This is a genomic window from Streptomyces sp. NPDC056486 (genome assembly GCF_042795295.1).
GTDB lineage: Bacteria > Actinomycetota > Actinomycetes > Streptomycetales > Streptomycetaceae > Streptomyces.
In genome coordinates, this window is record NZ_JBHTSF010000006.1 from 1 (window position 1) to 109,478 (window position 109,478).

Genomic DNA, 109,478 nt, shown 5'->3' on the forward strand with positions numbered 1-109,478 from the left:
CGTACGTCCCCACCGCCACGTCAGGCGTACAGGTCGCCCTCGATGACGGTGACCGCGCGGCCCGTCAGGAGGGTGCGGTCACCGCGCAGTTCCGTGCGGACCAGGCCGCTGCGGGCCGAGACCTGCAGTCCGGTGAGCTCCGCGCGGCCCAGGCGCTGGGACCAGAAGGGGGCCAGTGCCGTGTGGGCGCTGCCGGTCACCGGGTCCTCGTCGATGCCGACGCGCGGGAAGAAGCCCCGGGAGACGAAGTCATAGCCGCGGGCGGGGTCTTCGGCACGTGCGGTGGCGATGATGCCGCGCCTGGAGTGCTGGGCCAGGGCCTTGTGGTCCGGGGTGAGCGCGCGCACCGTCTTCTCGTCCGCGAGCTCGACAAGGAGGTCGCCGAGGTGCGCCCCGGTGTCGTACGCCGCGAGCGGCTCGGCGCCGAGCGCCCGGGCCGCGCCGTCGGGGACATCGGCCGGGGTGAGCGGGGCGGTCGGGAAGTCCATGGTGACGGTGCCGTCGGCGTGCGCGGTCGTGGTCAGGACGCCGCTGCGGGTGGCGAACCGTACGGGGCCCTCGGCGGAGCCGGTGACCTGCAGGACGTGGGCGGTGGCGAGCGTGGCGTGGCCACAGAGGTCGACCTCGGTGGCGGGTGTGAACCAGCGCAGCGCCCAGTCGGCTTCGCCGTGCGCGGGGAGGCGGTGGGCGAAGGCGGTCTCGGCGTGGTTGACCTCCGCGGCGACGTTCTGGAGCCAGGCGTCATCGGGGAAGGCGTCGAGGAGGAGGACACCTGCGGGGTTGCCCGTGAAGGGGCGGTCGGTGAAGGCGTCGACGATGCGGATGCGGTGAGAAGTCGGCATGCCGATGAAGCTAGCGGGCCACTGCGGGGGTCGGACAAGGCCAATCGGGGGTGAGTGGCCCGATTAGGGGTGCCGGATTCGGTGGTTGGCATGTTCCGGCACTGGCCGGGCGGACTGGGGGTCGGCCGCTCCGGGGAGGGTGTCGGTCGGCACCCGGCGCGCCGACGGCTGGCCCGCCCGGCCCTGCTCGGCTGCCACTACCTGTCCGCGGGCGCCCCCTCTGGCCTGCTGCTCTGCCCACCTTCCGGAAGAGGCTTGCCAGGTGAACAGTTCCGATATATCGTTGACGCATCGCGACAGATCAACGATGGCGCGGTAGATCACCAACGAGATCCAAAGCAGGATCAAGGTCAAGATCACAAAAGGAGTGATTGTTATGCGTTCCCACGGCTATGAACACGAGCACGGACATGGAAAGCGCGGCCACGGCCACGAGGGCCGGGGCGGCTTCGAGGGGCGGCGCGCCGCGTTCGGCCCCTTCGGTCCCGGCTTCGGCGGTCCCGGCGGGCCCGGCGGCCCCTGGGGCGGCGGGCGCGGTGGCCGCGGCGGTCCGCGAGGCAGGGCGCGGCGCGGCGACGTACGCGCGTCGATCCTGGCCCTCCTGAAGGACCGGCCGATGCACGGCTACGAGATGATTCAGGAGATCGCCGAGCGCAGTGGCGGGGCGTGGAAGCCCAGCCCCGGTTCGGTCTACCCGACCCTCCAGCTCCTGGAGGACGAGGGCCTGATCAGCAGCGCGAGCGAGGGCGGCAAGAAGCTCTTCTCGCTCACCGAGGCCGGTGTCACTGCGGCCGACGAGGGTCCCGACGCGCCTTGGGAAGAGGCCGGGCGCGGGGTCGACTGGGACACGCTGAACGAGATCCGCCAGGCCGGTTTCGGGCTGATGGAGGCGTTCGGCCAGGTCTGGAAGACCGGCAGCAAGGAGCAGCGCGAGAAGGCTGTCACGGTCATCAATGACGCCCGTAAGAAGCTGTACCTGATCCTCGCCGATGAGGACTGAGGCAGCGGGGGTCGATGACCTCCAGTGCCACTGAGGCGCCCCGCACTTCATGTGTGGGGCGCCTCTTCGTGCCGGGGTGCCTTTTGGCCGCGGGGGAGGGTCAGACCACCAGGCCCGCCAGCTTCCGCAGCGACTCGTCCAGCGCGGCCGTCGCCGAATCCTTCAGCTTGCCCGCCATCAAGGAGACCGCCGCGCCCGTGAACTCGCCGTCTATGCGTACGTTCGTCGCGTCCCCGTCGGGCGAGAGCGAGTAGCGGGTGCCGACCGTGACGCCCATCGGGCCCTTGCCCCTGATCGCCAGGGTGCGCTCGCTCTGCAGCTCCTCGATCGTCCAGTTGACCTCGGCGGGGAAACCCATCAGCTTCATGTTCTCCGCGAACGTGCCGCCCACCTCCAGCGTGGTGGGGCCGCCCTTGGGGAAACTCGTGTGCGTGGCATTCCACTCGCCGTACGAGGAGAAGTCGGTGAGTTGGGCCCAGACCTTCTCGGCGGGAGCATCGATCCGTGCTTCCGCGCTGACTTCGGCCATGCGACGACCCCTTTTCGTTGGGCGCTGCGGCGGGGCGCAGCTGCGGTGTCGCGGAACGTAGCCGCAGGGTCGAGAACATTCAATACTGATGAACCGTCAGATATTGTGGACGCTCCGGCGGTGCCGCCCCCGAACGGGTCGGGTACTGTTGCCCTCCCCCGCGACGGACGCGGGCAGACGGACTCAGGAGGTGAGACCCATTACCGCTGCAGCAGGTCGGGTGCTCCCCCTTCACGACCGCGCGGTTCACCCGGCATAGGTGACCGAGGGAGCCCCACAGGCGTCCCGAAAGGTTCCTCTTCTCATGTCGGCCTCACCTTCGTCACCCGCGTCATCGCCGATGACGTCCCTCACCCCTTCCGTCATCGTCACCAGGCTGCGCGCCGCCGGCTGTGTCTTCGCCGAGGACGAGGCGCAGCTGCTCGTCGCCACCGCGCGTGACCACACCGAACTCGCCGCCATGGTGGAGCGGCGCGTCGCCGGCCGCCCGCTCGAACATGTCCTGGGCTGGGCGGAGTTCCGCGGTCTGCGGATAGCCGTGGACACCGGCGTCTTCGTGCCACGGCGGCGCACCGAGTTCCTCGTGCAGGAGGCCGCCGCCCTCGCCGGGCCCGGGGCGGTCGTCGTCGACCTGTGCTGCGGCTCCGGCGCACTCGGGGCCGCTCTCGGCGCCGCCGTCGGCCGGATCGAGCTGCACGCCGCCGACATCGACCCCGCCGCCGTGCGGTGCGCGCGGCGCAATGTCGCCGACGCGGGGGGAAAGGTGTACGAGGGCGACCTCTACGAGCCGCTGCCCGGCGCGCTCCGGGGCCGTGTCGACGTACTGCTGGCGAACGTCCCCTACGTACCCACCGAGGAGGTGGGTCTCCTGCCGCCGGAAGCCCGGATCCACGAGGCGCGGGTGGCGCTCGACGGCGGCGCGGACGGCCTCGACGTTCTGCGGCGGGTGACCGAGGACGCGGCGCGCTGGCTGGCTCCCGGCGGCCGACTGCTGTTCGAGACGAGTGAGCGGCAGGTGCCGTACGCGCTCGCGGCGGTCGCCGACGGTGGTCTCGTGCCGCGGTCGGTGAGCGACGAGGAGATGTACGCGACCGTTGTCGTCGGGACGCGGCCCGTCTGAGTCGCGTACGGGTCCTGCCTGAGCGGGCGGCTGAAAGCGGGCGTCCTGAGAGGTCCCCTTACCAGTTCTGGCTGGTGGGGGAGATGACGAGGTCGTTGACGGTGACGTCGGCAGGCTGGTCGAGGGCGTAGACGACGGCGTCGGCGATCGCATCGGGGCTGATCGCGATGGCGTTGAGCTCTTGGGCGGCCTTGCGTCCGGTGGGGTCGGTGACCTTGTCGGCCCAGCCGGTGTCGATGACGCCGGGGCTGATCGTGGACGCCTTGATGCCCTCGCGGACGCTGAGTTCCTTACGCATGGACTCGGTCATGGCCTGCACGAAGAACTTCGTCGAGCTGTAGACGCCGGCGCCGTCGCCGACCTGGTGTCCTGCCACCGAGTCCATGTTGAGGATGTGGCCGGACTTCTGGCGGAGCATCACGGGCAGGACGGCGTGCACGCCGTTGAGGTAGCCGCGGATGTTCACGTCGAGCATCCGGTTCCAGTCGTCGAGCGCGACGTCCTTCCAGTACGAGAAGAGCATCAGCCCGGCGTTGTTGACGAGGACGTCGATGCGTCCGTAGGTGTCGACGGCGACGTCGGCCAGTGCCTGCATGTCGGCGGCGTCGGCGACGTCGGTGAGCCTGGCGACCGCGGTACCGCCGGCCTTTTCGATGTCGGCGACCAGCTCGTCCAGGGCTTCCTGGCCGCGGGCTGCGGCGACGATCCTGGCGCCGCGGGCGGCGAGGGCCTTGGCGCTGACGGCGCCGATGCCGGAGGAGGCGCCGGTGATGACGACGACCTTGTTCTCAAGGTGGTTCATGGGGATCTTCCGGTGAGGGGTGGTTCGAGGGGGCGAGGGGTGGTTCAACACGTCGCCCATGGAAGGGCGACGCGGTCGTACGTGGGGATGGCCGAGTCGGGCTCAGCGCTTGCGGCGCTTGACGACATAGGCGTACTGGTCCGGCCAGCGGGGCTCGATACCGAGCTCGAGAGCGGCGTGCTGCGGCCAGTAGGGGTCGCGCAGCAGTTCGCGGCCGAGCAGGACGGCGTCGGCCTGCCCGGAGGTGACGATCTCCTCGGCCTGGTGCGGGTCGGTGATGATGCCGACCGCGCCGGTGGGGATGCCGGTGGCCTGGCGGGCCCGGGCGGCGAAGGGCACCTGGTAGCCGGGTCCGGCAACGATCTTGGCGTCGCGGACCATGCCGCCGGTGGACACGTCGAGCAGGTCGACACCGTGGGCCGTCAGCTCCTTGGCCAGGCGGACGGTGTCCTCACCGGTCCAGCCCTCGCGGGTGTCCTCGGGGTTCTCGGCCAGCCAGTCGGTGGCCGAGGCGCGGAAGAAGACCGGCAGGTCCTCGGGCCACACCTCGCGGACCGCGTCGACTACCTCCAGGGCGAAGCGGATCCGGTTCTCGAAGCTGCCGCCGTAGGCGTCGATGCGGTGGTTGGAGGCCGGGGAGAGGAAGGAGTTGATCAGGTAGCCGTGGGCGCCGTGCACCTCGGCGACCTCGAATCCGGCGGTCAGGGCGCGCCGGGCGGAGTCGGCGAAGTCGCGCACCAGCTGCTGGATCTCGTCCACGGTCAGTTCGTGCGGGACGGCCAGTCCGTCGTAGGCGATCGCGCTGGGCGCCACGGGCTGCCAGCCGCCCTCGCTCTCGGGTATGTACCGGTCGGACAGCCAGGGCTTGTCCACCGATGCCTTGCGGCCTGCGTGCGCGAGCTGGATGGCGGGGACGGCGCCGTGGGCCTTGATGGCCTCGGTGATGCGGGCGAAGGCATCCTGCTGGCGGTCGTTCCACAGGCCGAGGTCCCAGGGGCTGATGCGCCCGTCGGGCCGTACGCCGGTGGCCTCGGCCATGACAAGGCCCGCTCCGCCGGCGGCGCGGGAGGCCAGGTGGGCGAGGTGGAAGTCGGTCGGCGCGCCGGTCTCCGGGCCTGCTGAGTCGGCGGAGTACATGCACATCGGGGACATCCAGACCCGGTTGGGTATCTGGAGGGAGCGCAGCTTGAGGGGGGTGAACAGAGTGCTCACAGTGGGTCTCTTTCATCGGGGGACATCACCGGGCGGGGCAACGCCGGTGACAGGGAGGGGTGTTGATCAGGCGGGGAGGCGGGTGTCGAGGACGAAGCTGATCTCGATGAGCTGGCCCGGGAAGAACAGCGAGGCCACGCCGATGGTGGAGCTGGTGGGGCGGTGGTCACCGAAATAGGCCAGGTTCGCCGCGGCCATCGCCGTGTTGTGCTTCGGCAGGTCGACGATGAACTGGGTCTCGGAGACGACCTGGTTGCGGGTGGCGCCGTAGTGGGCGAGCACCTTCTCGAAGTTGGCGTAGGACTGCTGGAGCTGGGCGTCGAAGTCGTCGGGGTGGAGGAAGTCGCCGTCGGCGTCGTGCGAGAGCTGCCCGGAGACGTAGATGGTGTCGCCGACCCTGATGGCCTGGGCGAACCCGAACTCCTTCTCGCCGGAGACGTCGTGGCTGTAGGAATCGATGGTGGTCATGGTCCTTCTCCTTGCTGGTGGTGCGGTAGCGGGTGTGCGGGACGACGGGGTGGTGGTGGTCAGGGAGCCGCGAGCTGCGTGACGGCGTCGGCCACGGGGATCTCGCCGGAGGTGAGCTCGACGATCACGCGGCGCAGGCGCGGCTCCTGGAGGGCCGCGTCGATGAACGCGGCGACGTCGTCGCGGTGCACGTCGCCGTACTCGATGGCGGGCCCGGCGGTGACCCGACCGCTGCCGGAGGTGTCCAGGAGGGTTCCGGGACGGACGATCAGCCAGTCGAGATCCGTGCGCGTCAGATACACGTCGGCGGTCTTCTTGACCTTGGCGTAGTGCTCGAAGCCCTCTCCGGCCTCGCCGCCGCGCAGCGCGTCGGGGAACATCGAGACGAGCACGAACCGCGACACCTCAGCGGCGGCAGCCGCGTCGGCGGCCTTCTCCAGGCCCTTGCCGTCGATGAGGGTCGTCTTGTCCTGGCCGGTGCCGTGGGCGCCGGCCGAGAAGACGACGGCTTCGTGGCCGCGCAGCTTCTGTGCGAGGTCGTCGACCGAGTCGGTGATGAGATCACCGATCACCGGAGTACCCCCGGCTTCCCGCACGGTCTCGCCCTGCGTGGCCTCGCGGTGCATCCCGGTCACCGAGTCGCCCCGGGCGGTGAGGAGTTGGGTGAGGCGGCGGCCTACTCCTCCGGCGGCGCCGATCTGGAACACCTTCATGATCACGTCCTGTCGTTCAGGTGGGGAAGGGTGGGGAAGGGGTGTGGGCGATGCGGGGTCCGCCGCTCAGGCGGCGAACACCTGCGAGTCGTCGGCGAACGCCTTGAACTCCAGGGCGTTGCCCGCCGGGTCGAGGAGGAACATCGTCCGCTGCTCGCCCTTCTGGCCCGCGAAGCGCACGTACGGCTCGATGACGAACTCGGTGTCCGCCGCGCGCAGCCGCTCGGCGAGCTCCTGGAAGGCGTCGATCGTCAGGATCAGTCCGAAGTGCGGTACCGGGACGTCGTGGCCGTCGACCGGGTTGTGTATGCGCTGCGCGCGCTCCGGTGCCAGATGCGTGACGAACTGGTGGCCGTGCAGATCCCAGTCCACCCAGGTGTCCGCACTGCGGCCCTGCTCCAGGCCCAGGACGTCGCCGTAGAAGCGACGGGCCGCGGCCAGGTCGTCGACCGGCACGGCCAGGTGGAACCGCGGGATCGAGGAGTCGAGAACGGTCATGGCACTGCCTTCCTGTCGGGGAGGGGGACCCGCTGGCCAGGGCGGGCCTGGCTATTGTCCTAATGTTGACATTGCGACAACGTCTGAATGTTAACATTACGGCATTGCTTGAGGAGGCGTACACCGCACATGAGCGATCAGGGCAAGGTGTCACCGGCTCGCCGTCGGGGACTGGCCGACGAGGTCGGGGACCGTATCCGCGAGGCCATCTTCAGCGGGGCCTACGCACCCGGTGAGCAACTGCGCGAGGTGGAGCTGTCGGGTGAGATGGACGTCAGCCGCGGCCCGGTGCGCGAAGCGCTGCGGCTCCTTGAGCGCGAGGGCCTGGTCCACTGTGCGTGGCACCGGGGTACGACGGTGACGACACTGTCCGTCGAGGACGTGGCCGAGCTCGACAGCCTGCGCGGCGCCCTCGAGGATCTCGCCGTCCGCCAGGTGATTGCCCGCGCCTCGGACGAGGACCTGGCGTCCGTCGCGAAGACGGCCGACATGATGGAGCGGGCCGCGGACGCGCACGAGATGGTGCGCTGCGACATCGCCTTCCACGACGCGGTGTTCGCCGCCGCAGGACATCAGCGTCTCGCCGACGCGTGGGACGGCATCCGGTGCCAGGTGCACCTGTTCCTGCTGACCCGGATCGGTCGCAGCACCAAGGGCTACCTCGACTGCATTCCGCGTGAGCACCGCGAACTCGTCGCCGCACTGCGCGCCCGGGACACGGACACCGCCCTCGCCCTCTTCGCAGCGCACCGCCGCCACGCCGTCGACGTCGTCGCCAGCACGGCCGACGCAAGCTGAACGCGGCGCACCAGGGGGTGTGGCCCCGGCGACTCAGCCGACCCTGCGTATCACCGCCGCGTCGAACAGGTCGCACGCCCGGGGGAAGGGGCCCTCGTCGTGGCAGTGCCAGGCTTCCCAGAACAGGTCGGCGGGCAGTGCGTCATCGGGTGCGTACACCCGATACACGTACTGCCTGCCGTCGCTCGCCGGCAGCGAGACCATCCAGCACCTGCACTCCATCACCCGCACTCCATGCCTGAAAGACGAGTGACGGGTGTGCCGTGGTTGCGTTCCGGGAGTGAATCAAGGCGACGCGCGCCCCTCGGGGAAGAAAGGTCAGATCTCATCCGTAAGGAGGAGAAGCCACACATGCGTGCCCAACCTGTGTCGGACGCAAAGATGCTTCCCTCCGCCGATGACGCCGCCTATGGGGGGCTGATGGGGTGGGAGATGTGCAAAGCCGTACCCCGCCGGGCGCCGAGCCCGGCCCGATCCGAGCAGATACCGACTCCCGACTGAGTGCTGCGCTGGCGTCGGTGGTGGCCGGCGCGCGCCGGCGTGCGGTACGGGACGGGGACCGGCAGATCGACACCGCGCATCTGCTGCACTCCCTCCTGGAGACCGATCCCGATGTACGGGCGGCCTTCGACGACGGGGCGCAAGTGGTGCGGCTGCTCGGCTATCTCGTCCAGCGCAGCATCGGGTACGGCCTGCAGTGGCAGGGGACGATCGAGGACTCCGGATCGGTGCCGCTGGTGAAGGTGGGCGACTTCGGTCCCGCCAAGGAGAAGCGCTGGTCGCCGTCAGCGACCGCCGCCATGGAGGCGGCCATCGAGCGGGCCGACCGGCGCGGCGAACCGCGCGCCCTCGGCGTCGACCTCCTGGTGGCGCTCATCGCCGATCCGGACTACCGCGCGGTCGAGGTCCTGGGGCGGGCCGGGGCCGACCCGAAGGCGATCATCCGGCGTATCGAGGAAGCTCCGTCCACCGGTCCGTATGTCGATCCGTACGCGGATCCGTACGCCGGGACGTCCGCCGATTGAGACAGGGGCTATCGAAGGTGACGCTCCTGACGCGCCCTGTCATGCTGTGCCGGTGCAAGCGACTGAGGGGAATCGGGCAGGCTCACGGCTGAGCCGCGGGAGAGGCGTCGGCCTGGGGCTCGCCATGGGGTCGGCGGTCGCCTTCGGCGGTTCGGGCGTCGCGGCCAAGCCGCTGATCGAGGCAGGCCTCGACCCGCTGCACGTGGTGTGGCTGCGGGTGACGGGCGCGGCCCTGGTGATGCTGCCGGTCGCCTGGCGGCACCGCTCACTGCTGCTCCGCAGGCCCGCGCTCCTGCTCGGCTTCGGCCTGCTCGCCGTCGCCGGTGTCCAGGCCTGCTACTTCGCGGCGATCTCCCGCATCCCCGTCGGCGTCGCGCTCCTGGTCGAGTACCTCGCGCCCGCGCTCGTCCTCGGCTGGGTGCGTTTCGTACAGCGGCGGCCCGTGACGCGGGCGGCCGCGGTGGGCGTGGTGCTGGCGGTCGGCGGGCTCGCCTGTGTCGTCGAGGTGTGGGCCGGGCTGAGCTTCGACGCCGTGGGGCTGCTGCTCGCCCTGGGTGCCGCGTGCTGCCAGGTCGGCTACTTCGTCCTGTCCGACCAGGGCAGCGACGCGGGGGACGACGCTCCTGACCCGCTCGGCGTCATCGCGTACGGACTGCTGATCGGTGCCGTGGTGCTTACCGTCGTGGCGCGTCCCTGGGGGATGGACTGGTCGGTGCTCGCGGGCAGCGCGGACATGGACGGCTCGGCCGTTCCCGCGTGGGTGCTCATCGGCTGGATCGTGCTCATCGCGACCGTCGTGGCGTATGTCACCGGGGTGCTCTCGGTGCGCCGGCTCTCGCCGCAGGTGGCGGGGGTCGTGGCCTGTCTGGAAGCGGTCATAGCGACCGTGCTCGCCTGGGTCATGCTGGGCGAACACCTGTCGGCGCCGCAGATCATCGGGGGTGCGGTGGTGCTCGCGGGGGCGTTCATCGCGCAGTCGTCCACGCCCGCGAAGCCCCGGGAAGGGCCTGCCGCGAGCGGGCTGCCGGAGCCGCAGGATCAGTTGTCGTCAACCGGCACTGCCGTCTAGGGTGTTGATCATGCATTCACGCGCGCTCGTTCTTCCGCCCCCCGCCGCTTAGGCGCGGGCACCTCCTGGATCACACCCGGCCGGTGGCCGGGTGGAACGACGCTGCCCGCAGACGGAGCCAGGGATCTTCCTTCTTCTTTCTTTCTGCGGAGAACTCACGTGTCGAATGTGTCGACTGTGTCGACGGCTGCCTCCGGTCTGTCCGTCGGACGCGGCCTCCTCTATCTGATCGTCGCCGGTACGGCCTGGGGCACCGCTGGTGCCGCCGCCGCGCTGGTCTTCAACGCCAGTGACATGGGGCCGGTCAGCCTGTCCTTCTGGCGCTGCGCGGGCGGCTTCGTGCTGCTGTTCGCCGTCCGTCTGATGCGGGCACGCCGACGTCCCGCGGACGCCGCCGCGGGTGCGCCGCTGCGGCAGAGGCTGCCGCGGATCGTGGCGACCGGTGTGGCGCTCGCCGTGTTCCAGACCGCCTACTTCGCGGCCGTCGAGTCGACAGGACTCGCCGTCGGTACGGTCGTCACGATGGGCGCCGGGCCCGTGCTCATCGCGCTCGGGGCGCGGTTCACCATGGGCGAGCGGCTCGGGCGCGGCGGGGTCGTCGCCGTGGCAGGGGCGCTTGCCGGGCTCGTGGTGCTCGTCCTGGGCGGGGGCGGCGCGAGCGTGCGTCCGGCGGGTGTCGGGTGGGGGCTGCTCTCGGCGGCCGCGTACGCCACGATGACGCTGCTCACGCGGTGGTGGGGGCGGGACGGCGGCGCCGACTCGGCCGACACGACGGTCTGGTCTTTCGCCGTGGTGTCGGTCTGCCTGCTGCCGCTCGCCGCGGTGGAGGGCCTTGTCCCGCACGCCGCCGACCCGGCGCGGATGAGCCTCTACCTGCTGTACATCGTCGTGATACCGACGGCGGTCGCCTACGCCCTGTACTTCGCGGGCGCCGCCGTCATCCGGTCCGCGACCGTCTCCGTGATCACGCTCCTCGAGCCGCTGAGCGCCGCGGTCATCGCGGTCGTGCTGCTCGACGAGGAGCTGACCGTGTCGACGGTGCTCGGCACGCTGATGATGCTGGCCGCGGTGACGGGGCTTGCGGTCGCGGAGACGGTCGCTGCGCGGCGGGGGGCGGTGCTGGTGTGCTGACTCGATTCCGCGCGCCCTTTAGGGGGCGCTCAGCGTCGGCGGAGTTGGTGCGTGTGCGCTGCCGCGTCGCGCGGGCCGTTGCGTTCCGTTAGGCCGTGCGCGATTTTGTCCTGGACCTCCTGCGGCTTGTGACTGGCGTACTTGAACTTTGCTCGTACGTCCGTCACTTCGAGGCACAGGGCGCGGATGCCGGAGAGCATGCGGCCGAAGGGGGCCTCGCCCGCCGCGGCGGGGGCCGAGCCGCCCTCCGGCTGGAAGTGGGCGACCTGGCGGTTGAGGAGCTCGGCCTTCTCCTCGGGGTCGTCCACGATGCGGGCGGTGCAGCGCAGCTGTACGGCGGCGTAGAAGCTGGTCGGCACGCCGTGCTCGGGCGGGGTGTCCGGGGGCGCCTGCCAGGGGCCCGGCACGTACACGTAGTCGTCCACCACGCTGAGCAGCACTTCGGGATCGGCTTCCAGCGCGGGCCACAGCGGGTTGGGGCGCGCCAGGTGGGTGATCACCCGGCCGTGCGGGCCGTGACCGGCTTCGTAGGCGAAGTGCGCGGGCTGTACGTGCGGGGGCTCGCCGGGCAGGCCGTTCACGGCGAGCTGCCCGAAGTCGTGTCCTGCGAGCCACTGCTGCCACTCGGTGTCGGAGCGGGGCGCGTCCCAGGGGTGGATCAGCATCACAGTTCGATCAGGTAGTCGGGGGTCTCGATGCCCGGGGCCAGGTCGGTGGACGGGATGAGCGGGTCGTGGCCCTTGCGCAGCGGGACGACGCCGGCCCAGTGGGGCAGGTCGAGGTCCTCGGGGTCGTCGTTCGGGCCGCCGGTGCGGACCTTGGCGGAGACCGCGGCGAGGTCGAGGCTGAGCACGGCGGTCGCCGCGAGCTCCTTGGCGTTCGCGGGGCGCGAGTCGGCGGAGCGGCCCGGCACGACGTGGTCGACGAGCGCGTCGAGGGCGGTGCGCTTCTCCTCGGGGTCCGTGACCTGGTGGGCGGTGCCGTGGATCACCACGGAGCGGTAGTTGATCGAGTGGTGGAAGGCCGACCGGGCGAGGACAAGGCCGTCGACGTGGGTGACGGTCAGGCAGACCGCGAGCCCCGGATCCGCTTCCTCCTGCTGCCGGGCCGCGGCCGCCATCCGCAGCGGCCGGGATCCCGTCGAGCCGTGCACGTACAGGCGCTCGCCCACCCGGCCGTACAGCGTCGGCAGGACGACGGGGGCGCCGTCACGCACGAAACCGAGGTGGCAGACGTAGGCCTCGTCGAGTATCGAGTGCACCAATTCCTGGTCGTACGCGGCGCGGTCCCGCCCGCGGGTGGGGACGGTGAGATCGGTCGGCGCGTACGAGGCGGTGTCGGTTGCGGTGTCGGTGGCGATCTCGACGCCGGTCTCGATGCCGGACTCGGATGCGACGCTCATTGTCTTCTCCATTGCACTAGTGCATAATGTAGTTTGTGCTAGGAGAGTATCGGATCGAAGGTCGACGTGCAGCTGAGATCGCTGCCAGCGTGGAGCGCGCGGTGGGTGGCGGGGACCTGGAGCCGGGTCAACTGCTCCCGCCGATGCGCGAGTTGGCCCAGCGGCTCGGGGTGAATCCCAATACGGTGGCCGCCGCCTACCGCACGCTGCGCGAACGCGGCGTCATCGAGACGGCGGGGCGGCGCGGCAGCCGCGTACGCCCCAAGCCCGCGACGACCGTGCGTGAGCTGATCCGTGTGGACGCGCCGACCGGTGTGCGCGACGTGTCGAACGGCAATCCGGACACAGCGCTGCTCCCGTCGCTCGCCGGGGCGTTCGCGGCTGCCGCCGAGGAGGGCGACCGGCGCCCCGTGCTGTACGGGGAGGAGGCCGTGGACCCCGAAATGACCCGCCACGCGCGCGTGGCCCTCGATGAGGACGGCGTGCCGGACGGCCCTGTCGCCGTCACCTCCGGGTCCCTCGACGCCATCGAGCGCGTGCTCGCGGCGCATCTCAAGCCCGGCGACGCGGTCGCGGTCGAGGATCCGGGGTGGGGAAGCCTGCTCGATCTGATGCCCGTGCTCGGGCTGCGTACGGTCCCGGTGGGTGTCGACGACGACGGGCCGCTGCCCGCCGACGTGGAAGTAGCGCTGCGCGGCGGTGTCCGGGCGCTCATCGTCACCGACCGCGCCCAGAACCCGACGGGCGCCGCGATCAGTGCTCCACGCGCGCGTGCCCTGCGAAAAGTGCTCTCCGCGCACAAGGATGTGCTCCTCGTCGAGGACGACCATGGCCACGCCATCGTCGATCTGCCCCTGCACCCGCTGGCGGGCGTGACCCGCAGCTGGGCCTTCATCCGCTCCACGGCCAAGGCGTACGGCCCTGACCTGCGGCTCGCCCTGCTCACCGGGGACGCCGTCACCGTCGATCGCGTACAGGGACGCCAGCGGCTCGGTCCCGGCTGGGTGAGTCATCTTTCGCAGCGCGCCGTGGTGCGTCTGTGGACGGACGGGGCGGTGGACACGGTCGAGGTGGCGGCGTCCTACGGGAAGCGGCGTGACGCCCTGATCGCCGCACTCGCCGAGCGGGGTGTCCCGGCGCACGGGCGCAGTGGCATGAACGTATGGGTGCCCGTGCCGGACGAGACCGGCGCGGTCGCCAGGCTGCTGCACGCGGGGTGGGCCGTCGCGCCGGGGGCGCGCTTCCGGATGAGTGCGCGGCCCGGGGTGCGGATCACGGTGTCGACGCTCGGGGACGGTGACATCGCAGCGGTGGCGGACGCCGTCGCCTCCGCCACCGGGCCCGCTCCCGCGCGGCGCTATGACTGATCGGGCCGGTTTCCCGCGCGGGCCCGCGGCTTGGACTGGGTGAGCGCGGCGCCCGCCAGGACGATCACCGCGCCGACCGGTGTCGACCAGCTCAGGGACTCGCCGAGCACGGCGACGCCCGCGGCGGTGGCGATGACCGGGACGAAATACGTGACCATCTGGGCGGTCGTCGGCCCGACCTCGGAGACGAGGCCGTACTGCATGAGGAAGGCGATCCCGGTGCCGACGGCACCCAGTGCCACGATCGCGAGGAGGGGCACGACGGGGAAGTGTGTCGGGAGGGACGTGAACAGCGGGGTCACCACGGCCAGTTCGACAGTCGCGATCGACAGCTGGGCGCCGGTCAGCGAGAGGTTGGAGTGACCTGCGCCGGCCAGGGTCCGGCGCACGTAGATCCAGCCGATCGGATAGCTCAGCGCGGCGAGCAGTGCCATCGACGTGCCACGGAAGTCCAGGCCGCTGAAGCCCTGCCAGGCGCCGAGGACCGTGAGCACTCCGAGGAACCCGATGCCCAGTCCCGCGACCCTGCGCCGCGTCGGACGGTCCTCGGAGAGCGCGACCAGGGAAAGCGCCATGCCCCACAGGGGCGAGGTCGCGTTGCAGATGCCGGCGAGCGTGGACGGGATCGTCAGCTCCGCGTACGCGAACAGCGAGAACGGCAGGGCGTTGAGCAGGAGCGCCGCGACCGCGAGATGCGCCCACGTCCGGGCCCCGCGCGGCAGCCGCTCGCGTTTCACCACGAGGACGACCGCGACGACCGCGGTGCCGAAGAACAGGCGTCCGAAGGTGACCTGGAACGGCGCGTAGCCCTCCGTGCCGACCTTGATGAGGAGGAAGCTGAAGCCCCAGATCAGCGAGAGGACACCGAAGCGGAAGCGCCAGCCGAGGGCGCGGCGGGGCTTCGGACCGGCGTTCGTGCCGGCGTTCGAACCGGCAGTCGGCGGCGAGGAGGAAGGGGCGGCGAGAGGGCCTTGAGAGGGGGAGGTGACGCTCATGTACGTCACCTTGAGGCAGCCGACGTCGTAGAACAAGCGAAATAAACTGCCCAGTATCACGTAGCATTGCTTACGTGTTGAACCTGGAACGCCTGCGCACGCTCGACGCACTCGCCCGGCACGGCTCGGTCAGCGGCGCCGCGGCGGGGCTGCATGTCACGACGTCGGCCGTCTCGCAGCAGATGACCAAGCTGGAGCGCGAGGTCGGCCAGCAGCTCCTCGCCAAGAACGGCCGGGGCGTGCGCCTGACCGATGCCGGGCGGCTGCTCGCCGAGCATGCCGGGCGCATCCTCTCCCAGGTGGAGCTCGCGCAGTCCGACCTGGAGGAGCAGCGCGGCAAGGCCGTCGGTGAGCTGCGGATCTCCGCGTTCCCCACGGCGATGCGCGGCCTGCTGCCCGCCACGCTCACCGCGCTGCGCGCCGGGCATCCCGGCCTGCGCGTCCGCGCCCAGGAGATGGAGCCACAGCTCGGCGTGGCCGCCGTGGTGCGCGGCGATCTCGACATGGCGGTCGTCCTCGACTGGTACAACAAGCCGCTGCCGATGCCCGAAGGCCTGGTCAAGGCCCCTCTCCTGGACGACCCCGCCGATGTCGCCATGCCCGCTGCGCACCCCCTCGCCGACCGCGCCGAAGTGGACCTGGAGGAGTTCGCGGACGACGAGTGGATCGCTTGGACGGAGGGGGAGTTCTGTCATGAGTGGCTGATGTTCACGCTGCGCGCCAAGGGCATCGAGCCGCGGATCGCGCACCGCGCGGAGGAGCATCACACACAGCTCGCCCTGGTGGCCGCGGGTCTCGGCGTGTGCGTGGCACCCCAGTTGGGGCGCGATCCGATGCCCGCCGGGGTCAGGACGGTTCCGGTGCGGCACCGGGTGCACCGTCATGTGTACGTGGTGTGGCGCGTGGACGCCGACCGCCGGCCGTCGATCAGGGCAGCGGTCGAGGCGCTTCAGGGGGTGGGGGGCCGGTCTTCGCTAGCGCGCAGGGACGGACAGAACTGCGGATCCGCCCCGCTCAGGGACGGGACTGCAGCCCCGCCAGCTTCCGGAAGTCCCAGGACGCGATCGCGTCGGGCGTGAGCCGGATCCACGCGTGCTTCCCGTCGTACGGCATCGTGTCCATCCCGAAGTATTTCTGGGTGAACAGCCGCTCAGGTACGTCGAGTTCGGGGCATGGCTCGCCCACGCGGGGTGACTCGGCCACGAAGACCGCCGTCCCGGAGAGCTCCACGCCCCGCAGCTCCCCGTACTCGACGCCCGCGTCGATCACCACAGCGATCCGCTGGTCGCCCCGAAGGTCCGCCCAGCGCTTGCTGCGGGTGATCGAGAACAGCCACAAGGACGTGCCGTCCCAGGCGAACCAGAGCGCGCTGACGTGCGGAGCTCCGTCGCCGGACACGGTCGCGACCCGGCAGGTGCGTTCCGTGCCGAGGAAGGCGTCGAGCTCGTCCGGCGACATCATGATCTTGCGGCCCCGGCGCTGTGTGACGGCCATCGGTCCTCCCGCGACAAGTGGAAAAGGTGGGCGCACAGCCAGAACTGACACCCCGTCAGGGCTGACCGTCAGGAAAGCATGCGGTCTCTTCCGCCGTGGCGCAATGGCCGCTAACCTCCGCCCATCCCGGGCGCCGGTCGCCTCCGCTGTCCCGGAGGACCCGGACGGCCAGCCGGACGACCGGGATGATGTGGACAGGGGGAGCGATGCCGTCTTACGAACAGCTCAGGGAACTCCTCGATCCCGCCACCACCGTACTGATAACCGTCGAGTGTCAGCAGGGCGTGGTAGGGGCGGAGAGCGCGCTGCCCGAACTCGCCGACGAGGCACGCTCGTCGGGCTGCCTCGCCAATGTCGCGCGGCTCGTCTCCGCCGCCCACCAGGCCGGGGTGCAGGTCCTGCACGCCGTCGCCGAACGGCGGCCCGACGGGCGCGGGGCCAACCACAACGCCCGCATCTTCCGTGCCGCGGGGCGGCTGCCCGTGCGGCAGCTCTCCGGGACGAAGGCCGTGCGGATCGCGCCGCCCATCGAGGTGTCCGACGAGGACTTCGTCGTACGACGGCTGCACGGACTCTCGCCCCTCGCGGGCACGGACGTCGACCCGCTCCTTCGCAACCTGGGGTGCCGCACCCTCCTGGTGACCGGTGTGTCGGCGAACGTGGCGATACCGAACGCCGTCTTCGACGCCGTGAACCTGGGCTATACCGTCGTCGTGCCGTCGGACGCCATCGCGGGAGTCCCCTCCGACTATGCACCCGCGATGATCCGCAACACGCTCTCCCTGGTGGCCACCATCGCCACCACCGAGGACGTCCTCGGCTGCTGGAAGCGTTCTAGGCCAGTGTGATCGAGTCGCCCTCCACCTTGATCTCGGCGGCGGGCAGCGGTTTCGGAGCGGGGGAGGCCTTCACGCTCCCGTCGGTGATGGCGAACTTGCTGCCGTGGCAGGGGCAGTTGATGGTGCCGCCCTCCACGCTCGTCACCGGACACTGTTTATGGGTGCAGCGGTTCGAGAAGGCCTTGAACTCGCCCTCCGTCGGCTGGGTCACCACCACCCCCTCCTCCTTGAAGATCTTTCCGCCGCCCACCGGGATCTCCGATGTCTTGGCGAGCACGGCCCCGGCGGCGCCACCGGGTTTCTCGGCGTCACTGGGCTTCTGCTCGTCCGCGGCAGGGTCGGATCCGTATCCGTCGTCTTCGCTCTCACCGCAGGCCGCCAGGGCGGCGGCCAGGCTGACGACGCCCGCCGCGGCGACGACCGAGCGGCGGGATGGCGCGGGCAGGGGTTCCTTGGAGATGGTCATGTCCGGTGGTACGAGGCCGCGCGCCGGTATGTTCAAACAGTCAAGCACTTCTTGCGCGAGCCGAGTTCGGACCGGCATTAACCTGGGGCAATGCTCACCGAAGTCACCGCGGTTCGCTATGTCACGCCCCTGCGGGAGGGCGGATCGCTCCCCGGCCTCGTCGAGGCCGCAGACGGCCGGGGAACGTACGCGCCGTACGTCATGAAGTTCACCGGGGCCGGACAGGGCCGCAAGACGCTCGTCGCCGAGGTGATCTGCGGCCGTCTTGCGCGTGGTCTGGGGCTGCGGGTGCCTGGCCTGGCGCAGGTCTGGCTCGATCCGGTGCTCGGCCTCGGCGAGCCCGATCAGCAGGTGCAGGAGCTGCTGAAGTCGAGCGGCGGGCCGAATCTCGGGATGGATTTTCTTTCCGGGGCGCTCGGCTTCGACTCGCTCGCGTACGACGTCGATGCGGCCGAGGCGGGCCGTGTCGTGTGGTTCGACGCGCTCATCAACAACGTGGACCGCTCCTGGCGCAACCCGAACATGCTCGTGGTCGGCGGCGACCTGTGGCTCATCGACCACGGCGCGAGCATGATCTGGCACCACAACTGGCGCACCGCCGAGACGGCGGCCGCCAAGCCGTACGACGCGTCCGACCACGCCCTCGTCCCGTTCGGCCCCGATGTCGCCACGGCCGCCGCCGAGCTCGCCCCGCTCGTCACAGAGGAGCTCCTTGCCGACTCCGTGGCCGACGTGCCCGACGCGTGGCTGGTGGGCGAACCGGGCTTCGACAGCCCCGACGCCGTGCGCCGCGCCTATGTGACGACACTGCTGCCGCGGGCCAAGACCATTCACGAACGGATCACGCTGCCCGAGCCGCGGCGGAAGGGCGCCACCCAGTGACCGAGCAGCCGATCGAGCCTGACGTCATGGAGCGGGACGTGTTCGAGTACGCCCTGGTGCGCGTCGTGCCGCGTGTGGAGCGCGGTGAGCAGTTCAACGCGGGGGTGGTGGTCTACTGCCGGGCCAAGTCCTTCGTGGCCGCCCGTACGCATCTGGACGAGAACAAGCTGCGGGCCCTGGACCCGGCAGCCGACCTGCCCGGCATCAAGGCCGCGCTCGGCGCCGTCGAGCGGATCTGCGCGGGCGGCGAAGCGGCAGGTCAGGCCGAGCGCGACGATGCCGGGCGGCGCTTTCGGTGGCTGATCGCGCCGCGTTCGACCGTCGTGCAGCCGGGGCCGGTGCACACAGGTCTCACGGCGGATCCTGCCGCAGAGGTGGACCGACTCCTTGACCTCCTGGTGAGGTAAAGAATCACAGCCCCCTGTGTGCCGTTGACACCGGGTGCCAGGGCTTCTAGCGTCTCGTTCAGCTGAAGGTACTAAGCGGTCGCTCACCATCTGGGCGTACCGTAGAGCCGCATCCCAAGGGCGAGGAGAACCAGCATGTCCACCACTGAGCAGCGCGTCGCGGTCGTGACCGGAGCAGCGCGAGGCATCGGCGCGGCGACCGCCGTGCGTCTGGCCGCCGAGGGCCGCGCCGTCGCGGTGATCGACCTCGACGAGGCCGCCTGCAAGGACACCGTCGCGCAGATCACCACTGCCGGTGGCAAGGCGATCGCCGTCGGCTGCGACGTGTCCGACGAGGCTCAGGTCGAGGCGGCCATCGCCCGGATCGCCGACGAGCTCGGCGCGCCCACGATCCTCGTGAACAACGCCGGTGTGCTCCGCGACAACCTCCTCTTCAAGATGAGCGCGAGCGACTGGGACATGGTCATGAACGTGCACCTGCGCGGTGCGTTCCTGATGTCCCGCGCGATCCAGAAGCACATGGTGGACGCCAAGTTCGGCCGGATCGTGAACCTCTCCTCGTCCTCCGCGCTCGGCAACCGCGGCCAGGTCAACTACGCGGCGGCGAAGGCCGGCCTCCAGGGCTTCACCAAGACCCTGGCCAAGGAGCTCGGCAAGTTCGGCGTCACCGCCAACTCCGTGGCCCCGGGCTTCATCGTCACCGAGATGACCAAGTCCACCGCCGACCGCGTCGGCATGGGCTTCGAGGACTTCCAGGCCGCGGCCGCCACCCAGATCCCGGTGCAGCGCGTCGGCCGCCCCGAGGACATCGCCAACGCCATCGCCTTCTTCACGGGCGACGCCGCGGGCTTCGTGTCGGGACAGGTCATGTACGTGGCCGGCGGCCCGCTCAACTAGTTCTGTTCCGGTAATTCTGTTCCGGAGGGATGCGGAGATGACAGTGCAGGACAGTGGAAAGGCCGCGCTCATCACGGGCGCGAGCCGCGGCATCGGCTACGGCATCGCGGAGGCGCTCGTCGCCCGCGGTGACCGTGTGTGCATCACCGGGCGCAACGAGGACGCGCTCAAGGAGGCCGTCGAGAAGCTCGGCTCCGACCGCGTCATCGGCGTGGCGGGCAAGGCGCACGACGAGACCCACCAGGCCGTCGCCGTCGAGCGCACGATGGAGGCCTTCGGGCGGGTCGACTTCCTGATCAACAACGCCGGTACGAACCCGGTGTTCGGGCCGATGGCGGAGCTCGACCTCAATGTGGCGCGCAAGGTCTTTGAGACCAACGTGATCTCGGCGCTCGGCTTCGCCCAGCAGACCTGGAAGGCCTGGCAGAGCCAGAACGGCGGCGCGATCGTGAACATCGCCTCCGTCGCGGGCGTCTCTCCCTCGCCGTTCATCGGCGCGTACGGCATCAGCAAGGCGGCCATGGTCAACCTCTCGCTGCAGCTCGCGCACGAGTTCGCGCCGAAGGTGCGGGTCAACTCGATCGCGCCCGCCGTGGTCAAGACTCAGTTCGCCAAGGCGCTGTACGAGGGCCGCGAGGAGGAGGCCGCAGCTGCTTACCCCCTGGGGCGGCTCGGTGTGCCCGAGGACATCGGGGGCGCCGCCGCGTTCCTCACGTCCGGCCAGTCCGACTGGATCACGGGGCAGACACTCGTGGTCGACGGCGGCATTTTCCTCAATGCGGGCGTCAGCTGACGAAGACCGCACAATCGGCAGGTACACCCATCTAGAGGGATGTAAACGCGCATCGAGTGCCCCGTCGGCGCCGCAAGTTGGCCTGGCGGGGCATTGCGGTAGGGTCTGCCGACCCATGGCACGGACGAGCGAGGAGCATGCGCGTGTTCAGTGAAGTTCGCCTGGTGACGGTGGCGGGTGTCCGTGGCATGGCCGGGCTGCCCCGCCGAGGCCTGCGACCGGCCGCGGCGCTGGTGTCCGCATCCCTGCTCGCGGGGTGCGGAGCCATCTCTTCGGACGATCCCGACGAGGACAAGCAGATCACCGTCGGAACGATGAGTGCTCCGAGCACCCTCGATCCTGCCGCTGCCTGGGACAGCTCCTGGGAGCTTTACCGCAACGTTTTCCAGACGCTCCTGAGTTTCCCCAGCGGGGCGGCCGAGCCCGAGCCGGACGCGGCCGAGTCCTGCAAGTTCACCGACCCGACGAACCAAGTCTATACCTGTGAGCTGCGGGACGATCTCACGTTCTCCGACGGACACGAACTCGACGCCCAGGCGGTCAAGTACACCTTCGACCGGATGCGGCGCATCGATGTGAAGGGCGGGCCGACGGGGCTGCTCGGATCGCTCGACTCGGTCGAGGCGAAAGGCGAACGGACGGTCACGTTCCGGCTCAAGAAGCCGGACGCCACATTCCCGTTCGTGCTCTCCACGCCCGCCATGTCGATCGTCGACCCCCGCGAGTACCCGGCGGACAAGCTCCGCGAGGGCACATCGATCGCGGGTTCGGGGCCCTACGCCCTGCAGTCGTACCAGGCCGGTGACAAGGCGGAACTGGTCAAGAACACGAACTACAAGGGTGCGGCCGACCGCAAGAACGACGCCGTCACGATCCGCTACTTCAAGAAGTCGTCGGCCATGGTCGATGCCCTGCGGGACAAGCGCATCGACGTCACCTTCCGTGGGCTCGCGGCCCAGGACATCGTCGACATGCAGGCCAACAAGCACGAGCAGGAGGGCATCCAGCTCGTCGAGGGCTCGGGCACCGAGATCCGCTACCTGGTGTTCAACCCCGATGACCCCTGGGCGAGAAAGAAGGCGGTTCGTCAGGCCTTCGCCCAGGTCATCGACCGCCCGGCCATCGCCCACAAGATCTACCAGGACACGGTCGAGCCGCTGTACTCGATGGTCCCCCAGGGGCTCACCGGGCACGGCACCGGATTCTTCGACGACTACGGAGACCCCAGCGAGGCCAAGGCCGCGAACATCCTCAAGGGCGCCGGCATCAACAAGCCGGTGCCGCTCACGCTCTGGTACACGACCGACCGCTACGGCTCGGCGACCGAGGGGGAGTTCCAGGAGATCAAGCGGCAGCTCGAGGCATCCGGTCTTTTCAAGATCACGCTCAAGGGCCGCCCCTGGACGGAGTTCGACGCGGGCACCAAGAAGGGCGAGTACCCGGTCTTCGGCCGTGGCTGGTTCCCCGACTTCCCCGACGCGGAGAACTTCATCGCGCCGTTCATCGGCGAGAAGAACGTGCTCAACACGCCGTATCCCTCGCGGGAGATCACCGATGAGGTGCTGCCGCGCTCACGCCGTGAGGCCGACCGGGGCGCGGTGGCCGACGACTTCGAGCAGGCCCAGAAGGTCCTCGTCGACGACGCACGGCTGCTCCCGCTGTGGCAGGGCAAGCAGTACATCATGGCCAGCGAGGAGATCGCGGGCGGCGAACGTGCCCTCGACCCCTCGGCGATCATGATGATGTGGGAGCTCGAGCGCAAGACCAGCTGGTAGCGCAGGACCAGCTGGTAGCGGCAGGCCGCGGGCAGCGGGGGCCGGGCCGATTGTCAGTGGCCGCCGGTAGGTTCTGTGGTGAGAAGTGACCGCACACCGGAGGTTGTTGACGTGACCGACATCGCCATGCTGCCCGCGTCCTGGCGCGGAGTCCTCGGCGAGGAACTGCAGAAGCCCTACTTCAAGGAGCTCACCGAGTTCGTCGAGGGGGAGCGGGAGAAGGGTCCTGTCTATCCTCCGCGTGACGAGGTGTTCGCCGCACTCGACGCGACTCCGTATGACCAGGTGAAGGTGCTCGTCCTCGGCCAGGATCCGTACCACGGCGAGGGGCAGGGGCACGGACTCTGCTTCTCCGTGCGGCCCGGCGTGAAGACCCCGCCCTCGCTGCGGAACATCTACAAGGAGATGAAGGAGGAGCTGGGCCACCCCGTGCCGGACAACGGCTATCTGATGCCGTGGGCCCAGCAGGGTGTCCTGCTCCTGAACGCGGTGCTCACGGTCCGCGCGGCTGAGGCGAACTCCCACAAGGGCAAGGGCTGGGAGAAGTTCACGGACGCGGTGATCCGCGCGGTGGCCGACCGCCCCGACCCCGCCGTTTTCGTCCTGTGGGGCAATTACGCCCAGAAGAAGCTCCCGCTCATCGACGAGGAGCGGCACGTGGTCGTGAAGGGCGCGCACCCCTCGCCGCTCTCCGCGAAGAAGTTCTTCGGCTCGCACCCCTTCACACAGATCGACGAAGCGGTGGCGGCGCAGGGGCACGAGCCGATCGACTGGCGCATCCCGGACCTGGGCTGACCCGGGCTGACCGCGACTGACCTCAGCCGATCGTGTACGTGAAGGTGTACGGCACGGAGGAATCGCCGTGCCTCGCCGCGAACGCGCCGGTCCCGCCGAGGCCCGCAAGCTCGCCTGCTCCCGTGCCGGGCAGCACGGTGAGGGCGCAGGTGATGGTCCCGTCGGCGCCGAACGATCCGCGCTGCTCCAGGACGAACGAGCCGGTGCGGCCCTCGACGGTCCCTTCGATGAACTCGTAGCCCACGAAGGCGCCGGTGGTCTCGTCGGAGTACGCCAGCGTGTACTCGCAGGAGGTGCCGGTGGCCTCGATGACGCCGGTGAAGTCGTTCGTGACGGCGGCATGCGCGATGCGTGCGCCGCCGCCGTCGGCTCCTCCGGCGACGGGCTTCTCGTCCCAGTGGGAGAAGGTGAAGGTGCCGGTCGCGGTGAGGGCACCGGTGCCTTCACCTGTGCCGGTGTCCGTGACTGTGGTGTCCGTGACTGTGGTGTGGGTGTCTGCGGTGTGCGTGGTCATGTGATGCCTTTCTCGGGTGGTTCCGCGGTGGCTGCCGAGAAGATCCTGTCGCGGGTACCTGACACCTTCTGTCAGGTACCGGTGCAGACTTGGCCGCATGCGTGCCGACCGGCTTCTCGCCCTCCTCCTGCTGCTCCAGAACCGTGGGCGCATGACCGCGCCCGAACTCGCCGAGGAGCTCGAAGTCTCGGTGCGGACCGTCTACCGGGACGCGGAGGCCCTCGCCGCCTCCGGCGTGCCCGTGTTCGCCGAGCGCGGCCCGGCGGGCGGCTTCCGGCTCATGGACGGCTACCGCACCCGGCTGACCGGCCTGACGGACGACGAGGCCGACTCCCTGGCCCTCGCGGGCATGCCGACGGCCGCGGCCGACCTCGGCCTGGGCGCCGAACTGGTCACCGCACAGCTCAAGTTGGGCGCGGCGCTCCCGGCCGGGCTCGGTGAGCGGTCTCGGCGCATCCAGGAGCGCTTCCATCTCGACGCGGAGGGCTGGTTCCGCGAGGCCGATCCCGCACCGCTGCTGTCCGTCGTCGCCGACGCCGTGTGGCGTCGGCGCGTGCTGCGCGCGCACTACCGGCGCTGGGGCGGCGACGTGCGGCGTGAACTGCATCCCCTGGGCCTCGTGCTCAAGGCGGGCAACTGGTATCTGGTGGCGTCCGCCGACGGCACCGTACGCACCTACCGGGTCTCACGCTTCCTGGAGGTGGCGGCGACGGACGAAGCCTCCGAGCGGCCCGCCGGATTCGATCTGGCCGCCTACTGGGAGGCGGCGTCGCGCGGCTTGCAGGCGCGCGTGCTGCGGGGCACGGCGACAGTGCGGATCTCGCCGGCAGGGCTGCGGCTGCTGCCCGCGCTGTTCGGGTCGGCGGGGAAACGGGCCGTGGAGGCGGCGGGAGCGCCGGACGCGGAAGGTCGAAGGGTGGTCGACCTTGAGGTCGAGACACTGCCCGTCGCCGTGAGCGACCTGCTCAGGCTCGGGCTCGAGGCAGAGGTGCTCGGCCCGCCCGAACTCCGCGCCGAGCTGGCCAGGACTGTCACCGGCCTGGCCCAGCGCTACGCGTGAGCGCCTCGCGGCCGATCGCGCCTGACCGTGATTGTCAGTGGGGGCCGATAGCGTCGAGAGCGGTGGGCACGATGGGCGTACGAGTGTGGAGGACCCGGTGGCGGAGCAGCAGGAGCAGGCGGCGGAAGACGTCATGATGACCCGGATCGGGCAGGCGGTCATGCTGCACCACGGGGGCGACCGTGAGGAGGCGCAGGGCCGCTTCCTCGGTCTGTGGTCGGAGATCGGCGAGGAGGGCGACCCGCTCCACCGCTGCACGCTCGCGCACTACATGGCGGACACGCAGGAGGACGCGTCGGACGAACTGGCGTGGGACCTGCGGGCGTTGTCGGCGGCGGACGAGCTCACGGACGAGCGTCTGCACGAACACCACGACTCGATCGCGGTCCGCGGTTTCTACCCCTCCCTGCACCTCAACCTCGCCGCGGACTACGCGAAGCTGGGCCGCCCCGAGGCGGCACGCAACCACATCCGGCGGGCGCGTGGGGTAGTCGGGGCGCTGGGCGACGACGGGTACGGGGACGGGGTCCGGGCGGCCATCGGGCGGCTGGAGCTGCAGCTGGGGGAGGGCAGCGAGGTGGAGTGAGCCGGGGCGGGCCCGGCGGCCGTGCGGCTCTGCGTCATCGCCCGTAGGTGCCCTCGCAGATGGTGGCCTCGGGGCTGCCCGGCTTCCAACTGCCGTACTCCTCACCCATGGCGCAGACGTCAAGGACCGTGGGCGCCGCGGAGGGAATCTCGGGCACGGCGGGGACCTTGGGGCGGTCGCCGTGGCGGTGCGGGGGAGCGTCGGGGCGCTCGGGCTGCTCGGGGCGCGGGGAGCGGGGCGGAGCCGCGGGCGCCTTCGCCGCACTGCCCGTGGTGCTTGGCGCCGGACCGCGGGGCGGCTCGATGAGTTCGAGCGCCTCCCGCGCCGGGGCCTCCACGACCCGTGGGTGCGCGCTGCCGTCCGGGCGGGGCGCCGGGGGCCGGGCGTGCGCGGCGGTCGGTCCCTGCACGGGCTGCCGATCGACGCTCACACAACCGGAAACGGCGGTGACCGCCACGGATACCAGGAGCGTCGCGGTGGTCGTGGTTCTGTGCATTCGCGCAACTCTGGTGTGTCACCTCGCCCTTCGGGAAGGGAATGAGCCCAGGATGCCCCGCATGGGTGAAGGGGCGCGTCCGCCGGGGGTGACCGGTGATCACGCCGAGTGTCTTCGGCCTGCCCCGGCCCGGTCGGCAGCCCCGTCCTGCCGTCCACGCACCTCCGGCCTTCGGGTCAGTCGCTCGTCGAACCGTCCACCAGCTCGCGGACGATGTCCCGAAGGTTGCGAGTACCCCAGGTCCCCGGTGTCTCAGGCCTGATCTCCCAGCATCCCCCGCAGCAACTCACGGAAGCCGGCCCGCAGCTCCTCCTCGCTCGGCACGGTGGCGTGGTACGAACCGGCGACGCACGAGAACAGCAGCCCGTCGCTCCATGCCACCAGGGCCAGGGTGTGCCGGTCGGGATCCGTCGATCCCGCGGCCCGCAGCATGGCCGTCAAGGGCTCCCTGAACTGTGCCCCCGCCGCGTCGTAGTAGGCGCGGAGCTCCGGCCTGCGGGTCGCCTCCAGGGCCAGCTCGTAGCGGGAGACGAGCAGTTGGCGGGAGCCTTCGGTGAGGTAGCGGTGCAGTGCGAGGGCGAGCGAGGCGACGAGGGCCTCGCGGCCACCCCCGGCACCCGCGGGGTCCGGCAGTTCGCCCGGATCGAGCACCACCGCCTCGCGCTCGGCCTGTCTGCGCACCGCTGCCTCCAGGAGCGCCAGCCGGGTGCGGGCGTAGTTCGACGTCGAGCCCTGCGGGAGCCCCGCGGCATCGTCCACGGCCCGGTGCGTGAGACCCCGCATGCCGCGCTCGGCGAGCAGGGCGAGTGCCGTGTCGGCGATCAGTTCGGTGCGGGGCGGCCCCGCGCTGCGTACGGACATGGAGTCCACCCTACCGCCGATCACTACAGGTGTAGTACGGTCGAGGCATCGCGCACTACAGGTGTAGTGGCGGGTTCGCGGAAGGGCCCGTAGGCGGATCTCGACGTATCTCGGCGGATATCGGCGTACCTCCAGGAGGAGTCATGGCACCACAGCCCCAGCAGGGCCACAGGCCCCACGCAGTCGTCATCGGCGGCGGTATCGGCGGCCTCACCTCCGCCATCGCCCTGCATCAGTCGGGCTGGCGGGTCACCGTCCTGGAGCGGGCCGCCACTCTGGAGCCAGTCGGCTCCGGCATCGGACTCGCCCCCAACTCCCAGCGCGCCCTCGACGTCCTAGGCCTCGGCGACCGGGTCCGCGAGCTGGCCGCCTGGGAGGGCGGAGGCGGGATGCGTGCGCAGGGCGGGCGCTGGCTCGTGCGGACGAGCGCCACGGCGACGTCGGAGGAGTTCGGCGGCGCCCTCGTCCTCGTGCACCGCGCGACCCTCGTCGACCTGCTCGTCTCCGCCCTGCCCGCCGACGCCCTGCGCACCGGAGTGCACGCCGAGCTCGCCGACCCTGGAGCGGAGAGCCGCAGGGCCGTCGTCCGCACCGACGACGGGGACATCGAGGCGGACCTCGTCATCGGCGCCGACGGCATCAACTCGGCCGTGCGCTCGGCCCTCTTCCCGGCCCACCCGCAGCCGACGTACACCGGATTCACGGCCTGGCGCCTCATCGTCCCCGCACCCGACCGCGCCTTCGAACCCCACGAGACCTGGGGACGCGGCGGCGTCTGGGGCACTCATCCGCTCAAGGACGGCAGGATCTACGCGTACGCCACCGCCACCGTCCCCGAAGGCGGCCACAGCCCCGACGGCGAGAAGGCCGAGCTGGCGCGCCGCTTCGCCGACTGGCACGACCCGATCCCCGCGATCATCGCCTCCGCACGTCCCGAGGACATCCTGCGCAACGACGTGCGCCACATGAGCACGCCGCTCACCCACTACCACCGGGGCCGCGTGGCCCTCATCGGCGACGCCGCGCACGCCATGGCGCCCACCCTCGCCCAGGGCGGCAACCAGGCCATCGAGGACGGCGTCGTCCTTGCCCACCACGTGGCCCCGGCGGGCGACCTGGCCGCGGGGCTCGCCGGCTACAGCGCGGTGCGGGTGCCGCGCACCACGGCGATCGTCCGGCAGGCGGCGCGCGCCGCCCGCATGAACCACCTGACGAGCGCCCCGCTCATCGCCGTACGCAACGAACTCATCGCCGCGGCGGCGCGCCTCGGCCCGAACCTGATCCTGCGGAGCTTCGCCTCGATCGCCGACTGGCGACCGCCGCAGCAGCCGTATGCTGCGGGAACGGAACTCGCACAGCGGTAGAACACCGCTGTGGGGTCAGTGGCAGAGGAGACAAGGGGACAGTGGTGAAGGTCGGCTGTATCGGACTTGGTGACATCGCGCAGAAGGCGTATCTGCCTGTGCTCACCACCCTGCCGGGGGTCGAGCTGCACCTGCAGACGCGTACGCCCGCGACCCTGGCCCGCGTCGCGGGCGTCCACCACATCCCCGATGAGCGCTGCCACACCGACCTGGACGCGCTCCTCGCCCAGGGCATCGACGCAGCCTTCGTGCACGCGTCGACCGCCGCCCACCCGGAGATCGTGACGCGGCTGCTCGAAGCGGGCGTGGCCACCTACGTCGACAAGCCCCTCGCGTACGAACTCGGCGACTCGGAGCGGCTCGTGCGCCTCGCCGATGAGCGCGCGACGAGCCTCGCCGTCGGCTTCAACCGCCGCTTCGCACCCGGCTACGCGCAGTGCGCCGAGCACCCGCGCGAACTGATCCTGCTGCAGAAGAACCGCGTCGGCCTGCCGGAGGACGTGCGCACGCTCGTCCTCGACGACTTCATCCACGTCGTGGACACGCTGCGCTTCCTGGCGCCGGGACCGATCGACCACGTCGGCGTGCGCGCCCGCATCCAGGACGGCCTTGTGGAGCACATCGTGCTGCAGCTCGCCGGGGACGGGTTCACCGCGATCGGCATGATGAACCGGATGAGCGGCTCCACCGAGGAGATCCTCGAGGTCTCGGGTCAGGACACCAAGCGGCAGGTGCTCAACCTCGCCGAGGTCGTCGACCACAAGGGCCAGCCCAGCGTGCGGCGGCGCGGCGACTGGGTGCCGGTGGCCCGGCAGCGCGGCATCGAGCAGGTGGTGCTCGCCTTCCTCGACGCCGTGCGCGCGGGCAAGGTGCTCAGTGCCCGGGATGCGCTCGCGACCCATGAGCTGTGCGAGCGCGTGGTCCGTGCGGCTCAGGAGCAGGCCGCCTGAACCGACCCTTCGCAGGTCCTCGCAGGGAACGCACGCCCAGCGTCGCGCACAGCACCGCGAGCACGGCGAGAGCCGCGTGCACGGGCCAGTCGCCGAGCCTGACGTAGGGCGTGACGCCCTTGGCCAGCGGAATGTCGTACGTCGACGTCGAGCTCGCCGATGTGCCGAGCGGCGCTCCGACCCGCTCGCCGTCCGCGCCGTACACCGCCGAGACGCCGGTGAGCGTGGCGTGCACCATGGGGCGGCCCGTCTCGGCGGCCCGCAGTGCCGCGAGCGAGGCGTGCTGCTCGGGCGCCCAACTGGACTGGAACGTCGAGGTGGACGACTGCGCGAGCAGCAACTGGGCGCCCTCGCGCGTCAGATGACGGCTCATGTCGGGGAACGCCGATTCGAAGCACACCAGCGGACCGACCTTCAGGCCGTCCCCGACGTCCATCAACACCGGACGCTCGCCGCGCCTGCGGTCCTCGCCCGCCGCCTTGCCCACGGACGTCGCCCAGCCCAGGAGCGAGCGGGCGGGGACGTACTCGCCGAAGGGGACGAGCCGCATCTTGTCGTAACGATCGCCCGTCGGGCCCTGGGGACCCACGAGGACGGAACTCTTGAATATCCCCGACTCGTCGGAGCGGCGCGCGTCCACGTTCACCAGGATGTCGGCGCCGACCTCCCTGGACAGCGCGGCTATTCGGCGTGCGACGTCGGGGCGCTCCGCGAGGTCGTACCCGACGCTGCTCTCGCCCCAGACGACGAGGTCCAGGTCCCGCCCGGCCAGGCCGCGGGTCAGCGCCTCCTCACGCGCGAACCGCTTGTCGGCGCCGCCCACCCCGTCGATGACACCTGGCTGGACGACGGCCACGCGCATCCGGCCCGCGGGCTCGGGGCGCGGCGCCCAGGCCCAGGCGGAGGTGGTCACGGCGGCCACGGCCACGAGTCCGGCGGTGGCGGGGATGGTCAGGGCGACGGCCGTACGGGACGTCCCTGGTGTCCTGGCCGTTCCTGACGTCCAGGGCCGACGTGCGGCAACGGCGACCACGAGCACCGTGATGCCCGTGTTCAGGATGACGATGAGGGCGCTGACCAGCCACACTCCGCCGACCGACGCGAGGCGCAGGGCGGGCCCGACCTGCCACTGACTGGAGCCGAGCAGCCCCCAGGGCCCGCCAAGACCCTCCCAGGATCTGACCAGTTCGACCATCAGCCAGCCGGACGGCAGCACGACAAGGGCCGCCGCGGTCCGCCCCGGCGATGCCACCCCGCCCAGGAGTCGCCGCACCAGCCAGCCCCACGGCGCCCACAGCAGTCCGAGCAGCGCGGCGATCAGGACGGTGAACACATGCAGGCTCGGCAGCAGCCAGTGATGCACCGCCACCATGAACCCGAGGCCACCGAGCCAGCCGTCGAGCGCCGCCCTGCGTCCGGTCCCCGCCGAGCGTGCGAGCAGCATCCAGGGCACGAGCGCCACATAGGCGAACCACCACAGCGACGGGGCGGGGAAGGCGAGGGCGGGCAGGGCGCCGACGAGGACGGCCAGGGCGCCGCGCCATCGGGCCGAAGCGAGCAGTCCCGTCGGCGAGGCGGCCGAAAGGCGTGGGCGCCGCCGGTCCCGGTCGTCGCTGAGTTGATCCATGCAGCGCCTCCCTCGGCCCCGACGCCCGGTCGTTCGTCCAGTGTGCGCGCCCCGGACGATCTAGGACAGTGCCCCTGCCGTGCTGATTCCCAGCCGGCCCTCAGGCGGCTCTCAGCCGGGCGTGTGGTGGGGGGAGCGCTGCTGGAGTTGGCGCCACTTCTCCTGCACGGTCACCTGGCGCAGCCGCCAGCCCTGGTGGGTGCGCAGCGCCGTGAAGGCGTAGCGGCCGCCGCATATGAAGTCCGGGGCCGCGGGTTCCGTGCCGCCTTCGCCGTCCCCCCTTTTCTCCTCGCCTTCGCCCCCGCGTGACGTGAAGCGCATCGGGTTCACGTAGTCGGCCTGTACCTGCGCGATGTCGCCGATGTCCTGGTCGAGCGTCCCGAATCGCAGCCTCCTGTTGACGATCAGATGCTGGCGCATCGGGAAGAGTTCCATGGTCCCGGCCAGCCATCCGGCCACCTCGGCGGCGCTCGCGTCGATGCCGCCCGCCGAGCTGTAGTCGGCGCGTCCGTCCGGGGTGAAGAGGTGCTGGTAGGCGTCCCAGTCGCCGTCGTCGACGGTCACTGCGTACTCGGTGATGAGGGAGTCGATGGCCAACCGGTCCATCACGGCGGCGAGTTCCACGCGCTGCGTCATCGGGTCAGTGTTGGGCACGCGGGGTACCGAGCCAAGAGGCGTGCAGGAACGTGCGGGAACGAGTGCGGGGGAACGAGTGTGGGGGAGCGGCGCGTATGTAGCGCTCGGTTCGGGTCGCAACCCGGTCGTACCCGGTTCGCTCCCGGGCCACGTACGAGTGAACTGCCCTACGATGCCGTCCAGTTGATGGTCCGCAGGGGCAGAGACCCCGAGACGGGAGGCCCGGTGAAGAACGAGCAGCGCATCGAGGCGTACAAACGGCAGGGCAATCGCCAGGAACTGACGGGGCGCCAGAAGCGCCGCATCGCGAAGAAGGAGCGTCAGGGCAAGGGCTGACGCGGTAGTCGTCGACGGCCTGGTGGGCGGCCCGGCGCACAGAACGCCGGACCGCCAACTAGGCCGCCTTCACGACCTCTTCGCGTACGGCGGCGGCCCACTCCGTCACCAACCGTTCGTATTCACTGCGCTGTTCGGCTGAGAGACGGCCGCCGGTGCGCATCCACAAGCCGCGGATCCGCTCGTTCAATTCCGCGGCAGACCGTGCGGAACCACGGGGCTGAGGGCTTAAGGGCATGTGGTCAAGCCTAGGGGATGGCTACGACAATCGGAACTGTCCGCTACTGGGCAGATCCCCCAAGTGAGCAGTCGCACAGCAGCCGGCTGCCTCCCGCGCCCGTCACCCGTACGGCGCATCACCGCGGAGTCCCCGGTCGTGACTCCTGGTATCCAGGGAGAAGGGACGCGCCGGAAGCCGTGCGTCGTGGGGGATTCATCGCCCTGACGCTGTAGTGGCGCCCGGGGCCCATCGAGTGGAGGACCACTCATGTCCCAGTACATAAGTCTCTCCGTGGACTTCACCCAGGGCCTGAACGACGCCTGGTCGAAGATCGCGACGTTCGTGCCGAAACTCATCGGCTTCCTGGTCGTCCTGGCCATCGGCTGGTTCGTGTCGAAGATGATCGCCAAGGTCCTCGACCGGGTCCTGCGCAAGGTCGGCTCCGAGAAACTCGCCGAGCGGGCGGGCGCGGACCGAATGCTGGCGAACTCCAAGTACGACACGACGGGGATCGTCTGCAAGGTCGTGTACTTCGCCCTGCTCCTGATCACCCTGCAGATCGGCTTCGGTGTCTTCGGCAGCAACCCGGTCTCCGACATGCTCAACGGGATCGTGTCCTGGATCCCGCGCGGTGTCGTCGCCATCATCCTGATGGTCGTCGCCATGGCGGTGGCCAACATCGTGCGCGACATCGTCACCAGCGCGCTGTCCTCGATGTCGTACGGGAAGACCATCGGCACGATCGTCTGGGCCTGCATCGTCGCGCTCGGTGTGATCGCGGCCCTCGGTCAGGCGGGCATCGCCACGACGGTCACCCAGCCCGTCCTGTACGCGGCCCTCGCGGCCGGTGCGGGCATCCTGATCGTCGGTGTGGGCGGTGGCCTCATCGGCCCGATGCGGGAGCGCTGGGAGCGCTGGCTGAACACGGCGGAGCAGGAGACGGCCAAGGCCCGTGGCAGTGTCGGCGCCTACCAGGCGGGCCGTGAGGACGCGATGTCCAACCAGCCCGTGCAGGAGCGCACGCGCGGCGGGATGGGTCGCTCGGGCAGCCACATGCGCGACGACGACACGGGCAACGACATGCGCGACGGCATGTGACCGGTCCGGGTCTCAGGACCCGGCGGACTCCGGCACCAGGTCGTGCCGCCTCACAAGCCAGGAGATGGCGGTGAGGCGGCACACCGCGTAGTCATGGCCCACCGGCTCGCGCCACCCGTTCTCGGAAAGACCGTCGAGGAACCCCAGGGCGTAGTCGGAGAGGAGCTCCGGGTCCGGCGCCGGAGGCACGAGCCCGGCCCCGCACATCTCAAGACGCTCCCGCACTTCGGCGACATGCTGGTCCACGGCAGCCGTGAAACCGGGCTCGAAGGCGAACTCGGCGAAGCGAGGCGCGTACGAGGCGCTGATGCGGGCGAGGGGCGACATCCCTTCACCCTAGGCGCGTAAAACCCACTGAACAGGGCCTTTTGGCATGCCTTTGGTCACAGCGGACCCGGCGGTGGCAGGGCCTCAGCCCGCCGACTCTCCGGCGTGCGGGCTGAGCGCGCCCGCGCCGACCAGGATGAACAGAACGATGCCGAGCAGGATCCGGTAGTACACGAACGGCATGAAGCTCTTGGTCGTGATGAACTTCATGAACCACGCGATGACCGCGTATCCGACGATGAAGGCGATGATCGTCGCGAAGATCGTCGGGCCCCAGGACACATGCCCGCCCTCGCCCGCGTCCTTGAGTTCGAAGGCGCCGGAGGCGAGGACGGCCGGGATGGCGAGCAGGAACGAGTAGCGGGCCGCTGCCTCGCGGGTGTAGCCCATGAGCAGGCCACCGCTGATGGTGGCGCCGGAGCGGGAGACGCCGGGGATCAGGGCCATCGCCTGGCAGATGCCGAAGATCAGGCCGTCGCGGACGCCCAGTTCCTTCAGGCTCTTGCGCTCCTTGATGGCGCGGTGCTTGCCGCCCGTCTCGTCGCGGGCCGCGAGGCGGTCGGCGATGCCGAGGACGATGCCCATGACGATCAGCGTCGTGGCGATGAGCCGCAGATCGCGGAACGGGCCCTCGATCTGGTCCTTGAACGTGACGCCGAGCACGCCGATCGGGATCGACCCGACGATGACGAGCCAGCCCATCTGCGCGTCGTGGTCCGAGCGCGGGACCTTGCCGAAGAGCGAGCCGAACCACGCGGAGATGATCCTCGCGATGTCCTTGCGGAAGTAGATCAGCACGGCGGCCTCGGTGCCGATCTGGGTGATCGCGGTGAACGCGGCCCCTGGATCGTGCCAGCCCGCGAACGCCGCGGTCAGGCGCAGATGCGCGCTGGAGGAGATCGGGAGGAACTCGGTCAGTCCCTGGACGAGCCCGAGAATGAAGGATTCAAGCCAAGACATGGAAACTGCGCCGTCCAAGTACGGATCATGGGCTGCGGGTGCGGTCATGTGATGGGGATGCGGAAAGTGAGCGCGAGGGGTGATCACTCCCCTGCCGTGGGGCAGCGTAGCGTCACTTGGTTACGAGACCGTCGCAGGGCTGCTGTCCGCGAGCGGCGGCCCTCCTTGTGCCGGTCTCTGTGCCGGTCTCTTTCAGGAGAAGCCGATCTTTCTCAGGAGAAGCAGAAGCCGGGAGCGCTCAGCGGTCACGCAGATGGTGGCGCTTGCACCACGCCACCACCGCCCCTGCCAGACCCGTCACCGCGATGAAGCCCATCGCGACGAGGAAAGCGGGGGACGTCGGCGTCGACGCGCGTGCGCCCGCGATGACGTACGCGGCGGTGTTCGGGATCGATCCCAGGCCGGTGGCGAGCAGGAACGGCAGCCATCCCATGCGGGAGACCGCCGCGCAGTAGTTGGCGGCCGCGAACGGCACCCCGGGAAACAGCCGCGCCGCCAGCATCGACCGGAAGCCGTGCCTGCTCAGCTGCCCGTCGGCCGCCTTCAGCCAGCGCCCACGGAGCAGCGGGCGCAGCGCGTCCTGCCCCAGCATCCGGCCGAGCCCGAAGGCGATCCCGGCGCCGAGTACCGTGCCCGCGAGCGCCGCGACGATCCCCGCCTGCGATCCGAACAGGGCGCCCGCCGCCAGATTGAGCAGCGGACGCGGTACGAACGCCGCGGTGCACAGGCCGTACGCGGCGGCGAACACCATCACGGCCGCGGCGCCGCCGAGCTGGCGAAGTCCCCCGTCGGAGAGCAGCCGCTGCGGTTCGAAGAGCAGCACGCACGTTCCGGCGGCCGCGAGCAGCATGACCAGCAGAGACAGCCGCGACCAGGGCGACAACAGGGCCCTGGAGCAGCGCGCGGCGATGCCCTGCGGGCGGGCGGCGGCGGTGTCGAGCATCCGGGGAGACTAACCGACACATGTGTGTGATCGCCGTATGGTGCGTCTCATGAACGTCACAGTCCCGCGCAGCGACTTGGCGGACATCGTCATGGAACGGCTCACCACGACGTACCCGACGGCGGCCGATCCGGCGCGGGCCGCGGGGGCGCGGGCATACATGAAGAACGTCGCTCCCTTCCTCGGCGTGCCTACACCGCAACGCCGCGAACTGTCCCGCACGGTTCTTGCCGGGCTCCCGCGCCCCGACGAGACGGACTGCACGGCGATCGCGCTGCGCTGCTGGGAGCTCCCGGAGCGTGAGTACGCGTACTTCGCCGTCGACTATCTGCGCCGTCACGTGAAGCGCTGCTCGTCCGGCTTCCTGCCGGTCGTCCGCCACCTCGTGACGACGGTGTCCTGGTGGGACACGGTCGACGCGATCGCGGCGCACGTCGCCGGCGGCCTGGTCGCCGCCGACCCGAAGCTCAAGACCGAGATGGACGCCTGGATCGAGGACGAGGACCTCTGGGTGGCCCGCACCGCCCTCCTCCACCAGCTCCGGTACAAGGACGCCACCGACACCGAACGCCTCTTCGCCTACTGCCTGCGCCAGTCGGGACACCCCGACTTCTTCATCCGCAAGGCCATCGGCTGGTGTCTGCGGGAGTACGCCAAGACCGATCCGGACGCGGTACGCGACTTCGTCGAGCGGGAGCGCGGGCGGCTCGCGCCGCTCTCGGTGCGCGAGGCCCTGAAGAACCTCTGAGAGCAGCGGACTTCACACCGAACCGGACTTCACATCGAACCGGACTTCACGGACCACTCGGCAAAAACCATTCGACGTACCCCCGCCCGTCGGCGATGATCTGCCACATGTTCCGGTACGCCTTTCACGCAGCTCCGCCCGCAGTCGCGGGCGCTGCGAAGGCTGCCTTCTTCCTCTGCGCCGCACTTCCCGTCGACGGCGCCCGACGCTGACCCTCCCCGGACACTCCGGCGGACCCCATAGGGGGAGGGTCGGTTCGGCCCCGGGGTCCCCGTCCAGAGCGCGCACGCGATGACGTGCGCCCAGGACTTCAGCTTCGAGTTCCGGAGAAGGAACCGCCATGTCCAAGACGGCATACATTCGTACGAAGCCGCACCTCAACATCGGCACGATGGGCCATGTCGACCACGGCAAGACCACCCTGACCGCCGCCATCACCAAGGTCCTCAGCGAGCGCGGCACCGGCGGCAGTACCCAGTACGTTTCCTTCGACCGTATCGACCGCGCCCCCGAGGAGGCGCAGCGCGGCATCACCATCAACATCTCGCACGTCGAGTACGAGACGGACACCCGGCACTACGCGCACGTGGACATGCCGGGCCACGCCGACTACATCAAGAACATGGTCACCGGCGCCGCGCAGCTGGACGGGGCGATCCTCGTCGTCTCCGCGCTCGACGGGATCATGCCGCAGACCGCCGAGCACGTCCTGCTCGCCCGCCAGGTCGGGGTCGACCACATCGTGGTGGCGCTGAACAAGGCCGACGCGGGTGACGAGGAGCTCACCGACCTCGTCGAGCTGGAGGTCCGTGAGCTGCTCTCCGCGCACGGGTACGGGGGCGACTCTGTCCCGGTCGTACGGGTCTCGGGTCTCAAGGCGCTGGAGGGCGACCCGCGCTGGGCCGCCGCCATCGAGGCGCTGCTCGACGCGGTGGACACCTATGTGCCCATGCCCGAGCGGTACGTCGACGCGCCCTTTCTCCTGTCGGTGGAGAACGTGCTCACCATCACCGGGCGCGGGACCGTCGTCACCGGAGCCGTCGAGCGCGGCACGGTACGGATCGGCGACCGGGTGGAGGTGCTCGGCGCGGACACGGAGACCGTCGTCACCGGCCTGGAGACCTTCGGCAAGCCCATGGAGTCCGCGCAGGCCGGCGACAACGTGGCGCTGCTCCTGCGCGGAGTGCCACGCGACGCCGTGCGCCGCGGGCATGTCGTCGCGGAGCCGGGGAGCGTAAGGCCGAGTCGCCGCTTCACCGCCCAGGTGTACGTCCTCTCGACCAAGGAGGGCGGACGGTCGACGCCGATCGCGACCGGCTACCGGCCGCAGTTCTACCTCCGCACCGCGGACGTGGTCGGCGACGTCGACCTCGGCGACGCCGCGGTGGCCCGGCCGGGCGACACCGTCACCATGACGGTCGAGCTCGGCCGTGACATGCCGTTGGAGACGGGCCTCGGCTTCGCGATCCGCGAGGGCGGCCGCACCGTCGGCGCGGGCACGGTGACCGAGGTCGGCTGACGCCCGATGCCCGCCTCCCTCGGGGGATCCACCCCCGCGGGAGGCGGGCACAATGGAGCGGTGACCGACGACGAACGCGCGGACGAGACCATGGCCGTCATCAAGGACGTGGACCATGGCACCGCCAAGCTGATGCCGGACGTGGACCGGCCTCGCGCCTGGCTGCTCACGGTCGACGGGGCACCCCAGTCGTACGTCGATCTGGACGCGCCCACGCATCTGGAGTTCGAGTACGCGCAGCGGCTCGCCCACGTCCTGGACACCGTCGACGGCGGCGACCGTCCACTGGACGTGACCCACCTCGGTGGCGGCGCGCTCACCCTGCCCCGCTATGTCGCCGCGACCCGGCCGGGTTCGCGTCAGGACGTGGTGGAGGCGGACCGGGGGCTGCTCGAACTGGTCGCCGAGCGCCTGCCGTTGCCGACGGGCTCCGGGATCACCGTGCACGGCGCGGACGCCCGGCAGTGGCTGGAAGCCGCGGCGCCCGAAAGCACCGACGTGCTCGTGGCCGACGTGTTCGGCGGCTCACGGGTGCCCGCACATCTGACGTCCCTTGCCTACGCGCACGCCGCTGACCGGGTCCTGCGCGCGGGCGGCATCTACGCGGCGAACCTCGCCGACGGGGCGCCGTTCGGGTTTCTCCGCTCCCAGCTGGCCACCTTCGCCGAGGTGTTCGGGCAGGTCGCGCTGATCGCCGAACCGACCGTGCTGCGCGGGCGCCGCTTCGGCAACGCGGTACTCGTCGCCTCGCGCGAAGAGATCGAGGTCGAGGCGCTGGCCCGGCGGGCGGCAGCCGACGTCTTTCCGGCGCGTGTCGAGTACGGGGCGGCGCTGCGCCTGTTCATAGGTGACGCGAAGCCGGTGCGGGACGAGGACGCGGTCGCGTCACCCGAGCCGCCCGACGGGGCCTTCAGCATCGGCTGACGGCTTGACCGGCTCGACCGGGGGAGTGGTGGGAGAAGAGGTCGCCTTGGCGACCTCCGTCGACGCCGTGCGACGCGTCAGATTGCGCACGTCAGGGACGAACAGCACGAGCGCCGTCACCACGACCACGAGCACCGCACAGCCCCACAGCGAGGCCGAACGCCCGAAAGCGAGTTCCGCCGGGCCCGCGAGCGCCGTGGCGAGCGGGACCATCGCTACCGAGCCGAACCAGTCGTACGCGGCGACCCGCGACAGCTTCTCCTCCGGGATCTCCTGATGCATCGCCGTCATCCAGGAGACGCCGAACACCTCGATCGCGACGCCGCTGACGAACATCACCGCCGCCAGACCCCACACCGGCAAGGGCACCGCGAGCGCCGCCGACGGCATGGCCAGGGGGAAGACGCAGAGGGTGCCCGCGAGCAGCAGGCGCCGCGGCTTCCACCGCATCATCAGGAACGCGCCGCCGACCGTGCCCGCGCCGAACGCGCCGAGTGCCAGGCCCCAGGGCCCGGCGCCGCCGAGCTCGTCCCGGGCGACCAGCGGCCCGAACACGGCTTCGGCCGCGCCGACCACCGCCACCACCACGGAGAACTGCGCGACGATCGCCCACAGCCACGGGCGTCCGACGAATTCCTGCCAGCCCTCCCGCAGATCGGAGAGCAGCCCGCCGCCGGGCTTGCGCGCCGGTATGTGACTCACGTCCAGAAACGAGCGCAGGGCCGCGGCCACCGCGAACGCTGCCGCGTCCACGGCGAGCACCCAGCCGGGACCGATCGCGGCGACCATCAGACCGCCGAGCGCCGCGCCGCCGAGCCCGGCGCCCTGCATCGCCATGCGGTACAGCGCGAAGGCGCGGCTCGCCTGCTCACCGCTGACGGTCGACATCAGCATGCCTTCGGCGGCCGGGCCGAAGAACGCCTGGCCGGTGCCGCCAAGTGCGGTGAGCAGCATCATCGACCACAGCGGAGGCGTGCCGGAGATGACGAGCGCCGCGAAGACCGCCTGCGAGAGGCAGTTGAGCGCGTTGGCCGCGACCATCACGTGGTGGCGCGGCAGCCGGTCCGCGACGGCGCCGCCGATGAGCAGGAACAGCACGAGCGGCAGCGTGCGCGCCGCCGCCACCAGCCCCACGTCCCCGCCGTCACCGCCGGAGTCGAGCACAGCGAACGCCGCCGCGATCAGGGCGCCGTGGCTGCCCAGGTTGGTCACGATCGCGGCGGCGGTCAGCAGGCTGTAGTTGCGCCCGGCCCAGGAGGGGCGGCGCACGGCGGCGGGAGTGGTCACCAGGGGACTATCGCCGCCGGAACACCGACTTGCCAAACCGTTTCTCTACGGGCCTAGAGGCCTACGGGGCGGGCCCCGTCAGAGGCCTCAGGACTCGTCGGCGTCGCCGTTCAGCCGTACCGTCTTGAGGATCTTCTGCACCGTCGCGTCCGGGATCTCGTCCTTGACGCCCTTGGCGCCGTACATCGACCACGCGACGTACTCACCCTCGGAGTTCTTGAAGGCGAACGTCGTGGCCTTGCCGTTCGAGTCGCACTTGTCTTCCTTGACGATGCCGGACGTGGTGGAGGTCACGACGCTGCCCTTGATGCCCGACGCGGTGGTGAACGACTCCGCCTTGCCGATCTTGATCTTCTTCTTGTCGGCCTTCTTCTGGCCCGTGTAACCGGCGAAGACCCACCACGCGGAGTCGTTGCGCGCGACGTCCTTGGTGTTCTTGGCGCCGTTCTGACCCTTGGTGCCGACGGCGCCGAGGGCGGCGTCGCTGGTCGTGCCGTCCTTGTCGTCGTCGGACGAGCACCACTTCGACTTGTAGTACGCGGGTGCGGACATGCCGATGAGCACGCTGCCGTCACCCTTCTCGTTGTCCTCGAAGCCGATGAAGGTGTCGCCGGTCTGCACCTCCCAGTCGGCGGGGACGTCGAAGGCGGTGCCCCACTTGGGGTTCACGACGACCTGCCAGCCCTTGATCGTCGGCTTCGGGCCGCCCCCCGTACCGCGCTCGGTGCCGCCGCCGTCGTCGTCGGTGGGGCTCGGCTTCGGCTTCGGCGATGCGGACTTGGCGGGAGAGTTCGAAGGATCCCCGTTCGCCTCGTCGTCCTTGTCACCACCGAGGACGAGGAAGCCGGTGACACCCGCGGCCACCAGGACGGCGACCGCCGCGACGATCGCGGTGACCTTCGTCTTGTTTCCGCCACCGCCCTGACCGCCGCCGCCCGGCTGGGGCGGCATGGGCGGTGGCGTGGGCGCCGCCCACTGCGGCTGCTCGGGCTGCGAGAAGGAGCCCGAGTGAGGCTGCTGCTGGTATCCCGGCTGCTGATACGGGTTCGGCTGCTGGTACCCCGGCTGCTGATACGGATTGGGATTCTGGTCCTGCGGGTTCTGCTCGCCCCCGGGCGGCTGCTGTCCTGGCCACATGGGCAGTAACCATAGAGGGGCTTGTGGCCTGATGTCATCGCTGCCCCCACCGGGGCGTCGGCACATCGGGTCACAAGCCCCACCGGCGCACGAAACGATTCAGGACTCCGTCGGATCCCCGTGCAGACGCACCGTATTGAGGATCTTCATGACCGTCGCGTCCGGGATCTCGTCCTTGACGCCCTTGGCGCCGTACATCGACCACGCGACGTACTCACCCTCGGAGTTCTTGAAGCCGAAGGTGATCGCCTTGCCGTCCGAGGCGCACTTGCCGTTCTGCGGCGTGTTCGTCGAATGGGCACGCGCGATGCTGCCCTTGACGCCGGTCTTCGTGGTGAACGACTCCGCCTTCTTGGTGACGGTGAGGCTCTTCTTGTCCGGCTGCGTGTACCCGCCGAAGACCCACCACGGCACCTGGTTGACCGCGACCTCGTCGGTGCTCTTCGCGCCGTTCGCACCCTTGGTGCCGACGGCGCCGAGGGCGGTGTCGTCCTGCGTGCCGTCCTTGTCGTCGTCGGACGAGCACCACTTCGACTTGTAGTACGCGGGAGCGGACATGGTGATGAGCGGCTTCGCCTCGGCACCCTTGCTCGCGTCCTCGAAGCCGATGAGGGTGTCGTCGGTCTGCACCTCCCAGTCGGCGGGGACGTCGAAGGCGGTGCCCCACTTGGGGTTCACGACGACCTGCCAGCCCTTGACCACCGGCTTCGGGCCCTTGTTCGTGCCGCGCGCGTCCTCGCCGCCACCGGTCGCCGGGTCCGGCTTCTTGGAGGCGGGCTCGGCGGGGGACTCGGACGGCTTGGCATCCGCCTCGTCGTCCTTGTCGCCGCCGAGCACCAGAAAGCCGGTGACACCGGCGGCGACCACGACTGCCGTCGCCGCGATGACGGCGACGAGCTTGGTCCTGCTGCCGTTGCCACCGCCCCCGCTACCGCCGGGTTGCTGCGGCACGCCCATCGGCGCGGTCGGCGCGCTCCACTGCCCCTGCGGCTGACCCGGCTGCCCCGGCCCTTGCTGCTGATAGGGATTGGGCTGCTGGTATCCCGGCTGCTGATACGGGTTCGGCTGCTGGTACCCCGGCTGCTGGTACGGATGGGGATTCTGGTCCTGCGGGTTCTGCTCGCCCCCGGGCGGCTGCTGTCCTGGCCACATGGCGGGAAACGATACGGGGGCTTGGGGCGGGGACGGTGCGCCAACCGCGGGTGCGGGTGGCAGAGGTGGTGACGATGCGGTCGGTCAGGACGCGGACCCGTTGCCGTATTCGCGCACCGTGCTGAGCATCTTCCTCACCGTCGCGTCCGGAACTTCATCGCTCACACCCTTGGCCCCGAAGAACGACCACGAGACCAACTTCCCCTTGGAGTCCTTGAATCCGAAGGTGGTCGCCTTGCCGTCCGTCCGGCACTTGTCCGCCTTCTCGACGCCGGAGACCGAGGATGTGGCGAGGCTGCCCGTGATGCCGGACTTGGTGGTGTACGGCTTCACCGCGCTGGTCCTGATGTTCTTCCGGTCGGGCTGGGAGTACTGGCCGTACACCCACATCGCCGAGTCTTTCTTGGCGATCTGTTCGGTGCTCTTCGCGCCGCGGTTGCCCTTGCTGCCGGCCTCGGCGAGCGGCGTGTAGTCCTTGACGCCGTCCCGGTCGGGATCGCTCGCGCACCACTTCTCCTGGAGAGCGGCAGGCGCCACCATCGCGATCAGGATGCTGTCCTCGTCGTCGGCCTCCCCGACGGCGTCCACCCAGTCGCGCGACTTGAGGTGCCACTCCGGGGGCGCGTCGAAGGCGATTCCGCGCTCGACGTTCACGACCGTGCTCCAGCCCGCGATCGTCGGCTTCGGCCCGCCGCCGACACCTCGATCGCCGGCGCCCTCGGATCCGGAAGGGCTCGGAGACTTCGTGGACGTGGATGCGGAAGGCCGGGTCGGGCCCGGCTTCGCGTCGTCGTCCTTGTCGCCGCCCAGGACCAGGAAGCCGGTGACTCCCGCGGCCACCACGACCGCGGCCGCGGCGACGATGGCGATGACCTTGGTCTTGTTGCCGTTACCCCCGCCGTTGCCCTGCGGGGCCGGGGGCATGCCGCCGGGAACGGTGGGCGCGTTCCATGCCGCCGGTTGGTGATACCCCGGCTGCTGGTACGGATTCGGCTGCTGGTTCTGCCCGCCCCCGGGCTGCTGCTCTCCTGGCCACATGGGCAGCAACCATAGGCGACCGCGATCTACGTCGAGCAGGCTCCTGGCCAAAGAACGCTACCCGTGGGTAACATCGCGCCATGAGCGCTGACCAGATGTCGATAGGCGAGATGCTCGCCGCCACCGTGCCGATGGCCCGGACCCTGAACCTCGAGTTCCGCGAGACCACGCCGGAGAAGGCCGTGGTCGCCCTGCCCGATCAGGGTGACTTCCACAACCACGTCGGCGGGCCGCACGCCGGAGCCATGTTCACGCTGGGGGAGTCGGCCAGCGGGGCGATCGTGCTCGCCGCGTTCGGGGACCAGCTCTCGCGGGCCGTGCCCCTCGCCGTCCGCGCCGACATCGCGTACAAGAAGCTCGCCATGGGGCCGGTGACCGCCACCGCGACCCTCGGCCGTCCGGCCGCCGATGTCGTCGCCGAGCTGGACGCGGGGCAGCGTCCCGAGTTCCCGGTGTCGATCGCGATCCAGCGCGAGGACGGCGCTGTGACCGGCGAGATGACCGTCGTCTGGACGCTGCGCCCCAATAACTGAGTCGCGTACGGGCATTCGCTTCCGTACGTTCATTGAACACGGCGGCGTCACGTCGGCCGGGCCACGGGGGTCCCGACCGGCGAGGCGCCGTTTTCTCTGACTGCTTCCGGTTTTCTCCTGACTTCCTTGTGACTTCTTCTCCCCTGTTTCCCCGGTCTTCTGTTCAACTCATTGACACGAGTCAACGACGGCCATAGTTTTCCCGCCGCCAGTGGGTCGACGTCAGCCAGGGGAGTCGCCGCATGAGCCGCAGGAGAAGAACGGGACGAAACGCGTCCGCCTTCGTCGTCATGGCCGCCGCCGCGGCCCTGATCGCACCGCATGTCGCACAGGCCGCACCGCAGGACGCCTCCCGGGCGGGCGGCGGCACGCTCGTCCGTACGGAAGCGGGCTGGCTGCGTGGTCAATCCACCGCCGAGGGGCGGCAGTTCCTCGGCATCCCGTACGCACGGCAGCCCGTCGGCGACCTCCGCTGGAAGGAGCCCCGGCCCGCCAAGTCCTGGGAGGGCGTGCGCAATGCGGACTCTTTCGGCAACCGCTGCGTACAGGGCGCCAGTTGGGACCCGGGCTACGAGAACCCCAGCCACACGGAGGACTGCCTCGACCTCAACGTCTACGCGCCCAAGGGGCAGTACAAGCAGCGCCCTGTCCTGGTCTGGCTGCACGGCGGCGGCCTGACCGCGGGCGCGGGGGAGGACGTCGTGCCGGACACCTTCGCCCGGCGCACCGGCACCGTGGTGGTGACCGTCAACTACCGCCTGGGCGCCATGGGTTTCCTCGCCGGGGAGAGCCTCGACGGTGAGGCGTCCGACCGCGTCTCGGGCAACTACGGCATGCAGGACCAGCAGGCCGCCCTGCGCTGGGTGCGCGCCAACATCGGCTCGTTCGGCGGCGACCGGCAGCGCGTCACCATCGCGGGCGAGTCCGCGGGCGGCCGTTCCGTCTGCACCCAGCTCGCCTCGCCCACCGCCAAGGGCCTCTACCGCGCGGCCATCGTGGAGAGCGGCGCCTACGGGGACTGCGCGGCCCGCGAGCGCAAGGACGCGGTCACGCAGGGCGCGGCCTTCGCGAAGAAGGCGGGCTGCGCCGACCCGGCGACCGCCCTCGCCTGTCTGCGCAAGAAGCCCGCCGAGGAGATCCTCGCGGCGCAGGCCGGGTTCGACTGGGGTCCGGTGGCGGGCGGCGCTTTCCTGCCGGTCCAGCCGGAGGAGGCGTACAAGAACGGGAGCGCCTCACGCGTGCCTGTCCTGAACGGCGCGAACAGCGATGAGGGGCGGCTCTTCGCCTACGGACAGTTCGACGGGCAGGGCAAGCCGCTCACCGAGGAGCAGTACCCGGGCGCGCTCACCCAGACGTACGGCGCGGAGCTGGGTGCCGAGGTGCTCAAGCGCTACCCGGTGTCCGAGCACACCTCGCCGACGCACGCGTATGCGGCCACCCTCGGTGACCAGATGTTCGCCTGCTCGGCGCTGCGCATGGACAAGACACTCGCGGGCCGTGGCCCCGTCTACGCCTATGAGTTCGCCGACCGCACATCCCCGCCCTTCGCCTCCATCCGCGAGGCGGGCAAGACGTTCGACTTCGGTGCGACGCACGTCAACGAAGTGCAGTACCTCTTCAAGCACTTCGGGCTCGCGACGCCGCTCAACGCGGAACAGCGGGACCTGGCGGGGCAGATGGTCCAGTACTGGGGTTCCTTCATCCACGGCGGTGCGCCGCGCGCCGACGGCCAGCCCACCGTGCCCGACTGGCGGGCCCGGCCCGGCCAGGTGCTCTCGCTGCGCACCGCGTCCGTGGGCGGGAACGAGCTGAGCACCGCCGTGGCCCGTGAGCACCGCTGCGACCTCTGGGACCGAGAGGGCTCCGCCCCGGCCGACGCCGGGTGAGCGGGTAGGCTGCCCGGCGTGCGCGATCTAGGGGGGAACGCGCACGCCGGGTACAGAACCCCCCAGCACAGGAGGAACCGGCGTTGCACGTCCAGGAATGGCTGGAGACCGTACCGGCCGTCAGTATCTACGCGCTGGTGGGCGTGGTCATCGGTCTGGAGAGCCTGGGCATTCCGCTGCCCGGTGAGATCGTCCTCGTCTCCGCGGCGCTGCTCTCCTCGCAGCACGGCGAGCTCAACCCCGTCGTCCTCGGGATCTGCGCCACGGCGGGCGCGATCATCGGTGACTCCATCGGATACGCGATCGGACGCAAGGGCGGCCGGCCACTCCTGGCCTGGCTGGAACGGAAATTCCCCAAGCACTTCAGCGCGGCGAACGTCGGCAGCGCCGAGCAGTCGTTCCAGAAGTGGGGCATGTGGGCGGTCTTCTTCGGCCGCTTCGTCGCCCTGCTGCGGATCTTCGCGGGACCGCTCGCGGGCGTCCTTCGCATGCCGTACTGGAAGTTCCTCATCGCCAACGTGCTTGGCGGCATCATCTGGGCGGGCGGCACCACCGCCGTCATCTACTACATCGGCGTCGTCGCCGAGGACTGGCTCAAGCGGTTCTCGTACTTCGGCCTGGCCATCGCCGTCCTTATCGGCGTCGGCTCGATGCTGCTCGTCAAGCGCCGCGCCAAGAAGTCAGCGGCGGCGCGTGAGGCCGAGCGCGGCGGGGAGACGACGACGGCGGCCGATTCGGTCCCCGTTCCGGCCGCCGACTGACCGCGTTCGTCTCACTCGTCTCACTCGCCTCGCCTCGCTCGTCTTACTTGGCGTGGGCGTCCCGGTGGGCCTTGGCCAGCTCGACGTACATCGTGCCGTTGAGGGTGATGCCCGCGCGCTCCTCGTCGGTGAGCGGCCTGCGCACCTTGGCCGGTACGCCCGCGACGAGTGAGCCGGGCGGCACGACCATCCCCTGCGGCACGAGCGCCTGCGCCGCGACCAGCGAACCGGCGCCGATCACCGCGCCGTTGAGCACCGTCGCGCCCATGCCGATCAGGCAGTCGTCCTCGACGGTGCAGCCGTGCAGGACGGCGTTGTGGCCGACCGAGACGCGCTCGCCGATCATCATCGGGAAGCCCAGGTCGACGTGGAGACTGCAGTTGTCCTGGATGTTGCTGTCGGCGCCGACGACGATCGGGCCGCCGTCGGCGCGGAGCACCGCCCCGTACCAGGCGCTCGCACCGGCGTGCAGCGTCACCTCGCCGATGACGACCGAGGTGGGCGCGGTGAAGGCGTCCTGATCGATCTTCGGGTTCTTGCCGCCGATCCCGGTGATGAGTGCCTCGTGGCTCATCGGAACTCTCCATTCGTACGTGTCTCGCGCCTGGCGCCTGGCGGAACCGTACGGGACGGGGGCCCGGCCGCCGCCCTGTGGGGTGAAGATCACAGGGGTCCGGGCTCACCTGGGCGGGTGCGGCTGAGTAACGTGAGCGCGTGCCGAAGAACAGGAACACGTTCTCATCCGCGGTCGCCGACTGGCGGCGCCGCGCGACCCAGCGCGCCGTCCATGCGGGCTGGGCGTGGGTGAGGCGGACGGGGGCCGTGACCGCGCAGCGGCCCGGGCGGCTGCGGTTCGGCGCGCTCGGCGACGGCACGAAGCTCGCCTTCCCGCAGGGGACCGTCTTCGGTGAACCGTGGATCCGCATCGGCGACCACTGCATCATCGGCGAGCAGGTCACTCTCACCGCCGGGATGATGCCCGACCTGGACCTCGGCCCCGACCCGATCCTGCGCATCGGCAACGGCGTCGTGCTCGGCCGCGGCAGCCATGTCATCGCCGACACGACGGTGACGATCGGCGACGACTGCTACTTCGGGCCCACCGTCTATGTGACGTCCACGAACCACTCGTACGACGATCCGCATGTGCCGATCGGCAAGCAGTGGCCGCGTATGGAGCCCGTCGAGATCGGCCCCGGCTGCTGGATCGGAACGAACGCCGTGATCCTGCCCGGCGCGAGGATCGGGCGCAATGTCGTGGTGGCCGCGGGGGCGGTGGTGCGGGGCTCCGTGCCCGACCATGCCGTGGTGGCCGGGGCGCCCGCCCGTGTCGTGCGCACGTGGGACGCGGATGCGGGGTGGCAGCCGCCGTTGCGGACGCCTGCGCCGGTTCCTATTCCTGACGGAGTTACGCCGGAGCAGTTGCTCGCCCTGGGGGAGCTGGAGGCGTAGTCGCTGTTCAGCTGGCCAGCAGTACCGTGCCCACCAGTGCCAGGCCCGCTCCCGCCGCCTGTACGCCCCGCAGCCGTTCCTTCAGTACCGCCCGTGCTGCCAGCGCTGTGATCACCGGGTAGGTCGAGGAGAGTACGGCGGCCAGGGTGACCGGGCCGTTCTGGGCGGCCAGTGAGTACGTTCCGTTGGCCGCGACGTCGGCGAGGCCGACGAAGGCGAGCGCCGGGAGCGCCGCCCAGATCAGCCCCATGCCCGTGCCTTCCGGGAGTGCGACTCCGCCGCGCCTCACCGAGACGAACAGTGCGGTCCCGCCCGCGGCCACGTTCGTCACGCGCTGTACGAACAGGGCGAGGAACAGGCCGGTGAGGGTGCTCGACGCCTCGGCGATGAGGGCGAGGACCGCGCCGAAGCCGAAGGCGGCGAGCAGGGTGAGCAGGACGGCCTGCCGCTGCACGGGGGCGCCGCGCAGCTCGGGGCCGCCCGCGAGCACGATGCCCACGATGGCGACGGCGAGCCCGGCGAACTGCGGGACCCCGGGCCGCTCGCCCAGGAAGAGGCCCACCGCCACCGGTACGACGACGCCCACGGAGGCGAGCGGTGAGACGACGCTCATCGGGCCGATGGCCAGGGCCTTGTAGAAGGCGAGCATCGCCACCGGGCCGAGGAGCCCCGCGGCCACCGCGAACCACAGCTGCGGGCCCCACTCCGTCCAGCCGCCCGTGGCGACCACGATCACGCCGAGGACGATCACGGCGATGGTCTGGGAGGCGACGACCACGGTGAGCGCGGGGATCCGCCGGGTCAGCAGCCCGCCGCCGAAGTCGGCCAGGCCGTACAGCAGGCTGGTGGCCAAGGCGAACAGTGCGGTCATCGGGGATCCTCGCAGTACAGTGTGGTGAACCATTAGGTGCACCACACCGTAGTTCAGCATCGTGAACTCTGTCATCCATAATATTGGACGGAATGTGTCGGACCTCGACCAGCTCACTCAGTCGCTCGCGCGCAACCTCAAGCGCTGGCGCTCGGAACGGGGCTTCACGCTCGACGCGCTCGCGGCCCGCGCGGGTGTCAGCCGCGGCATGATCATCCAGATCGAGCAGGCCAGGACCAACCCCAGCGTGGGCATCACGGTGAAGCTCGCCGACGCCCTGGGCGTCAGCATCACCACCCTCCTCGACTACGAACAGGGCTCCCACGTCCGTCTCGTGCCGCCGGAGCAGGCGGTGCGGATGTGGTCCACGGAGGCGGGCAGCAGCACGACCCTGCTGGTCGGGACAGAGGCACGCGGGCCCTTCGAGCTGTGGGCGTGGAAGCTGATGCCCGGTGAGGGCAGTGACTCCGACGCGCATCCGCCGGGGACCATGGAGCTGCTGCACGTCTCGGCGGGCGAGCTGACGCTCCTGGTGGACGGCGTGGAGCACCTCGTGCCCGCCGGGTCGGCCGCGTCGTTCGAGGCGAACGTTCCGCACGGCTATCACAACAAAGGTGCCGAGCCGGTCGAGATGACCATGTCGGTGTCCGTGCCGCCCGCGCACGCCTCCTCGTACTGAGTCCCGGCGTACTGAGTCCCGCCGGGTTTGTTAGCGTGCGGCCATGCGTGCACCCATGGGAGATTTCGACGACGTCCGTCCCGCGCCCGAGGCGCTCGACCTCCTCGTGGCGCCCGTCGCCGACGCCGTGCGCGGCTGGAGCGGGACCGTCCCCGCCGAGCAGATGCTCCACGTCGACACCGACCCGCAGTGGGCCGACACCGCCACCTTCGTGGAGCACTACGGTCAGGACATCCTGGAGCAGTCCGCGAACTGCGTCGTCGTCGCGGGCAAGCGCGGCGGTGAGACCTCGCTCGCCGCGTGCCTGGTCCTCTCCACGACCCGCGTCGACGTGAACGGCGTCGTGCGCCGCCAACTCGGCGCCCGCAAGGCCTCGTTCGCCCCGATGGACACGGCGACCGGCGAAACCGGCATGGAGTACGGCGGCATCACCCCGATCGGCCTTCCCGCCGACTGGCCGCTGCTCGTGGACGCCGCCGTCGTCGACCTGCCGTACGTCCTGATCGGCAGCGGAAGGCGCCGGGGCAAGCTCATCGTGCCGGGCAAGGCGTTCGCCGAGCTGCCGAACGCCGTGGTGCTCGAAGGGCTCGGCGTCGCCTGACGCGGGCGGGGCTCAGGCCCCGCTCACCCGCAAACCCCTTCCTCGCGCAGCCGGGCGATGGCGTCATGGTCGCGCCCCAGCTCCTTGAGGATCCGCTCGGTGTGCTCGCCCGCGGCCGGTACGGGATCCATGCGCGGGTCCACGCCGCTCAGATTCGCGGGCGGCAGCAGCGCCTGCACGGGGGACGAGCTGCCCGGGATCGCGACCTCCCGCCAGCGCTCGCGCTCGGTGAGCGCGGGGTGGTCGAGGAACTCGGCGACCGAATTGACGCCCGCGTTGGCGATGTTGGCGCGGTCGAGCAGCTCCATCGCCTCTTCGCTGCCGAGACCGGCGAAGCGCATGGAGATGATCGCGTCGAGCTCGTCGCGGTGCGCGACACGGTCGGAGCCGGTGGCGAACCGCGGATCGTCGGTCAGCTCGGTCCTGCCGATGACCTGCTCGCACAGGGCGGCCCACTCGCGTTCGTTCTGTACGGACAGCAGGACGTCCTTGCCGTCGGACGCGGTGAACGGGCCGTAGGGCGCGACCGTGGCGTGCCGGGCGCCTACGCGCGGCGGCTGCGTGCCGCCGTAGCGCGTGTAGTACGCGGGCTGGCTCATCCACTCGGCGAGCGCGTCGAAGAGGGAGACGTCGACGGCCGGTGCGCGCCCTGTGGTCGCCCGGGTGAAGAGTGCGGTGAGGATGCCGGTGTAGGCGTACATCCCGCCCGCGATGTCCGCGACCGAGATGCCCGCCCGCACCGCCTCGTCGGGGGTGCCGGTCAGCGAGAGCAGCCCGGTCTGGCACTGCACAAGGAGGTCGTACGCCTTCCGGTCCGCCCAGGAGCCGCTGATGCCGTACCCGGTGAGAGTGCAGGGGATCAACGAGGGGTAGCGGGCCCGGAGTTCGTCCGGGCCGAGGCCGAGGCGGTCGGCGGCGCCGGGAGCCAGGTTCTGTACGAACACATCGGCGCCCGCGAGGAGTTCGTGCAGGATCTCCCTGCCCTCGTCGGACTTGAGATCCAGGGTGAGGGACTCCTTGGAGCGGTTGAGCCAGACGAAGTAGCTGGCCTGGCCGTGCACCGTGGTGTCGTAGCGGCGGGCGAAGTCACCGCCGCCGGGGCGCTCGACCTTGATGACGCGGGCACCGAGGTCGGCCAGCTGACGGGTGGCGAAGGGAGCGGCGACGGCCTGCTCAAGACTGACGACGGTGATGCCCGCCAGGGGGAGCTGACCTGCCGGTTCGTGGTGCGTCGTCGCCATGACTGCCTCTCGTTCGCGGGGCCTGCCCGCGCCTGCGTGGGTCCTGCCTGAGTCTGTACGGTCACACAGGATGCCCCGTCATTCGTCGTGGCCCACGACCGACTTGGACGTGAGCCGTCCACCGGCGAAGCAGAGGCGGTAGCCGTCGGCCGACATGAAGCGCGTGCTGTAGTACGTGCATTCCTGGCCGCGCGGTGTCGCGGGCGCGCCGTCCGGCGGGCCGTCCCTGGTGAAGTTCGGCAGCCGGGACTCCACTTCGTCGCGCGGCTCCCCGGCCGCCAGACCGTCGTACACGTCCCGGTCAAGGACCGAGAAGACGGAGCTGATCAGGCTGAGGGGGACCATGAGCAGCAGGATTCCGGCGAGGACCGCGAGCGGGGCCAGGACCGCCTGGGCAAGCCGCCGTCTGATCTGCCGCCTGGTCAGCTCCAGTTCGCGGGCGGAGGCGGTCGGCCGTGGTGTGTCGACGGCGCGTGGCGCCGCTCCCGCCGCGGGCAGCTCGGCGGTCACCGCGAAGCCGCCGTCGTCCATCGGGCCCGCGCGCAGCGTGCCGCCCGCAAGGCGCACCCGTTCGTCGAGCCCGATGAGGCCGCTGCCGCCCGAAGCGACACCGGGCAGACGCCCCGCCGGTGCCGGATCGTTCACCACCGTCAGGCGCAGCGTGTCGGCCTCTCGCGCGAGGCGGATCCGGACCGCCGCGCCGGGGGCGTGCTTGGCGGCGTTCGTCAGGGACTCCTGGAGTACGCGGTGGACGGCGAGGGCGACCATCGGTGGCAGGGTCTCCGTGCGGCCCGACCGTTCAAGCGTGACCTCGACCCCGGAGGCCCTCGCGCGCTCGACCAGGGCGTCCGCGCCCTCCTGCGACGGCGCGCGCGGCGGTGCTTCCTCGTCGGCGCGCAGGACGCCGATGATCTCGCGGAGCCGTTCGGTCGCCGCGCCCGCCGCCTCGCGGAGCTCGCCCACGGCCGCCTGCTGGCGGGCGTCGAGGGTGGGATCGACCTCCAGGGCGCCCGCCTGAACCGCGATGAGCGTCAGATCGTGGCCGAGCGAATCGTGCATGTCGCCCGCGATCCTGGCCCGTTCGCGGATGCGGGTGCGGTCGGCGACGGCCTGCTGCTCGCGCTCCATGCGCTCGGCGAGCCGCCATCCGGTGGCCATCAGGTCGGCGTACTGGCGGCGGTAGCGGCCGAGCAGCCAGGGCAGCACCACGCCGATCAGCAGCGTCAGGAGCATCGAGGGCCAGCCCCACAGATCGCTCGACACGACCGCGCACAGCACGAGCCCGGCAGCGGCCGCCGCCCCGAAGAACCACAGTGCGGGACGCACCGCGACGCTGCGGCTGCCCGCGAGATATCCGAAGAGGGCGAGCGCCGCCCAGTACACGGGCGTCAGCATCTCCGCGTCCGTCAGCAGACTCAGCGCGACCGGCACGGCGAGCGCCACGAGCGGCCACCGCCTGCTGAACGCCACGGCGCCCCCGAGCAGCGGAACGCCCACGGCCGCCACGACCGCGTCACGTCCGTCGAGACCGATGGCGGCCGAGACCGGCGGCGCGCACACCACGAGCCACAGCCCGATGTCGAAGAGCCGGGGAAGCCAGCCGTGTGTGCCGCGCATCGGCCAAGCATCGCCGATCACCCCGGCCTGCGCCCCCGACGAAAGTAAGGGGTCGCGAAGTAAGAGGTCGCGGAGGGGGAGTCGCGAAGGAGAGGGGGCGCCCCGGAGGAGTGAGCGCTCACTCCTCGCCGACGAGTCCCGCCTCGTACGCGAGGATCGCGGCCTGCACCCGGTTCTTGAAGCCGAGACGGGCGAGGACCTGGCTGACGTACGCCTTCACCGTGCCCTCGACGACGTGCAGCCGCTGGGCGATCTCCGCGTTCGACAGACCGGCGCCGACCAGCGCGAGCACCTCGCGCTCGCGTGCCGTCAGCTCTTCGATACGGGTGCGGGCGGTGGCCTGCTTGCCGAGCCGCCCCGCGCCGAGGTGGGAGATGACCCGGCGCGCGATCGAGGGGGAGAGATACGCGCCGCCCTCGGCGACGGCCTGCACCCCGGCGATCAGCTCGCGCGGATTGCCGGACTTGAGGAGGAAACCGGCCGCGCCCGAGCCGAGCGCGCTCGCGATGTACTCGTCCTCGGAGAACGTGGTGAGCATCGCCACGGCCGTGCCGGGCGCGACCCGGCTCAGTTCGGCCGCCGCCTGGAGGCCGTCGAGCCGGGGCATCCGGATGTCGAGGAGAGCGACGTCCGGCCGGTGCCCGAGGACGAGGTCGACCGCCTCGCGCCCGTCGGCCGCCTCGGCGACGACCTCGATGCCATCGGCGGTGCCGAGGATCGCCCGCACCCCGGCCCGGATCATCGCCTCGTCGTCGGCAAGCAGCACTCGGATCATGCGAGCACGCTACCCGGCCGCCGCGGACCTTACGAAAGTGCAGGGCGGGTGCTGACCAACGTCCCCTGTACCGGGCTCCGTCGCTTCATAGCGTTCCTGTCGTCGCCGCCTGCGCCACCAAGACGCAGCCGCCGAAGGCGCGGACACCGAGAGGGACTTCGCGGATACCGAGAGGGACTTCGCGGATACCGAGAGGGGCTTGGGGAACGATGCTCACACTGCGGAACCTGACCAAGAGATACGGCGAGAAGACCGCCGTCGACGCGCTGTCCCTGGAAGTGGCCCCGGGGAAGGTCACCGGATTCCTCGGGCCGAACGGCGCGGGCAAGTCCACCACGATGCGCATGATCCTGGGACTCGACCACCCCACATCGGGCACCGCTCTCATCAAAGGCAAGCGGTACGCCGACCACGCGCATCCCCTGAGGGAGGTCGGCGCGCTCCTGGACGCCAAGGCCGTGCACCCCCGGCGCAGCGCGTACCAGCATCTCCTGGCCATGGCGCGCAGCCACGGCATCCCCGCGCGCCGTGTCGACGAGGTGCTCGACACCACGGGGCTCGGCGACGTGGCGGGCAAGCAGGCGGGCTCCTTCTCGCTGGGCATGGGGCAGCGCCTGGGCATCGCGGGGGCGCTGCTCGGCGACCCGGAAGTGCTGATGCTCGACGAACCGGTCAACGGGCTCGACCCGGACGGCGTGCTCTGGATCCGCCGCTTCCTGCGCTCGCTCGCCGAGCAGGGCAGGACGGTGTTCGTCTCCAGCCATCTGATGAGCGAGATGGAGGTCACCGCCGACCGGCTGATCGTGATCGGCAAGGGGCGGCTCATCGCCGACGCGCCGATGCGGGACATCCTCGCGCGCAGCTCCCGCAACGCGGTCCGCGTGCGGGGACCCGAGGCGGACGGCCTGCACGCCCTGGCAGGACGGCTCGCGCCGGAGGCGCACGACGTCCGGCGGGTGTCGGCGCACGAGCTGGTGGTGACCGGCCTGACGCCGGAGCGCGTCGGCGATCTGGCCCACGAAGGACGCGTACGGCTGCATGAACTGCGCGCCGTCGAGGCGTCACTGGAAGAGGCATACATGGAACTGACCGCAGGCAGCGTCGAGTTCGGGGAGGTCCGGCTGTGAGCACCCAGATCTCCGAGCGGCGTCGTACACCGTCGCGGACGGCCGGGGGCGGTCTTCGCGGGGCCGTGGCCGCCGAGTGGACCAAGCTGTTCTCGCTCCGTTCGACCTGGTACTTCCTCCTTACGGCGGCTGCCGTGATGGGAGTGACGGCCGCGTGCGTCGGTGCGGTCACCCATGACGCGGGGGCCTCGGCCGCCGATCCCGCGACGCTCGCCACCGTCTACGGCGTCGAGTTCATTGTCGCGGGGCTCGCCATGCTCTGCGTCACCGGTGAGTACGCCACCGGAAGCATCACCAACACCCTCCAGTGCGTGCCGGACCGCGCACGCCTGCTGATCGCCAAGAGCCTCACCGTCGGGGTCGTGGCATTGGGCGCGGGGATCGTGCTCGCGGTGCTCGGTGTGGTGGTGGGCGCGGCGGCCATGGACGAGTCGACGTACGACTTCGCACACGTGGCGGGCCGGGTGTTTGCCGTCGCCGTTCACCTGATGCTCATGAGTGTCCTGACCATCGGCCTCGCGGCCATCGTGCGCAGTTCAGCCGGGACCATCACCGTGCTGTTCGTGCTGCTGCTCATCGTGCCGACGATCCTCCAATCAATTCCCCTCGACTTCCTCACGAACCTGGCGCAGTTCCTGCCCCAGGCGGCGGGCACGCAGTTCCTCACGGGCGACGCGGATCTCTACGGTCCCGCCACCGGGCTGCTGCTCCTCGCTGCCTGGACGGCCGCCTCCCTGACCCTGGCCAGGGCGATCCTCCGGCGCCGCGACGCCTGAGCCGCCCTCCGGCCACGACCACACCTCCCCGAACGGAGACCGGAACTGTCATGCCCTCGACATCAGCTGCCCGGACCCCCATCGCCCCCACCCCCGCCGCCTCCACCTCCGCGTCCCCCGGCTCGTACGTCACCTCCATCGCCGACTCCGAGGAGCAGATACGGGCCGCGCAGCGGCTGCGGTTCCGCGTCTTCGGCGAGGAGATGGGCGCCACGCTCCACACCTCCCTGCCCGGCCACGACATGGACGCCCACGACGACCTGGCGGACCACCTGATCGTCACCGACACCGCCACCGGCGAGGTCGTCGGCACCTACCGCCTGCTGCCGCCCGGAAGGGCCGAACGCTCCTACTCCGACGCGGAGTTCGACTTGAGCGCACTGGAGGGGCTGCGGTCCTCCACGATCGAGGCGGGCCGCTCCTGCGTGCACCCCGACCACCGTTCCGGTGCCGTGATCAACCTGATGTGGTCGGCGCTCGCCCGCTACGTCCTGCTCTCCGGCCACCGCTATCTGGCGGGCTGCGCCTCGGTGCCGCTCTCCGACGGCGGCAAGGCGGCGTCCAGCGCCTGGCTGCTCGGCACGTCCAAGCACGCGTCGCCGCCCGACCTGCGCGTACACCCCCTGCGCCCCTGGGCACCCACCGTGCCCACGGTGGAACGACCCGCCTACGCCGACCTGCCGCCGCTGCTGAGGGGCTACCTCCGCCTCGGCGCGTGGATGTGCGGGGCGCCCGCACACGACCCCGAGTTCGGTGTCGCCGACTTCTTCGTCCTCCTCGACATGGACCGGCTCGGCGACCGCTACCGCCGCTATTTCCTGGGGGAGACGCAATGAGCCCCGGGGGAGCCACGGCCGCGCTGTGCACCCCGGCCTGCGTCACACGCTCGGCGCCACGCGTGCCGTCGGCCGAACTGGCCCGCCGGTACGCGATGTTGGCGTACGAGATCGGCCTGGGCGTGGCTCAGGGCGACCGCCTCGCCGAGCCCCGCGCGCTGCAGGCGCGGGCCCGGGGGATCCTGGGCGCCCTTGGCGTGCGCCTTGAGGAGGGGCCGCGACGCCTGACGGTGAACGGGTCCCGCCCGACCCGTCCCGGCACCCTGATCGTCGCCAACCACATCTCCTGGCTCGACGTCGTCAGCCTGCTCGCCGTCGAGCCGGTGACGGTCCTCGCCAAGCGGGAGGTGGGCCAGTGGCCGGTCATCGGCACGCTCGCCCGGAGAGCCGGTTCCCAGTTCATCGACCGCGACGGTCTACGCCAACTTCCCTACGTCGTATCAGAGTTGGCGTCGACGCTGCGCTCGGGCCGCTCCGTCATCGTCTTCCCGCAGGCGACGACCTGGTGTTCCGTCCCCGGTGGCCGGTTCCGCCGCGCCACCTTCCAGGCGGCGGCCGACGCGGGCGCGCCCGTGCGTCCTGTGACCATCCGCTACTACCAGCACGGCACCCGCAGCACCACGGCCGCCTTCCTGGGCGACGAGACCTTCGGGGCCTCGCTGCACCGCGTCGCCCGCGCCCGGGAACTGACCGTGCGGGTCACCGCGCACACCCCGCTGCACGGCTCCGACCGGCGGGAGCTTGCCGCACAGGCCCAAGCGGCCGTCGCCGCCCATGAGATGCCCGCTCATGTCTGAGCTGCTCGGCCGCCTCGCCGACGTGCTGCAGGCCGGGTTCGACTCGCCCTGGCTCTGGCTGATCGTCTTCCTCGTGGCCGGCCTTGACGCACTGGTGCCCCTGATGCCGAGCGAGACGACCGTCGTGATGGTGGCGGTGCTCATCGGCCCGGAACTGCCGCGCCTCGCCCTGCTCGCCGCCGTCGCGGCGGTGGGCGCGCTGAGCGGCGACTGTCTCAGTTTCGGCGTGGGGCGGTGGCTCGGGCCACGGGCGGTGACGCGCCTGATGCGGGGCGAGCGCGGCAGGCGCCGCTACGCGTGGGGGCGCGGAATGGTCGAACGGCACGCCGCGGCCCTTGTGGTCGCGGCGCGCTTCCTGCCCGGCGGGCGCGTGGCGGCAGGCCTGTCCACCGGCAGCATGGGCTTCCCCTTCCGCCGCTTCGCCGCCCTGGACGCCGCGGGGGCGGGACTCTGGGCGGTCAGCAGTACGGCTATCGGGGTCATCGGCGGGGCGAGCTTCAGCGACGAGCCGGTGAAGGGGATCGGGCTCGCCTTCGGCCTTGCGCTGTCGGCCGTCGCCGGAGTCGAGGCAGTGCGCAGGCTGCGGGGGCGTCACGTCACCGCCCCCTAGGACCCTTCAAGAACCTGGCCGGCGTCACCTCGCGGACATGCGCCACGGCGTCGAACCATTCCGCGAGGGAACCGCCGGACAGATGATGGGCGGCATCCTCGCGCGCGTCGTAGAAGGGACCGACGACGCGGGTCCTCGCGGGGGCGCCGAGATAGGCGTCGACGGGCGCGGGGTGCTGTGCGCGCAGGTCGAGGAAGTACGCGGGCAGGTCGACCGTGCCGAGCACCGCCTCGGCGAACTCCGCGGGCGGCACCGGGTAGTCCGTGCCGTGGTGGAAGGTCAGGCCGATGGACGCGTAGCCGTTGCCGAAGTGCTCGCGCAGGTGACCGCCCGCGTTGCGGTGGGTCTGGGGCGCGGGGGACGAGACCGTGCGGGGCTCGCCGACGGCCGTGTGGGTGATGCCGCCCCAGTAGACGGTCTTCTGCCGGGTGCGCTCGTGCCACCGGATGGCGTCGTCGGCCAGGGCCCGCTCGATCTCCGCGAGGCCGACACCGGGCGGCGCCGACTGCGTGGGGAGCGCGGCCAGTTGGACGGGGTCGCGCGGGTTGCGTTCGTTGTGGGCGCGCATCCAGCGCAGTACGTCGAGGATCTCCCCGGTGCGCCAGAAGGAACGGGCTTCGGAGAGCATCGCTTCCGGATCGCCTGCCCCGGTCAGGACGTACGCGTCGAGCCCGAGCCGCGCCGGATCGTCCCCTTCGAGGACGAGAGAACGGAACCCCTGCTCCTCGACCAGGAGACGCAGCATCCGGTGCTGGAGCACGGACAGTTCATGCGTCGCGCGGGACCCCACGCCGAGCGCGACGATCTCGGCGCCCGCCACCGCGTCGGACAGGGGGTGCAGATCATCCGACTCGGTATGCGGATCATCGGTATGCGGATCAGAGGTGTTGATGGGGTGAGCGTGCTGGTTCAGCCAGTCGACTGCCGCTTCGGTTGTTGCTCCTGAAGTCCGGTACATGGGTTCAGGCTCGTTCCTGAAGCATGGTTGAGGTCAAGTGTGACGCGCATTACGGGAACTCGGACCCGGCCGCGACCGACTCCTGGGTTGTGCCGCAGGGGGCGGCCAACAGGCGCGACCAGGAGGAGAGTTGAGAGACGAAATGAGCGCAGCTGAACTCAAGAGCGGTGCGGGGCGTCGTCGGCTGCTGCGGGGCGCGGTGGCCGGGACGCTGGGCGCTGTCGGCCTCGCCGCCGCGTCGGACCACCCGGCGCGTGCGGCGGGTGGCGATGTACCCGACGCGCTCGATGTACCCGACGCATCCGACGCACCCGGCCAGGGCGACGAGAAAGCGCTGGACGTCGCCGTTCTCCTGTACGACGGATTCACCGCCCTGGACGCCGTCGGCCCGTACGAAGTGCTGTGCCGCGTACCGGGCGTGCGCGTGACGACGGTCGCCCGCAAGGCGGGCCCGGTCCGCACCGACACCGGCGAACTGGCGGTGGTGGCCGAGCGGGCCATGAGCGATGTCGGCGGAGCCGATGTGCTGCTGGTGCCCGGCGGCGGCAACCGCGGGGTCATCGCGATGATGGAGGACGCCGACGCCCACCGGTGGATCCGCCGCATCCACCGCCGCTCCACGTGGACCACCTCGGTCTGCACGGGCTCCCTCATCCTCGGCTCGGCGGGCCTGCTGCGCGGACTCCCGGCCACCACATACTGGGCGTCGCGCCCCTACTTGGAGAAGGTCGGCGCCGTCTACACCCCCGGCCGCTTCGTCGAGACCGGGAAGATCATTACGGCGGCAGGCGTCTCCGCGGGCATCGACATGGGCCTGCACCTCGCATCCCGCCTCTCCGACGAGAAGGTCGCCCAGGCGATGCAGCTCGCCGTCGAGTACGACCCTGACCCGCCGTACGACACCGGCAGCCCCGAGAAGGCCGACGCCGAGACGCAGGCGCTGGCCCTGAAGCTGCTTGAAGACGCGGCGCGCTAGAGCCTTTCGGCGAGGGACGGACGGGTAGCCGTTCCGTCGGCCGTGGCTGTGGGGGTGTTCGCCACCCCGGACGATGCGTCCCGGTCCGGGGGGACGGTGATCGCGACACCTGGCCCGCTGCTCGTGTACCACCTTCTGTCGTGGGACCGGGTTCTGTGGCTGCTCAGGCATTGAGTCCGCCCCGGGGGTATCAGCGGGCGGTTCATCCACTGAACACATCGGACTCACGCGTCTAGAGCCTCCTCACCTATGCGGGGCGGAGCGCGAATGCAAAGATGACCCCGCCATGACTGCTGGGTGGTGTTCTCGCGCGGTGCGGGCTGCGGTGTTCGCGGCAGCCTGTGTGCTGCTCGCTGCCCTGGGGCACGTCCTGATGTCGGGGACGTCGGTGCCTTCGTGGACGCTGGGTGCCGCAGCCGTCGTGGTCGGCGGCACGGGCTGGGCGCTCGCCGGGCGCGAGCGGGGGCTCCCGCTGGTCGTCTCCGTGGTGGTGGCCGCGCAGGCCGCGCTGCACTCGGGGTTCTCCCTGGCGCAGGCCGCCGCGCAGCCTTCAGGTGGAGAGCCGCTCGTACGGCGGTGGGTGCAGCACATGCTCTGCGCGGCGCCGATGGGTGCCGACGCGATGGGCAGGGGCCAGGGCTCGGCCATGTCCGCGCCGATGCCCACGTCGGGAGCGACATCCGGAGCGGCGGCCATGCCCGCCATGCCCGCCGGCCCCTCGATGGGGGCCGCCATGGATCACATGGATCACATGGGCGGCGGCCACGACATGAGCGGCATGTCGCCGACCGGCATGCTCGCCGCCCACCTTCTCGCCGCTCTCCTCTGCGGCCTCTGGCTCGCGCACGGCGAACGCGCGGCCTTCCGTATCGCGCGCGCCTTCGCCGGGTGGCTCGTCGCCCCGCTGCGGGTACCTCTCGCGCTGCCCGCGCCCGCCCACCGTCCCCGTGTCCGGCCCCATCGCCACCGTTCGGCAGGCCGGCCACGGCAGTTGCTTCTCGCGCACGCCATCACTTCTCGGGGTCCGCCCGCCGGGACCGCTGTCGCCTGACAGCTGGTTCCCCGACGCCGTTCCCGCGCGCCACGCCGCGCGGCCCGGACGGCTCGGGCATCGGCCGTACGCATTCTTGCGCGGCCGTACCCCCCTCACCGGACATGCCGGACGCACGTACGTACCTACGGGCGCGCGTCCGGGTCCGGGATTCCCGAGAAGGACACCAGGTGATCATTCCTGCCCTGCCCGGCTCACCCGACGAGTCGATAACGGCCTGGGCGCTCGCCGCCCGCGCCGGTGACCCCGAAGCGGTCGAGCACTTCGTACGCGCCCTGCACCGGGACGTCCGCCGGTACGTGACGTACCTCGGCGGCGACCCGCAGGCCGCCGACGACCTGACCCAGGACACGTTCCTGCGGGCCCTCGGCAGCCTGCACCGTTTCGAGGGGCGCTCGTCCGCCCGGACCTGGCTGCTCTCCATCGCGCGGCGCACGGTGATCGACAGCCTGCGGTACGCCGCCGCCCGGCCCCGCCTCTGCGACACGGACGACTGGCAGTCCGCAGCCGAGCGGGCCCAGCCGAGGGGCCTGCCGGGCTTCGACGACGGCGTGGTCCTCGCGGACCTCCTCGCGGCGCTGCCCGACGAACGGCGCGAGGCCTTCGTCCTCACCCAACTCCTGGGACTGCCCTACGCGGAAGCGGCACTGCTCACCGGCTGTCCGGTGGGCACCGTCCGTTCACGGGTGGCGCGCGCCCGGCTCTCGCTGATGGAGCGGCTGCGGGACGCGGAGCGCCCGGCGCTGGTGGGCGCCGTGGCCTGAGGGCGCGCGGGTGCGCATACGGCCGCCCGGCCTCGACCCCGGGCGGCCGTCAGTGCGGGGTTTGCACCTCGTTGAGCGCGGGCTTCGCGCGCGCTCGGGGGCGCTCGTACAGCTCGGCCACCCGGGAGGCGAGGTCCCGTGCCTGGCGGTGGTTGAGCCGGGGGTCACAGGCCGTGGTGTAGCGGTGGGGGAGCGCGTCGAGGTGCACGGGTTCGGCGCCGCCGACGCATTCCGTGACGTCCTCGCCGGTGAGTTCCAGGTGGATGCCTCCCGGGTGGGCGCCCAGAGCGCGGTGCACCTCGACGAAGCCCCGGATCTCGTCGAGGATCACGTCGAAGCTGCGGGTCTTGTGGCCGCTGGGGGCGGTGAACGTGTTGCCGTGCATGGGGTCGCTGACCCAGCCCACCAGGGCTCCCTCGGTGCGGGCCTTCTCCACCAGGGCGGGCAGGACGTCCCGAACCCGGTCCGCTCCTGCTCGCACCACGAAGGTGAGGCGGCCGGCCTCCCGGTCGGGGTCGAGGCGTTCGATGTAGCGCAGGACGTCGTCGGTCTGCGTGGTCGGGCCGAGCTTGACGGCGACGGGGTTGCGGACCCGCGACAGGAAGTCGAGATGCGCGCCCTCGGGCTGCCGGGTGCGCTCGCCGACCCAGAGCAGGTGGCCGCTGGTGCCGTACCGCGCCCCGGTCAGGGCGTCGGTACGGGTCAGGGAGTGCTCGTAGTCGATGAGCAGGGCCTCGTGGCTGACGAAGAACTCCTGCGGCCCTTCCGGTGCTCCGTGCGCGTGCGCGCGCAGCAGGCCCAGGGTGGCCGCGGACGCCTCGTACATGCGCTCCATGCGGTGCGGGTCGGGGCGACGTCCGGCCTCGGTGAACTCAAGACCGTTGACCGCGTCCCCCCGGTAGGACGGCAGGGTGACCCCGTCCCGGTGCTCGACGGCGCTCGACCGCGGCTTCGCGAACTGCCCCGCCATCCGGCCGACGCGCACCACCGGCAGCCCGGTGCCCCGGCTCAGCACGCCGGACATGTCCCGCAGCACCTCCAGCTTGCCGTGCACCTCCTTGGCCGTGACCCCGCCGAAGGTCTCCGCGCAGTCGCCGCCCTGGAGCAGCAGCGCCTCGCCGCGCGCCACCGCCGCCAGCCTCTCGCGCAGCCGGTCGCACTCCTCGGCGTGCACCAGGGGCTGCGCCTTCGCGAGCCGTCCGGTCACCGCGCGCAGCTCTTCCGGCTCGGGCCAGTCCGGCTGCTGGGCCGCCCCTGTACCCACCCCCGCGCCGATGCTGTCCATGACGCCGACCATTTCGTACCCCCTCCTCGTTCCGTTTTCCGGGCTCACCCCAATTCACGGCGCAGGGGCGGGTCAAGCGAACCGCAATTGGTCCGCACGACCGGACGGGAAATGGACTGGTTGTCCAGGGGCGGCACTTGGTTCTGTGGCCGCAGCCGAACCGCGAGAAAAGGCACCGGAAAAGCACCACCGCACATCCGGTGGAAATCGGCCGACGATCCGGTCGGTAATTCACAGAGAGTTCATACATGCCAGGAAAGTCATCGGCAACGCGACAGGTCCCCGTGCGGGTGACGGTCGACACCCTCCCCCCGCACGATCCGCTACGGCTCGTCACCCACCTCCAGGAGGAGGCCGGCGCCCAGAACGTCTTCCTGCTGGAGGGCTACGACGGTTCCGAGGAGCGCCGGACCTCCGCCGTTGTCGGCAGCGGCAGGATCGCCGAGATCCGCGTCTTCGGGAGCGCCGAAGGGGGCGGCACGGGCCGCGTCGAGGTCGAGGGCGCCCCGCTCCTCTCCGCCGCGCTGGCCGGGGAGGCCGTGCGGCTGGGCCTCACCCGGCAGGGTCCCGCCGGGGGCTTCCGCTTCTCGGCGTCCCGGCAGATGTGGGACCTGCTGGAGGCGTCCCAGCGGCTCTTCGCGGTGGAGACGGACGTTCCGCTCTCCTCCTTCGCCTTCGGTTTCCTGACGTCTCTGTCGTACGAGTCGACCTGGCTGATGGAGGATCTGCCGCCGCGCACCGGTCACCCCGAGGGTCCGGACGCGGAGCCGGACGTGGTGCTCACCCTCTTCCGCGAGACCCTCTGGTACGACACCCCGACCGGCGCCGTCCGCCGTCTGCGCGCCGAGAGCGATGCCTTCCCCGCGTCGCGGGAGCCCGACCTCCTCGCGGCGGCGCGCGCGACCGCCGTGTCCGGCGCGGAGCCGGAGCCGGTGCCGGACGCGCCCGCTCCTCTGTCCGTGCACGACAGTGTCGACAAGGCGACCTTCCTGGGATGGGCCGAGCGCTGCCTGGAGCACATCAGGGTCGGCGACATCTACCAGATCCAGATCGGGCACCGGGTCGACGTCCGCACGACACTCGCCCCGGGCGACGTCTACCGGCGGCTGCGCCGACGCAACCCCTCGCCCCATATGTACCTGGCGCCGCGCGCCGAGAGCCTCCTCATCGGGGCGAGCCCCGAGCTGTTCCTGCGGATCTCCGACGGGGAGATCGTGATGCGGCCCATCGCGGGCACCACCCGTCGCGGTCCCGACGAGGAGGAGAACGAGCGCCGCATCAAGGAGATGCAGGCGAGCACCAAGGAGCGCGCCGAGCACATCATGCTGGTCGACCTGTGCCGCAACGACATCGGCCGGGTCAGCGAGCCGAGCACCCGGCCGGTGGACGACCTGATGTACGTCGAGGCGTTCTCCCACGTCTTCCACCTGGTGTCGACCGTCTCCGGACGGCTCGCGGAGGGTGTCGGGGTGTGGGACGCGGTGCGGGCCGCCTTCCCCGCGGGGACGATGACCGGCGCGCCCAAGATCCGCGCCATGGAGATCATCAACGAGCTGGAGGCCGAGCCCCGGAACGCGTACGCGGGCGCCGTCGGGCTCGTGGACGCGCGCGGCGCGTGGAGCGAGCTTGCGCTGTGCATTCGTACCGTGACGTACGACGGAACCACCTACTCCACCCAGACCTCGGCCGGCATGGTCGCGCAGTCCGACCCCGAGGCTGAGTGGCAGGAGACCCTGACGAAGATGGGCGCGTCCTACTGGGCGCTGACCGGCAAGGAGCTGTGGTGACGCATCCGACGAGGGTCCTGCTGATCGACGCGTACGACAGTTTCGTGCACATCATCGACCAGTACCTGCGCACGCTCGGCGCGCACACCGAAGTCGTACGGTCCGCCGCGCGCACCCCGGAGCAGCTCGCCGGCCTCGAGCCCGACGCGGTGGTGCTGGGCCCGGGGCCCGGCCATCCGGCGGACTCTGGGCACGTGGAGCTGGTGCACCGGTTCGCCGGTGAGACGCCGCTGCTGGGCGTGTGCCTGGGGCACCAGGCGATCGGGCTGGCGTACGGCGGGCGGATCGAGGTGGCGGAGCAGGTGATGCACGGCCGCACCAGCACGGTGCGGCACGACGGCGCCGGGGTGTTCCAGGGGCTCGGCAACACCCTGGAGGCCACCCGTTACCACTCGCTCGTCGTCGCCGAGCCGCTGCCCGAGGAGCTGGTGACGACCGCGGTCTCGACCGATCACGCGTACGTGATGGGACTGCGCCACCGCACGCTGCCCGTCGAGGGGGTGCAGTTCCACCCGGAGAGCATCACGACCAGCGGCGGCCTGGAGATCATGCGGAACTTCCTCGCCACCGCCGACGCCCGGGCCGGGCGGCTCAGCGTGCGCTGACCGCGGCGGCGATCTCGTCGATCGCCTGGGCCACCCCGGCCCGGGGCAGGTGCGCGTGCCCCACCACCAGGGCGGGGGCGTCCCGGGTCGGCCCGGAGTGGAAGCCCGCGCCGCCGCGCACCAGCACCGAGCGGCGCAGGGCTCCCGCCACGACGGCCGCCTCGTCGGCCTTGTGGGGCAGCCGCACGTAGGCGTGCAGGCCCGCGGCGGCGCCGAGGACGGTGGCGCCCGGCAGCCGACGGCGCACCGCGTCCTCCAGGACGTCGCGACGACTGCTCGCGATCTTCACCAGGCGGCGCACGTGCCGGTCGAACAGCCCGCTGCCGAGCAGTTCCGCGAAGGCGAGCTGGGTGAAGGACTCGGTGCCGAGGTCCTGGCAGACCTTGGCGTGCAGGATGCCGTCCAGGAGTTCGTCGGGGGCGGCCAGCCAGCCGAGCCGCAGTCCGGGGCCCAGGAGTTTGCTGGCCGTTCCGGCGTAGACGACCCGCTCGGGGGCGAGGCGCTGGAGGGCCAGCGGGCGAGGGGTCCTCCCGTACCAGAGCCCTCCGTCGTAGTCGTCCTCGATCACCCACGAGTCCGTGTCGCGGGCCCACTCGATCAGTTCGGCCCGGCGGCGCTCCGACATGGTGACGCCGACGGGGAACTGGTGGGCGGGCGTGACCAGGACGACGCGCGCGGAGGTCGCCGCCAGCGCGCCGACGTCCAGCCCCTCCTCGTCGACCGGCACCGCCACGGTGCGCATTCCGGTGTCCTCGATGAACCGGCGCTGCCCCACGTGGCCGGGGTCCTCGACGGCCATCTCGTCCAGGCCGGCCTTGCGCAGAGCCGTGCACAACAGGCCGAGCCCCTGGGCGAATCCGCCCACGACCACGATCTTCCCCGGCACCGCGAGCACCCCGTGCCACCGGCCGAGCAGCCGGGCGAGTTCACCGCGCAGCACCGCCTCGCCGGCCAGCGGAGGGTAGTCGTGGCGCCTGCCCGAGTCCTGCAGCACGCGCTGGTAGGCGGTGAGCCAGGCGGTGTGCGGGAAGGGCAGCGTGTTCGCGCCGCCCGTGCGCAGGTCCCAGCGCACCGCGGGCGCCCGGCCGTTGTCGAGCAGCACCGGGACGACGTCCTGCTGCGGAAGGTGCTGCACCACGCGCGTCCCCGCGCCCTGCCGGGACTCCAGATAGCCCTCGGCCGTGAGCTGTCCGTACGCCTCGACGACCACGCTGCGGGCGACCTCCAGGTCTTCTGCGAGCCGCCGGGTGGCGGGAAGTCGCGTTCCGGGGCGGAGAATTCCGGTTTCTATCTCTCCCCGGATGAACTTCTGGATCTGGGACGTCAATGATTCACCGGAAGTACGGGAAACGGAAACCGCCATGTGCAAAGGCACGGAGTTTCTCCCTCTCGCTTGGGTGTTCACACGCAATGGACTCGATGGGGTGTGGTCACGAGGTGGACTGCAACTCTCGCCGGGAAATGGTCTGGCGCCGGTCCGCCCGTTTTCCGAACAATCGATTCACCGCAATGCGAACTCCTTCGAGGGGAAACCGTGACGACCCGGAATGTCGACGTGCCCGTGCCCGTGCCCACCGACCGGCACTGGCCCGATCTGTTGAACTCCTTGCTGGACCAACGGCATCTCTCCGCCGACGAGAGCGACTGGGTGATGGAGGAGGTGATGACCGGCCGGGCCGCGCCCTCCCGGCTCGCCGGGCTGCTGGTGGCGCTGCGGGCGAAGGGCGAGACGACCGACGAGATCGAGGGGCTGGCCAGGGCCATGCGCCGCCATGCCGTTCCGCTGCGGGTGGACGGGCCCGCCGTCGACATCGTCGGCACGGGCGGCGACGGTTCCGACAGTGTCAACATCTCCACGATGTCGACCGTCGTCGCCGCGGGCGCCGGAGCCCGGGTGGTCAAGCACGGCAACCGGTCGGCCTCTTCGCGGTGCGGTTCCGCGGACGTGCTGGAGGAGCTGGGCGTCGTACTGGAGCTGCCGCCGGCCGAACTCGCCGAGGTGGCGCAGGAGGTGGGGATCACCTTCTGCTTCGCCCCGCTGTTCCACCCTTCGCTGCGGCACGCCGCTTCGACGCGCCGCGAACTCGGCGTCCGTACGGTCTTCAACCTGCTCGGCCCGCTCACCAATCCCGCCCGCCCCTCTGCTTCGGCCGTCGGCGTCGCCGATGCCCGTGCGGCCTCGCCGATGGCGGGCGTTCTGGCCCGCCAGGGAGTCTCGGCCCTGGTCTTCCGCGGCGACGACGGGATGGACGAGCTCTCGGTGACCACCACGTCCACCGTCTGGTCGGTGAGCGACGGAGAGGTACGGAAGGAGACCTTCGACCCGAGGAGCATCGGCATCCCGCTCGCCGCCCCCGCCGACCTTCGCGGCGGCGACCGGACGTACAACGCCCGCGTCGCCCGCGACCTGCTGGCCGGCGCCCCGGTGCACCGGGCGGTGCGCGACGCGGTGCTGCTGTCCGCGGCCGCCGGGCTCGCCGCGCTGGAACCCTCGCCCGCACCGGTCGCCGACCGGCTGGGCGCGGCGGTGGAGCGGGCTGCCGTCGCCCTGGATTCCGGGGCGGCGGCAGCGGTCCTGGAACACTGGGCCGCCGTCACGGTCAAGCGGTCCGGGAGGCTGTGACGCCGAAGCCAGCCCGGAGCCGCGCCACCGTCAGGCCGGGCGGCCCGCGGCCACCAGAGCGGCGACCGCCCTCGCGGGGTCGTCGCCGGTCACCAGCGCGGACCCGACCAGGATCGCGTCGGCCCCCGACCGGGCGTACCGGGCCGCGTCCTCGGGACCCCGCACCCCCGATTCCGCGATGCGCACGAGGCCCTCGGGAATCCGGTCGGCGATCCGGTCGAAGGTGCCGGGGTCGACGCTCAGGGTCCGCAGGTCGCGAGCGTTGACGCCGATGACCTCGGCGCCCGCGTCGACGGCCCGGGCGGCCTCCTGCGCGTCGTGCACCTCGACCAGGGGGACGAGGCCGAGCTTCCCGGACAGCGCGATCAGGTCCGTCAGGGCTCGCTGGTCGAGCGCGGCGACGATGAGCAGCACCAGGTCCGCGCCGTGGGCGCGCGCTTCCCGGACCTGGTAGGGGTCCACCACGAAGTCCTTGCGCAGCAGCGGCAGCCCGACCTCGGCACGTACCGTCGCGAGGTCCTCCAACGAGCCGTGGAACCTGCGGGGTTCGGTGAGGACGCTGATCGCGGCCGCACCGCCTTCCTCGTACGCGCAGGCGAGCGCGGCCGGGTCCGCGATGTCGGCGAGCGGCCCGCGCGCCGGGCTGGTGCGCTTGATCTCCGCGATGACCCGCAGCCCGTTCGTACCGCGCAGCCCCTCGATCACCTCCGACGCGGCCGGAGCCCGCTGCCCGTACTCATCGGCCCTCGCCCGCAGTTGGTCCTCGGAGACGACGGCGCGGCGGCCCGCGAGGTCGATTCGGGCGCCCGCGACGATGCCGTCCAGCACGCTCGCGTTCATCGGGATCCGCCCCTTCCGGCCGCGGGGAGCTCGATCGACAGCCGGTGGCGGAAGACGTTCCCGGGGTCCCAGGCCTTCTTGATCCGCTGGAGGTCGGGGTAGTTGGCCCCGTAGTACAGCTCGTGCCAGGCGACGCCGCTGCGGTTGCGCCGCGGATCGCGCAGGTCGGCGTCCGGGTAGTTGATGTACGCCCCGGCCGCGGGCACGCCGCCGGTCTTCGCGTACGTCGTCTCGTACAGGTCGCGCAGGAAGCCGACGTGGCTGTCGTCCTCGCCCGGGTCGGTCCACTCGCTGACGTACATCAGCATCAGGGCGCTGTCCCGGTGCGGCAGCGCCGTCGCGGTCGGCCGGACGCTGTTGACCTGCCCTCCGTAGGGTGCGATGAGGACGCCGCTGCCGGGGTGGCGGTAGTCGGCGCGGGTCAGCCCGCGGTAGAGGGCCTCGGCCTGTGCGTCGTCGAACGGCTCCTTGTGGTAGGCCGACTTGCCCTTGATCCGTTTGCCGGACGGGCGGTCGGCGAACCCGGACCACTGGGTGGACAGGAGCCAGGGCAGGCAGCTGCGCGCCACCGTCGTGCTGCGTGCGTCCACTCCGGCCCCGACGGCGGCCACGAAGGCGTCCAGCCGCTCCTCGGGGGGCGGCCCGCCCGCCTTGGAACGGGCCGTGGAGAGCTGGATGTTGAGCGCCACGGCTCCGCCCGACCGGTGGAAGGCGGCCAGGTGGCTGTAGAGGTCGCTCTCCGCGTCGCCCGGCTTGTTGTGGGCGGCGTGCCAGGCGGCGTAGTTCTTCAGGAGCCGGGTGAACGACCGCTCGTCCAGGTCCGCCCACTGCCACAGGGCGGTGCCGACCAGCACTTCTCGGGGCGGCGTGGGCAGGGTCTCCTGCGGGGTGCGACCCGAGAGGCCCGGGGAGCGGAACCAGTAGTGCGTGACGATGCCGAAGTTGCCGCCGCCACCGCCGGTGTGCGCCCACCACAGGTCGCGCTTGCGGGGGTCGGCGGAGTCGCGTGCGGCCACCACCGCGCGGGGGTGGCCCGCCGCGTCGGCGACGACGACCTCGAGGGCGTACAGATGGTCGACGATCAGCCCGAGGGTGCGGTTGAGCGGCCCGTATCCGCCGCCGGTCACGTGTCCGCCGATGCCGACCGTGGGGCAGGAACCGGCGGGCAGGGCGACGCCCCAGCGCTTGAAGAGCTGCTCGTTGACCTTGCCGAGCGTCGCGCCCGCGCCGATGCGGATGGCGCGCCGGTCGGCGTCGTACTCGATGTCGTCCATGGCCGACATGTCGACCAGCCGCCGTACGTCACGGCTGGCGCTGAAGTCCTCGAAGCAGTGCCCGCCGCCGCGCACCGCGATGCGCTCCCCCGCGTCGAGGGCCCGGCGCAGGGCCCTGACGACCTGCTCGGTGGTGTGCGGCACGCTGACGCGGTCCGGGGTGCCGATCCAGCGCTGGTTGACGCCGCGCACGAGGTCGCCGTACTGCGGGCTGCCCGGCAGGACCTCGCTCGCCGCGTCGGCCGCTGTGCGGCCGGGCGCCGCGGCCGCGGGGGTCGCGAGACCGGTGGTCGCCATCGCCGCCCCGGTGGCGGCGGTGGCGCCGAGGAAGGCGCGTCGTCGTGTGGTGCGGGTCATCGCGGTGTCTCCTCGGGTACGGGGCGTACGTCGGCGGGGCGGGCCAGTGCGGTCAGGAACACGTCCGGGTCCTCCTGGGCCCCTTCGACGACCTGCCCGTGGTCGAAGGCGAAGCGGGGGACGGTGGTGATGCCGGCGGCGCGTGCGGCGCGGACCTCGGCGCGCACGTCCTCGTAGCCGTCCGCCGAGCGCAGGAACGCCTCGGCCGCCAGCCGGTCCATGCCGGAGCGTGCGGCACGGTCGGCGAGCACTGCGACGTCGGAGATGTCCTCGCACTCGGTGAACATGGCGGCGAGGATCCGCTCCTCCAGTCGGCTCTGCGTCCGCCTGTCGTGGACGCGGCGCGCGTGGCGGAGAAGCCGGTGGGCGTGGAGCGTGTTCGCGTTGAACCCGGCGGCGTTGCGGAATGTGATGCCGTGGCGCCGACCGGCCTCCGTGACCTTCTCGTTCATGAAGCGGGCGCGGTCGGCGCCGTACTTGTCGGCGAGCCATTCGAGCATGGGGGTGGCGTGTTCGGGCTGCTCGCCGTCGATCTGGAACGGGTGCAGGACGACCTCGACGTCCTGGGCGCCGGACCGCTCCAGTGCCGTCTCGAAGGTCCGTTTGGTGATGTAGCACCAGGGGCAGTTCACGTCGGACCAGACGTCGACCCTCATGCCAGGGCCTCCGTCCCGACGTCGGCGGTTGGGGCGTCGGCCGTCCGGGCGTCGACGCTGTAGGACGCGCGGTGGTTGACCAGGTCCGGGTCGAAGCCGCCGAGGCGGGCGAAGTCGGCCGAGATGTCGTGCAGTTCGGTGCCGGGGAAGACCTCATCCGCCGTGCGGAAGCCCGCCGGCGCCCGCTGGTGGGCGAGGTCGATGACGACCTCCGGTCCGCGGCGGCGGGTGCTCTTGTGGAGCTCGGTCAGTGCGGACAGCCGAGCGGTCTCGTAGCCGGCCAGGGCTGCCCGCGGGTCGGGCCGCAGCGCCAGCTCGCGGGCCAGGACGCGGGCGTCCATGATCGCTTGGGTGGCGCCGTTGGACCCCATCGGGTACATGGCGTGGGCCGCGTCGCCGAGCAGGGTGACCGCTCCGTGTGTCCAGCGGGGCAGCGGGTCGCGGTCCACCATCGGGTAGATGAAGGCCTCGTCGGAGGTCCTGATCAGCGCGGGGACGTCCAGCCAGTCGAAGTCCAGGTCCGTGAAGTCGCCGAGGAATTCGTCGGGGGCGACGGATCTGTTCCAGTCGGCCGTCTCGATCGTCTCGCCGGGGCGTGCCGCGCGGGCCACCGCCCAGTTGATCAGGACCGCGCCGTCCTGCGGTCGCGGGCCGGACATGGGGTAGACCACCGCCCGGCGGCGGTCGTCACCGGCGATGATCATGGTGTGGCCGTCCAGGAACGGCGACGCCCACGTCGTGCCGCGCCAGACGATGAGCCCGTTCCACGGCGGCGGTCCCTCGGCCGGGTGGAGGGCCGCCCGGACCGCGGAGCGGATACCGTCCGCCCCGATCAGCGCGTCCGCCTCCGTGTGGGAGGCGCCCCCCGCGGCGGCGTGGCGCACCCGCACCCGCCCGTCGGGAAGCTGCTCGAAATCCTCGACGCGGGAGTCGTCCACGATCGCGTCCGGGCCCAGCCGTTCGCGCACGGCGTCGGCCAGTACCGCCTGGAGCCTGCCCCGGTGGATGGAGAGCTGGGGCCAGCGGTATCCGGCGGCGCGGCCGCGCGGCTCGTGCCAGATCAGCTGGCCGTGCCGGTTGTAGTAGCCCAGGCTGCCGGTCGGCACGGACACCTTCGACAGCTCCTCCAGGAGCCCGAGTTCGGCCAGCTCCCGTACGGCGTTGGGCAGGATGTTCAGGCCGACCCCCAGGGGCCGGAACGCGGCGGCCGCTTCGAGGACGGTCACGTCCCCGACTCCGGCCGCGTGCAGGCTCAGGGCGGTGGTGAGTCCGCCGATGCCCGCTCCGGCGACGACGATGCTCACGCCGACCTCCGCTCGCCGCCGTGGGCCGCACCTTGCTTGCGCCCGCGGGCGCCGGTGAGCTGCGCGGTGGCCCGGGTGAGGTCGATGATCTGCTTGAGCAGCTCGACGCTGGCCCCGCCGCTGCCGACCGGGTAGAGCCGCAGGTCGGCGTCGTACGCCTTCCTGGCGATGCTCAGGTGACGACCGCGGAAGACCACGATCACCCGCAGCAGCCTGGCCAGCGCCTCGGCGCTCAGGCGCAGCGCGGGGGCCTTGCGGACCGCTTCCTCGGCGTCGGCCCCGAAGGCGTCGACGAGCCGGGAGACGATGGACGGGACGCGCTCCCAGTGGTCGTACAGCTCGCGCCACCGGCGGAGGCTGTAGGGCACGGAGTCCCGCAGGAACTCGGCGTAATCGGGCTCGCTCCGGTCGGAGGCCCAGACGGCCTCGTCGATCAGCCAGAGCGGCACCTGCGCGGCGGCGGGGCCCAGGAGGACGCGTCCGTCGACGGTGATCTCCTCGAAGTACGGGCGCAGCGTGCGGGCGAAGAACTCCGGGCTCACGTGGCTGACCACCATGTCGATGGAGGTCACCATCGTCTCCACGTGCGTGGTCAGCTCGTCGGTGAGCTGTGCGAATTTGGGGTCCTCCAGCGGCATGTCACTGAGCGTGGACGCCAGTTCGAGTCCCGCGCGAAGGTGAGGGAAGACCATGCGCACGGATTCCTGGAGGTACGCCTCCTGGACGTCGCCGGTGTACATCCGCTGCCGGACGCCGACCGGGTTCCAGGTGCAGTAGTGGTGCACGGTGTCGCGGGGCACCATGTCGGTCCGCCGGCCGAGTTCGTGCAGGACGGGCAGGGCTTCGGGGACGAGCTCCAGGGGCTCCGCCTCGTGCCGCCTGATCGAGCCGAGGAACATCCCCAGGTCCCGCATCGCCGCCACGCACTCCTCGGTGGAGAAGGCAGCGACGCGCCCCACGGCCGGGGTGAGGTCGCGCAGGGCGGCGGTCATGGCGGGCAGGTCCGCCTCCGCGTTCTGCTGACGGAGGGTGTAGCAGGCGAGGTCGGCGGCCAGCGGGTCGAGCTCCCGGACGGCCGCCACGCGTATGGGGTTGCCGAGGTCGAGGTCGGTCGGTGACTTCATCGTTTTTCTCCAGGGAAAAGTGCAGCCCGTGGCAGGGCTGGAAGGGAGGAAGGAGCGGAAAGGACGCGCGCTCCGCACGTCGTCGGACGGCGCGGGCGCGTCGGGAGCGTGGTCGGTGCCCCGCCTCAGAGCGGGTGGGCGGCGTCCCAGGGGTGCCGGGGCAGCGGGACCACCGCGCCGGGGCCGGCGGGGAAACACTCCGCCGGGTCGCCGGGCGCGCCCGCGTCCGTACACGCGCCGTCGACGCGGAGCGCCGTCAGCGCGCGGTGGAATTCGTCGTGGGTGTGGCCGTGCACAGTGAGTCGACGGGCGTGCGGGGTGCGCCGGGCGCAGGCGGTCCAGCAGATGTCCCGTGCCAAGTGCGCGCGTCCCCGGCCGTCCGGGGCGAGGTGATCGACGTACGCCCGTACGAGCAGGGAGAGTCCGCGCTCGGTGGGCGCCGACAGGCGCAGGGGCCAGGGGCCGTCGCCGGTGGGCCTCTCGGATGCCGCGGGCGGGGCCTCGGCCAGGATCACGTGGGCGTTCGCGCCGGAGATGCTCTGGCCGTTGACCGCGACGAGGGCGGGCCGCCCGTCCACCGGAAGCGGTTCGTTCGTGGTGGGGACCACGAGGGGGATTCGCGCCCAGTCGACCTTGGGGGACGGCGTCCGAAGGTGCAGGCTCGGCGGCGCCGTGCGGTGCTCCAGGCACAGGGCCGCCTTGATGAGTCCGGCCACTCCGGCGGCCGCCTCGCAGTGCCCGATGTTCGTCTTGACCGAGCCGACGAGCAAACGTCGTCCGGGGGAACGCCCTTCGCCGTACACGTCGTTGAGGGCCCCGAGTTCCACCGCGTCGATGCGGGTTCCCGTGCCGTGGGCCTCGACGTAGCCGACCTCGTGCGGGGAGGTGCCCGCGTCCTCGTGGGCCCAGCGCATGGCAAGACGCTGGCCGGTCGCCGACGGGTCGGTCACGTGCTCCTTGGCGGCCCCGTCGTTGCTGATGGCGCTGCCGCGCAGGACGGCCCGGATCCGGTCGCCGTCGGCCAGGGCCCGCTCCAGCGGTTTGAGTACGACGATGCCCGCGCCGTCGGACCGTACGAAACCGTTCGCCCGGGCGTCGCCGAAGCGGCAGGCCCCGTCGGGCGACAGGACGCCCGCCCGGGCGAACAGGCCGGTGACGGCAGGGGAGAGTGCGGCGTTGACCCCGCCCGCCAGGGCGAGCGTCGCCTCGCCGCTGCGCAGGCCGGCGCAGGCCAGGTGGACGGCCGCGAGCGAGGATGCCTGCCCTGTGTCGACGGTCAGACTGGCGCCGTGCCAGCCGAAGAAGTGCGAGAGCCGTCCCGAGAGCAGCGCCCGCTGCTCGGTGCCGGCCAGCCGGGCCAGCGCGCCGGACGCCTCCTGTGCGGGCTCCGTCGCGCGCAGCCGCTCCCAGTGGTCGGCGTGGCTCTGGCCGAGGAACACGGCGGTACGGGTGCCGGAGAGTGCGGCCGGGACGAGACCGGCGTCCTCCAGGGCCTCCCATGCGACGGTGAGCGCCAACCGCTGCTGGGGGTCCATCGCCGGGACGTCCTCGCGGGGAATCCCGAAGAAGTCGGCGTCGAACGCGTCGGGGTCTTCGAGGCCGTCGAGGAATCCGCCCCGTACCGCCGCATCCCCTTCGCGCTCCTTCGGCAGCGCCGTCGTGGCGTCGCCGCCGCCGGTCAGCAGGTCCCAGAGCTCCTCGGGACCGCGCGCTCCGGGCAGTCGGCATCCGATGCCCACCACGGCGATCGGCATGCCGGTTCTGCGACGGGCCCTACCGTCCTGGTCACGGATGTCTGCCACTTGCTCCCCCCTTCTTCTGCATGTGTGCGCTGCGTGCGCCGGGAAGCCGCCCCTCCCCAGGGCGGCTCCCCGACAGCCCGTCAGCCGGTGGCCCCGGCCCAGTGGTCCCAGGGCTGCGACTTGATCCACTCGACGGCCGGGGTGAGCTTGATGCCCAGCTCCCGCTCCGTCTGCGCCGGGTCGGCGGCCAGCAGGCCGGGGGCCTCGCCGGTGCTCACGTGGTGGTAGATCCCGGCGACTCCCGCGGCGGCCGGCGCGCCCACGACGTGGGCGAGCCCGTCCTCGAACTGCTGGACGTCCAGCGGCAGGTAGGTCACGTCCCGGCCCAGCGCCTCGGCGAACGCCTGGGCCAGTTCGGGTCCGGTGACGACGTCCGCGCCGCCGACGTTCAGCACCCGGCCCACCAGCGCGTCGTTCTCCAGCGCGGCGGCGACGACCCGCGCGAGGTCGTCGTGCGAGATCCAGGCCACCCGCTGGTCCGCGGGGAGCGGGTAGGCGAGCACGCCGTCGTTGACGAGCGCGGGCCCGTTCCAGGGGCTGAAGAGGTTGTCGAGGTAGACGGGCGGGCGCACGACCACCGTGGGCACGCCGCTTGCCGTGATGACGCGCTCGGCGGCCCGCCGGGTCTCGAAGGCGGCGTACTGGGTCGTCGCCTCGGGCAGCGCGGTGTTGGTGTTGAACACGAGCCGCTGGACGCCGACCGTGCGGGCCGCGTCGGCGACGTTGCGCGCGTAGGAGAGCACGGTGTCCGTGTCGTACTCCAGGGGGATGGTCACCACGGCGTGAGTGACGCCCTCGAAGGCCTTGAGGACCTCGTCGGCGTTGCCCAGGTCGGCGCCGACCAGGGTCACTCCGGCGGGCGCGGGCCGGTCCGCCTTCGCGGGCTGGCGGACCAGGCCGATCACCTCGGCCCCCTGGGCGGCGAGGTGCCGTGCGACGGCCCCGCCCTGGAAGCCGGTGGCTCCCGTCACCAGGTAGCGCCGGGTGTTGTTGTCGGGCATGCGGGTTTTCCTTCCGGTTGTACGTACGGGTGGGTGTACGGGTCGTCTCTCAGCGGTTGGCCGGAGCGGTGTCCGCGACGGCGCTGCCGCTCGCCGCGGGAGGTTCGGGGGTACGGAGCCGGGCCGCGACCGGCACCGCGATCACGGCGATCACCGCACCGGCGAGGAACGCCGCGCCGATGCCCTCGGTGAGGGCGGCGGCGCCGTCCGCGCCCACCGCCTCGGTGCGGGCCGCCGCGATTCCGGAAAGGACCGCGAGGCCGATCACGGAGCCGAACTGGAGGCTGGTGTTGACCAGCCCCGAGGCGAGCCCCGCCTCGTCGTCGCCGGTGCCCGCGGTGGCGGCGACCTGGGTGGTGATGGAGGCCAGCGGCAGCGCGACGCCCAGCAGCAGGCTGGGGAACAGCACCTCGCTGACGAACGACCCGGTGGCCGAGAGCCGGGACAGCCAGGCCATGCCGACGGCGATCAGCACGAACCCGGCGCACATCACGGTGCGCAGCCCGAACCGACCGATCAGCCGGTCCGCGCTGCCCGCGACCAGGACCACCGTGAGGGACAGCGGCAGCAGGCCGAGGCCGCCGCCGACCGCGTCGTACCCGAGGACGTCCTGGAGGTAGAGGCTCACCAGGAAGAACATCGGGAACAGCGACATCTGCCACATCGCGGACAGGACGTTCGCCGAGCGCAGGGTGCGGCGCTTGAAGACGTCCAGCGGCACCAGGGGTGCGGCCGCCTTGCGCTCGATCAGCACGAAGGCAACCAGCAGCACCACGGCCCCGGCGGCCGTGCCGAGGGTCTGCGGCGCGTTCCAGCCCGCCTCTCCGGCGCTGACCACGGCGTACGCGAGGAGCGCGAGCCCCCCGGTGACCGTGACCGCTCCGGGCAGGTCGATGCCGCGTCCGTCGCGTTCCGCACGCCCTTCGGGCAGCAGCCGGAACGCCGGGACCATCAGGATCAGCCCGGCGACGACGTTCATCGCGAACGTGGACTCCCAGCCGAACCAGCTGGTCAGCACGCCGCCCAGCACGGTGCCCGCCGCTCCTCCGGCGCCGGCCATCGCCGCGAAGACGCCGAGCGCCCGATGTCTTCCCGGCCCGTCCTCGAACAGCATCAGGAGCAGGGCCAGCGCGGATGCCGCCGCCATCGCCGCTCCGACGCCCTGCAGCGTGCGCGCCGCGATGAGCAGTGCGGCGCTGTTGGCGAAGGTGCCGAACAGGGAGGCGAGGATCAGGACCGCGAGGCCCGACACGAACACCCTGCGCCGCCCGAGCAGGTCGGCCACCCGCCCGCTGAGGAGCAGCAGGCCGCCGAAGGAGACCAGGTAGGCGTTGGCCACCCAGGACAGGGCCGCCGGTGAGATGTCGAGCTCCCGGCCCATGGAGGGGGCCGCGACGTTGATCACCGAGGTGTCCAGGATCAGTACGAACTGGGTGCCCGCCAGCAGCGCCAGCGCCCAGCCGCTCTTAGCGGCCGCCATGGAGGACCGCCCCTGTCCCCGGGCCTTCGCCCAGCTCGTACCCGTCGAGGCAGGACTGGGTGAACGCTTCCAGCAGGTCCGGGCGGCCGTCCCTGACGATGCCCGGCAGGTAGACGTGCGGGGCGCCGTGGTAGAAGCGCTCGTACTGCTCGTGGCGGCTGGCGAACTCCGAACCCAGCGCGTCCCAGGCCAGCTTCAGGAGCTTCATCCGCTGCTCGGCCGGGGTGCCGGGCGAGCGCACGTACTTGGCGACGAGCCGTCCGAGTTCCGGGTGGTTGAGGTCGTGGCCGGAGGCCGGGAGCTGGATGAGGCCGCCGCCTGCGAGCATCTTGAGCTCGGCCAGGACCTTGGGGTACAGGTCGCCCGCCATGGCCCGGTGCGCGGAGGCGATCTCGCGGCTGATGTGCACGGCGCCGTCCGCACCGCCGACCCGCTCGTACTCGGACTCGGCCGCGAGCACCATCGACTTGGCGATGTTCAGCCAGCCGATGAGGCGGCCGATCTGCATCTGGACCGGCGGCAGCTGGTAGGTGTTGTTCGACTTGGCCAGCAGGATCGCGAGTCCGGTGAGGAACTCCAGCTTGGTCCAGTAGCGGACGGACGCCTGGTGCACGAAGTTGGTGTACGCGGGGGTGCCCCACCACATCTGGAAGGTGGCGTCCACGTTCCGGTAGGTGAGCACGTTCTCCCATGGCACGAACACGTCGTCGCACACCAGCAGCGCGTCGTTCTCGTCGAAGCGCGAGGAGAGCGGGTTGTCGAAGACGCTGCGCGCCCCGGCCTCGTACGAGGTGCGGGAGATGAACTGCAGTCCCGGGGTGTCGATGGGCACGGAGAAGCACAGGGCGTAGTCGACGTCCTGCGGGGCGAGCGGTTCGATGGTGCCGACGATGACCTCGTCGCCGAAGACCGCCGCGGTGCCGATCATCTTGGCACCACGGACCACGATGCCGTCGTCGCGCTCCTTGACCACGCGCACGTACAGGTCGTCCTCCTCCTGCTCGGAGGCGGACCTGGTGCGGTCGATCTGCGGGTTGGTGATGGTGAACGCCTGGTACAGGCTGCCCTCGGCCATCCGCCGGTAGTACGCGGCCAGGTTGTCCCGTCCGTCGAACTCGCCCCCGGCGAACACCTCGGGGGCGGACACGAATCCGGCGATGCCGGTGGCCATGTAGTCGGGCGAGCGGCCGAGGAAGCCGTAGCTGGCCTCGGACCAGGTCTTGAACGCCTTCCGGCGCTCCACAAGTTCGGCGTGGGTCCGCGGCACGTGGTACGCGCGCAGGACGGGCTCCTCGGCCCCCTTCGGCAGCACCGTCAGCACGTCGCGCGCCGGGCCTTCGGCCGCGAGGTCGTAGAGGTCCGCGATGGAGCGGGCGGTGTTGCGGAAGGCCGGGTGTTCGGTGATGTCCTTGACCAGCTCTCCGTCGAGCCAGACGGCACGGCCGTCACGCAAGGAGGCGAGGTAGTCCTGGCCGGTGCGGGGCATTTCTCTCCTGGGAATACGGTGGGTGAAGGTGCTGTGGTTGCGCTGCAGTTGCGCTGCGGTTGCGCTGCGGAGGCGAGGAAAAGCGCGGGGCGCCCACGGGGCGGACTGCTTCAGCCGGACACCTCGGCGGGCACCGGAAGTTCCGGAACCCCGTACGGGGACGGGGAGTTGACCGATTCCGCGTCCGTGCTGGCGGCGCGGGCGTAGGCGTGCGCGATCTCCGCCAGTTCCTGCCGGGGCAGTACGTCCTCGGGACGCGCGAATCCGTCGGGGGACCGCTCGCAGGCGAGGTCGATGACGATTTCCGGGCCCTTCGCCCGGGTCATCAGCTGCAGCCGGTTCATGGCGGGCCGCCGGTCGCGGTCGTACTCCTGGAGCGCGCGCACCGGGTCGGCGTGCAGGGCCAGCGCATGGGCCAGGGCGCGCGCGTCGATGACCGCCTGGGTGGTGGCGTTGGAGCCCATGGGCGCCATCGCGTGGGCGGCGTCGCCGAGCAGCGTGACCGGGCCGAAGGACCAGCGCGGCAACGGGTCGCGGTCCATCATGGGGAACTCCTGCGGCGGTTCCGCTCCGCCCAGGACGTCGCGGAGCACGAGGTCCTCGCAGCGCCAGTCGGCGAACCGGGGCAGGAAGCGGTCGCGAATCCCTTCCGGCCGGTCGTCGAGGTCGCCGGTGTACGAGGCGGCCCAGTTGACCGGCACGAGGCCCGAGGCGTCGGGCCGGTCGGACAGCGGGTAGACGACGGCCTTCCAGCGGCCGTCGCCCATCACGACCATCGAGCGTCCACCCATGAACGGGCGGTCGCGGGTCACGCCGCGCCACACCACCACGCCCTGGGCGCGGGGCGCGCCCTCCTGCGGGTAGAGCGCGCCGCGCACGGCGGAGCGGATGCCGTCCGCGCCGACCAGGATGTCGGCCTCGGCTGTGCTCACCGCGCCGCCGTGCGCACGGTGGCTCAGGTCTACCCGTACCCGGCCGGAATCCAGCACGGTGAGGCCGGTGAGCCGCGCGTCGGTGCGGATGGCGTCGGCACCCAGGCGCTCCGCCACCCGGTCTGCCAGCAGACCCTGCAAGTCGCCGCGTGTAATGGCGAGTTGGGGCCAGTGGTGTCCGGCGCTGCGGCCACGCGCCTCGCTCCACACGGTCTGGCCGCGGTGGTTGTAGTAGCCGAGCCGCTCCAACGGGACGGATCTGCGCAGCAGTTCGTCGTAGAGTCCGAGGGCGGCAAGTTCGCGCACCGCGTTCGGCAGCAGGTTGACTCCGGCGCCCAACGGGCGGATCTCCGGGGCTGCTTCGACCAGGCGCACGTCCTCGCATCCCGCGGCGTGCAGGCTCAGCGCAGCGGCCAGGCCGCCGATGCCGGCGCCCGCGATCAGGATGTTCATGGCCCGTTCCCCCGTGGCTCATTTAAGGGCCGCCCCCCGTGGCGAGCCCTCTCCCTCTAGAGTTGGACGGCCGCGATGTAAGATCAATTAACCGAAGGCTCAAAACGTTTAAGGATCGTCCATGCCGCAGGCCGACGTTCTCAGTGAGCTGCTCAAGCCCTTAAGGCTGGCCGATACCTACTACAGCAAGTGGCTGGCGGGCGGGAGTTGGGGAATCGAGGGGGAGGAGGACAGTCACGCCATCCTCCATTACATGGTCCGCAATGGCTGCTACATATCCTTCGGCGACGAAGAAGCGATACGGCTGCACGAGGGCGACCTCGCGATGTTTCCGCACGGGACGGCGCATTCCTTCACCTCGGCCCCCGGGCGCGCGACGACTCCACTGCATTCCGTCCTTTCGGACCTCTCGCCCGGAGGCTCCGCTTCCGTCACCATTGGAAGCGCCGCGCCGGACACCGAAATACTCTGCGCCAGCCTGCATTACGACCCGGTGACGGAACCCGCGCTGTATCGCGCGCTTCCCCGCATCATCGTGCTGCGCAGCCACATGCTGCGCGACGAACCGCTCCTGCACTACACACTGGAGTGCCTGACCCGGGAAAGCACGCGGATGGCGCCGGGGGCACAACTGGTTTCGCTGCGCGCGTTCGAGATGGTGTTCGTCCTGGGGCTGCGCACGGCGATGGAACAACTGGCCGAAGCCTCTCCCGCGCTCAAAGCCCTGCGCCACGAAGGGGTGAGCCGGGCGCTGACGGCCATCTACGCCTCGTACGCGAGCCCTTGGACTGTCGAATCGCTCGCCCGTGAGGCGAGAATGTCGCGTGCCGTGTTCTCGCGGGTCTTCCGCGAACTCGTCGGCGAGCCACCGGCCCGGCACCTGCTGTTCCGCAGGCTCCAGGAGGCGCGCAGAATACTGGCCGATCCGTCTGTCCCGCAGCGGGAAATCCACCGGATCATCGGGTACGGGAGTCATGTGGGGTTCCATCTGGCGTTCTGCAAGGAGTTCGACATGACGCCCGGCGAGTACCGTGCGCAACGGCTCGAACAGGCCGCGCCGCAGGGCATTTCCGCAGACGGAAATTAACCAGAACCAGACAGTTCAGCATTGAAACCCTCCACCGGGTCGGCCAAGAGTTGACGGACGACCCGAAGAGTGGAGATGTTCACCGTGCCAGGACAGCTTGACGGAACACCCGACATATTCTCCGTGAAGGAGCGCCCCGGGGAAATACTGCGGTCCGCGGAAATCCTGAACGGGGAACTGGGACACGAGAATTCCGGCCCGCTCTCCCTGGCTCACGGTTTCACGCCAGGACCGGACCCGCTGACCTCCTTCCCCTCCTCCCACGCCGTCTGGGACGAGGTCGCCCGCGACCTGCCGGAGCTGTACGCGAGCCTCGAACTGCGCGGCCTCCTGGAGCGGATCGAGCCGTTCGACGCCTCCGAGGCGGCGCTCCCGGACCGCTGGCTCCAGCGTGCCGCCACCGTCCTTGGCGTCCTCGTGCACGCCTACCACCGGGTCTCTCCCCGGTACGACACCCCGACCCCGGACGCGATCCTCGCTCCGTGGCACGCGGTGTGTGCCCGACTGGGCAGGCAGAGCCCGTTCCTCTCCTACCTCGACCTCATCGTCTGCAACTGGCGGCCCCAGGACCCTTCGGGCAAGCAGCCGCGCAGAGTGGAGAACCTGCGGCTCCTCGTACCCACCGTGGGCACCGACGAGGAGCAGTTCTTCTATCTGACCCAGCTGGAGATGCTCTCCCGCGGCACCGCGCTGGTGGGCTCCTCGATACGGGCGTGCGAGGCCGTTGAGATGGATGACGCGGCCTCTCTGGCGGAGGAACTGATCCGGATGGCGGACTGCATCGCGGACATCACGCGGCACGGTCTCCCGAAGATCGATCCGCGTGCGGGACGTAAATTCCACGTCGATCCCGTCGTCTGGGCCAAAACAGTGGCACCCCTCGCGGTACCGCTGGTCGAGCACGGACTCGGGCCGAGCGGAACGGCCTCCCCGATGTTCCATCTCATGGACGTCGTGATCGGCCGGGCCAGTTACCGCTCCTTCATCGGAACGGAGGCGAGTCGCCTGCGCGAGAATTTCCCCAGCTCCTGGCGGAACTTCATCCACGCCGTGGATTTCCGCTCCCTTCCCGATTACGTCACGACCAGCGGCCACCCCGAACTCGGCGCCGCGCTCGCCGATCTCAAGAAGTCCTACTCCGGAGAAGGCGGCCTGCTCGCCCGCCACCGCCTCAAGGTGTCCGGCTACCTGAACACGTCCTACCGGGTGGGCCGGGACGTCACGATCTCCGGATTCCCCGCCGCAGTCCGCGTCGGAAACGAACTTGCCGCATCCCGCGCGGAACGCCTTTCCCCCGACCGTGCGGAGGTCGAATCCACCTCTTCCTCCTCCGCGCCCGAAACGGAAGAACAGGTCTTCTCCCCTTCGGAACTCCTGCGGCACGACCACACGGCCTCCCGCCGCTGGATCTCCTTTCACGACGAGGTGTTCGACGTCACCACTTTCCTGCGCCGCCACCCGGGCGGGGCGGGCCCTCTTGTGAATTACCTGGGCACGGACGTCACCGAGATATTCGAGCACATCGCCCACGACCGGGACGACGGCGTGACGGCCCTCCTGAACAGAATGCGGATCGGCGTGGTCCGGCGCCCCGCGTTCCTCCTCACCGGCGGAGCGCACACCACGCCCCTGTCCACGACGTACGAAACCTGGCTGGGCTGGGCCACGGAACTGACCCAGCGCGCGAACGCCCTGACCGCCGACCTTTCGATCCGGGACGCACGCACGAGCATGGCGACCTCGCCGGGTGAACTGACGCGCTACACCCTGCAGTTCGCCGTGGAGGTGCACGAACGATTCGTGGCCCGCACCCGCCTCGACATCGCGACGACGCTCACCCAGGAACTCGGCAGCGGAATCGACGACTCCCCGATTCCGCAGTACTGCGCGGAACACCTCTCCTCCGCCGCCACCCATCTCTACGACGAGCTGGAATCCGCCGACGACCTGCAGCTGAAACTCCTGGAAGAGGAATGGCGCGACACGACGGAACGCGATGTCACGTATCTGCGCTCCGTGAAATCCATCCTCGTCCAGTGCCTCCAGGACATGGAGACCCACGGCGCGACCGCACCGTCCGGCCTCCCGCACCTGCTCCGCCCCCGCATCGACGCGCTGCACGCCGCCACCGCTTCGTACCATCGAACGCACAAGGACTCATGATCTGGTCGGCCTCGGACTCCAATCCGGACCGGCCGGGGTGGTGTCAGGCGACCTTCGTCGCGCTCAGGATGCCGTGCACGACGAAGGTGCCCGGCAGGAGCTTGGCGGGATCCTGGGCGAGCGTCTTCGTGACCTCGAAGCCGCACTCTTCCAGCCAGCTCCGGTAGGCGGACATCTTCTGCGGCCCGCCCTGGCCCATGGTGCAGCCGAGGAAGAAGGCGGGGAAGAAGTCGATGTCGACGGCGCTGGACTCCCGTGGGGCCTCGGGGTAAACCGGCACCAGGATGTTGACCTGATCGCCGACCTCCAACGAACGGTTCACCCCCTTCAGTATCTTGAAGACCTCCGCCTTGTCGAACATGTCCAGGAAGTGCTTGATCTGTACGACGTCGAAGCCCTTGGGGACGCTGGCGAAGACATCACCTCCGATGAAGGAGCAATGCTCTTCCACACCGTGGGCCTTGAAGTTCTCCAGGCACTCCGCTTCCTTCTCAGGGAGGTCGAAAGTGGTCACGTGGAGCCCGGGCGAGATCTTCGAGCGGTAGGTCAGGACCGCCCCCAGACCGGTGTTGCCGGCGAGGTCGAGCACCCGCGCGCCCGTGGGAATGTCGACGTTGTCGAAGAACCAGGGGTCGATGTGCGCGGTGACGTTGTCCATCAGTGTCGCCCAGGACTCGCGCAGGTCCTTGTGCTCGGCCACGGCCTCGTACAGGTTGCCGTCGAACCCGTAGAGCTCCTTGAGCCCGACGAGCGAGCCGGTCCGGACGCTGTCACTGAGGTAGAACACCTGCCGGCGCATGACCACCTTGATCATGTTCATGAGGGTGACTTAAGTTCAATCGCCGGGCAGCGGTCCATCACCATCTCGAGGCCCGCTGCCCGCGTCCGTTCGTATGCCGCCTCGTCGACGACGCCCAGTTGGAACCAGACCGCCTGTGCGCCGATCGCGACGGCTTCATCAGCGGCCTGGCCCGCCAGGCCGCTGTTGAGGAAGACATCGACGACGTCGATCTTGAAGGGCACGGCGGAGAGGGACGGATAGCCCTTCTCGCCGTGCACCGTCTCGGCCTTCGGGTGGATCGGGACGACGCGCTTTCCGTGGCGCTGCAGGACGCCCGCGACCCCGTACGCCGCCCGTCCCTCGTTCGTGGACAGGCCCACGACCGCCCAGGTGTCTCCGAGCTCCGTCAGGATCTTGCGCACTGTTGCCGGATCGCCGTACACGTCCCGCTCCTTCTGCCGCCGATGGTCGGATGACTGAGCGTCACACGCTTACGTCAGACATTCACGCCGAAGTCCGACGCGATACCGCGCAGTCCACTTGCATAACCCTGGCCGACCGCGCGGAATTTCCACTCCGTGCCGTGGCGGTAGAGCTCGCCGAAGACCATGGCGGTCTCGGTCGAGGCGTCCTCGGAGAGGTCGTAGCGGGCGATCTCCGCGTTGTCGGCCTGGTTGACCACGCGGATGAAGGCGTTGCGGACCTGGCCGAAGCTCTGGCCGCGGTTCTCGGCGTCGTGGATGGAGACCGGGAAGACGATCTTCGTGATCGTGGCGGGCACGGCGGCGAGGTTCACCTTCACGGCCTCGTCGTCGCCCTCGCCCTCGCCGGTGAGGTTGTCGCCGGTGTGCTCGACCGAGCCGTCGGGGCTCTTGAGCTGGTTGTAGAAGATGAAGTGCTGGTCGGAGACGACCTTCCCCGAGTCGTCACAGAGCAGCGCGCTTGCGTCCAGGTCGTAGTCCGTGCCGGTGGTCGTGCGGACGTCCCAGCCCAGGCCGACCAGGATGGCGGTGAGGCCGGGGGCCTCCTTGCTGAGCGAGACGTTGCCGCCCTTGGCCAGGGAAACTCCCACGATGTCCTCCTGAAGTCCTGAGGTGATGTGCGTACCGGCCTTGGTCAGGGCCGGACCTAAAAACTACAACACTGTAGAAGTTGACGGGGTGCCGCGTGCCGACACCGCGTCCCGTTACGATGTGGCGCCCCTCAAGGGGCCGTCAAGAGAGCCGTCAATACGGCGACCGGAACAACTGTCGGCACGCATCCAGGGGGAACGCGGGTATGGAGTGGCATGAATGCGAAGCGCGGCAGCCCCGCCTCCGGCGGCGCGGGCAGGGTGAGCTGGAGGCGCAGGTGTTCGCGGCGCTGCACGGCGCGCCAGGGCCGGTGAACGCGGCCTGGGTGCAGGAACGTATCGGCGGAGACCTCGCGTACACCACGGTGATGACGATCCTGACCCGGCTGCTCGTCAAGAACACCGTCACGCGCGAGCGCGCGGGCCGGTCGTTCGTGTGGAGCTCGACGGTGGGTGAGGCGGGGCTCGCCGCGCTGCGGATGCGCAAGGTGCTCGACGGTGAACTCGACCGCGGCGCCGTGCTCGCCAGTTTCGTCACCACGCTGTCGCCCGACGACGAGCGGATGTTGCGGGGGCTCCTGGAGTCGGCGGATGCGGCGGATATGGCGGATATGGCAGATACGGCATAGGGGGCCTGCGGCGAAAGGCCGCAAGCCCCCTACGGGTTCACCCGGTTCACCCGGTCCACCGGGTTCGCCGACGTCGCGAACGTCAGAGGTCGAACTCGTGCGGCGGCAGGTCGAGCGCGAAGCACGCCTCCCGCACGACGGCCTGCTCCGTCTTGTCGAAGTCGCCGTCCGCGCCGCCGATGACGATGCCGATCTGGATCACGGCACGCGCCTCGGCGGGCTTCTTCTTCGCCTTGGCGACCTCCTGCAACACGCTGACCTTGCCGAACGCGAAGTCGGCGGTCAGCTTGTCGACGTACGTGTCGAAGCGGTGACGCAGCTCGTCGGCGGGGAAGTTCTGCAGTACCTCGTTGGTGGCGATGAGCTGGGCCACGCGCTGGCGTTCGGACGAGTCGATGGTGCCGTCCGCGGCCGCCACGAGGGCGCACATCGCCATACTGGAGTCGCGGAAGGCGCCGCTCTTGAGGTCGTTCTTCTTCGCCATGAGCTGGGTCTGCATCGTCGATGCGGATTCCTTGACGCGGTCCCACAGGGCCATGAGAGCTCCGTATGTCGGTTTCTTGTTTCTACAGCAATGTAGAAACTAGCAGGCGGGCCGAACCGAGAGGTCCGCGGAAGGCAGGGTGGACGGACGATGGCACGGACCGCACAGGAACTGCTCGACGCCGTGGTGGTGGAGCTCGCACCGGATTCGGCGGCCAACCCGCTCGTCCCGTTCATCGAGGACGGCACCGCGAACCGTTCCGCGATCACCGCACTCGCCCTGGAGCAGCGCTCCGTGATCCCCGCCGACCGCCGCTCCTTCCTGCATCTGGCCGCACGCTCGGCCGACGCGGGAGAAGCCGAGTGCGCGGCCTTCTTCCGCACCCTCGCCGAAGGGGAGGCGCTCGCCTTCGACCGGCTCGACGCCCTTGTCGCGGCATGCGGCGTGGGCAAGACCGACGCCGACGCGTACGAGCCGCGCGCGGGCTGTCAGGCCTATCCGGCGTACGTGGCCTGGCTCGCCCTGAACGGCACTCCCGTCGACGTGGTCCTCGCCCTGACCGCCAACTTCGCGGCCTGGGGCGCCTATTGCGCGACGCTCGTCCGCGCGCTTCCGGATCACTACGGCTTCAGTGAAGAGGCCTGCGGGTTCTTCGCGTTCTTCGCCGAGCCCGCGCCCGAACTTGAACGCCGAGCACTCGCCGCGGTGCGCGCGGGCATGGAGCGGGGCCCCCTCGATCCGGCAGGCTCGGTTCTGCGGTACGGGAAGCTGCTGCAACGTTACGAGGCGATGTTCTGGGAGACGCTCGCCGACCCGGCACGCGGCCTCTGAGCGCCCGCGGCCTTCGCCGCCGGAGTCGACCGAGGGTGGCCTACTGCCCGCGGGGCTCCCCGTGTAAATACGCTCGGCACCTCACCTCGGGAGTACCCGCGTGACCGCACCCACCTCCCACACCGCCACGGGCCTGAGCGGCGGTGCCGTCGGTACCGGCGACCTCGTCTTCTTCGTCGTGGCCGCCGCCGCGCCGCTGACCGTGATGGCCGGAGTGGCGCCCCTGTCCATCGGCATGGCGGGGCGCGCGGCGCCGCTCGGCTACCTGATATCGGGGCTGCTGCTCATCGTCTTCGCGGCCGGATTCACCGCGATGAGCCGCTTCGTCCGCAACGCGGGCGCCTTCTACGCCTACATCGGCCGCGGGCTCGGACGCCCGGCGGGAGCAGGATCCGCTTACGTCGCGCTCTTCTCGTACAACGCCATCGAGGTCGGACTGCTCGTCGCCTTCGGATGGTTCACCGAGTCCGGGTTCGAGGACCTGACCGGGGTCCGCGTGGCCTGGTGGATCTGGGCGCTCGCCGGGCTCGTCGCCATCGGTGTGCTCGGCTATCTCAAGGTCACGTTCAGTGCCAAGGTCCTCGGTGTCGCGCTGGTCCTCGAAGTCCTCGTGCTGCTTGTCTTCGAGGCAGGGCTGCTCGCGCACGGCGGCGGTCCTCGGGGCCTCGACCTGGGCACGCTCTCGCCGGAACACCTGGGCGGCGCGGGCGTGGGCGGCATGTTCGTGCTCGCCGTCGGCGCCTTCGTCGGGTTCGAGGCGACGGCCATCTACGCGGAGGAGGCGCGGAAGCCGGAGCGTACGGTGCCGCGTGCCACGTACATCGCTGTGGCGTTCCTCGCGCTCTTCTACACCTTCACGGTGTGGGCGATCATCAACGCGTACGGGTCCGACCGCGCCCGGGCCATCGCCGAGGGGGAGGGCGGCGCCGACATGGTGTTCACGGCCACCGAGCGGTTCGCGGGAGCCTGGGCCGCCGACTCCATGCACGTACTGATCATCACCAGCGCCTTCGCCGCGACCCTCGCCTTCCACAACGGCGCCGCTCGCTACTTCTACGCCCTGGGCCGCGAAGGACTGCTGCCGCGCCCCCTCGGCACCGTGTCCCCCAGGACGCGGGCTCCCGCCACGGCGGTCGTGACGCAGTCGGCCCTCGCCCTTGCCGTGGTCGGCGTGACCGTCGTCAGCGGCGCGGATCCGTACACCGTCACCTTCCTGTGGAGCAACGGATCCGGCATCCTCGGCGTGATGCTGATGCAGGCGCTCGCCGCTCTCGCGGTGTACGGATTCTTCCGGCGCGAGCGCAGGGGGATGCCCGCCTGGCGGGTGGTCGCGGCCCCGCTGACCGCCTGCGCGGGCCTCGCGGTACTGATCGCCCTGGTGTGTGCCAACCTCGGTCTCCTGACGGGGGCTTCGGGCGGCGTGAACGCGGCCCTGATCGCTCCGCTGCCCGTGCTGTTCGTGGCGGGAGCGGCGCTGGCCCTGCGGATCCGACGGCGTGATCCGGGGGCGTACGAACGGCTGACGACAGTGGACGCGGAGCACGTGTGACCACGGAGGAGCAGAGCAGCATGGCGGACGAGACGGTGACGCGGGTCTTCCTGGGGGCGGTCCGCACCGGAAGCGACGTGTACGGAGACACCACGGCACTGGCCGTGCGCGGCGGACGCGTCATCGCGCTCGGCGACGAGGCCCGCGCGCTCGCCGAAGTGGCCGACGATGTGGTCGAGTTGGGCGACGGGCTGCTCCTTGCCGCCTTCGGTGACGGACACGCCCACCCGCTCTTCGGGGGTCTGGAGAGCTTCGGCCCGCAGATCAAGGACCTCACAACCGTCGACGCGATCGTCGCGGAGGTCGGACGGTGGGCCGCCGCGCACCCGGACGCGGAGTGGATCGTCGGCGCCTCCTACGACCCCGCGCTCGCGCCCGACGGCGAGTTCGACGCCAGGTGGCTGGACGCCGCGGTGCCGGACCGGCCCGTCGTCCTGCGGGCGTACGACTACCACACGGTGTGGTGCAACACGGAAGCGCTGCGCCGGGCCGGGGTGCGGGACACGACGCCGGACCCGCGCCTCGGCTGGATCGTCCGGCGCCCCGACGGCTCGGCCCTGGGCACCTTGCGCGAGTGGCACGCCTGCGACCTGGTGCTCGACCAGGTGCCTGCCCGCGACGAGGCCGAACTCGTCGAAGCCGTGCGCCGCGCGGGGCGGGCGTACGCGCGAGCGGGCATCACCTGGGTGCAGGACGCCTGGGTCGAGCCGGAGATGGTGGAGGCCTATCTCGCGGCGGCTCGGCAGAGCGCGCTGAGCGTCCGTGTCGACCTGGCCCAGCGCGCCGACCCCGACCGCTGGCGCGAACAGCGGGGCCAGTTCGACGCGGCGCGCGGGCGCGTGGCAGCCGACGGCGGCCCGCTGCTTTCGGCGCGCACGGTCAAGTTCTTCAGCGACGGCGTGATCGAGGGTGGTACGGCCGCTCTGCTCGCCCCCTATCTGGACGCGCCGCACAGCTGCGGCATGCCCGTGTGGGAGCCGCGCGCGCTCGCCGAAGCGGTGTGCGCGTTCGACGCCGACGGCTTCCGGACGCACATCCACGCCATCGGAGACGCGGGCGTACGGGCGGCGCTCGACGCGGTGGAGGCCGCCGTCCTCGCCAATCCGGCCTGGGAACGGCGGCCCGTGATCACCCACGTCCAACTCGTCGATCCGGCCGACCTGCCCCGCTTCGCGGCGCTCGGCGTCATCGCCAACTTCGAGCCCTTGTGGGCACAGCCCGACCCGCTCCAGACCGATCTCTCGATGCCGCGGATCGGCGCCGAACGGTCCGACCGGCAGTACCCGATGGGGGAGTTGGCCCGCGACGGGGTGCGGCTCTCCTTCGGCAGCGACTGGCCCGTCAGCTCGTACGAACCCCTTGAGGGCATCCAGGTCGCGGTCACCAGGCGTACGTTCGACGGCCTTCCGGAGGGCGGCTGGACCCCGCACCAGCGGCTCACCGTGGAGCAGGCGCTCGCGGCGGCCACCAGCGGTGTCGCGCACCAGGCGGGCGCGGACGACCGCACCGCGCTCGTGCCCGGTGCGCCCGCGGATCTCGTGCGGCTCTCCGCCGACCCGCGCACCGTGGACCCGATGGCCATCAGGCATGTGCGGGTGCTCGGCACGTGGCTCGGCGGAGCCCCTACGTACCGGGAACGGGAGGAGTGAGCGGCAGGACGATGGCGGTGACGGCTATGCCGTCGCGTATCAGCCAGTTGCCCCGGAAGCCCGTCAGCTCGCGCCCCGCCACCGTCGGCCCGGGGACGAGAAGAGTCGCGGCGAACGTGCCGTCCGGCCTCAGGTCCATCCGCGCCTCCTCGAAGCCGAGCCAGCGCCCGGTCAGCGGGAACCACGTCTTGTAGACGGACTCCTTGGCGCTGAAGAGAAGCCGGTCCCAGGGGACGTCCGGATGCCGGACGCCGAGCTCGGCCAGGGCCGCGCGCTCCGACTTGTCCGCGACAAGGCCCAGGACGCCCGGGTCGGCGATCGGGGCGGCAGGCTCCGCGTCGACGCCGACGGACAGGACCGCCGAATCGCGGGCCACGACGGCGGCGCGGTAGCCCGCACAGTGCGTCATGCTGCCGACGATCCCGTCGGGCCAGCGCGGCGCGCCCTTGGGCCCGGGCAGGATCGGCACGGGTGGCACGCCGAGTTCGGCCAGGGCGGCGCGGGCGCACCGGCGGACCGTGGCGAACTCGCGGCGCCGCTTGTCGACGGCGCGCGCCACGACATCCGCCTCCTCGGGGAACAGGAAGGGATCGGCCGGTTCATCCCGGGTGGTCTCCACGACGGTGACGGGCGCGGCGGCGAGCAGCGACTCCAACACGTCGATGTCGCCGGGGACTTGCGCGTCCGTACCGCTCGGGACCTGGCGTGCGCGATTCGTAGGTGACGTCACAATGGATCACCGTACCGGGGCCGTGGCGTGCGCGGGGGCCTACTCTGGCGGGATGCACGACGAGTACCGCACAGTGGCCCGTGAGGCCGTGCACGAGACCGAGATCAACCGCTCGCGCTTCCTGTGCGCCCTCGCCCCCGCGGCCACCGAAAGGGAGGCCCAGGACTTCGTCGCGCGCATCCGCAAGGAGCACCCGTCCGCCTCGCACAACTGCTTCGCGTACGTCATCGGGGCCGACGCCGGTGTGCAGAAGGCGAGCGACGACGGGGAGCCCGGGGGCACCGCCGGTGTGCCGATGCTCCAGATGCTGCTGCGCCGTGACATGCGCTACGTCGTCACCGTCGTGACCCGCTACTACGGAGGGGTCAAGCTCGGCGCCGGCGGACTGATCAGGGCCTACGGAGGAGCGGTCGGCGAGACCCTCGACGCGGTCGGCACCCTGACCCGCAAGCGCTTCAGGCTCGCCACCGTCACGGTCGACCACCAGCGCGCGGGCAAGATCCAGAACGATCTGCGGTCGGCGGGGCGCGAGGTGCGTGACGTGCGGTACGGGGACGCGGTGACCATCGAGATCGGCCTACCCGACGCCGACGTGGAGGCCTTCACCTCCTGGCTCGCGGACGCGACAGCGGGCAGCGCGGTCTTCGAACTCGGGGGCGAGGCGTACGGGGACGCCTGACATCGGGCCGGGTGTTCGCCGGGGGCAGATCGGGGTTCGTGATCGAGCAGGGGCCGACAGGCGCTAGCGTGGTGGGTGCTGTCGGCGGGGCCCGTGCTGGATCGGTCCTCGATCCGGGCACAGGAGGGGTTGAGTGAGAATGCGGGCCGGAGCGGCGCCTTGAGAATCCTGCACACGTCCGACTGGCACCTGGGCCGAGCCTTCCACCGCGTGAACATGCTCGGTGCCCAGGCCGATTTCATCGGTCACCTCGTCGCCACGGTGCGTGAGCGCGAGGTGGACGCCGTCGTCGTGTCCGGTGACGTGTACGACAGGGCGGTGCCGCCGCTCGCCGCAGTCGAGCTCTTCGATGACGCGTTGCACCGGCTCGCCGACCTCGGCGTCCCGACGGTGATGATCTCCGGCAACCACGACTCGGCGCGCCGCCTCGGTGTCGGCGCGGGGCTCATCGGCCGCGCGGGCATCCACCTGCGCACCGCTCCCGCCGCCTGCGGGGAGCCGGTCGTCCTGGCCGACGACCACGGGGACGTGGCGTTCTACGGCCTGCCCTATCTCGAACCGGCTCTGGTCAAGGACGAGCTCGGCGTGGCGCGAGCAGGTCACGAGGCGGTGCTCGGCGCCGCCATGGAGCGGGTGCGCGCCGACCTGGCAGCCAGGACGCCGGGCACCCGTTCCGTCGTCCTCGCCCACGCCTTCGTCACCGGCGGCGAGGCGAGCGACAGTGAGCGGGACATCACGATCGGCGGGGTGTCCGCCGTGCCCTCCGGTGTCTTCGACGGCGTCGACTATGTCGCGCTCGGTCACCTGCACGGCAGCCAGGCCATCAGCGAGCGCGTGCGCTACTCGGGCTCCCCGCTGCCGTACTCGTTCTCGGAATCCGCACACCGCAAGAGCATGTGGCTCATCGACCTCGGCGCGACGGGAGAGATCGAGGCCGAGCGGATCGACTGCCCGGTGCCGCGACCGCTCGCCCGCATCCGGGGAGACATCGAGACGCTGCTCGCAGAGCCGGAGCTCGCCCGCCACGAGGACGCCTGGGTGGAGGCGACGCTCACCGACCCGGTGCGCCCCGACGACCCCATGGCCCGCCTCTGCGAGCGCTTCCCGCACACCCTCAGCCTCGTCTTCGACCCGGAGCGCGCACCCGAGGACCCGGACGTCTCGTACGCCCAGCGCCTCAAGGGCCGCAGCGACCAGCAGATCGCGGAGGACTTCGTGACCCATGTGCGGGGCACCGGACCTGACGGGCGCGAGCAGGCGGTGCTGCGGGCGGCGTTCGACACCGTCCGCACCGACGACACCGTGCGCGAGGTGGCCCGATGAGGCTGCACCGGCTCCGGATCACCGCGTTCGGCCCCTTCGGCACCACCCAGGACATCGACTTCGACGACCTCTCCGCCGCCGGGCTCTTCCTGCTGCACGGACCGACCGGCGCGGGGAAGACCTCCGTCCTGGACGCCGTCTGCTACGGCCTGTACGGCTCGGTGCCCGGACCCCGGCAGGGCAGCGGCCAGGGAGTGACGCTGCGCAGCGACCACGCGAAGCCCGGTACGCGGACGGAGGTGTGCCTCGAACTCACCGTCGCGGGGCGCCGGTTGGAGGTCACCCGGCAGCCTCCGTGGGAGCGCCCGAAGAAGCGCGGCACCGGCACGACCATGGAGAAGGCGCAGAGCTGGCTGCGGGAGTACGAGGCCGGGGAGGCCGCGAACGGCGGCGGGTGGAAGGACCTGAGCCGCTCCCACCAGGAGATCGGTGAGGAGGTCACGCAGCTGCTCGGCATGAGCAAGGAGCAGTTCTGCCAGGTGGTGCTCTTGCCCCAGGGCGACTTCGCGCGCTTCCTGCGGGCCGACGCCGAGGCCCGCGGCAAGCTGCTCGGGCGGCTCTTCGACACGCGCAGGTTCGCCGCGGTCGAGCAGCGACTCGCCGAGCAGCGGCGCGATGCCGAGGGCGCGGTGCGGGAAGGCGACGGGGAGCTTCTCGCCGACGCGCATCGGATGGAGCAGGCCGCCGGGGACCTCATCGAGGACGCCGGGTCGCCGCTGTCCGAGCTGTCGCCCGGTGATCCCGGGCTCGCCGAGTCCGTCCTGGCCTGGGCCGCCGTCGCCCGCACCGGCGCCCGCGAGCGGCGCACGATCGCCCGGTGCGCTCTCACGGCCGCCGAGTCCGTGCAGCTCGCCGCGGGGCGCGCTCTCGACGACGTACGCGAACTCGACCGGCTGCAAAGGCGGTTCGACCAGGCGCGGGAGCGGTCCTCGCGCCTTCAGGAGCGCGCGGACGAGCACCGGCAGCGGCAGACCCGCATGGAGCGGGGCCGCAAGGCCGAGACGGTCGCGCCCGCGCTCGGCCTGCGCCGGGCCACCGAGGAGGAGCACCGGCGCGCGAGCGCCGACGAGGCACACGCGCGTGGACAGCTGCCCGCCACGTTCGCGGACTCCGGCGCGTCGGGGCTCGCCGCCGCCGCGCGCAGGGCCGCCGAAGAACTCGGCGGCCTCGAATCCGCCCGGCGCGCCGAGCGGCGCCTGGCCGAACTCGGCACGGAGCGCGCTTCGTTGGAGCGCGAGGAGCGAGCCGACGACGAGCTGATGCGCGAGGCCGCCGGCTGGCTCGACGGCTGGGACGCGACACGGTCCGCACTCCAGGAGCGCATCGAGTCCGCCCAGGAGGCGGCCACGCGAGCGGAGCACCTCGCGGGCCAACTGGAGCCGGCGCAGGGCAGGTTGGACGCGGCGCGCCGCCGCGACCGCCTCAGCCGGGAAGTGGCCACCGCGTACGAAGGGGCCCTCGCGGCCCGTGAGCGTGCCACCGCGGCCCACGAGCACTGGCTGATCCTGAAGGAGCAGCGTCTCACCGGCATCGCGGCGGAACTGGCCGCAGGCCTGACCGACGGCGCTCCCTGCGCGGTCTGCGGAGCCGTCGAACACCCCGCACCCGCCCCGAAGGGCGCCGGTCACGTCGACCGCGCCACGGAGGAGTCGGCGCTCGCCGCGTACCGGAAGGCGGAGGAGCGGCGCGCCGAGCAGGAGCGACACCTCGGCGAGGTGCGCGAGTCGTTGGCCGCGGCCGGGGCGGCGGCGCTCGGGTCGTCCGCCGGAGACGCCGCTTCCGAAGACCCGAAGGCTGTCTCGGAGGGGCCGTCCGCCGAGCAACTCGCCGCATTTGTCCAGAATCTGCGAGGTGAACACGCCGAGGCGCGCAGTCGTGCCTCCGGTCTGCACGCCGCCAGGGAAGCCCTCGCCCAGGCCGAGCGCGAGCACGACCGCAGGGTCACCGTCCGGCAGGAGGCTGCTGTACGGGCCGCGTCGCGTACGACACTGCGGGACACCCTCGACCGCGAACAAGCAGGTCTGGACGTCGAGTTGACCCGCGCGCGGGGTGCGAGCGAAAGCGTCGCGGCGCGAGCCGCCCAGCTGGAGCGGCAGGCGGCGCTCCTGACCGAGGCGGCGGAAGCCGCACGCGTCGCCGCGGACACCGCCCAGCGGCTCAAGGACGCCGACGCGCGACTCGCCGACGCCGCCTTCCGCGCAGGGTTCGACACGCCGAGGGACGCGGCCGAAGCCCTGCTCGACGACGCTCGCCACCGCGAGCTGCAGCACCGTATCGACGAGTGGCAGAACGAGGAAGCGGCAGTGCGTTCCCTCCTCGCCGAGCCGGACGCGGCCGCCGCCGCCGAGCAGCCGCGGGCCGACCTGCGAGCCGCCCAGGAAGCCGCCGAAGACGCCGACAGGCAGGCCCGCGCGAGCGCCTCCGCACTCGACGCGGCCACGCGGCGCTGCGCCGAACTCGACCGGCTCTCCGACCGTTCGGCCGCCGGAGCCCGGCGGCTCGCGCCGCTGCGCGCGGAGTACGACCGGGTGGCGCGTCTCGCGGGACTCGCCGCGGGCACATCGGCGGACAACGAACGCAAGATGCGCCTGGAGTCCTACGTCCTCGCCGCCCGGCTCGAACAGGTCGCGTCCGCGGCGACCGCACGGCTGCGGCGCATGTCGTCGGGCCGCTACACCCTTGTCCACTCCGACGACCGTACGGGGCGCGGCCGTTCGGGCCTCGGCCTGCACGTGGTCGACGCGTGGACGGGACGCGAGCGCGACACGTCCACGCTCTCGGGCGGCGAGACCTTCTTCGCCTCGCTCGCTCTCGCGCTCGGCCTCGCGGACGTAGTCACCGACGAGGCCGGTGGCGTACGGCTCGACACGCTCTTCATCGACGAGGGCTTCGGCAGCCTCGACGACCAGACGCTCGACGAGGTCCTCGACGTCCTGGACTCGCTGCGCGAGCGGGACCGCAGCGTCGGCATCGTGAGCCACGTCGCGGATCTGCGGCGCCGCGTCCACGCACAGCTGGAGGTTGAGAAGGGGCGTGCCGGTTCGGTCGTACGACAGCGTGGCGGGGTGTGAGGGGCCAGGTCAGCGGCCCAGTGGACGCCTCGGCAGGGGAGAGGAGTAGACGATGCTCGTCGTCACGGACCCCAGGGCGCCGATCTTCCCCGCCACCTCCTCCAGGTGACTCATCGAGCGCGCCGCGACCTTGATCACGAAGCAGTCGTCGCCGGTGACGTGATGCGCCTCGAGGATCTCGGGGGTCGTCTCGACCAGATCGTGGAACGGCTTGTAATTGCCGTTCGGGTAGCGCAGCCGCACGAACGCCAGGATGGGCAGGCCGAGCCGCTCCGGATCGACCACGGCCGCGTACCCCTGGATCACACCCGCCTCCTCAAGGCGGCGGACCCGTTCGGTGACGGCGCTCGGGGACATGGCGACGGCGCGCGCCAGCTCGGCATAGCTGGCGCGGCCCTCACGCTGGAGGACATCGAGGATGCGCCAGTCGGTGGCGTCCGTGGAATAACCGGTCATGCCTGAGAGGTAACAGGGGAATCCCCGGCTGATCAAGAGGTACGCCGGGGATCGGCTCTTCAGGGGCCGTGGCTCCGCCCGTAGATTCTTGGCCATGAGCACAGCGACGACCATAGCCACGAACACAGCGCACACCGAAGCGATGACCGTCACGAGCCCGGCTGCCGCAGCCGCGTACTTCGGCGCGAGCCTCGCCTTCCACACCGATGTGTCCGATGTCGCCTCGGCGCTCGGAGCCGACGGGGAGCCCGGCTTCGTCGTCATCGACTCCCGCTCGACCGAGTGCTGGGACCAGGGGCACATCCCCGGAGCGATACACCTGCCCACCGCGCTCATCCCCGAGCAGGCCGAGCAGCTCCTCGACAAGTCAGTCCCCGTCGTCACCTACTGCTGGGGCCCCGGGTGCAACGGCGCGACCCGCGCCGCCCTGGCTCTCGCCCAACTGGGCTTCCAGGTCAAGGAGATGCTGGGCGGCTTCGAGTACTGGGTCCGCGAGGGTCTCGCCTTCGAGACCTGGGAGGGCAGCGAGCGCCGCACTCCCGATCCCCTGGTGGCTCCGCTGGGCGGGGATGAATGCGGCTGCTGAGAGGGGACGGCGGGCGGGCCCCGTAAGCGATGCGGGCCCGCCCCGGCCCTCAGAGCGCCGACAACTCGTCCACCAAGTCGTCAAGGCCCAGCGACCCCTGCGACAGCGCGGCCATGTGCCACGCCTTGGCGTCGAAGGCCTCGCCGAGGCGCCGCTGCGCGTTCTCGCGCCCGAGCAGCCAGGCCCGCTCGCCCAGCTTGTAGCCGATGGCCTGGCCGGGGATGGAGAGGTAGCGGGTCATCTCGCTCGCCACGTAGTCCGTGGGACGGCTGCAGTGCGCGTCGTAGAACTCCTGCGCGAGGTCAGGGGTCCAGCGCTCGCCCGGGTGGAAGGGCGCGTCCGCCGGGATCTCCAGCTCCAGGTGCATGCCGATGTCGACGATGACCCGCAGCGCCCGCATCATCTGGGCGTCCAGATAGCCGAGCCTGCGCTCCGCGTCCGTGAGGAAGCCGAGCTCGTCCATGAGCCGCTCCGCGTACAGCGCCCAGCCCTCCGCGTTGGCGCTGACGAGGCCGATGGTCGCCTGGTAGCGGGAGAGGTTCTCCGCGACGTGCGCCCACTGCGCCAGCTGGAGGTGATGGCCGGGCACGCCCTCGTGGTACCAGGTCGAGACCAGGTCGTACACGGGGAAACGGGTCTCGCCCATCGTCGGCAGCCAGGTCCGCCCGGGGCGCGAGAAGTCCTCCGACGGGCCCGTGTAGTACGGGGCGGCGGCGCCGCCCGGCGGGGCGATGCGGGACTCCACCTTGCGTACTCGCTCGGCGAGTTCGAAGTGCGTGCCGTCAAGGGCCTCGATCGCCTCGTCCATCAGCTCCTGCAGCCAGACCCGCACCTCGTCCACGCCCTCGATGTGCGTGCCGTGCTCGTCGAGGTGGGCCAGCGCCACCCATGGCGTGGCCGCGCCGGGCAGGATCTTCTCGGCCTCGGTGCGCATCTCGGCAAGGAGCCGGTGGAACTCGGACCAGCCGTACGCGTACGCCTCGTCGAGGTCCAGGTCGGCGCCGTTGAAGTAGCGGGACCAGCGGGCGTAGCGCTCACGGCCCACCGTGTCGGGAGCGCCCTCGATCGCGGGCGCGTACACGTCCCGCATCCAGTCGCGCAGCGCCACGACCGACGCGGTGGCGGCGCGTCCCGCGGCGTCCAGTTCGGCGCGAAGTGAGTCAGGCCCTTCCGACGCGAACTCCTCGAACCACCCGCGGCCCTCGCTGCCGCCGGTACCCGCCCACTCGCCGAGCTGATCGATGAAGGTGGCCGTCGGGCGCGGAGGCGCGAACAGCTTGCGTTCCAGACCGAGTTCGAGCGAGGCGCGATACCCCTCGTACGCGGCCGGTACGGCCCGCAGTCGTTCGGCGATCGCGGCCCAGTCCTCTGCCGTCTCCGTCGGCGTGACGGTGAAGATCTCGCGCACCGCGTGCGGGATCGTATGCAGGTTGCCGACCGAGCGCAGACCCTCATCGGCATCGTGCACGGCGAGTTCGGCGGTGAGCCGCTCCCGCAGGAGCCGCGCGCACCGGCGCTCGGCGTCACTGTCGGCGCCGGGCAGACGCTCCGCGTCGTCGAGCCGTGCGAGCGTCGTGCGGGCAAGCTCAGCGACGGCGTCCTGGCCCGCCGGCGAGGTGTCGGGGAGCTTGCTGTGGCTCGCCTTGACGCCGAGGTACGTGCCGTTGATGGGGTCGAGGGCGATGAGCTCGTCGACGTAGGTGTCGGCGACCTGGCGAGGCAGCGAGCCGCTGCTACCGCTCGCGTTCGGGCTCGGGATCTTCGTGTCTGACATGCGGACATCCTCGTACGCGGGACACGCCCGCGTCATCAGGATTGGCCGGAGCTTTCCCCTTGCTCATCGGCCCCGGGGCCCGGCGGCAGGAGCGGCCCGCACTCCCACTGCTGGAAGATCAACCGAGTCTCCACGCGTGCCACTTCGCGCCGCGCCGTGAACGCGTCGAGGGCCTGTGGCAGGACCTCGACAGCGTCCTCGGCCCGGACGACGTACAGGACGTCAGCGTCGCTCGGCCTGCTCCTGCGACGGCTGGTCGTACGGCAACCGCGGGCTCACCGGCGTAGCTTCGAGGCGGGCGGTGACGACCAGCGTGCCCTCCTCGATCTGGTAGTCGAGGGGAAGCCCCAGGCCGCGCATCGCCGCGACCATGCCCGTGTTGGACGACTGCGTCACGGCGTACACGCTCTCGCAGCCCGCCTCGACCGCCATCGTCACCAGGCGGCCGAGGAGTTCGCTGCCGATACCGCGGCGCTGCCAGTCGTCCTCGACGAGCAGCGCGATCTCGGTCTCGTCGCCGTCCCAGAGCAGATGCCCGATGCCGACGATGCGTCCGGACGCGGTCTGCACCGCCAGGGTCCGGCCGAACCGCGGGCTGAGCAGGTGGCCCAGATAGCGGTCGGCGTCCCGCACGGGGCCGTGGTAGCGCATGCCGAGGGTCCGCTGCGAGCAGCGCTCGTGCATGGCCTTGGCCGCGTCGACGTCGGCGGTGTCGGCCCGGCGCACGGTGATGGAGCTGCCCTCGGCGAGCGTCAGTACGTCCTGGCCGTGCGGGATGCGCGGGCCGAGCCGGGTGTCGAGCTCGACCAGGGCACGCGCGCGGGCGAACTCGGTGGGCGTGAACGGCAGATACGGCCGCTCCACGGTGATCACTTCGCCCTCCGGCGCCTGCAGCCGCAGTACCGTCCCTTCCAGCGCGCCCTCGACAGGTGCGCCGTCGGCGGACTTGTCCGACCGGGGCCCGGACGCGGTCTGCGCCTTCGCGGCCTTCCCGGTTTTCGCGGGCAGTGACCGGATGGTGCAGCGGCCCAGCAACTGGCGTAGGGCAAGGGGCAGTTCGGCGGCGTCGAGAGCGGTGCGGGTGGCAAGGCCCAGGATGCGGGTGGGGGCGTCCACCAGGTCGTGGGCGTCGGCCCGCTCGATCCAGGTGCCCGAGCCGCCCGCCTGCGAGACACCACGGGTGATCTCGGCCGCGGGCAGATCGGCGGGGGCGCGCAGCAGGAACTCGTCGACGGTGCCTTCGGCCAGCGGGTGCGCCTGGAGGCTCAGGATGTCGACCTTGCCGTGGGCGAGGGCCGTGCACAGGGCGGCGAGCGAGCCCGGCTCGTCCCGCACCGTGGTGCGCATCCGCCACAGCGCCGTCGCCCCTGCGGACGACTCCGTGGCGACGGCCCCGGCCTGCTCCATGGCCGTCATGGGGCCGGTCCGGTGCCCGGCCTGCTGCCCGGCGGCGAGCGGCCGGGCGCCGGTATCGTCCGCTGTCGGCGGTGCGTGGTTGTGGCGGCGTGCCCACCATGTGTGGAACCCGACCGTGGCGAGCAGCGCCACGGCCGAGATCACGAGCAGGGCGGGACCGTCGGGGCCGTGCCCGATCATGTTCGCCACCGCGTCCGCCACGGCCACGGCCGTGAAGAGGGCGGCGAGCTCCACCAGATCCCGCCGCCAGTGGTGGACGGGACGGCCGTGTTTGGTTCGCGTCACATCAGACATGTCAGCACTCATACAGCCACTGTGGAGGAAGGGTGTTGCGTGATCACGAACGTTTTGTGACTGACGAGTTAAGATACCTTCTGCCCGTTTAATTCCTCTTTGCTCGCCCTTGGTGTCCGGGCATGACACCTCGCTGTGTGTTTGGCGGCCGAATCACTGCTGTCCCACCCGGCCCGGCTGCAGGACCTGCGTGAACAGCACCCCGCCGCCCTCCTGCCGCAGTCGCACGGTCAGCTCGCCGCTGTCGCCGTCGATGTCGACCTCGCCGAAGTACTGCGGGGTCTCGGCAGGGGAGGTGTTGGCGCGGTTCGGCGCCTTGATGAAGCGCTGCTCGGGGCCGAACGTCCCGTCGAGCTTGAGTGCCTGGAAGCCGCCGGCGGCCAGCGGCCCCGAGATGAACTCGTAGAACGGCGCGAAGTCCTTGAACGCCGCGCGCGAGGGGTCGTAGTGCTGCGCCGACGTGTAGTGCACGTCGGTGGTCAGCCACACCGTTCCGGTGACCTTGCGGTGCTTGATGTGCCGAAGCAGCTCGGCGATCTGCAGTTCACGGCCGAGCGGCGCGCCGGGATCGCCCTGCGCGACCGCCTCGAAGTTCGCCGAGCCGTCGGGTACGACGAGGCCGAGCGGCATGTCGGACGCGATGACCTTCCAGGTGGCACGCGAGCGCGAGAGTTCGCGCTTGAGCCAGCTCAACTGCCGGGCGCCCAGGATGCCGGTCGTGTCGTCGGGCTGCCTGCCGGGGGAGTTGGCGTTGCGGTAGGAGCGCATGTCCAGGACGAACACATCGAGGAGCGGTCCGTGCCGCAGCACGCGGTACACCCGCCCGTCCTCGTCCCCCGGCGGGAGTGTCGATACGGGGAAGTACTCGCTGAACGCCCGCAGGGAGCGCCCGGCGAGGACGTCCACGTTCTTCTCCGTGTAGCGGGCGTCGGTCAGGATCTGCCCCGGGTACCAGTTGTTCTTCACCTCGTGGTCGTCCCACTGGACGATGGAGGGGACCTGCGCGTTGAAGCGCCGCAGGTTCTCGTCGAGCAGGTTGTAGCGGAAGGCGCCACGGAACTCCGCGAGCGTCTCGGCGACCTTCGACTTCTCCTCCGTGGTCACGTTCCGCCACACGCTGCCGTCGGGCAGGGTGACGCTCGGCAGGATGGGCCCGTCGGCGTAGATGTTGTCGCCGCTGCACAGGAAGAAGTCCGGGTCCCTGCGGCGCATCTCGTCGAAGATGCGCCAACCGCCGCGATCCGGGTTGATGCCCCACCCCTGGCCCGCGATATCGCCCGACCACAGGAAGCGCACGCCTTCCTTGCGCCCCTTCGGAGACGTACGGAACGTGCCGGTGACCGGCTCCCCGGCACGTCTGGGGTCGTCGGGGTCGGCCAGGAGTACGCGGTAGTGGATCTGCTCGCCCGCGGGCAGGCCGCGCAGCCGCGTCGTCCCCGTGAAGTCGGTGTCCGGGCCGAGCACCGGACCTTTCCAGCGGGTGGGGTTGCGGAACGACTCCGTGGCGGACGTCTCCACGATCATGCGGGCCGGACGGTCGGAACGCACCCACACCAGGCCCGCGTGCGCCGTCACGTCACCGGCCTGCACGCCCCACTCGGCCCGCGGGCGCCCCGAACGGGCGAGCGCCGGAGCGGCCCCGGCGAGCGTCGGCACGGCAAGCGCCGCCGGCACGGCGAGCGAGCCGCGCAGCACACTGCGGCGGCGAGGGGACGGGCTCGGCTGAGGGTGTGACATGAATGCGCCTCCAGTGACAGGTCAGACCAGTGTGCAGGGCCACAACTAGTGGTGCGCGGCGGCGCACACACAAACCACAAGTGAACAACTGCCCATGGCTTCAAGGGAACCGGTGTGCGAACGGTATGTCGTCTACATCCCCGGTCGGCGGCCCTTGAATGTACGCCCAGGGACGCAGGTCCCGAGGCGTAGGGCCCCGCCGCGCGCCCGAGGCCGGACGGCCGATGCGCGAAGATCGCGCACTGCCTACGCTCGGCAGCAGGGATACGCGGCCGAGCGCGCCGCGTCACCAGCGTCACAAGGGGGAGCACTATGCCTGTCAACGGTCGGAGCCACATCCGCGTCGCCCGCCCGTCCCGCGACCTCGCGGCGGCGGAGCGTTTCTGGGTGAGCGGCCTCGGTCTGGACGTCGTATGGAGGTCGCAGGGTGGCGCCGCTCCTGGTGAGCACGACCTGCTCATGGCCGGCTGGCCGGACGCCTCTTGGCACCTCGAACTGGTCCACGAGGCGGACAAGCCGGTCCTGCCCCGCCCCACGGAGGAGGACCTGCTCGTCATCTATCTCGACGAGCCCGTACCCGACGACCTGGTCGCCCGCCTCGAAGCGCACGGCGGCACACGCGTCCAGTCGCCCAACCCGTACTGGAACGAGTGGGGCGTCACCGTCGAGGACCCCGACGGCTACCGCCTGGTGCTCTGCACGCGCGCGTGGTCCAACTCCTGAGCCGCCCCGGCGAGTAGCCGAACCCCTTCGGCGATTCTGGCGGGCGTCAGGTGGATGTAACCGCGTGGTCGCTCAGGCTGTAGCGGCAGGCGCGCGGCGGCACGTGTCGAGGACGACGCGCGAGACGAGCGCGGGATCGTCGTTCATCGGGACGTGCCCGCACCCGGGAAGGCGCACCAGACGGGCCTCGGGGACGGCGTGCTTCGCGCGGATGCCCTGGCGGCGCAGCAGGATCCGGTCACGTGCGCCCCACGCGACGGTGACCGCGAGGCCGGGCACGTCGTCGCTGAAGAGCACGTCACGCCCTGCGGCGAGGGTCTGCTCGAACCCCGTCGCCTCGCGCAGCGCGAGCGTCTCGGCGACGACCGCCTCGGGTGAGCGCCGCCCGGGGTGGGCGTAGATGGTGCTGGTGAGAGCCGCACGCCCGGCGGCGTTCCGCGAGAGCCGCTCGATCAACGGCAGCGGAAGGAGCCGCGCCCCGTGCCGCATCGCGAGCAGCGTGTTGAACGCGTAGCGCCGCTCCCCGGGCGTCCAGAAGCCCGCGGGGGACAGGGCGGTGACCGAGCGCACGAGCTTCTCCCGGCCGAGTTCCAGGGCGAGCAGGCCGCCGAGGGAGTTGCCCGCCACGTGCGGACGCTCGATCTCAAGGGCCTCGCACAGCGCGCCGAGCACGGAGACCACCGTCGAGATGTCGTAGGCAAGCCCTTCGGGGAGCGCGGGGGACTCCCCGAAGCCCGGCAGGTCCACGGCTGTCACGTCGTACTCGGCGGCCAGAATGCCGAACACCGGGTCCCAGGCCTGACGGTGGTGGCCGATGCCGTGCAGGAGGAGCAGCGGCTCACCCGCCCCCGCGCGTTCGTACGCGAGCGACATCGTTCGCGGACCGCCGGGCGATTCGACGCTGAAGGACACCTCTGCGGCCATTGCTGCTCCAGTCCCCGCCGCGTGGCGACGGTCCTCAGACACCTTAGACACCTTGTCAGCAACAATTACCGCTCAGTAGCCTTCAGTTCAAGAGGGTGTGCGGGGCGGCCTCCGGACCGGTGTGGGGCGTGACGCACCCGCTTCGCCTGGACAGCGGGTGATCCGTCGGCTGGGATGGAGGAGTGGAGACCGACACCGCGACCGACGTCTTCGAAGAGCACAGGGCCGTCCTGATGGGCGTGGCCTACCGCATGCTCGGCCGGGTGGCCGACGCGGAGGACGTCGTGCAGGAGTCCTGGCTGCGCTGGTCGGCGGCCGACCAGGCGCAAGTGCGCGAACCGCGCGCCTACTTGGTGCGCGTCACCACGCGGCTCGCCATCGACCGGCTGCGCCACGTGCAGTCACGACGCGAGTCCTACGTAGGCCCATGGCTGCCCGAGCCACTTGTCACCGACTACGGGCCGACCGTCCCCGACACCGCCGAGCAGGCCGTGCTCGCCGACTCCGTTTCCCTCGCGGTCCTGGTCGTCCTGGAGTCGTTGTCGCCCCTGGAGCGGGCGGTGTTCGTGCTGCGGGAGGCCTTCGGGTTCCCGTTCTCGGACATCGCCCTCACGCTGGACCGCGGCGAGCCCGCCGTGCGGCAGCTCGCGGCGCGGGCCCGCAAGCACGTCGACGAGGGAAAGCCGCGCTACGAAGTGGATCCCGGCGCGCGCCGCGACCTGACCGAGCGGTTCCTCGCCGCGGCCACCAGTGGTGACCTGGACGGTCTGATGTCCCTGCTCGCCCCGGACGTGCGCCTTGTCGGCGACAGCGGCGGCAAGGCCAAGGCGCCGCTGCGCGCCATCGAGACGGCCGACAAGGTGGGCCGCTTCCTCATCGGCGCGGCCCGCGGAGGCGTACCGCGGGGAGCGGAGCTCGGCGCCCGGTTCCTGGAGATCAACGGCGCCGACTCCATGCTGTTCCTGGTCGACGGCAAGCCGGACTCCCTCTTCCAACTGGACGTCGTCGACGGGCAGATCAGAAACGTATACATCATCCGCAACCCGGACAAGCTGACCGGGTTCGCCTCCTAGACCGCAGATGGCAGACCCCCGTCCACGCAGGGCGGGGGTTCTGTCTTGTTCGCTACGTGCGCGTGGACCGACGCCAACAACACGTGAATGCTCTGTGGCATCGTCCCTGTGCGGGCTGTAACGGATCGAGGATTGGTCTTGACCAAGGTTGGGTGCCGCTCTATCGTCGCAGAGATAGTGCAAGGACCTTTAATAAACAAGGCGCTGAAAAGCCGCCGGCACACGGCGATTGCGGAGGACAGGGTGGGGACCACGCAGCTGGAAGCGGCACCGGAGCCGAAGTACTGGCACCTCAAGACCGTGCTCAGCGAGGCACTCGATTCAGAGTTCGCCGTCGGCGAGATCCTGCCCAACGAGCGTGATCTCGCGGCCCGCTTCGGCGTGGCCCGCGCCACGCTCCGTCAGGCACTCGAGCAGCTGGAGCTGGAAGGCAGGCTGCAGCGCCGCCGCGGGGTCGGCACGACCGTCGCGCCGCCGCGGATGGGCGTGGCCGTCGGATCCGAGCACGGCACATGGCCCGGCGAGGTCGGCGACGCGTGGCAGCCCGTCGACTGCGCACCGGCGCAACCGCCCGCCGAGGTGGCCCGCATGCTGGCGGCCAAGCCCGACGAGCAGGTGCACGTGGTGCGCCGTACACGCGTCTCGCACGGCCAGCCCGTGGCCGCCGAGCTGCTGTACGTGGCGACGTCGTCCGTCACCGAGCTCTCCGCGATCGACGCTCCCTCCGGAGCCTCACGCGCGCGTGGCGTGCTGCGCGAGCTGCACCGGCTCGGCCTCGAGGGACAGGACCGTGCCGTCGAGCTCGGCTCGGCCCGCGCGGACGACGCCAAGGCGCTCGACCGGCTGCCCGGAGCCCCGGTCCTCGTCGTGACGACCCGCTTCTTCGCCGAGGGACGCACCGTCGCGGTCTCCGTGGCGACGTATCGCGCCGACACCTGCCGCCTCACGTTCGGTGACGCGGTCGGCGTCGAGATCCACCACGGCCCGGAGCGCCAGGCCTCCTGACGCTCGCGTTCTGATACCTGCGTCCTGATACCCGCGTTCTGATATCCGTGTCCGGCCCGGCGCCTCAGCGCCGGGCCGTCACCGTTCCCTCGACCGCGAACAGCTGCTCCTCGACATGGTCGAGGGCAAGACGCAGCGCGCCCGTCGCGATGGCGGCTTCGCCGAGCATCGACAGGGCCACCCGGGGCGGCCGCAGGCAGTAACGGGCCAACTCGCGGCGCAGCGGCTCAAGGACGCCGTCCAGACCGGCCGCCCAGCCGCCCACGACGACCAGCTCGGGGTCCAGGGCGAGGACCAGCGCCGCCACGTCGTGCACCAGGCGCTGAATGAACCGCTCGACGGCCTGCTGCGCCCGCTCGTCGCCCTCGCGCGCGTGGGCGAACACCTCCGCCACCGCCTGCTCGTCCAGCGGGTGCAGCGGCTCGTCCGTCGTCGAAAGGAGCGTCTCGGGTGTCACGTCACGGCCAAGCAGATGCAGGGCGCCGATCTCCCCTGCGGCGCCGCCGTAGCCACGGTGCAGGCGTCCGCCGATCAGCGCCCCGGCCCCCGGGCTGAGCCCCGCGAGGACCATCACCACGTCGTCGGAGTCGGTCGCGGCGCCCTTCCAGTGCTCGGCCACGGCCGCCGTGTTCGCGTCGTTCTCCACCAGGACCGGGCACTTGAAGGACCTGCGCAGGCGCTCGCCGAGCGGCAGACCCGTCCACTCCGGCAGCGCGGTCCCGAGCCGGACCGTGCCGTCCGCCTCCACGATGCCGGGGCTGCCGACGCCGACCGCGCGCAGTGAGCTGCGGGCGACCCCGCCACGGCGCAGCAGATCGGCGACCGCCGTGCGAAGGCGCTCGATGCGTTCGTCGGCCGGTGCCGTCTCGGACACGTCCTTGGCCGCCGTGCCGAGCACCCGGCCGTCGAGGTCCGAGAGGACGGCGGCCACCCGGTGCGGCCCGATCTCCAGACCGAGCAGATGTCCCGCCTCGGCCCGGAAGCGGAACCTCCGGGCGGGCCGTCCCTGGCGTCTGGCCGCGCCCTCCTCGGCGGCGGTCTCCACCACGAGTCCGGCCTCGATGAGCCCCTCGACCACGCCCTCGACGGTCGGCCTTGAGAGCCCGGTCACCCGGGTGACCTCGGTGAGTGTCGCGAAGTCCGCCCCACGCAGAGCGTGCAGCACCACAGCGGAGTTGATCCGCCGCAGCAGAGAGGGATCCCCGCCGGTCAGCCGCCCCAACGTCCGTCCTCCCAGCTCGTGCGCATGATGGGCGGATCGTACTCGCAGCGGCCGACCACTGCGAGTGCCGGGCCCACCTGTGACGGAAAGTGCCGATCGGCGGTGCTCACCCCGGTGCTCATCCCGGTGCTCACCCCGGTGCGACGAAACCGGATTCGTACGCGGCGATGACCGCCTGCGTCCGGTCGCGTGCCCCCAGCTTCCCGAGAACGGAACTCACATGGGATTTGACCGTCTCGGCACCGACGATCAGCTCCGTCGCGATCTCCGCGTTCGACAGACCGCGCGTCATGAGGCGCAGTACGTCCGCCTCGCGCTCGGTGAGCGCGGCGCGGTCCAGGGCGGCCCTGGCCTCCGTGTTGCCGGGCCGCCGTCCGTACTCGCCCGCCAGCTGCCGTACCGCCGCGGGGAACAACAGCGACTCGCCCTCCGCCACGAGACGGACGGCGTTCACGATCTCGGTGGGACGGGCCCGCTTGAGCAGGAAACCGTCGGCACCGGCGCGCAGAGCCTCGTACACGTACTCGTCGTTCTCGAAGGTCGTCACGACGAGGATCTTCGGTGGGTCCTGCACGGTGCGCAGGACGGCGCGCGTGGCCTCGATGCCGTCGAGGAGCGGCATGCGTACGTCCATGGCGACCACGTCGGGCCGCAGTTGCCGCACGAGCGGAATCACCGCGGCCCCGTCGGCCGCCTCGCCCACCACCTCGATGTCGGGCTGCGCCTCGAGGACGGCGCGCAATCCGGCGCGTACGAGCGGTTCGTCGTCGACGAGAAGGACAGTGACCGGCATCCGGTCAGCGTAGATCACCCCCGGGGGGTCACCCCAGGGGCAGCTCGACGTGCACCTGCCACTCGCCTTCACGCGGGCCCGTGGTGGCCCGGCCGCCCAGCAGCGTGGCCCGTTCCCGGATGCCGCGCAGGCCGCTGCCGCCGCGACCGGTGTTCTCCCCGCCAGGGGACAGTGCGTTGCGTACGTCGATCTCCAGGGCCGTCTCGTGAACCGTGACCCGCACCTGTACCGGAACCGGCCCGGCGTGGCGCAGCACGTTCGTGAGGGCCTCCTGGAGCATGCGGTAGGCCTCGCGGGTGACCGGGCCCGGCAGACGCTCCACGGGGCCCGTCACCTCCGTGTCGACCTTCGCCCCCGAAGCCCGCGCGGAATCCAGGAGTTGGGCGGCCTCGGCGAGGGTGGGACGGCGGCTCGCGGGCTGCCCGTCCGTGCGCAGCACCCGCAGGACACGCTCCAGGTCCTCCAGGGCGGCCCTGCCGGTCTCTTCGATCGCGCCCAGTGCGCGGGTGGTGAACTCCGGGTCGGCGGCGGCCCTGGCGGCCCCCGCCTGAACCACGGCGACGGTCAGCGCGTGCCCTATGGAGTCGTGCAGTTCCCGCGCGATCCGGTTGCGTTCGAGGAGTTGCTCCGTGCGCTCCTCCAGGGCGGCGAGGCGCTCCTTGGGGGAGGGGCCGAGGAGATGCCGGGCGGCCGAGGTCATCAGCCGGCCCGCAACCACCATGATCCCCAGGAGCACCAGGACCGGGACCGGAACGAGCAGCGCGTTCGCCGGGTTCGGTCCCGGCAGGGGGAAGAGCACCCCGGGTTCCTGTCGGGAATCCGACGACGCCGCTCCCACCAGGGCCAGTGCGGTCCCGAGGAACTGCACCGTGACGAAGCCCGCCGCGAAGCCGGCCTCCAGGCGAAGCACGGCCCACAGCGCCGTCCTGCCCCGCTCGCGCCACGACGCTGAGGGAGCCACGGAGATGCCGGAGTCCTCGTCGCCGCCGCGCACGCGCGCGTGCT

The 109,478-nt window shown here is 71.1% G+C and carries 110 protein-coding genes and 1 pseudogene (1 of these 111 running past the window's edge); 53 read left to right on the forward strand and 58 right to left on the reverse strand.

Annotated elements, in window-relative coordinates; all coding sequences use genetic code 11:
* Window positions 1–20: 20 nt before the first annotated feature.
* A complete protein-coding gene (locus tag ACFQ7F_RS04710) occupies window positions 21–842 on the reverse strand; it encodes a PhzF family phenazine biosynthesis protein (protein WP_383266064.1) in 822 nt (273 codons plus the stop codon).
* Window positions 843–1,218: 376 nt separating this feature from the next.
* Between ACFQ7F_RS04710 and ACFQ7F_RS04715 the strand changes: the two genes are divergently transcribed.
* On the forward strand, window positions 1,219–1,842 hold the full coding sequence (locus ACFQ7F_RS04715) for a PadR family transcriptional regulator (RefSeq protein ID WP_383266067.1): 624 nt from the start codon (window positions 1,219–1,221) through the stop codon (window positions 1,840–1,842).
* A 100-nt stretch (window positions 1,843–1,942) separates the two neighbouring features.
* Here ACFQ7F_RS04715 and ACFQ7F_RS04720 read toward each other — a convergent pair whose 3' ends face one another.
* On the reverse strand, window positions 1,943–2,371 hold the full coding sequence (locus ACFQ7F_RS04720) for an SRPBCC family protein (protein ID WP_383266070.1): 429 nt from the start codon (window positions 2,369–2,371) through the stop codon (window positions 1,943–1,945).
* A 304-nt stretch (window positions 2,372–2,675) separates the two neighbouring features.
* On the opposite strand from ACFQ7F_RS04720, the gene ACFQ7F_RS04725 reads away from it, so the two are divergent.
* Window positions 2,676–3,491 carry a putative protein N(5)-glutamine methyltransferase gene (locus ACFQ7F_RS04725; protein WP_383266073.1) on the forward strand — a complete coding sequence of 272 codons (816 nt, stop codon included), beginning with the start codon at window positions 2,676–2,678 and terminating at the stop codon, window positions 3,489–3,491.
* Between the two features lie 58 nt (window positions 3,492–3,549).
* Here ACFQ7F_RS04725 and ACFQ7F_RS04730 read toward each other — a convergent pair whose 3' ends face one another.
* From ACFQ7F_RS04730 to ACFQ7F_RS04750, 5 genes are all read right to left on the reverse strand, one after another.
* A complete protein-coding gene (locus ACFQ7F_RS04730; protein ID WP_383266076.1) occupies window positions 3,550–4,293 on the reverse strand; it encodes an SDR family oxidoreductase in 744 nt (247 codons plus the stop codon).
* 102 nt (window positions 4,294–4,395) lie between these two features.
* Window positions 4,396–5,505 (reverse strand): NADH:flavin oxidoreductase/NADH oxidase, encoded by a 1,110-nt coding sequence (locus ACFQ7F_RS04735; RefSeq protein ID WP_383266078.1) that lies wholly within the window; start codon window positions 5,503–5,505, stop codon window positions 4,396–4,398.
* 66 nt (window positions 5,506–5,571) lie between these two features.
* On the reverse strand, window positions 5,572–5,973 hold the full coding sequence (locus tag ACFQ7F_RS04740; RefSeq protein ID WP_383266081.1) for a RidA family protein: 402 nt from the start codon (window positions 5,971–5,973) through the stop codon (window positions 5,572–5,574).
* Window positions 5,974–6,032: 59 nt separating this feature from the next.
* Window positions 6,033–6,686: an NAD(P)H-binding protein gene (locus tag ACFQ7F_RS04745; protein ID WP_383266084.1), complete on the reverse strand. Its 654-nt coding sequence runs from the start codon at window positions 6,684–6,686 to the stop codon at window positions 6,033–6,035.
* 66 nt (window positions 6,687–6,752) lie between these two features.
* Window positions 6,753–7,184, reverse strand: a complete 432-nt coding sequence (locus ACFQ7F_RS04750; RefSeq protein ID WP_383266087.1) for a VOC family protein — start codon at window positions 7,182–7,184, stop codon at window positions 6,753–6,755.
* A 129-nt stretch (window positions 7,185–7,313) separates the two neighbouring features.
* Between ACFQ7F_RS04750 and ACFQ7F_RS04755 the strand changes: the two genes are divergently transcribed.
* Window positions 7,314–7,982 (forward strand): GntR family transcriptional regulator, encoded by a 669-nt coding sequence (locus ACFQ7F_RS04755; RefSeq protein WP_383266090.1) that lies wholly within the window; start codon window positions 7,314–7,316, stop codon window positions 7,980–7,982.
* A 33-nt stretch (window positions 7,983–8,015) separates the two neighbouring features.
* On the opposite strand, the gene ACFQ7F_RS04760 is transcribed toward ACFQ7F_RS04755, so the two are convergent.
* Window positions 8,016–8,204, reverse strand: a complete 189-nt coding sequence (locus tag ACFQ7F_RS04760; protein ID WP_383266093.1) for a hypothetical protein — start codon at window positions 8,202–8,204, stop codon at window positions 8,016–8,018.
* A 212-nt stretch (window positions 8,205–8,416) separates the two neighbouring features.
* On the opposite strand from ACFQ7F_RS04760, the gene ACFQ7F_RS04765 reads away from it, so the two are divergent.
* The 3 genes from ACFQ7F_RS04765 to ACFQ7F_RS04775 all read left to right on the forward strand — a co-directional run bounded on the left by ACFQ7F_RS04765 (window position 8,417) and on the right by ACFQ7F_RS04775 (window position 11,207).
* Window positions 8,417–9,007 (forward strand): Clp protease N-terminal domain-containing protein, encoded by a 591-nt coding sequence (locus ACFQ7F_RS04765; protein WP_383266096.1) that lies wholly within the window; start codon window positions 8,417–8,419, stop codon window positions 9,005–9,007.
* 46 nt (window positions 9,008–9,053) lie between these two features.
* Window positions 9,054–10,076, forward strand: a complete 1,023-nt coding sequence (locus tag ACFQ7F_RS04770) for a DMT family transporter (protein WP_383266099.1) — start codon at window positions 9,054–9,056, stop codon at window positions 10,074–10,076.
* A 177-nt stretch (window positions 10,077–10,253) separates the two neighbouring features.
* Window positions 10,254–11,207 carry a DMT family transporter gene (locus ACFQ7F_RS04775; protein ID WP_383266403.1) on the forward strand — a complete coding sequence of 318 codons (954 nt, stop codon included), beginning with the start codon at window positions 10,254–10,256 and terminating at the stop codon, window positions 11,205–11,207.
* Between the two features lie 29 nt (window positions 11,208–11,236).
* Here ACFQ7F_RS04775 and ACFQ7F_RS04780 read toward each other — a convergent pair whose 3' ends face one another.
* Together ACFQ7F_RS04780 and ACFQ7F_RS04785 are read right to left on the reverse strand one after the other, a co-directional pair.
* Complete coding sequence (locus ACFQ7F_RS04780) at window positions 11,237–11,872, reverse strand: FMN-binding negative transcriptional regulator (RefSeq protein ID WP_383266102.1); 636 nt, start codon at window positions 11,870–11,872, stop codon at window positions 11,237–11,239.
* Entirely contained in the window at window positions 11,872–12,609 is a 738-nt protein-coding gene (locus ACFQ7F_RS04785) for a pyridoxamine 5'-phosphate oxidase family protein (protein ID WP_383266104.1), read from the reverse strand. Before ACFQ7F_RS04785 ends, ACFQ7F_RS04780 begins: the two co-directional genes overlap by 1 nt.
* A 35-nt stretch (window positions 12,610–12,644) precedes the next feature.
* Between ACFQ7F_RS04785 and ACFQ7F_RS04790 the strand changes: the two genes are divergently transcribed.
* Window positions 12,645–13,976, forward strand: a complete 1,332-nt coding sequence (locus tag ACFQ7F_RS04790; protein ID WP_383266107.1) for an aminotransferase class I/II-fold pyridoxal phosphate-dependent enzyme — start codon at window positions 12,645–12,647, stop codon at window positions 13,974–13,976.
* On the opposite strand, the gene ACFQ7F_RS04795 is transcribed toward ACFQ7F_RS04790, so the two are convergent.
* On the reverse strand, window positions 13,967–14,971 hold the full coding sequence (locus tag ACFQ7F_RS04795) for a DMT family transporter (RefSeq protein WP_383266110.1): 1,005 nt from the start codon (window positions 14,969–14,971) through the stop codon (window positions 13,967–13,969). The genes ACFQ7F_RS04790 and ACFQ7F_RS04795 overlap by 10 nt on opposite strands.
* Window positions 14,972–15,045: 74 nt before the next feature.
* On the opposite strand from ACFQ7F_RS04795, the gene ACFQ7F_RS04800 reads away from it, so the two are divergent.
* Complete coding sequence (locus tag ACFQ7F_RS04800; RefSeq protein ID WP_383266113.1) at window positions 15,046–16,050, forward strand: LysR family transcriptional regulator; 1,005 nt, start codon at window positions 15,046–15,048, stop codon at window positions 16,048–16,050.
* Here the strand turns inward: ACFQ7F_RS04800 and ACFQ7F_RS04805 are convergent.
* Window positions 15,986–16,465: a pyridoxamine 5'-phosphate oxidase family protein gene (locus tag ACFQ7F_RS04805; protein ID WP_383266116.1), complete on the reverse strand. Its 480-nt coding sequence runs from the start codon at window positions 16,463–16,465 to the stop codon at window positions 15,986–15,988. The genes ACFQ7F_RS04800 and ACFQ7F_RS04805 overlap by 65 nt on opposite strands.
* Window positions 16,466–16,671: 206 nt before the next feature.
* Here ACFQ7F_RS04805 and ACFQ7F_RS04810 point away from each other — a divergent pair, with 206 nt between their 5' ends.
* Window positions 16,672–17,313 carry a cysteine hydrolase gene (locus ACFQ7F_RS04810; protein WP_383266119.1) on the forward strand — a complete coding sequence of 214 codons (642 nt, stop codon included), beginning with the start codon at window positions 16,672–16,674 and terminating at the stop codon, window positions 17,311–17,313.
* Here ACFQ7F_RS04810 and ACFQ7F_RS04815 read toward each other — a convergent pair.
* Window positions 17,300–17,770, reverse strand: coding sequence for a Rieske (2Fe-2S) protein (locus ACFQ7F_RS04815; RefSeq protein ID WP_383266406.1), 471 nt, complete (start codon window positions 17,768–17,770; stop codon window positions 17,300–17,302). The two genes, ACFQ7F_RS04810 and ACFQ7F_RS04815, sit on opposite strands and share 14 nt — an antisense overlap.
* Window positions 17,771–17,860: 90 nt before the next feature.
* On the opposite strand from ACFQ7F_RS04815, the gene ACFQ7F_RS04820 reads away from it, so the two are divergent.
* The 6 genes from ACFQ7F_RS04820 to ung all read left to right on the forward strand — a co-directional run bounded on the left by ACFQ7F_RS04820 (window position 17,861) and on the right by ung (window position 23,319).
* Window positions 17,861–18,652 (forward strand): HipA family kinase, encoded by a 792-nt coding sequence (locus tag ACFQ7F_RS04820; protein WP_383266122.1) that lies wholly within the window; start codon window positions 17,861–17,863, stop codon window positions 18,650–18,652.
* Window positions 18,653–18,678: 26 nt separating this feature from the next.
* Complete coding sequence (locus tag ACFQ7F_RS04825; RefSeq protein WP_383266409.1) at window positions 18,679–19,059, forward strand: DUF3037 domain-containing protein; 381 nt, start codon at window positions 18,679–18,681, stop codon at window positions 19,057–19,059.
* Between the two features lie 135 nt (window positions 19,060–19,194).
* Window positions 19,195–19,956, forward strand: a complete 762-nt coding sequence (gene fabG, locus ACFQ7F_RS04830; RefSeq protein WP_383266125.1) for a 3-oxoacyl-ACP reductase FabG — start codon at window positions 19,195–19,197, stop codon at window positions 19,954–19,956.
* Window positions 19,957–19,993: 37 nt separating this feature from the next.
* Window positions 19,994–20,749 (forward strand): SDR family oxidoreductase, encoded by a 756-nt coding sequence (locus tag ACFQ7F_RS04835; RefSeq protein ID WP_383266127.1) that lies wholly within the window; start codon window positions 19,994–19,996, stop codon window positions 20,747–20,749.
* 188 nt (window positions 20,750–20,937) lie between these two features.
* Window positions 20,938–22,524 (forward strand): ABC transporter substrate-binding protein, encoded by a 1,587-nt coding sequence (locus tag ACFQ7F_RS04840; RefSeq protein ID WP_383266412.1) that lies wholly within the window; start codon window positions 20,938–20,940, stop codon window positions 22,522–22,524.
* A gap of 111 nt (window positions 22,525–22,635) precedes the next feature.
* On the forward strand, window positions 22,636–23,319 hold the full coding sequence (gene ung / locus ACFQ7F_RS04845; RefSeq protein WP_383266130.1) for a uracil-DNA glycosylase: 684 nt from the start codon (window positions 22,636–22,638) through the stop codon (window positions 23,317–23,319).
* A 22-nt stretch (window positions 23,320–23,341) separates the two neighbouring features.
* Here ung and ACFQ7F_RS04850 read toward each other — a convergent pair whose 3' ends face one another.
* A complete protein-coding gene (locus tag ACFQ7F_RS04850) occupies window positions 23,342–23,833 on the reverse strand; it encodes a DUF3224 domain-containing protein (RefSeq protein ID WP_383266132.1) in 492 nt (163 codons plus the stop codon).
* A 97-nt stretch (window positions 23,834–23,930) separates the two neighbouring features.
* On the opposite strand from ACFQ7F_RS04850, the gene ACFQ7F_RS04855 reads away from it, so the two are divergent.
* A complete protein-coding gene (locus ACFQ7F_RS04855; protein WP_383266135.1) occupies window positions 23,931–24,893 on the forward strand; it encodes a helix-turn-helix transcriptional regulator in 963 nt (320 codons plus the stop codon).
* 97 nt (window positions 24,894–24,990) lie between these two features.
* On the forward strand, window positions 24,991–25,479 hold the full coding sequence (locus ACFQ7F_RS04860; RefSeq protein WP_383266137.1) for a hypothetical protein: 489 nt from the start codon (window positions 24,991–24,993) through the stop codon (window positions 25,477–25,479).
* A gap of 34 nt (window positions 25,480–25,513) precedes the next feature.
* Here ACFQ7F_RS04860 and ACFQ7F_RS04865 read toward each other — a convergent pair whose 3' ends face one another.
* Both ACFQ7F_RS04865 and ACFQ7F_RS04870 read right to left on the reverse strand, forming a co-directional pair.
* The gene (locus ACFQ7F_RS04865; RefSeq protein WP_383266139.1) at window positions 25,514–25,975 is read right to left on the reverse strand and encodes a hypothetical protein; all 462 of its coding nucleotides are present in this window, start codon (window positions 25,973–25,975) and stop codon (window positions 25,514–25,516) included.
* A 252-nt stretch (window positions 25,976–26,227) separates the two neighbouring features.
* Window positions 26,228–26,836, reverse strand: a complete 609-nt coding sequence (locus tag ACFQ7F_RS04870) for a TetR/AcrR family transcriptional regulator (RefSeq protein ID WP_383266141.1) — start codon at window positions 26,834–26,836, stop codon at window positions 26,228–26,230.
* A 143-nt stretch (window positions 26,837–26,979) separates the two neighbouring features.
* Between ACFQ7F_RS04870 and ACFQ7F_RS04875 the strand changes: the two genes are divergently transcribed.
* Window positions 26,980–28,200, forward strand: coding sequence for an FAD-dependent monooxygenase (locus ACFQ7F_RS04875; RefSeq protein WP_383266144.1), 1,221 nt, complete (start codon window positions 26,980–26,982; stop codon window positions 28,198–28,200).
* A 44-nt stretch (window positions 28,201–28,244) separates the two neighbouring features.
* Complete coding sequence (locus ACFQ7F_RS04880) at window positions 28,245–29,150, forward strand: Gfo/Idh/MocA family protein (protein WP_383266146.1); 906 nt, start codon at window positions 28,245–28,247, stop codon at window positions 29,148–29,150.
* Here ACFQ7F_RS04880 and lnt read toward each other — a convergent pair.
* From lnt to ACFQ7F_RS04895, 3 genes are all read right to left on the reverse strand, one after another.
* Window positions 29,074–30,777, reverse strand: a complete 1,704-nt coding sequence (gene lnt, locus ACFQ7F_RS04885; RefSeq protein ID WP_383266148.1) for an apolipoprotein N-acyltransferase — start codon at window positions 30,775–30,777, stop codon at window positions 29,074–29,076. The two genes, ACFQ7F_RS04880 and lnt, sit on opposite strands and share 77 nt — an antisense overlap.
* A 111-nt stretch (window positions 30,778–30,888) precedes the next feature.
* A complete protein-coding gene (locus tag ACFQ7F_RS04890) occupies window positions 30,889–31,413 on the reverse strand; it encodes a nuclear transport factor 2 family protein (protein WP_383266151.1) in 525 nt (174 codons plus the stop codon).
* Between the two features lie 394 nt (window positions 31,414–31,807).
* On the reverse strand, window positions 31,808–31,987 hold the full coding sequence (locus tag ACFQ7F_RS04895) for a hypothetical protein (RefSeq protein ID WP_383266154.1): 180 nt from the start codon (window positions 31,985–31,987) through the stop codon (window positions 31,808–31,810).
* Between the two features lie 249 nt (window positions 31,988–32,236).
* Between ACFQ7F_RS04895 and ACFQ7F_RS04900 the strand changes: the two genes are divergently transcribed.
* The gene (locus ACFQ7F_RS04900; protein ID WP_383266156.1) at window positions 32,237–33,067 is read left to right on the forward strand and encodes a hypothetical protein; all 831 of its coding nucleotides are present in this window, start codon (window positions 32,237–32,239) and stop codon (window positions 33,065–33,067) included.
* 12 nt (window positions 33,068–33,079) lie between these two features.
* On the opposite strand, the gene ACFQ7F_RS04905 is transcribed toward ACFQ7F_RS04900, so the two are convergent.
* From ACFQ7F_RS04905 to ACFQ7F_RS04915, 3 genes are all read right to left on the reverse strand, one after another.
* Window positions 33,080–33,394 carry a DUF6401 family natural product biosynthesis protein gene (locus tag ACFQ7F_RS04905; protein WP_383266159.1) on the reverse strand — a complete coding sequence of 105 codons (315 nt, stop codon included), beginning with the start codon at window positions 33,392–33,394 and terminating at the stop codon, window positions 33,080–33,082.
* Between the two features lie 84 nt (window positions 33,395–33,478).
* Window positions 33,479–34,354 carry an undecaprenyl-diphosphate phosphatase gene (locus ACFQ7F_RS04910; protein WP_383266162.1) on the reverse strand — a complete coding sequence of 292 codons (876 nt, stop codon included), beginning with the start codon at window positions 34,352–34,354 and terminating at the stop codon, window positions 33,479–33,481.
* Window positions 34,355–34,592: 238 nt separating this feature from the next.
* Entirely contained in the window at window positions 34,593–35,297 is a 705-nt protein-coding gene (locus ACFQ7F_RS04915) for a TVP38/TMEM64 family protein (protein WP_383266164.1), read from the reverse strand.
* 49 nt (window positions 35,298–35,346) lie between these two features.
* Here ACFQ7F_RS04915 and ACFQ7F_RS04920 point away from each other — a divergent pair, with 49 nt between their 5' ends.
* The 3 genes from ACFQ7F_RS04920 to ACFQ7F_RS04930 all read left to right on the forward strand — a co-directional run bounded on the left by ACFQ7F_RS04920 (window position 35,347) and on the right by ACFQ7F_RS04930 (window position 38,488).
* The gene (locus ACFQ7F_RS04920; RefSeq protein WP_383266167.1) at window positions 35,347–36,045 is read left to right on the forward strand and encodes a DNA alkylation repair protein; all 699 of its coding nucleotides are present in this window, start codon (window positions 35,347–35,349) and stop codon (window positions 36,043–36,045) included.
* A 340-nt stretch (window positions 36,046–36,385) separates the two neighbouring features.
* A complete protein-coding gene (gene tuf, locus ACFQ7F_RS04925; RefSeq protein ID WP_383266170.1) occupies window positions 36,386–37,564 on the forward strand; it encodes an elongation factor Tu in 1,179 nt (392 codons plus the stop codon).
* 90 nt (window positions 37,565–37,654) lie between these two features.
* A complete protein-coding gene (locus tag ACFQ7F_RS04930; protein WP_383266414.1) occupies window positions 37,655–38,488 on the forward strand; it encodes a spermidine synthase in 834 nt (277 codons plus the stop codon).
* On the opposite strand, the gene ACFQ7F_RS04935 is transcribed toward ACFQ7F_RS04930, so the two are convergent.
* The 4 genes from ACFQ7F_RS04935 to ACFQ7F_RS04950 all read right to left on the reverse strand — a co-directional run bounded on the left by ACFQ7F_RS04935 (window position 38,450) and on the right by ACFQ7F_RS04950 (window position 43,102).
* Window positions 38,450–39,778: an MFS transporter gene (locus ACFQ7F_RS04935; RefSeq protein WP_383266417.1), complete on the reverse strand. Its 1,329-nt coding sequence runs from the start codon at window positions 39,776–39,778 to the stop codon at window positions 38,450–38,452. The genes ACFQ7F_RS04930 and ACFQ7F_RS04935 overlap by 39 nt on opposite strands.
* A gap of 84 nt (window positions 39,779–39,862) precedes the next feature.
* Window positions 39,863–40,912 carry a hypothetical protein gene (locus ACFQ7F_RS04940; RefSeq protein ID WP_383266172.1) on the reverse strand — a complete coding sequence of 350 codons (1,050 nt, stop codon included), beginning with the start codon at window positions 40,910–40,912 and terminating at the stop codon, window positions 39,863–39,865.
* 99 nt (window positions 40,913–41,011) lie between these two features.
* The gene (locus ACFQ7F_RS04945) at window positions 41,012–42,064 is read right to left on the reverse strand and encodes a hypothetical protein (RefSeq protein ID WP_383266175.1); all 1,053 of its coding nucleotides are present in this window, start codon (window positions 42,062–42,064) and stop codon (window positions 41,012–41,014) included.
* A gap of 84 nt (window positions 42,065–42,148) precedes the next feature.
* On the reverse strand, window positions 42,149–43,102 hold the full coding sequence (locus ACFQ7F_RS04950) for a hypothetical protein (RefSeq protein WP_383266177.1): 954 nt from the start codon (window positions 43,100–43,102) through the stop codon (window positions 42,149–42,151).
* Window positions 43,103–43,197: 95 nt separating this feature from the next.
* Here ACFQ7F_RS04950 and ACFQ7F_RS04955 point away from each other — a divergent pair, with 95 nt between their 5' ends.
* The 3 genes from ACFQ7F_RS04955 to ACFQ7F_RS04965 all read left to right on the forward strand — a co-directional run bounded on the left by ACFQ7F_RS04955 (window position 43,198) and on the right by ACFQ7F_RS04965 (window position 46,282).
* Window positions 43,198–43,635, forward strand: a complete 438-nt coding sequence (locus ACFQ7F_RS04955) for a DUF4442 domain-containing protein (RefSeq protein WP_383266419.1) — start codon at window positions 43,198–43,200, stop codon at window positions 43,633–43,635.
* A gap of 242 nt (window positions 43,636–43,877) precedes the next feature.
* Window positions 43,878–45,521 carry a carboxylesterase/lipase family protein gene (locus ACFQ7F_RS04960; RefSeq protein WP_383266180.1) on the forward strand — a complete coding sequence of 548 codons (1,644 nt, stop codon included), beginning with the start codon at window positions 43,878–43,880 and terminating at the stop codon, window positions 45,519–45,521.
* A gap of 83 nt (window positions 45,522–45,604) precedes the next feature.
* Window positions 45,605–46,282: a DedA family protein gene (locus tag ACFQ7F_RS04965; protein ID WP_383266182.1), complete on the forward strand. Its 678-nt coding sequence runs from the start codon at window positions 45,605–45,607 to the stop codon at window positions 46,280–46,282.
* A 43-nt stretch (window positions 46,283–46,325) separates the two neighbouring features.
* On the opposite strand, the gene ACFQ7F_RS04970 is transcribed toward ACFQ7F_RS04965, so the two are convergent.
* The gene (locus ACFQ7F_RS04970; RefSeq protein ID WP_383266185.1) at window positions 46,326–46,856 is read right to left on the reverse strand and encodes a gamma carbonic anhydrase family protein; all 531 of its coding nucleotides are present in this window, start codon (window positions 46,854–46,856) and stop codon (window positions 46,326–46,328) included.
* Window positions 46,857–46,996: 140 nt separating this feature from the next.
* On the opposite strand from ACFQ7F_RS04970, the gene ACFQ7F_RS04975 reads away from it, so the two are divergent.
* Window positions 46,997–47,734: an acyltransferase gene (locus ACFQ7F_RS04975; RefSeq protein WP_383266188.1), complete on the forward strand. Its 738-nt coding sequence runs from the start codon at window positions 46,997–46,999 to the stop codon at window positions 47,732–47,734.
* Window positions 47,735–47,741: 7 nt separating this feature from the next.
* Here ACFQ7F_RS04975 and ACFQ7F_RS04980 read toward each other — a convergent pair whose 3' ends face one another.
* A complete protein-coding gene (locus ACFQ7F_RS04980) occupies window positions 47,742–48,605 on the reverse strand; it encodes an EamA family transporter (protein WP_383266190.1) in 864 nt (287 codons plus the stop codon).
* 94 nt (window positions 48,606–48,699) lie between these two features.
* On the opposite strand from ACFQ7F_RS04980, the gene ACFQ7F_RS04985 reads away from it, so the two are divergent.
* Together ACFQ7F_RS04985 and ACFQ7F_RS04990 are read left to right on the forward strand one after the other, a co-directional pair.
* The gene (locus ACFQ7F_RS04985; protein ID WP_383266193.1) at window positions 48,700–49,284 is read left to right on the forward strand and encodes a helix-turn-helix domain-containing protein; all 585 of its coding nucleotides are present in this window, start codon (window positions 48,700–48,702) and stop codon (window positions 49,282–49,284) included.
* A gap of 43 nt (window positions 49,285–49,327) precedes the next feature.
* A complete protein-coding gene (locus tag ACFQ7F_RS04990) occupies window positions 49,328–49,885 on the forward strand; it encodes a YbaK/EbsC family protein (protein ID WP_383266196.1) in 558 nt (185 codons plus the stop codon).
* A gap of 23 nt (window positions 49,886–49,908) precedes the next feature.
* On the opposite strand, the gene ACFQ7F_RS04995 is transcribed toward ACFQ7F_RS04990, so the two are convergent.
* The 3 genes from ACFQ7F_RS04995 to ACFQ7F_RS05005 form a co-directional block, all read right to left on the reverse strand.
* On the reverse strand, window positions 49,909–51,126 hold the full coding sequence (locus tag ACFQ7F_RS04995) for a CaiB/BaiF CoA transferase family protein (RefSeq protein WP_383266199.1): 1,218 nt from the start codon (window positions 51,124–51,126) through the stop codon (window positions 49,909–49,911).
* A gap of 78 nt (window positions 51,127–51,204) precedes the next feature.
* Entirely contained in the window at window positions 51,205–52,743 is a 1,539-nt protein-coding gene (locus tag ACFQ7F_RS05000) for a sensor histidine kinase (RefSeq protein ID WP_383266201.1), read from the reverse strand.
* Between the two features lie 118 nt (window positions 52,744–52,861).
* On the reverse strand, window positions 52,862–53,518 hold the full coding sequence (locus ACFQ7F_RS05005; protein WP_383266204.1) for a response regulator: 657 nt from the start codon (window positions 53,516–53,518) through the stop codon (window positions 52,862–52,864).
* A gap of 209 nt (window positions 53,519–53,727) precedes the next feature.
* Between ACFQ7F_RS05005 and ACFQ7F_RS05010 the strand changes: the two genes are divergently transcribed.
* The 5 genes from ACFQ7F_RS05010 to ACFQ7F_RS05030 are packed head-to-tail and all read left to right on the forward strand — an operon-like array spanning window position 53,728 to window position 57,664.
* Window positions 53,728–54,645 carry an ABC transporter ATP-binding protein gene (locus ACFQ7F_RS05010; RefSeq protein ID WP_383266207.1) on the forward strand — a complete coding sequence of 306 codons (918 nt, stop codon included), beginning with the start codon at window positions 53,728–53,730 and terminating at the stop codon, window positions 54,643–54,645.
* Entirely contained in the window at window positions 54,642–55,421 is a 780-nt protein-coding gene (locus tag ACFQ7F_RS05015; RefSeq protein WP_383266210.1) for an ABC transporter permease, read from the forward strand. Before ACFQ7F_RS05010 ends, ACFQ7F_RS05015 begins: the two co-directional genes overlap by 4 nt.
* Before the next feature lie 50 nt (window positions 55,422–55,471).
* On the forward strand, window positions 55,472–56,257 hold the full coding sequence (locus ACFQ7F_RS05020) for a GNAT family N-acetyltransferase (protein ID WP_383266212.1): 786 nt from the start codon (window positions 55,472–55,474) through the stop codon (window positions 56,255–56,257).
* Window positions 56,254–57,054, forward strand: coding sequence for a lysophospholipid acyltransferase family protein (locus ACFQ7F_RS05025; protein ID WP_383266215.1), 801 nt, complete (start codon window positions 56,254–56,256; stop codon window positions 57,052–57,054). The genes ACFQ7F_RS05020 and ACFQ7F_RS05025 overlap by 4 nt, the downstream gene beginning before the upstream one ends.
* A complete protein-coding gene (locus ACFQ7F_RS05030; RefSeq protein ID WP_383266217.1) occupies window positions 57,047–57,664 on the forward strand; it encodes a DedA family protein in 618 nt (205 codons plus the stop codon). Before ACFQ7F_RS05025 ends, ACFQ7F_RS05030 begins: the two co-directional genes overlap by 8 nt.
* On the opposite strand, the gene ACFQ7F_RS05035 is transcribed toward ACFQ7F_RS05030, so the two are convergent.
* Window positions 57,651–58,622 (reverse strand): erythromycin esterase family protein, encoded by a 972-nt coding sequence (locus tag ACFQ7F_RS05035; RefSeq protein WP_383266220.1) that lies wholly within the window; start codon window positions 58,620–58,622, stop codon window positions 57,651–57,653. The genes ACFQ7F_RS05030 and ACFQ7F_RS05035 overlap by 14 nt on opposite strands.
* A gap of 142 nt (window positions 58,623–58,764) precedes the next feature.
* Here ACFQ7F_RS05035 and ACFQ7F_RS05040 point away from each other — a divergent pair, with 142 nt between their 5' ends.
* From ACFQ7F_RS05040 to ACFQ7F_RS05050, 3 genes are all read left to right on the forward strand, one after another.
* Window positions 58,765–59,598: a DJ-1/PfpI family protein gene (locus ACFQ7F_RS05040; protein WP_383266223.1), complete on the forward strand. Its 834-nt coding sequence runs from the start codon at window positions 58,765–58,767 to the stop codon at window positions 59,596–59,598.
* 286 nt (window positions 59,599–59,884) lie between these two features.
* On the forward strand, window positions 59,885–60,649 hold the full coding sequence (locus ACFQ7F_RS05045; RefSeq protein WP_383266226.1) for a hypothetical protein: 765 nt from the start codon (window positions 59,885–59,887) through the stop codon (window positions 60,647–60,649).
* Between the two features lie 170 nt (window positions 60,650–60,819).
* Window positions 60,820–61,413: a sigma-70 family RNA polymerase sigma factor gene (locus ACFQ7F_RS05050; RefSeq protein WP_383266229.1), complete on the forward strand. Its 594-nt coding sequence runs from the start codon at window positions 60,820–60,822 to the stop codon at window positions 61,411–61,413.
* Window positions 61,414–61,462: 49 nt separating this feature from the next.
* On the opposite strand, the gene ACFQ7F_RS05055 is transcribed toward ACFQ7F_RS05050, so the two are convergent.
* A complete protein-coding gene (locus ACFQ7F_RS05055; protein ID WP_383266231.1) occupies window positions 61,463–62,698 on the reverse strand; it encodes a 3-deoxy-7-phosphoheptulonate synthase in 1,236 nt (411 codons plus the stop codon).
* 248 nt (window positions 62,699–62,946) lie between these two features.
* Between ACFQ7F_RS05055 and ACFQ7F_RS05060 the strand changes: the two genes are divergently transcribed.
* Together ACFQ7F_RS05060 and ACFQ7F_RS05065 are read left to right on the forward strand one after the other, a co-directional pair.
* Window positions 62,947–64,485, forward strand: coding sequence for an anthranilate synthase component I family protein (locus tag ACFQ7F_RS05060; RefSeq protein WP_383266233.1), 1,539 nt, complete (start codon window positions 62,947–62,949; stop codon window positions 64,483–64,485).
* A complete protein-coding gene (locus ACFQ7F_RS05065) occupies window positions 64,482–65,090 on the forward strand; it encodes an anthranilate synthase component II (RefSeq protein WP_383266236.1) in 609 nt (202 codons plus the stop codon). Before ACFQ7F_RS05060 ends, ACFQ7F_RS05065 begins: the two co-directional genes overlap by 4 nt.
* Here the strand turns inward: ACFQ7F_RS05065 and ACFQ7F_RS05070 are convergent.
* Window positions 65,077–66,417: a PLP-dependent aminotransferase family protein gene (locus ACFQ7F_RS05070; protein ID WP_383266238.1), complete on the reverse strand. Its 1,341-nt coding sequence runs from the start codon at window positions 66,415–66,417 to the stop codon at window positions 65,077–65,079. The two genes, ACFQ7F_RS05065 and ACFQ7F_RS05070, sit on opposite strands and share 14 nt — an antisense overlap.
* A 207-nt stretch (window positions 66,418–66,624) precedes the next feature.
* Here ACFQ7F_RS05070 and trpD point away from each other — a divergent pair, with 207 nt between their 5' ends.
* Window positions 66,625–67,713, forward strand: a complete 1,089-nt coding sequence (gene trpD, locus ACFQ7F_RS05075; RefSeq protein ID WP_383266241.1) for an anthranilate phosphoribosyltransferase — start codon at window positions 66,625–66,627, stop codon at window positions 67,711–67,713.
* Between the two features lie 30 nt (window positions 67,714–67,743).
* Here the strand turns inward: trpD and trpC are convergent, their stop codons facing one another.
* The 10 genes from trpC to ACFQ7F_RS05125 all read right to left on the reverse strand — a co-directional run bounded on the left by trpC (window position 67,744) and on the right by ACFQ7F_RS05125 (window position 80,422).
* Window positions 67,744–68,553 (reverse strand): indole-3-glycerol phosphate synthase TrpC, encoded by an 810-nt coding sequence (gene trpC, locus ACFQ7F_RS05080; RefSeq protein WP_383266243.1) that lies wholly within the window; start codon window positions 68,551–68,553, stop codon window positions 67,744–67,746.
* Window positions 68,550–70,184, reverse strand: coding sequence for an FAD-binding oxidoreductase (locus ACFQ7F_RS05085; protein WP_383266247.1), 1,635 nt, complete (start codon window positions 70,182–70,184; stop codon window positions 68,550–68,552). Before ACFQ7F_RS05085 ends, trpC begins: the two co-directional genes overlap by 4 nt.
* Window positions 70,181–70,840 carry a DsbA family protein gene (locus tag ACFQ7F_RS05090; RefSeq protein ID WP_383266249.1) on the reverse strand — a complete coding sequence of 220 codons (660 nt, stop codon included), beginning with the start codon at window positions 70,838–70,840 and terminating at the stop codon, window positions 70,181–70,183. The genes ACFQ7F_RS05085 and ACFQ7F_RS05090 overlap by 4 nt, the downstream gene beginning before the upstream one ends.
* On the reverse strand, window positions 70,837–72,144 hold the full coding sequence (locus ACFQ7F_RS05095; protein WP_383266252.1) for a flavin-dependent oxidoreductase: 1,308 nt from the start codon (window positions 72,142–72,144) through the stop codon (window positions 70,837–70,839). The genes ACFQ7F_RS05090 and ACFQ7F_RS05095 overlap by 4 nt, the downstream gene beginning before the upstream one ends.
* Complete coding sequence (locus ACFQ7F_RS05100) at window positions 72,141–73,268, reverse strand: monodechloroaminopyrrolnitrin synthase PrnB family protein (protein ID WP_383266254.1); 1,128 nt, start codon at window positions 73,266–73,268, stop codon at window positions 72,141–72,143. The genes ACFQ7F_RS05095 and ACFQ7F_RS05100 overlap by 4 nt, the downstream gene beginning before the upstream one ends.
* Window positions 73,269–73,393: 125 nt before the next feature.
* Window positions 73,394–75,070 (reverse strand): polyketide synthase, encoded by a 1,677-nt coding sequence (locus ACFQ7F_RS05105; protein ID WP_383266257.1) that lies wholly within the window; start codon window positions 75,068–75,070, stop codon window positions 73,394–73,396.
* A gap of 80 nt (window positions 75,071–75,150) precedes the next feature.
* Window positions 75,151–76,071, reverse strand: coding sequence for an SDR family oxidoreductase (locus ACFQ7F_RS05110; protein WP_383266260.1), 921 nt, complete (start codon window positions 76,069–76,071; stop codon window positions 75,151–75,153).
* A 49-nt stretch (window positions 76,072–76,120) separates the two neighbouring features.
* Entirely contained in the window at window positions 76,121–77,551 is a 1,431-nt protein-coding gene (locus ACFQ7F_RS05115) for an MFS transporter (RefSeq protein ID WP_383266263.1), read from the reverse strand.
* Window positions 77,538–79,037 carry a 4-hydroxyphenylacetate 3-hydroxylase family protein gene (locus ACFQ7F_RS05120; protein ID WP_383266265.1) on the reverse strand — a complete coding sequence of 500 codons (1,500 nt, stop codon included), beginning with the start codon at window positions 79,035–79,037 and terminating at the stop codon, window positions 77,538–77,540. Before ACFQ7F_RS05120 ends, ACFQ7F_RS05115 begins: the two co-directional genes overlap by 14 nt.
* Window positions 79,038–79,147: 110 nt before the next feature.
* Entirely contained in the window at window positions 79,148–80,422 is a 1,275-nt protein-coding gene (locus ACFQ7F_RS05125; protein WP_383266267.1) for an FAD-dependent monooxygenase, read from the reverse strand.
* Between the two features lie 121 nt (window positions 80,423–80,543).
* On the opposite strand from ACFQ7F_RS05125, the gene ACFQ7F_RS05130 reads away from it, so the two are divergent.
* A complete protein-coding gene (locus ACFQ7F_RS05130; RefSeq protein WP_383266270.1) occupies window positions 80,544–81,509 on the forward strand; it encodes an AraC family transcriptional regulator in 966 nt (321 codons plus the stop codon).
* 84 nt (window positions 81,510–81,593) lie between these two features.
* Window positions 81,594–83,672: a cytochrome b5 domain-containing protein gene (locus ACFQ7F_RS05135; RefSeq protein WP_383266272.1), complete on the forward strand. Its 2,079-nt coding sequence runs from the start codon at window positions 81,594–81,596 to the stop codon at window positions 83,670–83,672.
* A 43-nt stretch (window positions 83,673–83,715) separates the two neighbouring features.
* On the opposite strand, the gene ACFQ7F_RS05140 is transcribed toward ACFQ7F_RS05135, so the two are convergent.
* The 3 genes from ACFQ7F_RS05140 to ACFQ7F_RS05150 are packed head-to-tail and all read right to left on the reverse strand — an operon-like array spanning window position 83,716 to window position 85,525.
* Window positions 83,716–84,486, reverse strand: coding sequence for a methyltransferase (locus ACFQ7F_RS05140; protein ID WP_383266275.1), 771 nt, complete (start codon window positions 84,484–84,486; stop codon window positions 83,716–83,718).
* A 2-nt stretch (window positions 84,487–84,488) separates the two neighbouring features.
* Window positions 84,489–84,896 carry a CoA-binding protein gene (locus ACFQ7F_RS05145; RefSeq protein ID WP_383266279.1) on the reverse strand — a complete coding sequence of 136 codons (408 nt, stop codon included), beginning with the start codon at window positions 84,894–84,896 and terminating at the stop codon, window positions 84,489–84,491.
* Between the two features lie 53 nt (window positions 84,897–84,949).
* A complete protein-coding gene (locus tag ACFQ7F_RS05150; protein ID WP_383266281.1) occupies window positions 84,950–85,525 on the reverse strand; it encodes a TerD family protein in 576 nt (191 codons plus the stop codon).
* Window positions 85,526–85,731: 206 nt separating this feature from the next.
* On the opposite strand from ACFQ7F_RS05150, the gene ACFQ7F_RS05155 reads away from it, so the two are divergent.
* The gene (locus tag ACFQ7F_RS05155) at window positions 85,732–86,154 is read left to right on the forward strand and encodes a BlaI/MecI/CopY family transcriptional regulator (RefSeq protein WP_383266284.1); all 423 of its coding nucleotides are present in this window, start codon (window positions 85,732–85,734) and stop codon (window positions 86,152–86,154) included.
* 82 nt (window positions 86,155–86,236) lie between these two features.
* Here the strand turns inward: ACFQ7F_RS05155 and ACFQ7F_RS05160 are convergent, their stop codons facing one another.
* The gene (locus tag ACFQ7F_RS05160; protein WP_383266287.1) at window positions 86,237–86,692 is read right to left on the reverse strand and encodes a tellurite resistance TerB family protein; all 456 of its coding nucleotides are present in this window, start codon (window positions 86,690–86,692) and stop codon (window positions 86,237–86,239) included.
* A gap of 96 nt (window positions 86,693–86,788) precedes the next feature.
* On the opposite strand from ACFQ7F_RS05160, the gene ACFQ7F_RS05165 reads away from it, so the two are divergent.
* From ACFQ7F_RS05165 to ACFQ7F_RS05175, 3 genes are all read left to right on the forward strand, one after another.
* Window positions 86,789–87,469, forward strand: a complete 681-nt coding sequence (locus ACFQ7F_RS05165) for a transcriptional regulator (RefSeq protein WP_383266290.1) — start codon at window positions 86,789–86,791, stop codon at window positions 87,467–87,469.
* Window positions 87,470–87,569: 100 nt separating this feature from the next.
* Window positions 87,570–89,018: an APC family permease gene (locus ACFQ7F_RS05170; protein ID WP_383266293.1), complete on the forward strand. Its 1,449-nt coding sequence runs from the start codon at window positions 87,570–87,572 to the stop codon at window positions 89,016–89,018.
* Window positions 89,015–90,667 (forward strand): amidohydrolase, encoded by a 1,653-nt coding sequence (locus ACFQ7F_RS05175; RefSeq protein ID WP_383266296.1) that lies wholly within the window; start codon window positions 89,015–89,017, stop codon window positions 90,665–90,667. Before ACFQ7F_RS05170 ends, ACFQ7F_RS05175 begins: the two co-directional genes overlap by 4 nt.
* Here the strand turns inward: ACFQ7F_RS05175 and ACFQ7F_RS05180 are convergent.
* Window positions 90,642–91,325 (reverse strand): 4'-phosphopantetheinyl transferase, encoded by a 684-nt coding sequence (locus ACFQ7F_RS05180; RefSeq protein WP_383266422.1) that lies wholly within the window; start codon window positions 91,323–91,325, stop codon window positions 90,642–90,644. The genes ACFQ7F_RS05175 and ACFQ7F_RS05180 overlap by 26 nt on opposite strands.
* Before the next feature lie 124 nt (window positions 91,326–91,449).
* Between ACFQ7F_RS05180 and ACFQ7F_RS05185 the strand changes: the two genes are divergently transcribed.
* From ACFQ7F_RS05185 to ACFQ7F_RS05195, 3 genes are all read left to right on the forward strand, one after another.
* Window positions 91,450–92,076 (forward strand): YigZ family protein, encoded by a 627-nt coding sequence (locus ACFQ7F_RS05185; RefSeq protein ID WP_383266298.1) that lies wholly within the window; start codon window positions 91,450–91,452, stop codon window positions 92,074–92,076.
* A gap of 159 nt (window positions 92,077–92,235) precedes the next feature.
* Window positions 92,236–93,399 (forward strand): exonuclease SbcCD subunit D, encoded by a 1,164-nt coding sequence (locus ACFQ7F_RS05190; protein ID WP_383266301.1) that lies wholly within the window; start codon window positions 92,236–92,238, stop codon window positions 93,397–93,399.
* A complete protein-coding gene (locus ACFQ7F_RS05195) occupies window positions 93,396–96,470 on the forward strand; it encodes an AAA family ATPase (protein WP_383266304.1) in 3,075 nt (1,024 codons plus the stop codon). The genes ACFQ7F_RS05190 and ACFQ7F_RS05195 overlap by 4 nt, the downstream gene beginning before the upstream one ends.
* Window positions 96,471–96,479: 9 nt before the next feature.
* On the opposite strand, the gene ACFQ7F_RS05200 is transcribed toward ACFQ7F_RS05195, so the two are convergent.
* Window positions 96,480–96,926 carry an Lrp/AsnC family transcriptional regulator gene (locus ACFQ7F_RS05200; RefSeq protein ID WP_383266307.1) on the reverse strand — a complete coding sequence of 149 codons (447 nt, stop codon included), beginning with the start codon at window positions 96,924–96,926 and terminating at the stop codon, window positions 96,480–96,482.
* 94 nt (window positions 96,927–97,020) lie between these two features.
* On the opposite strand from ACFQ7F_RS05200, the gene ACFQ7F_RS05205 reads away from it, so the two are divergent.
* Complete coding sequence (locus tag ACFQ7F_RS05205; protein WP_383266310.1) at window positions 97,021–97,512, forward strand: rhodanese-like domain-containing protein; 492 nt, start codon at window positions 97,021–97,023, stop codon at window positions 97,510–97,512.
* 49 nt (window positions 97,513–97,561) lie between these two features.
* Here ACFQ7F_RS05205 and ACFQ7F_RS05210 read toward each other — a convergent pair whose 3' ends face one another.
* The 4 genes and pseudogenes from ACFQ7F_RS05210 to ACFQ7F_RS05225 form a co-directional block, all read right to left on the reverse strand.
* Complete coding sequence (locus tag ACFQ7F_RS05210) at window positions 97,562–99,286, reverse strand: DUF885 domain-containing protein (protein ID WP_383266313.1); 1,725 nt, start codon at window positions 99,284–99,286, stop codon at window positions 97,562–97,564.
* A 35-nt stretch (window positions 99,287–99,321) separates the two neighbouring features.
* Window positions 99,322–99,456: pseudogene (locus ACFQ7F_RS05215) on the reverse strand (Lrp/AsnC family transcriptional regulator); the annotation flags it as partial.
* 52 nt (window positions 99,457–99,508) lie between these two features.
* Window positions 99,509–100,996 (reverse strand): GNAT family N-acetyltransferase, encoded by a 1,488-nt coding sequence (locus tag ACFQ7F_RS05220; RefSeq protein WP_383266316.1) that lies wholly within the window; start codon window positions 100,994–100,996, stop codon window positions 99,509–99,511.
* A 153-nt stretch (window positions 100,997–101,149) separates the two neighbouring features.
* The gene (locus ACFQ7F_RS05225) at window positions 101,150–102,733 is read right to left on the reverse strand and encodes an alkaline phosphatase D family protein (protein ID WP_383266319.1); all 1,584 of its coding nucleotides are present in this window, start codon (window positions 102,731–102,733) and stop codon (window positions 101,150–101,152) included.
* Window positions 102,734–103,045: 312 nt separating this feature from the next.
* On the opposite strand from ACFQ7F_RS05225, the gene ACFQ7F_RS05230 reads away from it, so the two are divergent.
* On the forward strand, window positions 103,046–103,456 hold the full coding sequence (locus tag ACFQ7F_RS05230; protein WP_383266320.1) for a VOC family protein: 411 nt from the start codon (window positions 103,046–103,048) through the stop codon (window positions 103,454–103,456).
* Window positions 103,457–103,528: 72 nt separating this feature from the next.
* Here the strand turns inward: ACFQ7F_RS05230 and ACFQ7F_RS05235 are convergent, their stop codons facing one another.
* Window positions 103,529–104,380, reverse strand: a complete 852-nt coding sequence (locus tag ACFQ7F_RS05235) for an alpha/beta fold hydrolase (protein ID WP_383266425.1) — start codon at window positions 104,378–104,380, stop codon at window positions 103,529–103,531.
* A gap of 182 nt (window positions 104,381–104,562) precedes the next feature.
* On the opposite strand from ACFQ7F_RS05235, the gene sigJ reads away from it, so the two are divergent.
* Together sigJ and ACFQ7F_RS05245 are read left to right on the forward strand one after the other, a co-directional pair.
* Window positions 104,563–105,453, forward strand: a complete 891-nt coding sequence (sigJ, locus tag ACFQ7F_RS05240) for an RNA polymerase sigma factor SigJ (RefSeq protein WP_383266323.1) — start codon at window positions 104,563–104,565, stop codon at window positions 105,451–105,453.
* A 243-nt stretch (window positions 105,454–105,696) separates the two neighbouring features.
* A complete protein-coding gene (locus ACFQ7F_RS05245) occupies window positions 105,697–106,458 on the forward strand; it encodes a GntR family transcriptional regulator (protein WP_383266325.1) in 762 nt (253 codons plus the stop codon).
* A gap of 64 nt (window positions 106,459–106,522) precedes the next feature.
* On the opposite strand, the gene ACFQ7F_RS05250 is transcribed toward ACFQ7F_RS05245, so the two are convergent.
* The 3 genes from ACFQ7F_RS05250 to ACFQ7F_RS05260 form a co-directional block, all read right to left on the reverse strand.
* On the reverse strand, window positions 106,523–107,680 hold the full coding sequence (locus tag ACFQ7F_RS05250) for an ROK family transcriptional regulator (protein WP_383266328.1): 1,158 nt from the start codon (window positions 107,678–107,680) through the stop codon (window positions 106,523–106,525).
* 130 nt (window positions 107,681–107,810) lie between these two features.
* Window positions 107,811–108,473 (reverse strand): response regulator, encoded by a 663-nt coding sequence (locus tag ACFQ7F_RS05255; RefSeq protein WP_383266330.1) that lies wholly within the window; start codon window positions 108,471–108,473, stop codon window positions 107,811–107,813.
* A gap of 28 nt (window positions 108,474–108,501) precedes the next feature.
* On the reverse strand, window positions 108,502–109,478 hold the 3' portion of the coding sequence (locus ACFQ7F_RS05260; RefSeq protein WP_383266333.1) for a sensor histidine kinase. Its footprint extends 244 nt past the window's final position; the window shows 977 of its 1,221 coding nt (coding positions 245–1,221); the start codon falls outside the window, past its right edge; it ends in the stop codon at window positions 108,502–108,504.

Excerpts from the sequence above, each read along its gene's own strand:
- ACFQ7F_RS04710 (WP_383266064.1), bottom strand. The coding sequence starts at position 842 with ATGCCGACTTCTCACCGCATCCGCATCGTCGACGCCTTCACCGACCGC.
- ACFQ7F_RS04715 (WP_383266067.1), top strand. The coding sequence starts at position 1,219 with ATGCGTTCCCACGGCTATGAACACGAGCACGGACATGGAAAGCGCGGC.
- ACFQ7F_RS04720 (WP_383266070.1), bottom strand. The coding sequence starts at position 2,371 with ATGGCCGAAGTCAGCGCGGAAGCACGGATCGATGCTCCCGCCGAGAAG.
- ACFQ7F_RS04725 (WP_383266073.1), top strand. The coding sequence starts at position 2,676 with ATGTCGGCCTCACCTTCGTCACCCGCGTCATCGCCGATGACGTCCCTC.
- ACFQ7F_RS04730 (WP_383266076.1), bottom strand. The coding sequence starts at position 4,293 with ATGAACCACCTTGAGAACAAGGTCGTCGTCATCACCGGCGCCTCCTCC.
- ACFQ7F_RS04740 (WP_383266081.1), bottom strand. The coding sequence starts at position 5,973 with ATGACCACCATCGATTCCTACAGCCACGACGTCTCCGGCGAGAAGGAG.
- ACFQ7F_RS04745 (WP_383266084.1), bottom strand. The coding sequence starts at position 6,686 with ATGAAGGTGTTCCAGATCGGCGCCGCCGGAGGAGTAGGCCGCCGCCTC.
- ACFQ7F_RS04750 (WP_383266087.1), bottom strand. The coding sequence starts at position 7,184 with ATGACCGTTCTCGACTCCTCGATCCCGCGGTTCCACCTGGCCGTGCCG.
- ACFQ7F_RS04755 (WP_383266090.1), top strand. The coding sequence starts at position 7,314 with ATGAGCGATCAGGGCAAGGTGTCACCGGCTCGCCGTCGGGGACTGGCC.
- ACFQ7F_RS04760 (WP_383266093.1), bottom strand. The coding sequence starts at position 8,204 with ATGGAGTGCAGGTGCTGGATGGTCTCGCTGCCGGCGAGCGACGGCAGG.
- ACFQ7F_RS04780 (WP_383266102.1), bottom strand. The coding sequence starts at position 11,872 with ATGCTGATCCACCCCTGGGACGCGCCCCGCTCCGACACCGAGTGGCAG.
- ACFQ7F_RS04785 (WP_383266104.1), bottom strand. The coding sequence starts at position 12,609 with ATGAGCGTCGCATCCGAGTCCGGCATCGAGACCGGCGTCGAGATCGCC.
- ACFQ7F_RS04795 (WP_383266110.1), bottom strand. The coding sequence starts at position 14,971 with ATGAGCGTCACCTCCCCCTCTCAAGGCCCTCTCGCCGCCCCTTCCTCC.
- ACFQ7F_RS04805 (WP_383266116.1), bottom strand. The coding sequence starts at position 16,465 with ATGGCCGTCACACAGCGCCGGGGCCGCAAGATCATGATGTCGCCGGAC.
- ACFQ7F_RS04810 (WP_383266119.1), top strand. The coding sequence starts at position 16,672 with ATGCCGTCTTACGAACAGCTCAGGGAACTCCTCGATCCCGCCACCACC.
- ACFQ7F_RS04815 (WP_383266406.1), bottom strand. The coding sequence starts at position 17,770 with ATGACCATCTCCAAGGAACCCCTGCCCGCGCCATCCCGCCGCTCGGTC.
- ACFQ7F_RS04820 (WP_383266122.1), top strand. The coding sequence starts at position 17,861 with ATGCTCACCGAAGTCACCGCGGTTCGCTATGTCACGCCCCTGCGGGAG.
- ACFQ7F_RS04825 (WP_383266409.1), top strand. The coding sequence starts at position 18,679 with ATGGAGCGGGACGTGTTCGAGTACGCCCTGGTGCGCGTCGTGCCGCGT.
- fabG (WP_383266125.1), top strand. The coding sequence starts at position 19,195 with ATGTCCACCACTGAGCAGCGCGTCGCGGTCGTGACCGGAGCAGCGCGA.
- ACFQ7F_RS04835 (WP_383266127.1), top strand. The coding sequence starts at position 19,994 with ATGACAGTGCAGGACAGTGGAAAGGCCGCGCTCATCACGGGCGCGAGC.
- ACFQ7F_RS04840 (WP_383266412.1), top strand. The coding sequence starts at position 20,938 with ATGGCCGGGCTGCCCCGCCGAGGCCTGCGACCGGCCGCGGCGCTGGTG.
- ACFQ7F_RS04850 (WP_383266132.1), bottom strand. The coding sequence starts at position 23,833 with ATGACCACGCACACCGCAGACACCCACACCACAGTCACGGACACCACA.
- ACFQ7F_RS04855 (WP_383266135.1), top strand. The coding sequence starts at position 23,931 with ATGCGTGCCGACCGGCTTCTCGCCCTCCTCCTGCTGCTCCAGAACCGT.
- ACFQ7F_RS04865 (WP_383266139.1), bottom strand. The coding sequence starts at position 25,975 with ATGCACAGAACCACGACCACCGCGACGCTCCTGGTATCCGTGGCGGTC.
- ACFQ7F_RS04870 (WP_383266141.1), bottom strand. The coding sequence starts at position 26,836 with ATGTCCGTACGCAGCGCGGGGCCGCCCCGCACCGAACTGATCGCCGAC.
- ACFQ7F_RS04875 (WP_383266144.1), top strand. The coding sequence starts at position 26,980 with ATGGCACCACAGCCCCAGCAGGGCCACAGGCCCCACGCAGTCGTCATC.
- lnt (WP_383266148.1), bottom strand. The coding sequence starts at position 30,777 with ATGGATCAACTCAGCGACGACCGGGACCGGCGGCGCCCACGCCTTTCG.
- ACFQ7F_RS04890 (WP_383266151.1), bottom strand. The coding sequence starts at position 31,413 with ATGACGCAGCGCGTGGAACTCGCCGCCGTGATGGACCGGTTGGCCATC.
- ACFQ7F_RS04895 (WP_383266154.1), bottom strand. The coding sequence starts at position 31,987 with ATGCCCTTAAGCCCTCAGCCCCGTGGTTCCGCACGGTCTGCCGCGGAA.
- ACFQ7F_RS04900 (WP_383266156.1), top strand. The coding sequence starts at position 32,237 with ATGTCCCAGTACATAAGTCTCTCCGTGGACTTCACCCAGGGCCTGAAC.
- ACFQ7F_RS04905 (WP_383266159.1), bottom strand. The coding sequence starts at position 33,394 with ATGTCGCCCCTCGCCCGCATCAGCGCCTCGTACGCGCCTCGCTTCGCC.
- ACFQ7F_RS04910 (WP_383266162.1), bottom strand. The coding sequence starts at position 34,354 with ATGTCTTGGCTTGAATCCTTCATTCTCGGGCTCGTCCAGGGACTGACC.
- ACFQ7F_RS04915 (WP_383266164.1), bottom strand. The coding sequence starts at position 35,297 with ATGCTCGACACCGCCGCCGCCCGCCCGCAGGGCATCGCCGCGCGCTGC.
- ACFQ7F_RS04920 (WP_383266167.1), top strand. The coding sequence starts at position 35,347 with ATGAACGTCACAGTCCCGCGCAGCGACTTGGCGGACATCGTCATGGAA.
- tuf (WP_383266170.1), top strand. The coding sequence starts at position 36,386 with ATGTCCAAGACGGCATACATTCGTACGAAGCCGCACCTCAACATCGGC.
- ACFQ7F_RS04930 (WP_383266414.1), top strand. The coding sequence starts at position 37,655 with ATGGCCGTCATCAAGGACGTGGACCATGGCACCGCCAAGCTGATGCCG.
- ACFQ7F_RS04940 (WP_383266172.1), bottom strand. The coding sequence starts at position 40,912 with ATGTGGCCAGGACAGCAGCCGCCCGGGGGCGAGCAGAACCCGCAGGAC.
- ACFQ7F_RS04945 (WP_383266175.1), bottom strand. The coding sequence starts at position 42,064 with ATGTGGCCAGGACAGCAGCCGCCCGGGGGCGAGCAGAACCCGCAGGAC.
- ACFQ7F_RS04950 (WP_383266177.1), bottom strand. The coding sequence starts at position 43,102 with ATGTGGCCAGGAGAGCAGCAGCCCGGGGGCGGGCAGAACCAGCAGCCG.
- ACFQ7F_RS04955 (WP_383266419.1), top strand. The coding sequence starts at position 43,198 with ATGTCGATAGGCGAGATGCTCGCCGCCACCGTGCCGATGGCCCGGACC.
- ACFQ7F_RS04960 (WP_383266180.1), top strand. The coding sequence starts at position 43,878 with ATGAGCCGCAGGAGAAGAACGGGACGAAACGCGTCCGCCTTCGTCGTC.
- ACFQ7F_RS04970 (WP_383266185.1), bottom strand. The coding sequence starts at position 46,856 with ATGAGCCACGAGGCACTCATCACCGGGATCGGCGGCAAGAACCCGAAG.
- ACFQ7F_RS04980 (WP_383266190.1), bottom strand. The coding sequence starts at position 48,605 with ATGACCGCACTGTTCGCCTTGGCCACCAGCCTGCTGTACGGCCTGGCC.
- ACFQ7F_RS04990 (WP_383266196.1), top strand. The coding sequence starts at position 49,328 with ATGCGTGCACCCATGGGAGATTTCGACGACGTCCGTCCCGCGCCCGAG.
- ACFQ7F_RS04995 (WP_383266199.1), bottom strand. The coding sequence starts at position 51,126 with ATGGCGACGACGCACCACGAACCGGCAGGTCAGCTCCCCCTGGCGGGC.
- ACFQ7F_RS05000 (WP_383266201.1), bottom strand. The coding sequence starts at position 52,743 with ATGCGCGGCACACACGGCTGGCTTCCCCGGCTCTTCGACATCGGGCTG.
- ACFQ7F_RS05005 (WP_383266204.1), bottom strand. The coding sequence starts at position 53,518 with ATGATCCGAGTGCTGCTTGCCGACGACGAGGCGATGATCCGGGCCGGG.
- ACFQ7F_RS05010 (WP_383266207.1), top strand. The coding sequence starts at position 53,728 with ATGCTCACACTGCGGAACCTGACCAAGAGATACGGCGAGAAGACCGCC.
- ACFQ7F_RS05020 (WP_383266212.1), top strand. The coding sequence starts at position 55,472 with ATGCCCTCGACATCAGCTGCCCGGACCCCCATCGCCCCCACCCCCGCC.
- ACFQ7F_RS05025 (WP_383266215.1), top strand. The coding sequence starts at position 56,254 with ATGAGCCCCGGGGGAGCCACGGCCGCGCTGTGCACCCCGGCCTGCGTC.
- ACFQ7F_RS05030 (WP_383266217.1), top strand. The coding sequence starts at position 57,047 with ATGTCTGAGCTGCTCGGCCGCCTCGCCGACGTGCTGCAGGCCGGGTTC.
- ACFQ7F_RS05035 (WP_383266220.1), bottom strand. The coding sequence starts at position 58,622 with ATGTACCGGACTTCAGGAGCAACAACCGAAGCGGCAGTCGACTGGCTG.
- ACFQ7F_RS05040 (WP_383266223.1), top strand. The coding sequence starts at position 58,765 with ATGAGCGCAGCTGAACTCAAGAGCGGTGCGGGGCGTCGTCGGCTGCTG.
- ACFQ7F_RS05045 (WP_383266226.1), top strand. The coding sequence starts at position 59,885 with ATGACTGCTGGGTGGTGTTCTCGCGCGGTGCGGGCTGCGGTGTTCGCG.
- ACFQ7F_RS05055 (WP_383266231.1), bottom strand. The coding sequence starts at position 62,698 with ATGGACAGCATCGGCGCGGGGGTGGGTACAGGGGCGGCCCAGCAGCCG.
- ACFQ7F_RS05060 (WP_383266233.1), top strand. The coding sequence starts at position 62,947 with ATGCCAGGAAAGTCATCGGCAACGCGACAGGTCCCCGTGCGGGTGACG.
- trpC (WP_383266243.1), bottom strand. The coding sequence starts at position 68,553 with ATGAACGCGAGCGTGCTGGACGGCATCGTCGCGGGCGCCCGAATCGAC.
- ACFQ7F_RS05085 (WP_383266247.1), bottom strand. The coding sequence starts at position 70,184 with ATGACCCGCACCACACGACGACGCGCCTTCCTCGGCGCCACCGCCGCC.
- ACFQ7F_RS05090 (WP_383266249.1), bottom strand. The coding sequence starts at position 70,840 with ATGAGGGTCGACGTCTGGTCCGACGTGAACTGCCCCTGGTGCTACATC.
- ACFQ7F_RS05100 (WP_383266254.1), bottom strand. The coding sequence starts at position 73,268 with ATGAAGTCACCGACCGACCTCGACCTCGGCAACCCCATACGCGTGGCG.
- ACFQ7F_RS05110 (WP_383266260.1), bottom strand. The coding sequence starts at position 76,071 with ATGCCCGACAACAACACCCGGCGCTACCTGGTGACGGGAGCCACCGGC.
- ACFQ7F_RS05115 (WP_383266263.1), bottom strand. The coding sequence starts at position 77,551 with ATGGCGGCCGCTAAGAGCGGCTGGGCGCTGGCGCTGCTGGCGGGCACC.
- ACFQ7F_RS05120 (WP_383266265.1), bottom strand. The coding sequence starts at position 79,037 with ATGCCCCGCACCGGCCAGGACTACCTCGCCTCCTTGCGTGACGGCCGT.
- ACFQ7F_RS05125 (WP_383266267.1), bottom strand. The coding sequence starts at position 80,422 with ATGAACATCCTGATCGCGGGCGCCGGCATCGGCGGCCTGGCCGCTGCG.
- ACFQ7F_RS05130 (WP_383266270.1), top strand. The coding sequence starts at position 80,544 with ATGCCGCAGGCCGACGTTCTCAGTGAGCTGCTCAAGCCCTTAAGGCTG.
- ACFQ7F_RS05140 (WP_383266275.1), bottom strand. The coding sequence starts at position 84,486 with ATGATCAAGGTGGTCATGCGCCGGCAGGTGTTCTACCTCAGTGACAGC.
- ACFQ7F_RS05155 (WP_383266284.1), top strand. The coding sequence starts at position 85,732 with ATGGAGTGGCATGAATGCGAAGCGCGGCAGCCCCGCCTCCGGCGGCGC.
- ACFQ7F_RS05160 (WP_383266287.1), bottom strand. The coding sequence starts at position 86,692 with ATGGCCCTGTGGGACCGCGTCAAGGAATCCGCATCGACGATGCAGACC.
- ACFQ7F_RS05165 (WP_383266290.1), top strand. The coding sequence starts at position 86,789 with ATGGCACGGACCGCACAGGAACTGCTCGACGCCGTGGTGGTGGAGCTC.
- ACFQ7F_RS05185 (WP_383266298.1), top strand. The coding sequence starts at position 91,450 with ATGCACGACGAGTACCGCACAGTGGCCCGTGAGGCCGTGCACGAGACC.
- ACFQ7F_RS05195 (WP_383266304.1), top strand. The coding sequence starts at position 93,396 with ATGAGGCTGCACCGGCTCCGGATCACCGCGTTCGGCCCCTTCGGCACC.
- ACFQ7F_RS05200 (WP_383266307.1), bottom strand. The coding sequence starts at position 96,926 with ATGACCGGTTATTCCACGGACGCCACCGACTGGCGCATCCTCGATGTC.
- ACFQ7F_RS05205 (WP_383266310.1), top strand. The coding sequence starts at position 97,021 with ATGAGCACAGCGACGACCATAGCCACGAACACAGCGCACACCGAAGCG.
- ACFQ7F_RS05210 (WP_383266313.1), bottom strand. The coding sequence starts at position 99,286 with ATGTCAGACACGAAGATCCCGAGCCCGAACGCGAGCGGTAGCAGCGGC.
- ACFQ7F_RS05220 (WP_383266316.1), bottom strand. The coding sequence starts at position 100,996 with ATGTCTGATGTGACGCGAACCAAACACGGCCGTCCCGTCCACCACTGG.
- ACFQ7F_RS05225 (WP_383266319.1), bottom strand. The coding sequence starts at position 102,733 with ATGTCACACCCTCAGCCGAGCCCGTCCCCTCGCCGCCGCAGTGTGCTG.
- ACFQ7F_RS05230 (WP_383266320.1), top strand. The coding sequence starts at position 103,046 with ATGCCTGTCAACGGTCGGAGCCACATCCGCGTCGCCCGCCCGTCCCGC.
- ACFQ7F_RS05235 (WP_383266425.1), bottom strand. The coding sequence starts at position 104,380 with ATGGCCGCAGAGGTGTCCTTCAGCGTCGAATCGCCCGGCGGTCCGCGA.
- ACFQ7F_RS05255 (WP_383266330.1), bottom strand. The coding sequence starts at position 108,473 with ATGCCGGTCACTGTCCTTCTCGTCGACGACGAACCGCTCGTACGCGCC.